The 99,332-nt window shown below is 37.0% G+C and carries 103 protein-coding genes, 1 pseudogene, 1 riboswitch and 2 other annotated features; of the genes and pseudogenes, 78 read left to right on the top strand and 26 right to left on the bottom strand.

Translation table 11 applies throughout. The features are described 5' to 3' along the window. Nucleotides 1-105 precede the first annotated feature (105 nt). The 3 genes from ACIPKN_RS21870 to ACIPKN_RS21860 all read right to left on the bottom strand — a co-directional run bounded on the left by ACIPKN_RS21870 (nucleotide 106) and on the right by ACIPKN_RS21860 (nucleotide 2,366). Complete coding sequence (locus tag ACIPKN_RS21870; RefSeq protein WP_400940117.1) at nucleotides 106-351, bottom strand: group-specific protein; 246 nt, start codon at nucleotides 349-351, stop codon at nucleotides 106-108. A 204-nt stretch (nucleotides 352-555) separates the two neighbouring features. Further along, entirely contained in the window at nucleotides 556-1,650 is a 1,095-nt protein-coding gene (locus tag ACIPKN_RS21865) for a sensor histidine kinase (protein WP_400940115.1), read from the bottom strand. Continuing rightward, entirely contained in the window at nucleotides 1,641-2,366 is a 726-nt protein-coding gene (locus ACIPKN_RS21860; protein ID WP_142508641.1) for a response regulator transcription factor, read from the bottom strand. Before ACIPKN_RS21860 ends, ACIPKN_RS21865 begins: the two co-directional genes overlap by 10 nt. Before the next feature lie 157 nt (nucleotides 2,367-2,523). Here ACIPKN_RS21860 and ACIPKN_RS21855 point away from each other — a divergent pair, with 157 nt between their 5' ends. The 5 genes from ACIPKN_RS21855 (at nucleotide 2,524) to ACIPKN_RS21835 (ending at nucleotide 6,241) form a co-directional block, all read left to right on the top strand. Further along, nucleotides 2,524-3,447 carry an ATP-binding cassette domain-containing protein gene (locus tag ACIPKN_RS21855; RefSeq protein WP_400940112.1) on the top strand — a complete coding sequence of 308 codons (924 nt, stop codon included), beginning with the start codon at nucleotides 2,524-2,526 and terminating at the stop codon, nucleotides 3,445-3,447. Next, nucleotides 3,440-4,138 (top strand): ABC transporter permease, encoded by a 699-nt coding sequence (locus tag ACIPKN_RS21850; RefSeq protein WP_400940109.1) that lies wholly within the window; start codon nucleotides 3,440-3,442, stop codon nucleotides 4,136-4,138. Before ACIPKN_RS21855 ends, ACIPKN_RS21850 begins: the two co-directional genes overlap by 8 nt. A 22-nt stretch (nucleotides 4,139-4,160) precedes the next feature. Continuing rightward, entirely contained in the window at nucleotides 4,161-5,033 is an 873-nt protein-coding gene (locus ACIPKN_RS21845; RefSeq protein ID WP_400940107.1) for a DUF4097 family beta strand repeat-containing protein, read from the top strand. Nucleotides 5,034-5,055: 22 nt separating this feature from the next. Next, complete coding sequence (locus ACIPKN_RS21840; RefSeq protein ID WP_400940105.1) at nucleotides 5,056-5,388, top strand: histidine phosphatase family protein; 333 nt, start codon at nucleotides 5,056-5,058, stop codon at nucleotides 5,386-5,388. A 205-nt stretch (nucleotides 5,389-5,593) separates the two neighbouring features. Further along, the gene (locus ACIPKN_RS21835) at nucleotides 5,594-6,241 is read left to right on the top strand and encodes a uridine kinase family protein (RefSeq protein WP_400940102.1); all 648 of its coding nucleotides are present in this window, start codon (nucleotides 5,594-5,596) and stop codon (nucleotides 6,239-6,241) included. A gap of 181 nt (nucleotides 6,242-6,422) precedes the next feature. On the opposite strand, the gene ACIPKN_RS21830 is transcribed toward ACIPKN_RS21835, so the two are convergent. Together ACIPKN_RS21830 and ACIPKN_RS21825 are read right to left on the bottom strand one after the other, a co-directional pair. Further along, complete coding sequence (locus ACIPKN_RS21830) at nucleotides 6,423-7,046, bottom strand: DUF2238 domain-containing protein (RefSeq protein ID WP_400940099.1); 624 nt, start codon at nucleotides 7,044-7,046, stop codon at nucleotides 6,423-6,425. A gap of 118 nt (nucleotides 7,047-7,164) precedes the next feature. Further along, complete coding sequence (locus ACIPKN_RS21825; RefSeq protein WP_132361317.1) at nucleotides 7,165-7,467, bottom strand: YunC family protein; 303 nt, start codon at nucleotides 7,465-7,467, stop codon at nucleotides 7,165-7,167. 192 nt (nucleotides 7,468-7,659) lie between these two features. Between ACIPKN_RS21825 and ACIPKN_RS21820 the strand changes: the two genes are divergently transcribed. Further along, complete coding sequence (locus ACIPKN_RS21820) at nucleotides 7,660-8,844, top strand: NAD(P)/FAD-dependent oxidoreductase (RefSeq protein WP_400940097.1); 1,185 nt, start codon at nucleotides 7,660-7,662, stop codon at nucleotides 8,842-8,844. 19 nt (nucleotides 8,845-8,863) lie between these two features. Further along, nucleotides 8,864-9,751, top strand: a complete 888-nt coding sequence (gene sigJ, locus ACIPKN_RS21815; protein ID WP_400940095.1) for an RNA polymerase sigma factor SigJ — start codon at nucleotides 8,864-8,866, stop codon at nucleotides 9,749-9,751. Between the two features lie 61 nt (nucleotides 9,752-9,812). On the opposite strand, the gene ACIPKN_RS21810 is transcribed toward sigJ, so the two are convergent. Then, nucleotides 9,813-9,935 (bottom strand): hypothetical protein, encoded by a 123-nt coding sequence (locus ACIPKN_RS21810; RefSeq protein ID WP_256469487.1) that lies wholly within the window; start codon nucleotides 9,933-9,935, stop codon nucleotides 9,813-9,815. Nucleotides 9,936-10,227: 292 nt separating this feature from the next. Between ACIPKN_RS21810 and ACIPKN_RS21805 the strand changes: the two genes are divergently transcribed. Then, nucleotides 10,228-10,965, top strand: a complete 738-nt coding sequence (locus ACIPKN_RS21805; RefSeq protein ID WP_400940092.1) for a polysaccharide deacetylase family protein — start codon at nucleotides 10,228-10,230, stop codon at nucleotides 10,963-10,965. Nucleotides 10,966-11,067: 102 nt separating this feature from the next. Here the strand turns inward: ACIPKN_RS21805 and ACIPKN_RS21800 are convergent, their stop codons facing one another. Further along, entirely contained in the window at nucleotides 11,068-11,325 is a 258-nt protein-coding gene (locus ACIPKN_RS21800) for a hypothetical protein (RefSeq protein ID WP_142508634.1), read from the bottom strand. Nucleotides 11,326-11,432: 107 nt separating this feature from the next. Between ACIPKN_RS21800 and ACIPKN_RS21795 the strand changes: the two genes are divergently transcribed. Then, nucleotides 11,433-12,224 (top strand): DUF2268 domain-containing putative Zn-dependent protease, encoded by a 792-nt coding sequence (locus ACIPKN_RS21795; RefSeq protein ID WP_400940089.1) that lies wholly within the window; start codon nucleotides 11,433-11,435, stop codon nucleotides 12,222-12,224. Here ACIPKN_RS21795 and ACIPKN_RS21790 read toward each other — a convergent pair. The 4 genes from ACIPKN_RS21790 to ACIPKN_RS21775 all read right to left on the bottom strand — a co-directional run bounded on the left by ACIPKN_RS21790 (nucleotide 12,219) and on the right by ACIPKN_RS21775 (nucleotide 16,296). Beyond that, complete coding sequence (locus ACIPKN_RS21790; protein ID WP_400940087.1) at nucleotides 12,219-12,512, bottom strand: hypothetical protein; 294 nt, start codon at nucleotides 12,510-12,512, stop codon at nucleotides 12,219-12,221. The genes ACIPKN_RS21795 and ACIPKN_RS21790 overlap by 6 nt on opposite strands. A 135-nt stretch (nucleotides 12,513-12,647) precedes the next feature. After that, entirely contained in the window at nucleotides 12,648-13,970 is a 1,323-nt protein-coding gene (locus ACIPKN_RS21785) for a CitMHS family transporter (RefSeq protein WP_142508632.1), read from the bottom strand. Nucleotides 13,971-14,075: 105 nt separating this feature from the next. Then, nucleotides 14,076-14,789, bottom strand: a complete 714-nt coding sequence (locus ACIPKN_RS21780; RefSeq protein WP_400940084.1) for a response regulator — start codon at nucleotides 14,787-14,789, stop codon at nucleotides 14,076-14,078. After that, nucleotides 14,758-16,296, bottom strand: coding sequence for an ATP-binding protein (locus ACIPKN_RS21775; protein WP_400940130.1), 1,539 nt, complete (start codon nucleotides 16,294-16,296; stop codon nucleotides 14,758-14,760). Before ACIPKN_RS21775 ends, ACIPKN_RS21780 begins: the two co-directional genes overlap by 32 nt. 620 nt (nucleotides 16,297-16,916) lie before the next feature. Here ACIPKN_RS21775 and ACIPKN_RS21770 point away from each other — a divergent pair. After that, nucleotides 16,917-17,429 carry a DNA-deoxyinosine glycosylase gene (locus ACIPKN_RS21770; RefSeq protein ID WP_400940082.1) on the top strand — a complete coding sequence of 171 codons (513 nt, stop codon included), beginning with the start codon at nucleotides 16,917-16,919 and terminating at the stop codon, nucleotides 17,427-17,429. A gap of 219 nt (nucleotides 17,430-17,648) precedes the next feature. After that, the gene (locus tag ACIPKN_RS21765; RefSeq protein ID WP_400940079.1) at nucleotides 17,649-18,125 is read left to right on the top strand and encodes a hypothetical protein; all 477 of its coding nucleotides are present in this window, start codon (nucleotides 17,649-17,651) and stop codon (nucleotides 18,123-18,125) included. Between the two features lie 255 nt (nucleotides 18,126-18,380). Here ACIPKN_RS21765 and ACIPKN_RS21760 read toward each other — a convergent pair whose 3' ends face one another. Further along, nucleotides 18,381-18,872 carry an SRPBCC family protein gene (locus tag ACIPKN_RS21760; protein WP_400940127.1) on the bottom strand — a complete coding sequence of 164 codons (492 nt, stop codon included), beginning with the start codon at nucleotides 18,870-18,872 and terminating at the stop codon, nucleotides 18,381-18,383. Nucleotides 18,873-19,006: 134 nt separating this feature from the next. Between ACIPKN_RS21760 and ACIPKN_RS21755 the strand changes: the two genes are divergently transcribed. Beyond that, a complete protein-coding gene (locus tag ACIPKN_RS21755) occupies nucleotides 19,007-19,366 on the top strand; it encodes a YybH family protein (protein WP_400940077.1) in 360 nt (119 codons plus the stop codon). On the opposite strand, the gene ACIPKN_RS21750 is transcribed toward ACIPKN_RS21755, so the two are convergent. Further along, nucleotides 19,363-20,157: a sulfite exporter TauE/SafE family protein gene (locus ACIPKN_RS21750; protein ID WP_400940075.1), complete on the bottom strand. Its 795-nt coding sequence runs from the start codon at nucleotides 20,155-20,157 to the stop codon at nucleotides 19,363-19,365. The two genes, ACIPKN_RS21755 and ACIPKN_RS21750, sit on opposite strands and share 4 nt — an antisense overlap. 341 nt (nucleotides 20,158-20,498) lie before the next feature. Between ACIPKN_RS21750 and ACIPKN_RS21745 the strand changes: the two genes are divergently transcribed. From ACIPKN_RS21745 to ACIPKN_RS21695, 11 genes are all read left to right on the top strand, one after another. Beyond that, nucleotides 20,499-21,065, top strand: coding sequence for a nucleotidyltransferase family protein (locus ACIPKN_RS21745; RefSeq protein WP_400940073.1), 567 nt, complete (start codon nucleotides 20,499-20,501; stop codon nucleotides 21,063-21,065). 25 nt (nucleotides 21,066-21,090) lie between these two features. Then, complete coding sequence (locus ACIPKN_RS21740) at nucleotides 21,091-21,555, top strand: DinB family protein (protein WP_400940071.1); 465 nt, start codon at nucleotides 21,091-21,093, stop codon at nucleotides 21,553-21,555. 10 nt (nucleotides 21,556-21,565) lie between these two features. Continuing rightward, a complete protein-coding gene (locus ACIPKN_RS21735; protein ID WP_400940069.1) occupies nucleotides 21,566-22,396 on the top strand; it encodes a helix-turn-helix domain-containing protein in 831 nt (276 codons plus the stop codon). Between the two features lie 219 nt (nucleotides 22,397-22,615). After that, on the top strand, nucleotides 22,616-23,593 hold the full coding sequence (locus ACIPKN_RS21730; protein ID WP_400940067.1) for an ABC transporter substrate-binding protein: 978 nt from the start codon (nucleotides 22,616-22,618) through the stop codon (nucleotides 23,591-23,593). A 265-nt stretch (nucleotides 23,594-23,858) separates the two neighbouring features. Continuing rightward, nucleotides 23,859-24,866, top strand: coding sequence for a FecCD family ABC transporter permease (locus tag ACIPKN_RS21725; RefSeq protein WP_142508620.1), 1,008 nt, complete (start codon nucleotides 23,859-23,861; stop codon nucleotides 24,864-24,866). Then, a complete protein-coding gene (locus ACIPKN_RS21720) occupies nucleotides 24,859-25,890 on the top strand; it encodes a FecCD family ABC transporter permease (protein WP_400940063.1) in 1,032 nt (343 codons plus the stop codon). The genes ACIPKN_RS21725 and ACIPKN_RS21720 overlap by 8 nt, the downstream gene beginning before the upstream one ends. Before the next feature lie 11 nt (nucleotides 25,891-25,901). Continuing rightward, on the top strand, nucleotides 25,902-26,702 hold the full coding sequence (locus ACIPKN_RS21715; protein ID WP_400940060.1) for an ABC transporter ATP-binding protein: 801 nt from the start codon (nucleotides 25,902-25,904) through the stop codon (nucleotides 26,700-26,702). Beyond that, on the top strand, nucleotides 26,699-27,478 hold the full coding sequence (locus ACIPKN_RS21710) for an alpha/beta hydrolase (protein WP_400940057.1): 780 nt from the start codon (nucleotides 26,699-26,701) through the stop codon (nucleotides 27,476-27,478). Before ACIPKN_RS21715 ends, ACIPKN_RS21710 begins: the two co-directional genes overlap by 4 nt. Before the next feature lie 167 nt (nucleotides 27,479-27,645). Further along, nucleotides 27,646-28,290: a hypothetical protein gene (locus tag ACIPKN_RS21705; RefSeq protein WP_400940054.1), complete on the top strand. Its 645-nt coding sequence runs from the start codon at nucleotides 27,646-27,648 to the stop codon at nucleotides 28,288-28,290. Nucleotides 28,291-28,379: 89 nt separating this feature from the next. Further along, a complete protein-coding gene (locus tag ACIPKN_RS21700; protein ID WP_400940052.1) occupies nucleotides 28,380-28,862 on the top strand; it encodes a hypothetical protein in 483 nt (160 codons plus the stop codon). 150 nt (nucleotides 28,863-29,012) lie between these two features. Beyond that, nucleotides 29,013-29,525, top strand: a complete 513-nt coding sequence (locus ACIPKN_RS21695; protein ID WP_400940050.1) for a YfiT family bacillithiol transferase — start codon at nucleotides 29,013-29,015, stop codon at nucleotides 29,523-29,525. A 138-nt stretch (nucleotides 29,526-29,663) separates the two neighbouring features. Here the strand turns inward: ACIPKN_RS21695 and ACIPKN_RS21690 are convergent, their stop codons facing one another. Continuing rightward, on the bottom strand, nucleotides 29,664-30,278 hold the full coding sequence (locus ACIPKN_RS21690; RefSeq protein ID WP_400940048.1) for an exosporium glycoprotein BclB-related protein: 615 nt from the start codon (nucleotides 30,276-30,278) through the stop codon (nucleotides 29,664-29,666). Between the two features lie 262 nt (nucleotides 30,279-30,540). Continuing rightward, nucleotides 30,541-31,785 carry a hypothetical protein gene (locus ACIPKN_RS21685; protein ID WP_400940046.1) on the bottom strand — a complete coding sequence of 415 codons (1,245 nt, stop codon included), beginning with the start codon at nucleotides 31,783-31,785 and terminating at the stop codon, nucleotides 30,541-30,543. A gap of 458 nt (nucleotides 31,786-32,243) precedes the next feature. Between ACIPKN_RS21685 and ACIPKN_RS21680 the strand changes: the two genes are divergently transcribed. The 4 genes from ACIPKN_RS21680 to ACIPKN_RS21665 all read left to right on the top strand — a co-directional run bounded on the left by ACIPKN_RS21680 (nucleotide 32,244) and on the right by ACIPKN_RS21665 (nucleotide 34,702). Then, on the top strand, nucleotides 32,244-32,882 hold the full coding sequence (locus ACIPKN_RS21680) for a BMQ_0737 family morphogenetic spore coat protein (protein ID WP_132361363.1): 639 nt from the start codon (nucleotides 32,244-32,246) through the stop codon (nucleotides 32,880-32,882). A 137-nt stretch (nucleotides 32,883-33,019) separates the two neighbouring features. Continuing rightward, the gene (locus ACIPKN_RS21675) at nucleotides 33,020-33,595 is read left to right on the top strand and encodes a hypothetical protein (RefSeq protein ID WP_400940043.1); all 576 of its coding nucleotides are present in this window, start codon (nucleotides 33,020-33,022) and stop codon (nucleotides 33,593-33,595) included. Next, nucleotides 33,588-33,884, top strand: coding sequence for a hypothetical protein (locus ACIPKN_RS21670; protein ID WP_400940040.1), 297 nt, complete (start codon nucleotides 33,588-33,590; stop codon nucleotides 33,882-33,884). The genes ACIPKN_RS21675 and ACIPKN_RS21670 overlap by 8 nt, the downstream gene beginning before the upstream one ends. A gap of 14 nt (nucleotides 33,885-33,898) precedes the next feature. Then, on the top strand, nucleotides 33,899-34,702 hold the full coding sequence (locus ACIPKN_RS21665) for a hypothetical protein (RefSeq protein ID WP_400940037.1): 804 nt from the start codon (nucleotides 33,899-33,901) through the stop codon (nucleotides 34,700-34,702). A 91-nt stretch (nucleotides 34,703-34,793) separates the two neighbouring features. Here the strand turns inward: ACIPKN_RS21665 and rpmG are convergent, their stop codons facing one another. After that, nucleotides 34,794-34,943, bottom strand: a complete 150-nt coding sequence (gene rpmG / locus ACIPKN_RS21660; RefSeq protein ID WP_400940035.1) for a 50S ribosomal protein L33 — start codon at nucleotides 34,941-34,943, stop codon at nucleotides 34,794-34,796. A 169-nt stretch (nucleotides 34,944-35,112) separates the two neighbouring features. On the opposite strand from rpmG, the gene ACIPKN_RS21655 reads away from it, so the two are divergent. Beyond that, nucleotides 35,113-36,306 (top strand): GTP-binding protein, encoded by a 1,194-nt coding sequence (locus ACIPKN_RS21655; RefSeq protein WP_400940032.1) that lies wholly within the window; start codon nucleotides 35,113-35,115, stop codon nucleotides 36,304-36,306. Between the two features lie 51 nt (nucleotides 36,307-36,357). Here ACIPKN_RS21655 and ACIPKN_RS21650 read toward each other — a convergent pair whose 3' ends face one another. Further along, nucleotides 36,358-36,900, bottom strand: a complete 543-nt coding sequence (locus tag ACIPKN_RS21650; RefSeq protein ID WP_400940029.1) for an isoprenylcysteine carboxyl methyltransferase family protein — start codon at nucleotides 36,898-36,900, stop codon at nucleotides 36,358-36,360. Between the two features lies 1 nt (nucleotide 36,901). Then, nucleotides 36,902-37,984 carry a type III polyketide synthase gene (locus ACIPKN_RS21645; RefSeq protein ID WP_400940027.1) on the bottom strand — a complete coding sequence of 361 codons (1,083 nt, stop codon included), beginning with the start codon at nucleotides 37,982-37,984 and terminating at the stop codon, nucleotides 36,902-36,904. Nucleotides 37,985-38,352: 368 nt separating this feature from the next. Between ACIPKN_RS21645 and rsgA the strand changes: the two genes are divergently transcribed. The 6 genes and pseudogenes from rsgA (at nucleotide 38,353) to metG (ending at nucleotide 44,610) form a co-directional block, all read left to right on the top strand. Beyond that, entirely contained in the window at nucleotides 38,353-39,429 is a 1,077-nt protein-coding gene (rsgA, locus tag ACIPKN_RS21640) for a ribosome small subunit-dependent GTPase A (protein ID WP_400940024.1), read from the top strand. Nucleotides 39,430-39,483: 54 nt separating this feature from the next. Then, nucleotides 39,484-39,905: pseudogene (fosB, locus tag ACIPKN_RS21635) on the top strand (metallothiol transferase FosB). A gap of 102 nt (nucleotides 39,906-40,007) precedes the next feature. Continuing rightward, nucleotides 40,008-40,541, top strand: a complete 534-nt coding sequence (locus tag ACIPKN_RS21630) for a sigma-70 family RNA polymerase sigma factor (RefSeq protein WP_400940022.1) — start codon at nucleotides 40,008-40,010, stop codon at nucleotides 40,539-40,541. After that, nucleotides 40,534-41,547: a DUF4179 domain-containing protein gene (locus tag ACIPKN_RS21625; RefSeq protein ID WP_400940020.1), complete on the top strand. Its 1,014-nt coding sequence runs from the start codon at nucleotides 40,534-40,536 to the stop codon at nucleotides 41,545-41,547. Before ACIPKN_RS21630 ends, ACIPKN_RS21625 begins: the two co-directional genes overlap by 8 nt. 112 nt (nucleotides 41,548-41,659) lie before the next feature. Continuing rightward, nucleotides 41,660-42,310: an NIF family HAD-type phosphatase gene (locus ACIPKN_RS21620; RefSeq protein ID WP_400940018.1), complete on the top strand. Its 651-nt coding sequence runs from the start codon at nucleotides 41,660-41,662 to the stop codon at nucleotides 42,308-42,310. 123 nt (nucleotides 42,311-42,433) lie between these two features. Further along, nucleotides 42,434-42,730 (top strand) — a binding site (T-box leader). Nucleotides 42,731-42,975: 245 nt separating this feature from the next. After that, nucleotides 42,976-44,610 (top strand): methionine--tRNA ligase, encoded by a 1,635-nt coding sequence (metG, locus tag ACIPKN_RS21615; RefSeq protein ID WP_400940015.1) that lies wholly within the window; start codon nucleotides 42,976-42,978, stop codon nucleotides 44,608-44,610. A gap of 160 nt (nucleotides 44,611-44,770) precedes the next feature. Here the strand turns inward: metG and ACIPKN_RS21610 are convergent, their stop codons facing one another. Beyond that, complete coding sequence (locus ACIPKN_RS21610) at nucleotides 44,771-46,342, bottom strand: 2-isopropylmalate synthase (protein WP_400940012.1); 1,572 nt, start codon at nucleotides 46,340-46,342, stop codon at nucleotides 44,771-44,773. Between the two features lie 122 nt (nucleotides 46,343-46,464). Next, nucleotides 46,465-46,702 (bottom strand) — a binding site (T-box leader). 285 nt (nucleotides 46,703-46,987) lie between these two features. Beyond that, entirely contained in the window at nucleotides 46,988-48,682 is a 1,695-nt protein-coding gene (locus ACIPKN_RS21605) for a methyl-accepting chemotaxis protein (protein WP_400940009.1), read from the bottom strand. A 311-nt stretch (nucleotides 48,683-48,993) separates the two neighbouring features. Here ACIPKN_RS21605 and ACIPKN_RS21600 point away from each other — a divergent pair, with 311 nt between their 5' ends. The 5 genes from ACIPKN_RS21600 to ACIPKN_RS21580 all read left to right on the top strand — a co-directional run bounded on the left by ACIPKN_RS21600 (nucleotide 48,994) and on the right by ACIPKN_RS21580 (nucleotide 52,371). Beyond that, a complete protein-coding gene (locus ACIPKN_RS21600) occupies nucleotides 48,994-49,488 on the top strand; it encodes a DUF1648 domain-containing protein (protein ID WP_400940006.1) in 495 nt (164 codons plus the stop codon). Nucleotides 49,489-49,612: 124 nt separating this feature from the next. After that, entirely contained in the window at nucleotides 49,613-50,269 is a 657-nt protein-coding gene (locus ACIPKN_RS21595) for a YdeI/OmpD-associated family protein (protein WP_400940003.1), read from the top strand. A gap of 216 nt (nucleotides 50,270-50,485) precedes the next feature. Further along, nucleotides 50,486-50,923 carry a DUF1801 domain-containing protein gene (locus ACIPKN_RS21590; protein ID WP_142508599.1) on the top strand — a complete coding sequence of 146 codons (438 nt, stop codon included), beginning with the start codon at nucleotides 50,486-50,488 and terminating at the stop codon, nucleotides 50,921-50,923. Further along, the gene (locus tag ACIPKN_RS21585) at nucleotides 50,920-51,297 is read left to right on the top strand and encodes a VOC family protein (RefSeq protein ID WP_142508598.1); all 378 of its coding nucleotides are present in this window, start codon (nucleotides 50,920-50,922) and stop codon (nucleotides 51,295-51,297) included. The genes ACIPKN_RS21590 and ACIPKN_RS21585 overlap by 4 nt, the downstream gene beginning before the upstream one ends. Nucleotides 51,298-51,390: 93 nt before the next feature. Beyond that, entirely contained in the window at nucleotides 51,391-52,371 is a 981-nt protein-coding gene (locus tag ACIPKN_RS21580; RefSeq protein WP_400939998.1) for a GNAT family N-acetyltransferase, read from the top strand. 51 nt (nucleotides 52,372-52,422) lie between these two features. On the opposite strand, the gene ACIPKN_RS21575 is transcribed toward ACIPKN_RS21580, so the two are convergent. Then, nucleotides 52,423-52,860, bottom strand: a complete 438-nt coding sequence (locus tag ACIPKN_RS21575; protein ID WP_323654606.1) for an Rrf2 family transcriptional regulator — start codon at nucleotides 52,858-52,860, stop codon at nucleotides 52,423-52,425. Between the two features lie 190 nt (nucleotides 52,861-53,050). Here ACIPKN_RS21575 and hmpA point away from each other — a divergent pair, with 190 nt between their 5' ends. Beyond that, nucleotides 53,051-54,217 (top strand): NO-inducible flavohemoprotein, encoded by a 1,167-nt coding sequence (hmpA, locus tag ACIPKN_RS21570; RefSeq protein WP_400939994.1) that lies wholly within the window; start codon nucleotides 53,051-53,053, stop codon nucleotides 54,215-54,217. 64 nt (nucleotides 54,218-54,281) lie between these two features. On the opposite strand, the gene ACIPKN_RS21565 is transcribed toward hmpA, so the two are convergent. Continuing rightward, nucleotides 54,282-55,106 carry a MetQ/NlpA family ABC transporter substrate-binding protein gene (locus tag ACIPKN_RS21565; protein WP_400939991.1) on the bottom strand — a complete coding sequence of 275 codons (825 nt, stop codon included), beginning with the start codon at nucleotides 55,104-55,106 and terminating at the stop codon, nucleotides 54,282-54,284. Between the two features lie 531 nt (nucleotides 55,107-55,637). On the opposite strand from ACIPKN_RS21565, the gene ACIPKN_RS21560 reads away from it, so the two are divergent. The 18 genes from ACIPKN_RS21560 (at nucleotide 55,638) to ACIPKN_RS21475 (ending at nucleotide 73,413) form a co-directional block, all read left to right on the top strand. Next, nucleotides 55,638-57,107: a 4-hydroxyphenylacetate 3-hydroxylase family protein gene (locus ACIPKN_RS21560; RefSeq protein ID WP_400939988.1), complete on the top strand. Its 1,470-nt coding sequence runs from the start codon at nucleotides 55,638-55,640 to the stop codon at nucleotides 57,105-57,107. Next, nucleotides 57,070-58,485 carry a 4-hydroxyphenylacetate 3-hydroxylase N-terminal domain-containing protein gene (locus ACIPKN_RS21555; RefSeq protein ID WP_400939986.1) on the top strand — a complete coding sequence of 472 codons (1,416 nt, stop codon included), beginning with the start codon at nucleotides 57,070-57,072 and terminating at the stop codon, nucleotides 58,483-58,485. Before ACIPKN_RS21560 ends, ACIPKN_RS21555 begins: the two co-directional genes overlap by 38 nt. Before the next feature lie 16 nt (nucleotides 58,486-58,501). Beyond that, nucleotides 58,502-59,545 carry an LLM class flavin-dependent oxidoreductase gene (locus tag ACIPKN_RS21550; protein WP_400939983.1) on the top strand — a complete coding sequence of 348 codons (1,044 nt, stop codon included), beginning with the start codon at nucleotides 58,502-58,504 and terminating at the stop codon, nucleotides 59,543-59,545. Nucleotides 59,546-59,561: 16 nt separating this feature from the next. Then, complete coding sequence (locus tag ACIPKN_RS21545) at nucleotides 59,562-60,614, top strand: LLM class flavin-dependent oxidoreductase (protein ID WP_400939980.1); 1,053 nt, start codon at nucleotides 59,562-59,564, stop codon at nucleotides 60,612-60,614. Between the two features lie 696 nt (nucleotides 60,615-61,310). Further along, nucleotides 61,311-62,372: a YeeE/YedE family protein gene (locus tag ACIPKN_RS21540; protein WP_142508589.1), complete on the top strand. Its 1,062-nt coding sequence runs from the start codon at nucleotides 61,311-61,313 to the stop codon at nucleotides 62,370-62,372. 20 nt (nucleotides 62,373-62,392) lie between these two features. Further along, nucleotides 62,393-62,617, top strand: coding sequence for a sulfurtransferase TusA family protein (locus tag ACIPKN_RS21535; protein WP_132361421.1), 225 nt, complete (start codon nucleotides 62,393-62,395; stop codon nucleotides 62,615-62,617). 259 nt (nucleotides 62,618-62,876) lie between these two features. Next, on the top strand, nucleotides 62,877-63,137 hold the full coding sequence (locus tag ACIPKN_RS21530; protein WP_400939978.1) for a metal-sensitive transcriptional regulator: 261 nt from the start codon (nucleotides 62,877-62,879) through the stop codon (nucleotides 63,135-63,137). 42 nt (nucleotides 63,138-63,179) lie between these two features. Then, nucleotides 63,180-63,521, top strand: coding sequence for a rhodanese-like domain-containing protein (locus ACIPKN_RS21525; RefSeq protein ID WP_400939975.1), 342 nt, complete (start codon nucleotides 63,180-63,182; stop codon nucleotides 63,519-63,521). Nucleotides 63,522-63,533: 12 nt separating this feature from the next. Next, nucleotides 63,534-63,830: a rhodanese-like domain-containing protein gene (locus ACIPKN_RS21520; protein ID WP_400939972.1), complete on the top strand. Its 297-nt coding sequence runs from the start codon at nucleotides 63,534-63,536 to the stop codon at nucleotides 63,828-63,830. A gap of 78 nt (nucleotides 63,831-63,908) precedes the next feature. Beyond that, the gene (locus ACIPKN_RS21515; RefSeq protein WP_400939969.1) at nucleotides 63,909-64,463 is read left to right on the top strand and encodes a sulfurtransferase TusA family protein; all 555 of its coding nucleotides are present in this window, start codon (nucleotides 63,909-63,911) and stop codon (nucleotides 64,461-64,463) included. A gap of 12 nt (nucleotides 64,464-64,475) precedes the next feature. Further along, nucleotides 64,476-64,871: a DsrE/DsrF/DrsH-like family protein gene (locus ACIPKN_RS21510; RefSeq protein WP_400939967.1), complete on the top strand. Its 396-nt coding sequence runs from the start codon at nucleotides 64,476-64,478 to the stop codon at nucleotides 64,869-64,871. An 82-nt stretch (nucleotides 64,872-64,953) separates the two neighbouring features. Beyond that, a complete protein-coding gene (locus ACIPKN_RS21505) occupies nucleotides 64,954-66,081 on the top strand; it encodes an MBL fold metallo-hydrolase (protein ID WP_400939964.1) in 1,128 nt (375 codons plus the stop codon). A gap of 158 nt (nucleotides 66,082-66,239) precedes the next feature. Next, nucleotides 66,240-66,467 carry a sulfurtransferase TusA family protein gene (locus ACIPKN_RS21500; protein ID WP_400940125.1) on the top strand — a complete coding sequence of 76 codons (228 nt, stop codon included), beginning with the start codon at nucleotides 66,240-66,242 and terminating at the stop codon, nucleotides 66,465-66,467. Between the two features lie 104 nt (nucleotides 66,468-66,571). Then, on the top strand, nucleotides 66,572-67,348 hold the full coding sequence (locus ACIPKN_RS21495) for a sulfite exporter TauE/SafE family protein (RefSeq protein ID WP_400939962.1): 777 nt from the start codon (nucleotides 66,572-66,574) through the stop codon (nucleotides 67,346-67,348). 13 nt (nucleotides 67,349-67,361) lie between these two features. After that, nucleotides 67,362-68,066: a DsbA family oxidoreductase gene (locus ACIPKN_RS21490; protein ID WP_400939960.1), complete on the top strand. Its 705-nt coding sequence runs from the start codon at nucleotides 67,362-67,364 to the stop codon at nucleotides 68,064-68,066. Between the two features lie 279 nt (nucleotides 68,067-68,345). Continuing rightward, nucleotides 68,346-69,296, top strand: coding sequence for a c-type cytochrome (locus ACIPKN_RS21485; RefSeq protein WP_400939957.1), 951 nt, complete (start codon nucleotides 68,346-68,348; stop codon nucleotides 69,294-69,296). A 467-nt stretch (nucleotides 69,297-69,763) separates the two neighbouring features. Beyond that, on the top strand, nucleotides 69,764-71,752 hold the full coding sequence (locus ACIPKN_RS21480; protein WP_400939955.1) for an ABC1 kinase family protein: 1,989 nt from the start codon (nucleotides 69,764-69,766) through the stop codon (nucleotides 71,750-71,752). 467 nt (nucleotides 71,753-72,219) lie between these two features. Then, nucleotides 72,220-73,413, top strand: coding sequence for a C40 family peptidase (locus ACIPKN_RS21475; protein WP_427494806.1), 1,194 nt, complete (start codon nucleotides 72,220-72,222; stop codon nucleotides 73,411-73,413). A gap of 111 nt (nucleotides 73,414-73,524) precedes the next feature. On the opposite strand, the gene ACIPKN_RS21470 is transcribed toward ACIPKN_RS21475, so the two are convergent. Then, the gene (locus ACIPKN_RS21470) at nucleotides 73,525-73,734 is read right to left on the bottom strand and encodes a hypothetical protein (protein ID WP_400939950.1); all 210 of its coding nucleotides are present in this window, start codon (nucleotides 73,732-73,734) and stop codon (nucleotides 73,525-73,527) included. A 216-nt stretch (nucleotides 73,735-73,950) separates the two neighbouring features. Between ACIPKN_RS21470 and ACIPKN_RS21465 the strand changes: the two genes are divergently transcribed. The 18 genes from ACIPKN_RS21465 to ACIPKN_RS21380 all read left to right on the top strand — a co-directional run bounded on the left by ACIPKN_RS21465 (nucleotide 73,951) and on the right by ACIPKN_RS21380 (nucleotide 92,472). After that, entirely contained in the window at nucleotides 73,951-74,499 is a 549-nt protein-coding gene (locus ACIPKN_RS21465) for a hypothetical protein (RefSeq protein WP_400939947.1), read from the top strand. A 190-nt stretch (nucleotides 74,500-74,689) separates the two neighbouring features. Further along, nucleotides 74,690-74,893, top strand: a riboswitch (cobalamin riboswitch). 199 nt (nucleotides 74,894-75,092) lie between these two features. Continuing rightward, a complete protein-coding gene (locus ACIPKN_RS21460) occupies nucleotides 75,093-75,641 on the top strand; it encodes an ATP:cob(I)alamin adenosyltransferase (protein ID WP_400940122.1) in 549 nt (182 codons plus the stop codon). After that, nucleotides 75,638-76,606 carry an ABC transporter substrate-binding protein gene (locus ACIPKN_RS21455; protein WP_400939945.1) on the top strand — a complete coding sequence of 323 codons (969 nt, stop codon included), beginning with the start codon at nucleotides 75,638-75,640 and terminating at the stop codon, nucleotides 76,604-76,606. The genes ACIPKN_RS21460 and ACIPKN_RS21455 overlap by 4 nt, the downstream gene beginning before the upstream one ends. A 470-nt stretch (nucleotides 76,607-77,076) precedes the next feature. Further along, entirely contained in the window at nucleotides 77,077-77,844 is a 768-nt protein-coding gene (locus tag ACIPKN_RS21450) for a tyrosine-protein phosphatase (RefSeq protein WP_400939943.1), read from the top strand. Nucleotides 77,845-78,098: 254 nt separating this feature from the next. Then, complete coding sequence (locus ACIPKN_RS21445; RefSeq protein ID WP_400939940.1) at nucleotides 78,099-79,484, top strand: MATE family efflux transporter; 1,386 nt, start codon at nucleotides 78,099-78,101, stop codon at nucleotides 79,482-79,484. Then, nucleotides 79,484-80,320 carry a putative RNA methyltransferase gene (locus ACIPKN_RS21440; RefSeq protein WP_400939937.1) on the top strand — a complete coding sequence of 279 codons (837 nt, stop codon included), beginning with the start codon at nucleotides 79,484-79,486 and terminating at the stop codon, nucleotides 80,318-80,320. The genes ACIPKN_RS21445 and ACIPKN_RS21440 overlap by 1 nt, the downstream gene beginning before the upstream one ends. A gap of 79 nt (nucleotides 80,321-80,399) precedes the next feature. After that, nucleotides 80,400-81,008 (top strand): lysophospholipid acyltransferase family protein, encoded by a 609-nt coding sequence (locus ACIPKN_RS21435; protein WP_400939934.1) that lies wholly within the window; start codon nucleotides 80,400-80,402, stop codon nucleotides 81,006-81,008. Nucleotides 81,009-81,258: 250 nt separating this feature from the next. Further along, nucleotides 81,259-81,723, top strand: a complete 465-nt coding sequence (locus tag ACIPKN_RS21430; protein WP_400939932.1) for a low molecular weight protein-tyrosine-phosphatase — start codon at nucleotides 81,259-81,261, stop codon at nucleotides 81,721-81,723. A 200-nt stretch (nucleotides 81,724-81,923) separates the two neighbouring features. Then, nucleotides 81,924-82,643: a YebC/PmpR family DNA-binding transcriptional regulator gene (locus ACIPKN_RS21425; RefSeq protein WP_400939929.1), complete on the top strand. Its 720-nt coding sequence runs from the start codon at nucleotides 81,924-81,926 to the stop codon at nucleotides 82,641-82,643. A gap of 125 nt (nucleotides 82,644-82,768) precedes the next feature. Next, complete coding sequence (locus ACIPKN_RS21420; RefSeq protein ID WP_400940120.1) at nucleotides 82,769-84,100, top strand: arsenic transporter; 1,332 nt, start codon at nucleotides 82,769-82,771, stop codon at nucleotides 84,098-84,100. A 261-nt stretch (nucleotides 84,101-84,361) separates the two neighbouring features. Beyond that, a complete protein-coding gene (locus tag ACIPKN_RS21415) occupies nucleotides 84,362-86,104 on the top strand; it encodes a methyl-accepting chemotaxis protein (RefSeq protein WP_400939926.1) in 1,743 nt (580 codons plus the stop codon). Nucleotides 86,105-86,191: 87 nt separating this feature from the next. Next, nucleotides 86,192-86,767: a YdcF family protein gene (locus ACIPKN_RS21410; protein WP_400939923.1), complete on the top strand. Its 576-nt coding sequence runs from the start codon at nucleotides 86,192-86,194 to the stop codon at nucleotides 86,765-86,767. A gap of 74 nt (nucleotides 86,768-86,841) precedes the next feature. Then, nucleotides 86,842-88,539, top strand: a complete 1,698-nt coding sequence (locus ACIPKN_RS21405; RefSeq protein ID WP_400939920.1) for a M3 family oligoendopeptidase — start codon at nucleotides 86,842-86,844, stop codon at nucleotides 88,537-88,539. Nucleotides 88,540-88,774: 235 nt separating this feature from the next. Then, nucleotides 88,775-89,863, top strand: a complete 1,089-nt coding sequence (locus ACIPKN_RS21400) for an AI-2E family transporter (RefSeq protein WP_400939917.1) — start codon at nucleotides 88,775-88,777, stop codon at nucleotides 89,861-89,863. 12 nt (nucleotides 89,864-89,875) lie between these two features. Further along, the gene (locus ACIPKN_RS21395) at nucleotides 89,876-90,487 is read left to right on the top strand and encodes an NUDIX hydrolase (RefSeq protein ID WP_142508564.1); all 612 of its coding nucleotides are present in this window, start codon (nucleotides 89,876-89,878) and stop codon (nucleotides 90,485-90,487) included. 676 nt (nucleotides 90,488-91,163) lie between these two features. Continuing rightward, nucleotides 91,164-91,628, top strand: a complete 465-nt coding sequence (locus ACIPKN_RS21390; protein ID WP_400939914.1) for a hypothetical protein — start codon at nucleotides 91,164-91,166, stop codon at nucleotides 91,626-91,628. Nucleotides 91,629-91,668: 40 nt separating this feature from the next. Beyond that, nucleotides 91,669-91,842 carry a hypothetical protein gene (locus tag ACIPKN_RS21385; protein ID WP_400939911.1) on the top strand — a complete coding sequence of 58 codons (174 nt, stop codon included), beginning with the start codon at nucleotides 91,669-91,671 and terminating at the stop codon, nucleotides 91,840-91,842. Between the two features lie 18 nt (nucleotides 91,843-91,860). Further along, entirely contained in the window at nucleotides 91,861-92,472 is a 612-nt protein-coding gene (locus ACIPKN_RS21380) for an alpha/beta hydrolase (protein ID WP_400939908.1), read from the top strand. 53 nt (nucleotides 92,473-92,525) lie between these two features. Here ACIPKN_RS21380 and ACIPKN_RS21375 read toward each other — a convergent pair whose 3' ends face one another. The 3 genes from ACIPKN_RS21375 to ACIPKN_RS21365 form a co-directional block, all read right to left on the bottom strand. Then, complete coding sequence (locus ACIPKN_RS21375) at nucleotides 92,526-94,637, bottom strand: MMPL family transporter (protein ID WP_400939905.1); 2,112 nt, start codon at nucleotides 94,635-94,637, stop codon at nucleotides 92,526-92,528. A gap of 339 nt (nucleotides 94,638-94,976) precedes the next feature. Continuing rightward, on the bottom strand, nucleotides 94,977-95,993 hold the full coding sequence (locus ACIPKN_RS21370; RefSeq protein ID WP_400939902.1) for an inorganic phosphate transporter: 1,017 nt from the start codon (nucleotides 95,991-95,993) through the stop codon (nucleotides 94,977-94,979). A gap of 19 nt (nucleotides 95,994-96,012) precedes the next feature. Continuing rightward, entirely contained in the window at nucleotides 96,013-96,633 is a 621-nt protein-coding gene (locus tag ACIPKN_RS21365; RefSeq protein WP_079562474.1) for a DUF47 domain-containing protein, read from the bottom strand. Nucleotides 96,634-97,133: 500 nt separating this feature from the next. On the opposite strand from ACIPKN_RS21365, the gene ACIPKN_RS21360 reads away from it, so the two are divergent. Next, entirely contained in the window at nucleotides 97,134-97,820 is a 687-nt protein-coding gene (locus ACIPKN_RS21360; RefSeq protein WP_400939900.1) for an ABC transporter ATP-binding protein, read from the top strand. Nucleotide 97,821: 1 nt separating this feature from the next. Beyond that, the gene (locus ACIPKN_RS21355; protein WP_400939897.1) at nucleotides 97,822-99,141 is read left to right on the top strand and encodes an ABC transporter permease; all 1,320 of its coding nucleotides are present in this window, start codon (nucleotides 97,822-97,824) and stop codon (nucleotides 99,139-99,141) included. Nucleotides 99,142-99,332: the final 191 nt, after the last annotated feature.

The raw sequence follows: 99,332 nt of genomic DNA, 5'->3' as shown, positions 1-99,332 counted from the left end.
TCTGGAGACAACATAAAAGATAGAGAAATCCGACTTTGAATGAATTCAAAGTCGGATTTCTCATGAATTGAAGCTAGTTATGTCCCAGCCTCTTTTCCCATATCTTTATAAATAGACATCAATTTTTTCCTTGTTAAATAAAAGGGCATGAGCGTTTTTTACTTTTTCCTCTACATAATCTAATGAATACTGTCCATAGGAATCGGTTAAATCGCCAATTGCACGCGATAAATTATCAATAACAGGAATTATCGTTTCTGAGTGAGTAAGTTTTTCACCTTTATTCATTTTATCAGTAATTTCATGAGCAAGATGTTGAATCTTTCTTAGTCGCAATTTTTCAGATTGCATGGAATCCTCCTTATTGAGCCATTTTATGATGCTTAAATATATGTCAAACAGTATGATTTCATGAATGGTTCTGGCAGGCGTTCAAATTGCTCAGGTCCGTTCTTGGAAGTGATTAGGTATGACTCAAAAGTGATCGGGTAATCCTCAAAAACTGCTCAAGCCCAACAACCGACTGCTCAGGCGGAGTCCCAAAAATGTCTCATATTATTTTTTAGGTAATGTAATAATAAACGTTGTCCCATTAGAAGGTTCGCTCTGTACTGAGATAGAGCCATTATGAGCTTGAACGAGTTTATAAACAATCGCCATGCCCAGTCCAGTACCTTCAGAAGAAGATTCTGTAGTAGTACCACGATAATATTGTTGGAATATATTTTCCATCATGTGTTGAGACATACCTACGCCATTATCCACAATGTGGATTTCTACATGCTCTGTCCTATTAAAAATCTGTGTATAAATATCTGTATTAGGTGGATTGTGGATAACGGCATTCATCAGAATGTTTTGTAAAATGCGTTGCATGAATTTCGTATCAAAGTCAATGTTTATAACAGATGTATCAGTTTTAAAATGCAATATATAGTCATTGGACGGTGGATTGTTGCTTATATTAGCAACAATTCTTTTAGAGAAATCCACAATATCCTGCTTGGTTTTATGCAAGGGTAACTGACCATCTGTATGATTAAACTGAATGACGAGACTTAAATCTTGAATAAGTTCCTCCATATGCTTGCCTTTATCCGCAATCTCTTGAATAAAGGAACGAGCTTCCTCCTTGGACCAATCGTATTGATCGTTTAATAGTAAGGTAGAGTAGCCTGTAATATACGTTAATGGCGTTTTTAAATCATGTGATATACCGGCAATCCATTCTTGTTTTGCCTGTTCAACCTTGTTACGTTCTGTTTTAGCAGCTTTTAATTTTCCAGATAAAGATTGTAGATGTTGAAGTATCTCTTGATATAACATATAACGCATACGGAGCTTTTTTTTGCGTGTATAGATTTTTGATAGTCCAACAGGTTTTGTATAGTTTTCTTGTGATAGCTGATGGATCCAAGACATTATAAAACCAAGAGGGCCCCCGAAATACCAACCAAATACAGCAATACAAACAATAGTGCTAAATCCGAAAATCCATGCGACTAGTAGACTCTGATAAGCTTCACTAACAGATTTTTTTAGGAGTGGGAGAATACCTTCAAGCCCGATCACAATACAAATTCCACTCAATAGCATCCACAGAATAATCCCCAGTGCAAGGTGTAACGTAAATCGAGTGTTTATTCGCATAGTGAATCCTCTTTCGGTGGAATGAATTTATAGCCAATGCCCCTTAAATTCACAATTATTTTAGGTTTGCGCGTATCATCCCCAAGTTTTTTCCTTAGTTTTGAAATATGAATCGTGACGGTTTTCTCCTCACCATATACATCATTTCCCCACACGAATTCGTAAAGCTGTGAAGTTGTAAAAATACGATTTGGATTTTTACAAAAGAAGTGAAGCAACTCTAGCTCTTTAGCTGTACATTCGACGGGCTGATTGTTAACGGTTAATGTAGCAGATTCAGGATTAAGAGCAAAATAACCGAAATCAAATTTTGTAGTCTGCTGATGTTGAGAACTTTCATACATTTTTTGACGTCGAAGGATGACCTTTATTCGAGCGACGACCTCTAAAGGATTAAAAGGCTTTGTAATATAATCATCTCCGCCGATACCTAATCCCGTTAATTTATCAAAATCGGTAGAGCGAGCACTGACAAAAATAATGGGTGTATTTGTATGCTTGCGTATTTCTGTGCAAAGTTCAAAACCACTTATATCTGGTAGCATGATATCGAGCAAAATAATATCGTAATGATTGTCTTTGACAAGCTGTAGTGTACTTTTGCCTGTTGAAGCAGTATCAATATGGATAAAGTTTTCTTTCCGTAACGTAATTTCTAATAATTTTAATATACCAATCTCATCATCTACGATTAAGATTTTTTCAGCAGTTTCCATTTTTATCCCTCGTTTCAAACTCATCATATCAGCTTCTGATCCTTTTATCCTTACTCTCTTGAAAAAATTACTGTCATTTTCCATCGAATTTACTTTGATTTTACTTTCGTTTATTAAGCTGAATGTAATAAATTCAAAACGATAAGGAGTACATAACATGGAAACTGTTATTCAACTATATCAATTAAGTAAGAGCTTTAAAGGAGTCGAAACCGTCTCAAATGTCAATATGAACGTTAAGAAAGGGGAGATTTATGGGTTTCTAGGTCCGAATGGGGCTGGAAAAACAACGATTATGAAGATGATTTTAAACTTAGTAAAACCAACTTCAGGTGATATTAAAATATTGAATCAATCCATTTCTACTACTTCCTATCAATACTTGAGCAAAATAGGCAGTATTATCGAGTACCCGGAATTTTACGACAGGCTAACAGCGAAGGAGAATTTAGAGCTTCACTGTGAGTATATTGGAGTTTATGAAAAAGGAGCTACCGAAGAGGCATTAGAAATAGTAGGTCTTAATGGTGTTGAACATAAAAAAATACATGAATTTTCTCTAGGGATGAAGCAAAGATTAGGCATCGCACGTGCCATTGTTGCTAAACCGGAAATTCTTATTTTGGATGAGCCGATTAATGGTCTTGATCCAATCGGTATTAAAGATATTCGAGAGCTCTTGCTATATCTAAAGGAGAAGCTAGGAATCACCATTTTAATATCAAGTCATATCGTATCAGAAATTGAATCAATCGCAGATACAATTGGCATCCTTCATCATGGAAAATTATTAAAGGAAGTAAAAATGGACGATATTCGAAAAGAGAACATGGAATATCTGGAGATTAAAATAGACGATGTGGAAAAAGCGATTCATGTGCTAGAGAACAAGTTAGGAATTCGAAAATATGAAATTGTCAATCAGCATTGTATTCGAATTTTTGAACATGGCATTTCTCAATCTCAAATTAATAAAGAGCTTATATTCAATAACATTGCTGTCATTGGCATTGAAAAACAGCAACAGCATTTAGAAGAGTATTTCTTAAACCTTATTAATGGAGGGAATCAAATTGCTTAAACTTTTAAGACTTGAATGGAAAAAGAATAGTATGTCTAGCTATTTTAAAGGCTTAACCATTTGTATTATTGGAATTTTTGCGGCAGTTGCACTTATGGCAGTTGGTTCTGCAGATGAAAAGATGTTTCAAGATTATACAGATTTTATGTCTTTGACAACTATATTAATTCGCATTGTTTTTATCATTTTTTCGAGTGTGATTTTATCTCGTTTAGTCATTGACGAATACAAAAATAAGACGGTTCAATTATTATTTACGTATCCGTTAAAAAGGAAAAAAATTATTTTTGCTAAGCTGTCTTTAGTTTGCGGATTTTGTTTCTTTAGCATTATCATTGCGACCTTAATGATGAATATCGCTGTTTATTTTTTAAATCCAATGATGAACTTCTTTGAATCTCCCGTTGAGATACAGGAGATGGTAGCTACTATACCTTCTACCTTGATCATTGCTTTTATGATGGCTGGGGTAAGTCTAATTCCTTTGTACTTTGGTATGCGGAAAAAATCAACAGCTGCGACAATTACATCCGCTGTTTTAATTGGATTTTTGATTAATGCAACGGTTTCAAATGGGGATACATCTACAAGTTTATCTCAATTTATCATTGTCCCAACAATAATGTGTCTATTAGGGCTTATTATCGGCTATCTGTCCTATTATAAAGTCGACAAAGTAGATTTAACCTAAAAATGAGAAATGAGTATGTAATGTGAAAAAAGCAATCATAGCATTGATATTCGTTATGGCGATAGGAGGAATATTCTTCACGCTGAAAATAAATGGAGAAAAGAGCATAACTGAAGAACAGTCCTTTGATGTTGAGCAAATTAAAGAACTAGAACTAAACATAGAGTCCTGGGATATAGCATTAGAAAATACAGAATCTGATAAACTAACAATTGAATTTGACAGTAAGCAACAACAAAAGCAGCAAAGTAATCCTGTTGAAATTAAGAAAGACGGAAATAAAGTAAAGGTTCTTCAACAAGACACTGAAAAAGGGGCTATGAAAAATTTTAGCTTTGGAAAAAAAGCTACTATTCATATTTCGATCCCTGAAAATGCAGTGAAGAAGATTGCATTAAAAAATAGCTATGGTGATATTAAAATTAACAACATTGAAACACAAGAACTTACAATCTCTACGAGTTCTGGCGCTAAAATCATTAAAGGACTATCGGCTGATAAAGGTACAATTACATCAAAAGATGGTGAATTAAGTATCGTAGACAGTTCTTTAAATGAATTAACGATAGCTGCTACAAATGGTGATAGCTACATTACTAGAGTTAACAGTCCGAAAACGAAAATTACTTCGACTAGCGGTGAAGTCTTAATGAAAGAAATTAGCGAAGGAAGAGCACTATTTGTAGAAACGGCTTCTGGAGATATTACGATCTCATATAAAGAGGCACCGAAATCATTAGAGCTTATAGCGAACAGTGATTCATCTGACATAAGCGTGAATTTAGAAGGTTACCAGAAAGAAGAACATACGGATCAATTAAAGAAAGGTAAGATTGGTGATGCGTCAAACAAATTGGAACTAATTAGAAATGGAGGTATAATTACTGTAAAATAAAAACTTACAATCTGTGAGGTAAATGCATCATGTTAAGACGAGAACTTGTTTCAAAAGTGATGTGCTCGATTGGTATGAAAAACTTCGAGCAACTTTTACCGATATGGAGTTAAAGTTTGAGGGTGGAGAGTCAAGTAATGAAGCGATGGAGCGTATCGTTAACGCAGTTGAGGAAACTTTCAAAAGTGAGTCCGAACATACAATTATCGTTAGTCATGGAAATACAATTACCTTACTGTTGAAAAATTACCATAATGATGTAGACTTTCAATTTTGGACTCAATTAAGAAATCCAGATGTTTTTAGGCTAAGTGTTAAGAATCATGAAATGACTTTAGAACGTATATGGGAATGACGAAAATTTCCTTCCTATTTAATAAAAGTTGGATGTCATTAGTTAAAACGTATTCCGTGTGTAAAGTTGATTTTCCGTTCCGACTGGGCCCAGTCGGAACGGAAATCAACCCTACATTAGGTGATGTGTTAAATTTTGAGTTGTAAAGTTAATTATAAAATTTTATGTAAATGTATTTTTTGGTAAAAGGAAGGGAGGGAGAAAGATGGATAGGTTATTGCAAGAGATCGTTACTTGGATCAAAAAGGAAGATAGATCAATTGTTATTGGTATTTCAGGACATGGTGCAGCAGGAAAAACAACATTTGCTAATAAACTTATCAACTGTTTAAACCAAAGTGAAGTGAATTATATTAATACAGACCCGTATATTGTTAGTTCGGATATACGCAAGCATACAATTATCAACTATACTTTTCGAAACGAACAGCATCATTTTAAAATGACCGCTTGCCATCCAGCTGCACATCATTTACCTTCTTTGGAAAGGGATGTTCAGATGGTTAGAGAAGGTCTGGATTTATTGACAATTGATACGCACTATATGAAAAGTGCGTTAATTTCTTCAAAAACTAAAATAACCATTGTTGAGGGAATGAGTGTAGCATTTATTAATCCGAGATTATTTGATTTAAAAATTTATTTTTATACAGATGGTGAGACGGAATTGAAGAGAAGGTCGAGTCGTGATGTAATTGAGAGGGGAACTGATATCAATTATTTAAAGCACTCCCATGAAGAACGTCGAATCCAATATGAATTGTTTATGCATTCGTATAGTCAGCATTTTGATATCATTTTTAAAACTTTTGATGAAACAGTATGTCTAGAAAAAAATACTTTTAAATTTTAACTATAGTAAAAGCCTTCAACTCATTTAATATTGAAATTTCATCTTGTTCAATAGATTCTATATAGGACAGGAGTGCTTTCATGTTCCTCAATAATTCCGATCTGAGATAGGGTTGGTAAATGTATCGTTTTCAAAAGGCTCATACAGCTTTACTATGCTTACTTTAGAAGAAACTTGTTTTTTACTTTTTGAGTTTTTTTAATAATCTATCATGTAATTTTGTAAATAGCAGTAAAGTCAAAATTGTTCCAAGGAAGGCCGAAAGCATGTCCCATTGTGCATCCCAGCGATCGCCCTGCATACCTAAAAAATCTTTGGCTCCTTTACTACCTTTTGAAATTCTTGTACTGAGCCATTCAATAATTTCATAGAGAGCAGCAATAGCAAGCATAATGCTTATTGTTATGCCTGTTAACCAAGCACCTTTTACTAGTGGTGTTTTTCGTATTAATATTTCTCTTATGACAATGGCCATCAAACCTTTTAAGAAATGCCCAAATCGATCGTAGTCATTGCGTTTTAAGTGAAACTCCTCTTTAATCCAGTTGAAAAGTGGAACCTCCGAATAAGTATAGTGCCCACCAATAAATGTTAAAATAGACAAAAGGGCAATGATAAAATAAGAAAACGTTGTAAAGCGAAACTTGTTATAAATGGCGATTACAATAATAATGGCAACGACAGCAGGACTTACTTCTGCAACCCAGTCCAAATAGGATGCTGGTTTTATGACAGACCACACGAAAATGATAAGTACTATTAACAACAAGATTACATGTGTTTTCCGATGTTTATCTTTTTCCAAAACGAACACTCCTTTTGTCTAAAGTATAGGGATATAGTAAATAGCTTATACACCTTTACATAAGACAGGAGTAAAAAAGCGCCTAGTCATATTGCACTGACGCTTTGTAAAAAAATTGTTATACCATTTTTAATAACGCCTCTACGCCAGACATTCCTTCAGTAATACCAAGTTGATGCGCTTCATATGTCACGGATTCTAATGGAGCCGTCAATAGCTCATCAATTGTTTTCACACCAACTGCTCGACCAGCAATAATCTTGCGGTCTGCTAAACGATCATTTAATAGTCCAACATCTAAAGCTCCACACATAATGTAGCCCGTATCATTTGAAATTGTCAGCAGTGTTGTTTTAGGTAGTTGAACAATTATCGCAGTAAAAAAATTGCCTTTAATCATAATAGGCTCAATTGTTACCATCCGAAATCACTCCTTTTCTCTATATACATATGGCAATAGATAAAAAGGTGTTCGACATTTTCACTAAAAAATTATTTGTTATCTAAAACGAACGACGCAAATGTATTATCCTCGATCATAACTTTTAAAAACCTTATAAATGATGTCACAACTGATTAAGTGAATTCGTTATAAGGTAAAAAAGGAGGAGTTATGATGAAGAATATTGTCATTGTAGGCGGAGGTTATGCAGGAATAAATTTATTAGAGGGATTAAAAAAGGAATTTCAAGGTCAAATTGGGAAATCAGTAAGAGTTATTTTAATTGATAAAAATAGTTATCATTTTAAAAAAGTATTACTTGTTCGGGCTGCGATAAGGGATATAAATTTGAAAACACCTTTTAGCGAATACTGTCAGAACGGAATCGAATTTATTCAAGGGGAAGCATTAGCTCTTCAGAAGCAAAATCAACAAATTACTATTAAGATGGAAAACGAGAAAACTATAAATTTATATTATGATTACTTGGTGCTGGCATTTGGAAGTGTAATTAGAGAGGTATCTAAAGGTTTTGGTGGAATAGCTTTAAAAGATAAGCAGAGCTCCATAGAAATAAAAGAACAACTATTGTCACTGATGGAATCATTTAAAGCCCTTGAGAAATCACAACAAAACCAAAGTTTATTTAAGGTAGCTGTTGTAGGTGGAGGAATCGCAGGTATTGAAACAGCTGCTGAAATTGCTGTGTGGTCTAAAGAAAAGTTGGTAGAAGCAGGTGTTAACCCAAGTTTAGTGGAAGTTTTACTTTTTGATTCAAAGGATCGACTTTTACCAGAAGCACCTGTGAAAGTAAGTGAAAAACTCGTCAGTCATCTTAAAAATATTGGGGTAGTCATCAAAAATAAAATAAGGGTTTCTCATTGTAAAGATGGTCAGTTATCTACTAATGATGGCCAAAAATATTCTGTAGGAACTTGTATCTTTAATCCTGGGGTAGAAGCAAATCCAATTATTTCTAGATTAGGTTTACCCATCTCAGAAGAACATCGAATTATTGTTAATCATTCCTATCAGGTTAAAGATGAGGAACACATTTATTCCATTGGTGATTGCGCATTAGTAGTAGATTATAAAAATAATCATCCAGATGGTATGACATGTAAGGAAGCTATTCCACAAGCGGCAAGGCTAAGTAAAATATTGAAGGCATCAATAAACCAAACACCAGTGAACATATTACACGAATCATATCCCGTAAAATTCTTTTGTATTAGTTTAGGACCAAATAACGGGTTTATGTGGACACAAAAATGGGGGCTTGATTTTACGATAACTGGAAAAATAGGTGCAAGAATAAGAAACTATACTTGGGAATTAGCAAGTCTTCAAAAATAAACAGCATATGAGGTGAGCAATGGATAATGAGTTAATAAGTCAGCTGTATAAAGAGTATAAATCACTGCTTTTTTCAATTGCCTATCGCATGACAGGTAGTGCATCAGATGCCGAGGATGTCGTACAGGATGTATTTGCACAGATAGGGAAAAACGGAGTAAATCATATGGACAATATAAAAGCTCTTTTATGCAAAATGGTGACGAATCGTTGCTTGGATTTGTTAAAGTCTTCAAGGAAAAAGAGAGAATTATATACGGGAACATGGCTGCCTGAACCTCTAGGATTACATGAGGATGATCCTTTGCTTACTATATTAAATGATACGAGTATTTCACTAGCAATTATGATTTTGTTTGATGAACTAAATCCAATTGAGCGGGCTATTTTTATTCTGAGAGAAGTTCTTGAGTATGAGTATCCAACAATTGCTGCAATCGTTGATAAAAGTGAGATAAATTGCAGGAAAATTTTAAGCAGAATAAAAAAGAAATTACCTGAGCTAGTTAGAAAAAATAGTATTGTTACAGACAAATTGGGAATAAAAAATACAGTGACTGTTTTCATGTCTGCTTTTCAACAAGGAAAGGTCAGTGAACTTGTTCATATTTTAAAAGAAGATGTTGTTTATTATGCAGATGGTGGAGGAAAGGCTACAGCTGCATTACATCCTATTTACGGTCGTGAAAAAGTTTTCCGTTTATTATCTGCTCTTTTCTGTAAGTTTGAAAATAATGAAGATAATTATACATTAGAATTGATGAACATTAATGGGACAACGGGCTTAGCATTAATATTCGAAAATAAAATTCAGGCAGTAATTGGCTTCGAAGTTGGACATGGACAAATCGAAGCAATTTATTATATGGTAAATCCTGAAAAGTTAAGATATGTTGCTGAAAATTGATTTATGCGTAAAAAGTTAAAAAGAATCAACTCGTTTTATATGAGTTGATTCTTCTTTTAAATTATTTTGTATAAGAAAGCATAGCAGTTTGCTTGAAATTTTTTAATGCAACCGTTGCCTCGTTTTTAGTTTTATACTCGAACATACGGTAAGTATTTTGTTCAAAAACTGTAATAATCCACATAATGAAAGATCCCCTTTGTTTGGTTTTTTTGTACTATAACAGATGGTGAATAAATTGATTTTATCTGTCATTGTTATATATCAGTTATGTCTTTTATTTTACATCAATTAGTGAAAAAAGAAAGTACTTTGTGAGTGTTTTCACATTTCGTTCAAAATATGACTGGGAATTTAATTTTTTTTGAAATAGGTAAGAGGAGAAAACAGCCAAACCTTCGCAAGTATAATTCAATGTAATTCGTAAATAGTAAGTTGACGGAGTTATGTGAATTTGAACTTGGGAGGTGATGCTTATGACACGTAAATATGTATTGGTTTTATCCCTTTGTTTTTTAATCATATCGGTATTTTTTACAGGGCTGACAACTTATGCGGATAAAGGTCGACCTTATTATGAGGAGACAGGGGAAGTTGTCTGGGATATTAACACAAAAGACAAAATTATTGCTCTTACCTTTGACGATGGACCTCATCCTAAATATACGGCAGCTATTTTAGATTTATTGGCAAAGTATGATGCAAAGGCTACGTTTTTTATTATTGGTAAAAATGCAGAAAAATATCCAGACCTTGTTTTACGATCTTATTCTGAAGGGCATGAGCTGGCCAATCATACGTATTCACATCCGTTTAAAGCTTCCGTAGCTGAATTACAGGCACAACTACGTAAGACAAAGGAAATAATTTATGGTATTACTGGATTTGCACCAGTTTTGTTTCGTCCTGTAGGCGGATACTATAATGATCAAATGATCAATTCCGCTGTTAAGGATGGATATAAAGTAGTTATGTGGTCTTGGCATCAGGATACTCAAGATTGGAAACAGCCAGGGGTTAACAAAATTGTCCGAAAAGTGATGAAGGGGTCAAAGCCTGGAGATGTTATTTTGTTTCATGATGGAGGCGGCGATCGTACGCAGACCATTAAGGCACTGGAAGAAATCTTACCAGAACTAAAAAAACAAGGTTATACATTTGTCACAATATCCGAGTTGATTAAAAGTAAACAGCAACAAGAGCAAGTGCAATAAGGAAAAACAAGCCATCTCAGCAGCATGAAATGGCTTGTTTTTTTTCCCTATGACAGTAAGACTGTCATTGCGCAGCGGATAGTATAATTAGTCATTTCAAAATTACCAAAATAATAGTGGTGCTAGTGCAATTCCGGCAACCGCTCCAAGTGCGATTCCAACGCCGAAACCTGCTCCGGCTCCTCCCCAACCCCAATAACCTAAACCATAACCGCCAAATCGTCTATCAGGTTGAATCCACACTTGTCTTCTATCCACCCTAGTTATTTCTCCGTAATGTACTCTGCCACCTCGTTCTTCAATTCTTACACGTTTACCATGATATTGACAACAAAGATTATAAGTATTAGCTGGATTCACAAACTATCCCTCCTTTCGACTTCCTTACAAGCTAATATATGCGGTTGCAATCATTATCACTAGCCGATTGTCTACTTCGAACATAAGCTATAGTAAGGAGGGAATGTATGTCAGTAATACCAACAGATAAGTGGCTCAATGAATTAAAAGCTAGTCAAAGGCTTAATGATAGTAAAAATCTTGAGGACTTACAACGCTCTATCCTTTGCGATCGTTTGGTAGAGATTTTTATTGGTGGATCTCCAGATGAAATACAATTTGAACTACAGCAACAGGGGCTTTTTAAATCACATGAAAAAATAGACATTACCAAGTTGAAAAAGCAAAACGTTTGGGAAGTAGTACAGAAGGAATTTATATATTTAAAAGAGAGATGGAGCGGACCAACTATACCAATCTATATCTTTCCAATCACACAAGAGCAAACGATTACTAATAAAAACGGTGTTGCCTATCCAAATGCTTTGTTTTTATATATTGGAGAGCTTGAAAAGCAGGAGCTTAAAGCGTTATTTGCGCATGAGTATAATCACGTTTGTCGTCTGCAATATTTAGATAAATCTCTAGATGAGGTGACGTTGTTAGATTCTTTAATTTTAGAGGGATTAGCAGAATGTGCAGTGGAGGAGATTTACGGTGATAGATGGTTAGCGCCATGGTTGAGGTCCTACTCATTAGATAACATGCTAGAAATTTGGAAGGGGCATTTTTTACCTCAAATCAATATACAAGGGTTAAACAATCATGCTGAATTTTTATATGGCGGAAAGGTTCCTCAATGGATAGGGTATTGCATTGGTTATGAAATAGTAAGGTCATATATTAGAAATCATTCAGCCAATAAACTGCATGTAAAAAGTTCAAAGGAAATACTTGCTGGATCTGATTTTCCATTATAAGACGATATCTATATAAAAATAGCCAGTTGCCGATTCACCACTCGACAACTGGTCTTTATTTTCATTTATAGGATTATCACCATAACGGGTGGTTGATTTCCGTTCCGGCTGGGCGCTTTGTTGCTGCCGCTTCGCTTTCGCACAGAAAAACATTTGTTGCTGCCGCTTCGCTTTCGCACAGAAAAACATTTGTTGCTGCCGCTTCGCTTTCGCACAGAGCAAAGCTTCCTGGGGGCGTCCGATGAGCCGCTTCGCTGCAGGGTATCGGGCCAATAGGATGTTGGTCACGAAGGAGTTATCACAGGACGTGATGCTTTTAGCCTTCGTTCCTCTATATCGCTAATCCCCAAGGAGTCGCCCAGCCTCCACTCCAATCACAAAGCATACGTTTTAAAAATATCATCTCCAACAATCGATGATGAGCTAGATAGCAATAATTCCTATTGCTACAGCAATGAATAGTAAAGTAATGCTCAATCCCCACATCCAGAAGAAAGAGTATTTTAAGTGTTTCCCCATTTCTAAGCCTGATAAGCCTAAAGCTAACCAAACAGCAGGGGCAAGTGGCGATACAAATGTACCTACAATATTACCAATAATCATTGCATAGGCAGTTGAAAGAGAATCAATATCGAAAGATAAGCCAATCTGTTCAACTACAGGGAATAAAGCGAAGTAATATGCATCCGTACTTAATAATAAATCAAATGGTACCCCTAAAACCCCGATAATGATATGTAAATAAGATGATAGGGCTGATGGTAGAATGTGTACGGCGTTGTTGGCAATTGCAGTTAACATCCCAGTACCATTAAGGATGCCTAAAAATAATCCAGCGGCAATAATGATAGACGCCATCGTTAAGGCATTCGGTGCATGTGCTTGTACACGTTCCATCTGTTCTTTAGGAGAACGATAGTTGATTGGTAAGGCGATGGCCACGCCAATTAAAAAGGCTAGTCCTGCTGGTAAAATACCTGCAACTAAAATTCCGATAACAAGAACCGTAACAATAGCATTAATCCACAATAGTTTTGGTCGTTGTAAGCTTGTGTCTACTTCTGATGAAACAACACCTTGTGTAATAGCATGATCATCATTTGTGAAGTCAAGGGTACCGTATTGTTTTAGAATACGGCGCTTTTCTCTAAAACCAAGGAACACCGCTAAAGTTATCATTAACACGACACCAATGATTTGAATAGTGATTAAAGGATACCAAAGTTCAGTGACATCCGTCTTTAAAACGGAAGCAACACGACCTAATGGACCACCCCAAGGAATCATATTTATAACTGCTGCAGCTCCCCCAACTAATAACAGCAATAGATATGGATTCATGCGTAAACGTAAATATAAAGGCAATAATGCTGGGATTGTAATTAAAAATGTTGAAGCACCAGAACCATCTAGTTGCGCCACTACAGCAATTATTACTGTTATTACTGCAACAACAATAATGTTTCCTTTTGAAAGCGCAATCATTTTATTGATCAATGGTTCGAATAATCCTACATCCTGCATAATACCAAAGAAAATAATCGCAAAGATAAACATAACAGCTACGTTCATCACAGAGCTTAATCCAGAACTAAAGAATTCTCCTAATTCATCAAAATTAAAGCCAGCTATAAATGCTGCCACGATAGGTGGTATTACCATTGCTACAAGTGGTGATACACGACCACTAATAAGCAGAGCAACAATAATAATAATTGTTAAAAATCCGATTATACTTAAACTCAAAAATATTTCCTCCCTTTGTGATCAATCATTCAGATTATTTAAAAAATATCATAGTGCCAAAGAGAGGAAAACAATATAGTCATATGTTAAATAAAGAATATAATATTAGTTTTGTTCATAAGTTCCACGATATACATATTTTCGTTCAGGTCTTCCGACGGTGCCGTAAATCAATTTTGTCTGTAAAAACTGTTCCCCAACTAAGTATTCTAAATAACGGCGGGCTGTTGAACGACTTGAACCGATGAGTTCGCTTAATTGTGAGGCTGTAAGCTCCTGGGTTTTGAGATCTTCGAAAATGCTTTTAACAATTTGTAATGTGTGCAAATCTATACCTTTTACAAACGTTTCTTCATCTATTATTTTAGTGCTAGATTCCCTATAAAATAATGAATCAAGATCCTTTTGAGTGACATTTTTGCTATTTTGAAATAAATGATGTTCCTGTAAATATTTTTGAAATGCTCTTTGAAGTCGTTGCTCTTCAAAGGGTTTTATTAAGTAATCTGAAATGCCTAAGTCCAATATATCCTTTATTAAACTTATTTCAGTTGCTGCAGAGATTACGATGATTTTTATAGATGGATAAAGATGGCGTATATGGCTTACTAATGAGCTACCTTCAACATCAGGAATATACAAATCTGTTAATACAATTTCAGGTAAACTAGAGGTCGTCTTTAGCTTTTCAATCGTTTCTTTTCCCGTACGTAAATTTTCAGTAACGATAAATCCTTTTATATTATGAACATAATCTGCGTGAATTTTTGCTACCCTAAAGTCATCCTCAATAATCCATACACTTTTTGATATTGTCATTCTCAACGTCTCCTTTAGGAACTATTATTAAAAAACATGCTCCTGATAAATCACCTGAATCCAATAAAATGTCTCCATTTATCTCCTGAAGGGCTTTCTTGCTTATAGCTAGTCCATGTCCGCGATCTAACCCTTCTTTTGTGGATACACCTTTTGTAAAAATTTTATCGTAAATATTATTATCAATACCCGGGCCATTATCTTGAATCTCAAATAAGTAATGGTTTTTATAATTGTTGATAGATAGTTGAATCACTTTATTTGAGGATTCCCAGCTTTTTAAAGTTTCAATAGCATTTTGAAGTACATTACCAAGAGCTGTTAAAATGGCATTTTCTTGCTGTTTGGATATTTCGATTGAGGGAGAAATTTCATTAAGCTCGAGTTTGATGCCTAGTTCTGCCGCTTCTGCAATTTTCCCCTGTATTAATGCAAGTAGAAGAGGGGTTGTTACATTGCTATTTAAAAAAGCCTGATTTTTAAGTTGTATGTTTCGTTCTTCTTTAATAAATTCAATAGCTTCGTTGTAATGCTTATGAACAAGCAAACCTAAAATGATATGGAGCTTATTAGCAAATTCATGAGTATATGCCCGTTGAACATTTGCATACTGCTTCATCTGTTTTAATTCATCAATGATTTTTTGAATATCTACTTTCTTTCTAAAGGTGTATAGGGAACCAATTTTCCTTTTCTTTTCAACTAAAGGCGTTTTATTTAAAATGATAATATGCTCATCAAGTGGTAGCTCTAAATTATGAATGTTTTTCTCTGCAACAATTTTAGGCGTAAAAATATGTTCAATTTTTGCACCCATCCAATCTGATAGAGACTTATTATGAGCGGAATCTAGCATTTCGTAAGCACTTCTATTAATAGTCGTAATTTGATTAAAGTGATCGACAGCTATTATACCCTCGGCTGTTGTTTCTAAAATGACCTTGTTTTGTTGATATAATTTAGCGATTTGAATAGGTTCCATATTAAACAATAATTTTTTAATATAAATGGAAATGGCTATTGCACCTAATATGCCTATTAAAAGAATAATTAAGGTGTATTTAATCCATTTGTGAATATAGCTTTCGATGATTGTGTCGATATTTTCTGTTAAAAAACCGACAGAAACAACACCAATAATTTTATTGTCTATTATGATGGGAGCTTTACCACGAATAGATTCGCCTAATGATCCCATGGTTTTAGAAATATAAGCTTGTCTATCTAGCAATGCGGCATCATTGTCTCCACCAACCATTTTCTCTCCAATTTTATCTTTTAAAGGATGTGAATAACGAATTCCTTGAGAATTTCCAACGACAATATATGCTGCGTCAGTTTCTTTTCTTAAAGGCTCGACAATTGGTTGGATAATTTCACTTGGATTTTCTTTATCAAATGCTGCAGTGATTTCTTCCATAGATGCGAGAGTTTTAGCAATATTTAATGCTTCCGCTCCCATCTGTTTTTCTGTCGTATCCCGGATATGCTCTTGCAATAGATACATGAACATGCCACATATTAAAAGGATTAGGATACTTATTAAAAAAATCATTCTAACCGTAAGAGATCGGAACCAATTTCTCATATTTCACCTCTATGTAGTTTGATACTCGTAACTGCTACCTTTACGGAAAAATAAAAATATCTCGAAAATAGCGCATTTGTCTGATGATTAGTCTATCATAAATATCCAATAAATAGAGGAGGCCCTCAAGCTAGATTTATTTGAAGATAGTGGGAAAACCATCACAAAAAGATGTGGATTACATTTGTTAATACGTATGCTTTGAATATAAGTTGATTGGAGTGGAGGCTGGGCGACTCCTTGGGGATTAGCGATATAGAGGAACGAAGGCTAAAAGCATCACGTCCTGTGATAACGCCTTCGTGACCAACATCCTGCTGCTGCCGCTACGTTGCACTCACGCTTTCGCGCAAAAGACATCTGTTGGCCCGAGACCCTGGAGCGAGCAACGCGAGTGAAGCGGCTCATCGGACGCCCCCAGTTGGAACGGAAATCAACCCCTCTGTATAGTGATGAACCTTTATTTTTGGTATTTGATACATGCCTTTAATAACATTAACACAAATTTTCCGCTACAATATTAGGAAGGATTGATTGTAATGTCGAATGAACTTAAAAATGTATTACCACCAGTTATTGATTTGTCAACGAAGGTGTTAATCGTCGGCTCAATGCCAGGAAAGCAATCATTAGAGAAACAACAATATTATGGTAACCCACGCAATCACTTTTGGCCGATTATTGGGGAAATATTAGAGATGGATGTACCTCAGGAGTATGGACAAAGATTAAAATGGCTAAAGGACCATCATATTGGTCTCTGGGATACAATAGAATCGTGTGAGCGTAAAGGGAGCTTAGATGCGGCTATTCGTAATGAAAAACCGAATGATTTTAAAACGCTTTTCGAACACTATCCTAATGTTGAGTTAGTGCTTTTTAATGGCGCAAAGTCATTCGAAGTTTTTAAAAAGCATATTGGCCTTGAAGTTTTAGATGGTCGAGCATATCAAAAAATGCCTTCGACTAGTCCAATACCAGGTAAAAATATTAAATCCTTTGAAGAGAAGCTTGAGGATTGGCGAGTGATGCACTCTTATTTGCCTAGATAATTACATGACAAAAAATTCCTGCTGATTAGTGTTATTTGACGGAGAGGATTATAATAGGGCATTACTGCCGAAATTAGTAAGATTCTGCGGGGCAATAATACCATACCTTGTAAACACGAATACGGTTTAGAACGACTGAATACAAAGCTAATGGGCAATTTGCTCAACGGTTATTAGCCCTTTTACATATATTGAATTATGTAAAGGGAGGGGTTTATCATGTACAATCCATATGAAGAAATTGTGCCACTGCCAGAACCCGGTTTCGAACCATCATTTGGACTTCCTGGTTTTAGACCACCACCATCGTTTGGCCCGCCTAGTTTTGGTCCGTCACCGCCGTTTGGCCCACCTAGTTTTGGTCCATCACCGCCGTTTGGACCGCCTGGTTTCGGCCCGCCACCATCATTTGGACCACCTAGTTTCGGCCCGCCAGCAGCAGGTCAAATGCCTCTTGGTCCACCGCCTAGCTTTGTGCCATCACTGCCACCTTTTGGGGTAGGTACAAGTGGTATTCAATCTTGCTTATTTAGAAATACGTATATATGGATGTTTAATGGAACAGGCTTTTGGTTCTTCCTAACTGCTGTAGGAAGAGAGTTTATTGCAGGGTTCCGTTGGAGTAACAGAAGTGGTTGGAGCTTCCAAACTATTGCAAGAAGAAATATTCGCTCGTATGAATGTTCGAGATGGTAATTAGGCGTATTAAGTAGCAATGTATATGAAATAAAGGTGTCATTAATAGGGAATTTTTATTGGTTTATAGTGTTGAAAAAATGGCCAAGGAAATGTTCCTGAATTAGCATGTATCTTCTAGCATGTTATTCAGAAAGCGAGTAGCTTAAAACGTAAATCACCTAAAATGTCTGCATTGACCATTTTATTTTTCAACAATAATAAACCTCCTAAAGCATGTGTTTCTCTGCTTAGGGGGTTTATTCGTAATTCCGCTTAAATTTTCTCTACGTCATCCACAAGCTGCGTATACTCTGCAAACCTATTTTGCCATTCGTCCATTGGAAATTCGTCATGTGCAGTTCCGTTTAATAAATCTGAGAGCATGTCTAGGCATATATGCCAGCCGGCTAAATCTTTAGGTGTATGCTCAGTTAGCTCGCTAATCGATTCAAGTAATATTAATATGGAGCCGCTGCTAGTAGGGGAGAGCTCAAACCTTACTGTATCTTTGCCCCACGCAAACTCGAGTACATTCTTCACGGTATAGTCAGTAATTGCTATTTCCTTATAAGCGTTTGTTCCATCATTCATATTAAAATGGATTGTGCCGTTCTTTCGAAGATCAATGATTTCTAAATTATTCATCCATTTTTGAAGCTTTTCATTCTCCGTTAATACTGCCCAAACAGCATCAACTGAATGTGACAGTGGTCGCTTAAATTTTACGACATAGTTATTTTGTTGTTGTTGAATAGTAGCAAGCATGGATACCCTCCTTGTTTCTTTTATTTCATCATAAACTGTTTGAAATAGTCTTGTCATGTTTTCTTCTATTTCATTCTTGTTATTTCTAAGTAGTAGAATTCCGATTAATATTAGTTAAGAAAGGAGGAATTACCATGCCATATCAACAAGCTTTAGACATTTATATTGCAGCGACAAATTCCCATGATTTTAATAACGTAAAGGCAATTTTGCATCCACAAGCGGTGTATTGGTTTTCGGATAAAACATGCATAACTTTAGAAGAAATAGGAGCTTATTTCAATAATGCATGGGATTTGATAAATGAAGAAGTTTATTCGGCCGCCGATGTTCAGTGGCTTACGGTTGATGAACAATCGGCTACCTGTATTTATACATACCATTATGAAGGCTATCATAACGGGAAATTTGTATCAGGTAGTGGAAGAGCAACGAATATTTTTACGGTCTTAAACAATGAATGGAAGTTAATTCATGAACATTTAAGCAGTTAAATTATTTTTATTGCTACTTGAATAAGTAGTAATGAAATGATGATTATTAATAGGATTTTAGCTATTTTTATCGGAATTTTTGGTAGAATTAAAAGTCCGAGCTGAGAGCCGATAATGGAGCCAACTGCCATCGCCATTGCATATTGCCATTGAATAAAGCCAGTTTGGTAAAATACGATAAATGCCCCTGTGCAGCTCCCGAAAATAAGTACGCGTGTGAGCTGTACAGCCTTTATGTAGGAGTAATGGTAGCGTAAAAAATGCAGTATGCTGAAGGTTGAAGAGCCAGGTCCAAAGCCGCCATCATAAACCGCTATTAAAAATGGCTGCCATAATTTATTGCTGTGTTTAGTGTCAATTTCTTCGGAGCTAACAGCCCATTTTTTATTTTTCAGCGTTATAAATAAGGCGAAGATAAGTAGCATACAGGCAATAATATTCATTGTTTTTTCTGAGATAGATACGGTTAGGAGTGCTCCACAAACCCCTCCAGCAATAGCTACAGCAACATATTTCATAATAGATACTAGACGAAGCTCTTTATGATAAAGAAGATAAAAGATGCTCGACAACGCTGCAACGCCCGATGAAAATTTATTCGTAGCAATGCCTGTTTGAATAGGTATACCAACAAGCATCATCGCAGGGATCGTAATTAGCCCAGCCCCCCCAGCAAGTGTACCGATAAAAGCAGCAATAATTCCAATACCGACGAGCGTCAGTGAAAGCTTTGTATAAAAAAGACTCATTACAATGGCAAACATCACAATCAAAATAAAAGGTTTTTTCATAAACGTCTCCTTTAGCGTTATTAGTTAAAGGGTACTGATAAATAATTTATAAATCTAATATATTATTTTTTGTTTTATATAAATGTGATTTATACAAAATACAATTGATTTTTTTTCACTATAAATACTTCTTTAAATACAGTCCCCTTAAAGCGCCAATCTCTCCTAATTGGCCCTTGCTTAGCCCCTATGAAATCGAGTTATAAATAGTTTGGGTCAATCGCTGACGCAGGTCATGATATTTTTCGTGAAGCACCTAAGGATGCTAACAAAATAAGAACAGGGTTGAGAATCATAATTCGTTAGCAGTGCAAACATTGGTATGACAAATTCAGAGGTGGATGAAACTGATAAAAACAGAACAAGAGCTAAAAAGCTTAATTGCCGCAGATAAATGGATGATGAACATTTTAAAAACTGTAGAAAAGTTACAATTACCTGATTCATGGGTATGTGCAGGATTTATTCGATCCAAGGTGTGGGATTATTTGCATGAAAAAGAATATAGAACACCATTAGCCGATATTGATGTGATATATTTTGATAAAGTAAATCTTTCCGAGAACTATGAAAAGCAGCATGAACAAGAATTGACGAAGTATTTACCGAATGAGCCTTGGTCTGTGAAAAATCAAGCAAGGATGCATGTAGTAAATAATAGTACACCTTATCAGTCATCTATAGATGGCATGGCACATTTTCCAGAAATCCCGACAGCTATTGGTGTGAGACTTACTAATGGAATACTTGAGATAGCTGCACCACATGGTATCAAACACTTAGTTTCCGGAACTGTCGCTCCTACACCATATTTTCAAAAAGACTCTCCGATGCATGAAGTTTATAAAAGCAGAATCCATAACAAACAGTGGAAATCAATTTGGCCGAAACTACAGATTTTCTACTAAAATGAAGCGAAGGAGCTAAGGGAATTTGTATCACGATAAACATCAAATAATCTCGCATTATGAAAAAGCTATCGTGTTTGTCGAAAGTTTAGCAAGCATAACAGAAGAACAATGGCGCACGTCTATAGTTCCTGGAAAATGGACGGTGGCAGAGGTAATTGGACATCTTACTCCATGGGATGAATTCGTGGTAAAACAACGTCTACCGTTTCTTTTTACAGAAGAAAGCTTACCAAAAGGACCGACTGTAGAAGAGATGAATACTAGTGCAGCAAAAGATAGTCGTGCACAAAGTAAAGAAGAAACGATAGCCAATTTTATTAAACAGAGACAGCAGCTAATTGACGCGCTTTATCAAATAGTTGATGAGCAATGGCGACAGCCTTTTACAATAGGTGATTCAGAATTAACACTTTCCGGTTATTTTGCAAGTTTAGTAGATCATGATTTGCATCATTTTTCACAAGTTCGAAAGTTCTTAAGAATGTAGAGGGTATAAAGTGGATATCAAGTATTTAATCGATTATTATGCACATGCATCTGTAAGTTTTACGGATGTTTTTACAAATAAAATGGAGCCGGGCCAAATAGATATTGGTCGAACAACAGCCCCTGGGAAGTGTGGATTGGTTGTGCCGCTTGCAGGTAGCGCTATATTTAGCTTTAACGGTGTCCCTTATGGAATGGAGCCGGGAATGGTCGTACATGCAGGACCACAAATGCCAATCGAAATTAAAGCTTCAGATGATAAAGGATGGGAGTATGCGGTTGTTCATTACCATATCCCTTCTGAAGAAATACCTCAATGTCCATTATCAACTCAGCATTTTTTAATTAATACAGGCTATCATACAAAAATTATTGACTATGTACAGCAGTTAATAGAATGCCAAGCAATGCCAGGTAATATGTCAATATTCAAAGCAAAGACTCTATTTATGAATCTTTTGGAAGCTATTCTTATATCGGCAAAAGTGAAGATACTCGATACAGCAAGTGACCAGATGGAGCAAGCTTTACAGTATATACATGAGAATTATGCTACTCAACTTTCTGTTTCGAAAATTGCTGAAGAATTTGGCGTGGAGCGTCGTAGATTTGCTTATCTGTTTGAACAGCACACAGGGATGACGCCTAGCGTCTACTTAACGGAATATCGTATCCGACGGTCGAAGGAATTACTGAAATATGACGATTCTCCAGTAGCAGAGATAGCAGAATGTGTAGGTTATGTAGATTGCTTTTATTTCAGTCGAGTATTTAAAAAATGTACTGGAATGTCCCCGACAACATATCGAAAAACAATGCTGGGGGAAGCTAAATACGTATAAAAAGTTGTTTCTTAAAAAAGAAGCGGCTTTTTTTGTGGTCGAAAATCGGCAAAAGTCCATGTGCTTCGCGAATTCGTCCATTCACAACTGGTTTTCTCTTTGTTAGGATAGTATCCGTAAATGATAATGAATATCAATTAAAAGGATCAATGCTATTGACTTATAAATGAAAATGATTATCATTATCAATATAATTATGTTCGTTAGGAGAGAAAATCTATGAATAAATATTTTAAAATGTGTGCACCTGCTCTATTAGCTCTATCCTTGGCTGCATGTGGAACGGATAAAGCAGAAGAATCTAAATCTACAAATAATGCAGCAGAAACTAGTGCATCAGAAACACAAGATCAAGCGAAAACACAAACGATTACATACTTAGGTGAAAAATACGAAATTGCCGCAGATGTCAAAAACATAGTAGCTGCAAGCTTAGAGTCTATGGAAGATGCGGCAATGCTCGGTATCAAGCCTGTTGGCGTGCTTGATATCGCTGGAAAAATTCCAGCATATCTTGCTTCTGAATTAGAAGGTGCTGAGCTTGTTGGAGATAAAATGACACCGAATAGTGAAGCCATTCTTAAACTTGATCCAGATGTTATTTTAGGTTCCACAAAATACCCTAAGGAAATGGCTGAAAAGCTCAATAAAATTCAAACGATGATTCCATATTCACATGTCTCTACAAATTGGAAAGAGAACTTAACATTACTTGCACAGCTTTCAGGTAAAGAAGACGAGGCTAAAAAAATTATTGCTGATTATGAAGCGAAGGTTGCTGATTCTCAAATGAAATCTAAAGAGCAATTAGCGGACAAGCAAGTTCTAGTTATTCGAGTACGTGGTGGCATCATGTATATCTATCCTGCGGGAGTTTATTTAAACCCTGTTCTATATGAAGATTTAGGGGCTCCAATACCAGAGGTTTTAAAAACTGCAAAGGCACAGGCTGAACTATCTCTTGAAACATTAGCAGAGGTTAATCCAGATGCTATTTTCCTTCAATTTGAGGAATCAGAAAATGCTGACGCACCAAAAGCATTAGAAGAGCTACAAAAGAATCCAATCTTTGCAAGCTTAAAGGCATCACAAAATAATCAAGTTTTCTTAAATGCCATTGAACCTTTAGCGCAAGGTGGTACTGCATGGTCTAAAGTTAAATTCTTAGATATCGCAGCTGAAAAATTACTTAAATAGTATAAAGAGGCTGGTAGTAGATTTGGTGGCATCACCAGGCTATTACCAGCCTTTTATAAGATAGAGTTCAACTTCTTTTATCGGATGTCCAAACATCCGCTGAAAAGAGGAACTTAGGCTAAGAACTTCACATCCTGTGAAAACGCCTGAGTGACCAACATCGTGTTGGGCCAAAGCCTTCGGACGCATTGTTTATCTGTAGCGAAAGCACAGCGACAGCTACAATGATGCCGAGGAATAATTGATATAGAAAAAGGTGTGGAAGTTGAAAAAAACAAACATTGTGGCATTTTCAATATTAGCAGCTGCTCCAATCCTAATTGCAATTGTGGCATTAGTATCCGTTATGTACGGCACAAAAGACATTAGTGCAATTACGGTGTGGCAGGCGATTACTGCATTTGATCCTTCGAATGTTGACCACCAAATTATACGAACAGGACGTATTCCTAGAATTGCCGCGGTATTACTAGTTGGGTCATTTTTAGCGGTGGCTGGGGCAGTAATGCAAGGTATTACACGAAATTATTTAGCATCCCCTTCGCTAATGGGAGTTAATGATGGTTCTGCATTTATGATTACGTTAGCAATAGTATTTTTCCCAGGGCTTCCTAATTACCAAATGATATTACTTTCAATGTTCGGTTCAGCATTAGGAGCAGGGATTGTATTTGGTTTTGGCTCTTTAATTCGAAATGGTTTATCACCAGTAAGGCTCGCTATTATTGGAACGGTCATTGGTACGTTTTTGAGCAGTATTGCTACAGCCATTGCGATGTATTTCCAAGTATCACAAACGGTAAGTGTTTGGTATAACACAAAGGTACATATGGTGGATATGGATATGCTCATGCTAGCTATTCCATTTGGGCTAGTCGGTTTAGTTCTTGCATTAGTATCAGCTAAGTCCATTACGATAACTTCATTAGGAGAAGATATAGCTATTGGACTCGGGCAAAAAACAAAAGCCGTGAAAATTATTAGTATGCTAGCCGTTGTCTGTTTAACAGGTACAGCTGTTGCACTTGTAGGAAAGATTGCCTTTGTAGGATTAGTCATTCCTCATATTACACGTTTCCTTGTTGGAGTGGATTACCGTTTTATCATTCCGTGTGCAGCTGCAGTAGGAGCATTTTTCTTAGCGCTTTGTGATGTACTCAGTCGCTTTGTTAATTACCCATTCGAAACGCCAATCGGTGTATTAACGGCATTTGTTGGTGTTCCGTTCTTCTTATATTTAGTACGTAAACACGGAGGTGAAAAACGTGCGTAAAAAAACCTCGAGTGTATTCGTTATGACTGTTTCGATACTCATATTATTTATTTTTGGTGCCAGCTATCTACATCTTACAAACGGTGTCTTTGATATGTCAGTGATGGATATCTTAAAAACATTGCTACGCATTGAACCAAATTCAAAATTTGATCTTGTCATTTTTGAATTTCGTTTACCACGTATTGTCATTGCAGCACTAGTAGGTGTTGGTTTAGGGATGGCAGGGGTTGTGCTACAAGGTATTACGCGTAATGGCCTAGCAGACCCTGGGATTTTAGGGATCAATGCTGGTGCTGGTGCAGCGGTAGTTATCTTTATGTTTTTCTTTCAATTACATCTCACATCTGCAGATATGAGTAGCTGGCTGTCCATTTTGATGATGCCGATCTTTGGATTCGTTGGTGGTGCGATGGCTGCTGTGTTAATTTACACGTTTGCCCTGAAAAATGGTCATTTAGATATGCAACGGCTAATTTTAACAGGGATTGCGATTAATAGTGGATTCGGGGCATTGTCACTGTTTTTATCATTGAAAATGAATGCTCAGGATTATGAAGCTGCTGCAGTTTGGATGGCTGGTTCTATTTATAATGCCAACTGGATTTTTGTTGTGACTATGCTACCATGGCTTATTTTAATAGGCTTTTATGTTTATCGGAAATCATATTTGCTCGATTATTTTCAATTAGAAGAGGACAGTATTACTAGCTTAGGGATAGCGGTAGAAAAAGAGAAGATGAAGCTGTTATTGGCAAGCGTCGGCTTAGTCAGTGCCTGCGTATCGGTGTCAGGTAGTATCGGTTTTATTGGTTTAATGGCACCACATATTGCTAAACAGCTTGTTGGGATACAACATCGTTATGTCATGCCAGTAAGTGCATTAATAGGTGCGGGATTGCTTATTTTTGCTGACTTTATAGGGAAAACAGTGTTTGCGCCTTCTGAACTGGCAGTTGGTATTGTTGTTTCGATTATCGGGATTCCATATTTCTTATATTTACTAGTGAAATCGAAGGCATAGGGGGAAATAGTATGCAAACTGCATTTAGAATGGAAAATTTGGCTTCTGGCTATGAGCAGGTTCGTGTGTTTGAAGGCTTAAATTTAACAATAGAAGAAGGAAAGGTTACGACTATTATTGGCCCAAATGGATGTGGAAAATCAACATTATTAAAAACAATTGGTCGTATATTAAAGAAGCAGCAAGGAACGGTCTATTTACAGGACCAAAATATGCAAAATTTATCGACGAAGGAAATTGCGAAAAAGCTAGCAATCTTGTCCCAGACGCCTATTGCCCCAGGTCAGTTAAAGGTTGAGGAGCTTATTGCTTATGGTCGTTATCCACATCGTAACAATGTTAATCGCATAACAAAAAAGGATGAGGAAATGATTGAATGGGCTTTAAATGTGACAAATACGATGGAGTATCGAAATCGGGAGCTTGCTCAGCTTTCTGGAGGGCAACGGCAACGTGTATGGCTTGCAATGGCCTTAGCCCAAGAAACGAATATCTTGTTATTAGATGAACCGACAACTTATTTAGATATGGCGCATCAGTTAGAAGTGCTAGAAATTGTGAAAGACTTAAACGAACAGCATCGTTGTACGATTGTTATGGTATTGCACGATATTAATCACGCGGCACGATATTCCGATCATTTAATCGCAATGCGGCAGGGAGCTGTAATGAAAACTGGCACGCCTGAGGAAATTTTATGTGCAGATGTTATGCGGAACGTATTCAATATTAATGCACGTATTATGCAAGATCCAGTTACGAAAACACCAGTATGTTATGGCTATGATGTTATGAAGGAGACCGACAAATGATGGAGGGAAAAATCGAGAAAGTACTTGATTATGAGACGCAGCAAATTGTATCGAAATTTACGGATTATACTTATACAGTAAATATCTATGTACCGAATGGAGAAGTACCGCAGGGGGGGGTTCCAGTTTTATACGTATTAGATGGATCGTCCTATTTCCATCTTGTAAAGGAAGCGGTCCGCCTACAAAGTCGTAATGCACCTAAAACGGGTGTTTTGCCAACTATTGTTGTAGGGATTGGACATGGTGCGGATATGCATGAACGGAGATTTTATGATTTTACAGGACAAGCCGAAACGTATACGTATCCCGCAAGATTTAAAGGTAATGGCTATGAGAAACATGGTGGAGCAGAGAACTTTAGTAGATTTTTAGAGGAGGAATTAAAGCCAAGTATTCAGGCTAAATTCCCAGTAAATGTGCAGCATGAAGCACTGTTTGGGCATTCATTAGCGGGTTACTATGTACTTTGGCAATTATTCTATCATCAAGCAAGCTTCCAACGTTATATAGCGATTAGCCCTTCTATTTGGTGGAATGAGCATGAACTAGTAGGTTATGCGTCAACTTTTTTAAAAGAACGTCCATTTGCTTATGAAAAACTATTCATCGGTGTGGGAGAACTAGAAACCTTTATGGTGGATGATGCACAACAAATCGCGAGTGAATTACAGAAAATCATGGATATCTCCTTCTATGAAGCGTTGGAGGAAAATCATGCTTCAATCGTCCCAACTGTTATGAGTAGAGCAATACGTTTTGTGAACAAAAAATAAATAGTGATGACCGCATTATTTTATGGTAATGCGGTTTATTTTTGTTTAAAATTTTATTACTCATTGGGATATATTGTTACAAAAGAAAGCAAGGAAGAAAATCGTAACGGTTTTTCGCTTTCTGTAGTGACAATGGAGAAACAGCTTACTAATTAGGGGGGCTAGCCTTGAAGAAAAAGCTTGGCTGTTTACATGCACATTATTCAAATATCGAGTATATAGAACAGGCATTTCAAAACATTGAGAAAGTAGAACTAGTACATTTTGTGGATCCAGGTCTTATACAGCAAGTATCAAAAGGGACTGAAGGGTTTGCTTTTAAGGTGAAAGAGCAACTTGAATGGATGGAAAGCTGTAACATGGATGCCATTTTAATAACGTGCACGAATTATATTGCATTGTTAGAGAAAGAACAGCTGGAGCTTTCTATTCCCATTATGAAAATAGATGAGCCCTTCTTTGAAACAGTATGTGAAGAAAAACAGCCTCAAACGATTCTTTTTACAAACCCTGAAACCGTTAAAGGTACGATGAACAGACTTCAACAATACGCTTTACTACATGAAAAAACCATTAATACTGAAATAATAATTATCGACAATACGTTTGAACTGATTATTCAGGGAAAAAAGGATGCATATAATAATGTTATTATACAAGCCCTTCATGATGTAGCAGGGGAACAGCAGTATATTTCAGTTGCACAGCTTTCAATGGTTGAGGCAGCACGGCAATTCGAAAAAGAGACAGCTTTAACGATCACTCATCCACTAAAGTCGTTAGTTAAATTTGTGATGAGATCTATAGAATAAAAGAATGTGTGTAATTTTCTAAATACTCTGTAACATTTGCGTGATACATTCGTTTAATGAAATAACTATGGCTAGTAGGGAGTGTAGTAATGAGGCGATGGGTACTTATGGTAACAGTGTTGTTATTGTTGGTAGGTTGTACAATGCATGAGAAAGCGGTTACCCTGCCAAAGGATTTACCTGACTTTGTGCAAGAAAGTGACTTCAAATCGATTGATTGGGACAAAAAGGCTGTAGAGTTTGGAGAGAGAGGTATTATTGGTAATGAGGATAAATCAGGTGTTATCGGTGCTAATATGCCGAGTTTAAACACTCAAAAATGGATGTGGCATCTTTGGGGAATTGCAGAAGGTCGTGATACCAAGTTAACAATTGTCGGGTATCATAAAGATTCAAAAACAGTGCACCCTATCTTAGTAGATGGCTGGACTATAGGGCTTGGTGGTCCTGTTAATGGTGCAGATGCCCATAGACCATCAAGTGTAAAAATCCCAAAACCGGGGGAATGGGCGATTTTACTGTATATAAATGAAAGTTATTTTGATACGTTAATTTACGATATACATGAATAGAGAGTGAATATTTCACATAATGACCTTCGTTTTGTAAGCTGAGATTCTTATAAAATGAGGGTTTTGCTTAGCGGAATGAATGCGAATAGCGACAGAATTATAAAATTGGTAAAATAAAAAGTAAGAAAATAGAAATGGAGGATAGTTATTATGACCGATTTACGATATCCAATTGGACAATTTCAATTTCCGGAAGTAGTTACAGCACAGCAGGTACAGGAATGGGTGGAGGATATTCGTCTATTACCGAAACAACTAGCAGAGGCACTTAGTGGGGCAAGTGAGCAAGCATTAACGAAATCCTACCGAGAAAATGCTTGGACTGTTACGCAGCTTGTCCACCATATTGCAGATAGTCATATGAATAGCTACATCCGTTTTAAGCTAGCTTTGACGGAGGATATTCCGACAATTAAACCTTATAACGAAGTGGAATGGGCACAGCTTCCGGATTCGGAAATGCCTGCTTCAACATCTTATAAAATGATTGAGAGCTTACATGAACGCTGGGTTTATTTGCTAACAAACTTAACAGCAAAGCAATTACAACGAGCATTTAATCATCCTGATTCAGGATTAATGACACTTGAAAAAGCTGTAGCCTTATATGCTTGGCATGGGAAACATCATCTTGCTCATATTCATCTTGCTTTGGCTAAATAAAGAATTTTTCCAAAGTGAAAATAGGCGATTTCCAGATCTTGAAGAAAATCGCCTACTTTTGAAATTGTTTTCAAGTAAATATCGTATGTTACAAGGATAATGATATAGTAGCTTTATCTAACTTACGAACATAATTTTTTATACAATATTAATTCCTGCACTTGCGTTACCAGTAACAGTAGCAACAATCCCTGAGGAAGTAATGGAGAACACCATTAATAAGCGATCACCAGCAGCTACTGGCACTGGTGCAACGTTTGCAGTACCAAATGTAATAGTACCTACTGCTATTGTTGAGAGAGCTGGTGCTAAATCAACAAATGCTGTTGTAGGGCTGAAAACATTACTTCCCGCAACCGCGCGGTAAATTTGTGCTCTGACTGTTGCTGTTCCTGTAAGGGTTACGGCAACTGTTGCAGACAATGATGCAGAAATAGATGTAATAGTACCAGCACGTGGAACTGAAAAGGCTTCTGTTCCTGTAGCGGCAGTTAAATCTATATTTGTACCAGTAAGAGTTACCCCTGGAATAGACGTACCGAATCCTACAAGACTAACTGTACCGATAGCGCCACCAAGAACTGATGTTAAAACAACAGGAACTATTCCTGATGCGAATGGGATGATGGAGCCTGTTGCTGGTGGAGTCGTAATACATGCAGCTTCAATAGCTTCAAAAGGACCAAGTGCATTACACTGATTATTTTGATTTGCGCAGCCGCCGCACGTTGAATTCATACAATTCATACACATTTTTACACCCCCTTTCTTCATTATTCTATTCAGCTAAGATTATAGGGTTAGGGCAAATATCCACATTGTAGTTTTTATATGTGGATATTATGGAGGCCTTTTTTAGAGGTTTTTTTGTCAATGGCAAGTATTCTATAATGAAATTGACTTTCTGCTTATTTGGTTAATTAAAAAAAGTCCAATATGTATTTTCATACGTATTGGACAAGTTTATCGTATAAATCTAGATTGATCCTATACTGTGTACACACCAACTTTAAAACTAACTCCATTTTCGAAAGAAATTGAAAAATAAAGAACCCTTCTCTTTTTTCTGGTTTTCCTCATGTGATTCGTTTATCTCTTCAATTTGTGCATGGGTTTCATATACTTCCCCTAATGTAGGTTCAACAATTTCACATTCATCACCTTTTAAAATAGGTGATTTATTTGCGTCCACTTGCTCGTTAACCACTTTATCTGTTCCTAGAATGACAGGCTCATTAACCATTTCAGTCGCTTCCGGAATGACAGGCTCATTAACCATTTCAGTCGCTTCCGGAATGACAGGCTCAATAACGTTTTCGGCTACTGCCGGAATGACAGGCTCAATAACGTTTTCGGCTACTGCCGGAATGACAGGTTCAATAACGTTTTCGGCCGCTTCCAGAATGACAGGCTCAATAACGGTTTCAAGTACTTCAAGATTGCTTGGCTCATTCGTTATGGCAGCGTTCATTTCAGCTACAGTGACAGCAGTATTTTTTTTTCTGTAATTTTCAGGAGTTGAGGCATCGTCAGGCGCTAAGGCAGGTCCATTGATACTAACTGGAATTTCCTGTGTGCTCGTAGCGTGTTTAAAATGGAAGGTGGATTCAGTGTTAGTATTTCTATATAAGCCATTATATATTTGGCTTGGATGAGTATTTATTGATTGAAAGTATTGCTGATTAAAATGGCGTTCCTCGGGTACATCTTTTTGATTTCCGTTGCGAGTAGAAGGTGTACCATTGTTTACATCTAATTGCGTATTTGTTGCTTTACCTGCCAGATTTTGTAGCATTTTATAAGAGGGCTGCTTAGATGTGTTCGCCGACGGGCTTGTTGTCTGTGTAATGATCGAATCCCCCTGAGCACCGTTAGCAATAAAATTAAATATTTTTTCAGTTTTAGGTGGAGTGGTTGGAGCTTCGGTATTTTCAATCGTCAGTAATTTGTTTAAAACCTTTAGTATATCTCGGTTCATTTCCTCAATTGTTTGATTCAAAGACTCAATTTGTGCTGATAGAAGTTTTATCTGCTCCTCATAGCCTCTGATTTGTGAATTTTTTTGCTTATCATCTATTGTTTCGTTTAGCTCTTCTAACAGTGCCATTTGCGATTTAATTTCATCAAAATCCATTTTCATAAATAGGTAATCTTCAATTGAAGTTCCCATTTTTAATGAAGTTAATGTATCCTTGTAGCCTTCTATTTTTTGCTTCAATTTTTCAATGTCTTGAGTGGAGTACAACTTTGAATCTTCCATTGCATTTCACCCCTTTCAGTCCATTTATATTTTATTAAAAATGTTTACTTTCTGTTACAAATATACCGGTCCTTTCAAACATTTTAGTTTCTCCTTAAGAAAGGGCGGTATAAGCAAAAACGATTCATACTGATACTTAAGTATTTTAACTTCTTTCAGTAATTATTTTTTGTAGCGAAAGTGAAGCATCAGTTACAGAAGTCTCTCGCCTTTATAGGTGATGTGATACATGCTGATTTAAGTTACTTTTCAGCAGGTGTCCAAACACCTGCTAATAATAGAGGAACTCAGTAAGAACGCAACGCCCTGTGGCAATTTATCTGTGCGACAGCGGCAATGTTGCTGAGGCATAATTGATTAATAAAAATCAGAACGAATTACTTTTTAGCCCATGCACTTTTAGTTAGAAAACATAAGATACAAACGAAAGGTAAAAAAATTATGGAGGTGTCAAAAGGATGCTAGAGAATATGCCATCCCAGGCGCAAGAACTTATTTGTATAAACGTCGATAAGGTATTTGACTGGATTGTAAAGGAAATGTCGTTTGATTTTTCCCCTACTGGACCAATTACTTTTCCAGGAGTAACGCCAACGACTGATTTAACAGGTGCAGTAGTTACATGTAAGGTAGTTCCATCAACAACTAATCCTATTGTTATCTTGAACCGTGAGAATCGCCAATTCTCAATTGATGGTGCAACTGTATGTCTTCAAAATTTAACTATTCAAAAGAATTTTATTCTTACAATAGTTGTTTGTTTACCGAACGGCACTATGTTCACAAGCAATACTATTCCACTTTCTCGTTGCGAACAAGTTACATTATGTGCGCCAACAGGGACAGATGTAGAAATTTTATTCACGGATTTAGATTGTTTCGTGTGTACAACTGGAACATTAACAGCTGGAGCAGGTACAATTACGTTTTCTGCATTAACGATTACTGTATCTGTTTGCCAAAGTATTCAATCTACATTCCCAGTAACTGTGGAATTCTTAGCGACTTTCTGCGAACCAAGAGCAGAATTACCGTTCGCATGTCCGGGTGTAGTACGCCCGCAGCAGTGCCCTGCTATATTCCCAACAGTTGGTTAATGGTACTAACACATAGAAGAAAATCATATTATAAAGAGAGGTTAATCCTCTCTTTTTTTTTATGAAATATTTCAGACAGTAGCTAGCGCTTAAAGTAGGTTGGTTAATTAAATACTATTGGTAAGGGGGTACTAATTATGACTACTCGTATCGATCATGTGGAAGAAAAGATAAATGAACTAAAAAAACAAACAGATTTTTATGTTCATGAAATTAAAAAAACGGTTGAGAAGCTTATTATTCCGGATAGTGTCAACATCATTAGTTATTTCACGTCCTCGTTCAATATTTCTTATAATCCTGATGAGGAAAGCTTATGCTTGGGCTCTTATCATATTCGCAATATAGGTAATCAGCCTATAACGAATCCGTATCTATGTATAAAACTGCCTGAAGACTCTCCATTCTCTTTCTCTGGAAGGTATGTTTATGAACATTTCGCACCAAATTTAAAAGGCAACAGTAGCTGGGAGCGAATCAATGATCAATCGAGCAAGGAGGAATTCTGGCTTAGACCTATAGGAAAAACAACGTTAGAGCCAAATGAAACATTATCATTTCCTAACTTTCAGATTAAGTGGGGTCATAATTTTTCTTATTCAGGAAGTATCATGGGTTTTACATATTGTGATGAGCTAAAAGATGGTGTCGTCGTCTTAAATCCAATTAATCTCAATGGAATTAGTCATACACAGGGGGATGAAAATGAGTGAGTCTGAAAATATAAATCAAAAAATAGATAGTGTTGTCCATCAACTAATAAAGGAACAGCTTACGAATCTATCTAACTATAATAATACGAAAAATAACAGCTTTGCTTATCTCGAAAAAGGCACATTGAATCTACTTCTTGCCTATTTAATGTCAGGAGAAAAGAGCAAAGCTGAAGAAATTGGTGATGAGGAAATAGAAATTAAGATTATCAAGCGGCTTGATGAGATATTAGAGGATAGCAAGGAGCAATTTGAAGAAGTGATTAGTTTACTTAAACAAATGTCGTGATAGGAGGCGCGAGTGTGGATAATGATATTGTTAAAAACAATGATCCTATTCAGTTGCAGCAAATGATCATTTTTTTAAGAGCCGAATTAGCGAAATATAAAAATGAAGTTAAAAGGCTCAGAGATAGTGATTATTATTCACTAGTACTGAGATTAGAGCGGGAAAATGTTCAATTAACAAAACAGAAAAAGGATCTTTCGATGGAGCTTTTAAAGCAGAAGAGAGACCATGAAAAAAAATTAAAGATTTACTATGAAGATATACAAGCAAGAGAAACCCAGAAAAAAAAACAACTTTCTTCGATAGAGGGTTTATTAAAGGAATTAGAAGAGCTGCGTGCAGAAAATAAGCTAATGAAGGAAACGTTAAAATCCACTAAAGATGAATTTCTTTCTGCGAATTCAGATGTTCATGATAAGACTATAGTGGATTGCATTGAAAAGAAGCTGAATGTTTTTACAAAGGATATAAGCCAACAAATGAATACTATCATTGAAGCCCTTGAAAGATCCCGATTAGAACAAGCCAATTCAGACAATCTTAATAAGTATTTAACTAAAGAAATAGAGGAGAAAAGCAGTGAGATAGCAAAATTAACGGAAGAATTAGCGGATGTAAAAAAATATAGCCTTTCCCCGAGTGGAAAAACGATGATGAATCCAGGGTTTTTTACACATATAGATGCCCAAGTAAATAAGGTGTTTGCTCAATCAATTGATTTTGAGAAGCAATTGAATCATAAATTACGATTACTTGAGGATCTGGACCACAAATTGCACGAGCTGACTATAGAAATCAATACTGATAAAACTGTATAAAATTTGTGTTGCAGGCTGTTTCAAAAGTACGACAAGACACTTTTGAAACAGCCATTTTTATGTTACTAGTGGATTTTAGACGTAATACATATTATTTCGTTTCTCTGTGTAATGTAATTCTTTTCAAACGTGGTGAATATTTCTTAAGCTCCAGCCTTTCTGGATTAGTTCGTTTATTTTTTGTAGTGATATAGTTTTTATCACCTGTTTCTGTACAGGCTAATGTCACTTGTACACGCATAAAATAACCTCCTTTTAAATCGTAATAATTACGCTTTATACATTATTATTTTTAGTGAAATATGTCAATACCGTATTTCCGTAAAGTTTTTAGCGTTGCGTTTTGTAGGACTCTATGTTTTAATTATAAACTATAAATAGTAATGATTACGATTTAAGGAGTTGTAAAGATGACAAAGAAAATTCCCGTTACAGTGTTAAGTGGTTATTTAGGTTCTGGTAAGACAACAATGATGAATCACGTTTTACAAAATGAAAAAGATATGCGTGTTGCTGTAATCGTCAATGATATGAGTGAAATTAATATCGATGCAGAACTAATTGCAAATGGAAGCGGCATTTCACGAACAGAGGAAAAATTTGTGGAGTTATCGAATGGTTGTATTTGTTGCACGCTACGTGAGGATTTATTGCAGGAGGTGGAGCGTCTCGCAAGGCTCGGTACTATTGATTATATTTTAATTGAATCGACGGGGATTAGCGAACCAATACCTGTTGCTCAAACATTTAGCTATTTAGATGAGGAGCTTGGTATTGATTTAACAAAGTTTTGCCAACTTGATACGATGGTGACCGTTGTAGATGCGAATCGTTTTTGGCATGATTTTCAGTCGGGTGAAAGCCTTTTAGAGCGTAAGGAGGCAGTCGGCGAGTTAGATGAAAGGGATGTTGCCGACTTACTCATTGACCAAATCGAGTTTTGTGATGTCCTTGTATTAAACAAATGTGATTTAGTATCAGATGAAGAGCTTGAAAGATTAGAACGTATTTTACGTGCATTACAACCTGAAGCCAAGCTAATTCGTACAGTAAACGGTGTAATAGAGCCAGCTGAGATTTTAAATACTGGACGCTTTGACTTTGAACGGGTATCAGAATCTGCTGGCTGGTTAAAGGAATTAGAGCTTGGTCATGAAAATCATACACCGGAAACGGAGGAGTATGGCATTTCTTCTTTCATTTATAAGCGTAGAAGACCATTCCATCCAATGCGATTTGTAGAATGGTGTGATCATATGCCAGAATCGATTGTCCGAGCAAAGGGTATTATTTGGAGTGCGAAACATCAGAATGTTGCATTATTACTATCACAGGCAGGTTCTTCGGCAAAAATAGAACCAGTTTCTTATTGGGTAGCCGCTTTATCAAAGGAACAACAGCAGGATGTTTTCTTGCAAAGTCCTGAGGTAGTAGAGGATTGGGATGAGGAATTTGGAGATCGCATGACACAGCTCGTTATTATTGGTGTTGATTTAGATAAAGAGGCGATTATAAAAGAACTAGACAAGTGTTTATTAACGGAAGATGAGTTTAATAACTCATGGGAAGGTTTACAAGATCCCTTCAATTGGGAATGGCATTAACTTCTTTCAGCAAGTGTTTAGGTAGCGAAAGCGAAACAAAGAAGATTTCGGCTAAGACTCCGAAATCTTCTTGTGAAATACATGATTATAATTTGTCGCATCTCGCAAGGCTTTTTCCTCAAGTGGAATGCGTACGGACAGCATTGTCACATTTAAAAGTGTAAAACAAAATGCTGTAAAATATGCTTGAAACATTAAAGGTAGAAGCATAATTTCTAAGCAAACTACAGCGTAATTTGGATGACGCATAAATGTGTAAGGGCCTTTCCGTACAACTTCTGCATCCGGCAATATGAGTATTTTTGTGTTCCAAAAAGACCCTAATGAACGGATACACCAAATGCGTAATACTTGAACGGCAATAAATAATAAAAATAATAACGGAAATAAAGGTGATAAACTTTTATGATTAGTAACGACTTCAATAATTAAAAATAGGAAAAAACCGGCATGCAAAGAAACCATATATGGATAATGAGAAGAACCAACTTCATATGCTCCTTGTGAAAGCATCCATCTTTCATTGCGTTTTGCAATGAAAACTTCTGTCAATCTTTGTAGAATGACGAGGATCAAAATAATGTAAATTATCATGCTACTCCCTCCATTTAAGTAATACAGCTTCAGCGCAGAAGCCAGGGCCGAGAGCGACGAGCAAGCCAGTATCCTCTACTTGTCCTTCGTTTAACATAAATTGCTCCAATACATATAGCACCGTAGGAGATGACATATTTCCGTGATATTTCAATATTTCCCGAGAAATATCGGTTTTTTTGGAAGCTAGATACAGAGTATCTTCATAAGCTTTTAACACTTTTTTACCGCCGGGATGTGCGATGAAATGGGTAAGCTGTTCATTGTATAGTTCATGTTCCAATAAAAATTGTTCAATGAATGGGCCAAGCCAATTGGTGATGATGGCAGGAATACTTTTCTGAAAAACGACATGTAGACCGTTGTTTTTAATATTCCAACCCATAACATTTTCTGAATCTGGCATCCATTTAGAGCCAGTCCCGATAATAGCAGGTATTGTTTTTTTTACCGCGATATTCACGTCATCTCCACAGACGAGTATACATGCGGCTCCATCTGCAAAAAGAGACGCACCGATTAAGTTGCTTTTTGAAAAATCATTTGGTTGGAAGGTTAGACTACAAAGCTCGACACAAACGACAAGAACTTTTGCTTCTGGATGGGCACGACAAAAATCATAGGCTCTACTAACACCCGCCGCACCACCAGCACAGCCAAGTCCCCAAAGTGGAATACGTTTAAGTCTGTCTGAAAAAGGAAGTTTATTCATAACTCGTGCATCAATACTTGGTGTGGAAATACCAGTACTACTTACAAAAATAATGGCATCAATGTCTTTAGGAGAAACCGGTGATTGTAAAAACGTTTCATTTTGTAAACAGGCTTGAATGACATCAATGCTATATTGTGTAGCTAGTTCAATATATAAATCGTTTCGTTCCTCAAAGGAATGATCAGTACGATGCCATTCAGGTGGTACACAAAAATGGCGTGTTGCAATACCACCATTCTCAAAAACTTTTAAGTAACGTTCTAATTTAGGGATTTTCGCATGGAAAAGTTCCTTTGTTAGCTCCTCTGCGTTTATTTGTTGTAATGTGTACGGTGGTTGGTATGTACTGATAGAAATGATTTTTGACAATTCAACATCTCCTTCGCCAATAGTGGTCTTGTTTATTGTATGCAGGGGGGGAGGGGATACATGCTTGTTAGAAGATAATTGACAATTTAGGGATATTCCGCTATATTGGAAATAACTAAATCGAAAGTAGGTGATGTGACATGATGAATAGATCCGTTTTTAACGAACTGCAATTCGGTTTGTTCAGTTTCACACGCCTAAAATATATAAATTGACCACGCCGTGTATTTAAATCACAATTGTGGTGATTTGTATATTCTCTTAAATGTGCCTGTGAACCTTGTAACTGCCGAATTGCGCAGAGACAAGGTTTTTTGTGTTTGTATCAATGGAGTACAAAGGATATTCACATTTAGGAGGAAAACAACTTGAATTTAACAACTTTAGGATTTTCAACATATTTTGAAGAGCAAATGACTGGATTTAAACAGGAGGCTAAGCTGGCGAATTGTGTGCCGGCTAGGGTTACTTTAGAGCATAAGCATTCCTACCGTGTACTAGCTGAAAAAGGAGAGTGGCTGGCAACGATTGCTGGACATTACGCCTATACATCATTAGCACGTGAAGATTTTCCCGCAGTAGGAGATTGGGTGCTAGTTGAGAAAATGCCTGGTGAGGAAAAGGCGATCATTCATAAATTGTTTACACGAAAATCAGTCTTTTCCCGCAAGACCGCGGGGCTGGAAATACAAGAGCAGATTGTAGCATCGAACGTTGATATCGTACTTCTTGTTATGAGCTTAAATGCAGACTTTAATATTCGTCGTTTAGAACGCTATTTAGTAGCTGCGTGGGATTCGGGTGCGAAGCCGATCGTTGTATTGACGAAGGCAGATCTTTGTGAAAATGTTTCTAGTAAAATACGTGAGGTTGAGTCTGTAACGTTTGGTATAGATGTTTTTGTGACTAGTGCGCTGTCAGGCGAGGGCTTAGAAGATATTCGTGCGCTATTTACGGAAGGTGTGACGGGCGCATTACTTGGCTCTTCTGGGGCAGGGAAATCCACATTGACAAATGCTCTTAGTGGTGTGGAGCTTATGAAAGTTTCAGATATTCGTGAAGATGATGCGAAGGGGCGCCATACAACAACACATCGTGAGTTAGTTTTATTGCCAGAAGGCGGCTGTTTAATTGATACACCTGGAATGCGGGAGCTACAATTATGGGATCAGAGTGATAGCTTATCCGCTAGTTTTCAGGATATTGAGGAACTTTCTGCGGCCTGTCGTTACAGGGATTGTACACATCAGAAGGAGCCACACTGTGCTGTACAGCAAGCAATTACAGATGGTGTACTTGAACGATCACGTCTCCAAAGCTACTTTAAATTGCAAAGAGAGCTTGCTTTTATCGAACGCAAAACAAATGCTCAAGCAAGACTAAATGAGCAACGCAAATCGAAGCAAATTGCGAAAGGCTTAAAGAAGGGCAAAAAATCAAATTGAACTTAATATAAGAGTGAGCGATTTATCAGCGATTTCATAGTTGGGGGTACGAAAATGACAATCCAAAACATAAATCATTTATTATTTACAGTGTCAAATTTAGAGAAATCCATCGCATTCTATGAAAAGGTTTTTGACGCAAAATTATTAGTGAAGGGTAGAAGTACAGCCTATTTAGATGTAAATGGGCTGTGGCTTGCCCTGAATGTAGAAAAGGATATCCCACGCGATGACATACATCAATCCTATACACATATAGCGTTTTCTATCCAGGAGGACGATTTTGACAAAATGTATGAAAAGCTAGTCCATCATAATGTCAACATTCTGGAAGGCAGACAAAGAGATGTACGAGATAAAAAATCGATTTACTTCACAGATCCAGACGGTCATAAATTCGAATTTCATACAGGACTTTACAGGACCGATTGGATTATTATAAGAAGGAAAAAATGCATATGGAGCTTTTTGATTAAAATTAAAAAATGGGTGTCTCTAAAAGGAGGACATCTATTTTTTTTTGCAACGTTTTCCTTTCTCAAAACGACTTTAAAGTGTAGCTAGAAGGAGGAGATTAGGTGGATATAAAAAAATTGGTTAAAAGCGCAAAAAAGGGGGATGATGAAGCCTTTGAACAGTTGATCGTTTTGATGCGTGAGAAATTATATCGCACGGCCTACTCGTATGTTCGAAATGAGCAGGATGCGCTTGATATTTATCAAGAATCTATTTATAAAGCCTATACAACATTGAAAACATTAAAGAATCCAAGCAGTTTTCCAGGGTGGATTGTTAAGATCGTTACTTTTAAATCTATTGATTTTATTAGAAAAGATTCAAGGAAATTCACTTCTGGAGATGCGGCGTTTTTTGCAGAGATAGCAGGAAATCAAAATATGGAGAATGTTACTTATTCAGTGGATTTAAAAGAGGCTATTGAAACATTAGATGACAAGTATAAAACGATTTTGTGGTTACGTTTTTATCATGATTTCTCTGTCAAAGAGATTGCAAAAATGCTGGGCTGTCCTGAAGGAACAGTGAAGTCCTATATTAATAGAGCTAAGAAAGAATTAAAACCAGTCTTAAGGGAGGGCTACTTGTATGAGTAAGGAAAATAATAATCAATCTATTGATCGTATCGATATTCCACTTCAACAATTGATGGCGCGAGAGCAGGCGGCAATGCGTGCTGCAAAAAAGAAGAAACGGAACATTAGAATTATAAAACCCCTTTTAGTAGCCTGTGGATTATGTATAGCGCTACTAGGTGCAGGGTTTTTATCCCCTACAATAGCGACTGCACTGGCCAATGTACCTTATATTGGGGTTATTTATGCTGAATTTGGGGATATTGCAGCTGAAAAGATTGAACAAAATCATTTGATGACAAAAATAGGAAAGGAGGATACACATGCAGGTCTTACAATGGCTGTTGAAGAAGCGGTATATGATGGTAATAGATTATTAGTCACGGTTGCTTATACAGGGCAGAATGGTGTTTCTTTAAAAGAAGAGGTAGTAGGTACGAATAAGCTTACTGTCAATGGGGAGCCAATAGATGTTGCGATCGGTTCTACAGGTCAAGATGATATAGATAAAAACACGATTATTGAACATCATGAATTAACTTTATCAAATGCAGATATATACGGAAATAACATTGAAGTCGCATTAGATGGAAGCGATTTATTTGGCTACAAAGGTAATTGGCATGTAGATTTTACTCTTGAAAAATTAAAGGAAGAAGTTGTTAAGATCCATCCAAATGTAATAGCTAGTACTAACAATGGGTTATACAAGTTAAACGTTGGGCAGGTTTCATTCACACCGCTATCGACACGTATAGATGTCCTAGTAGATTATCCAAACGAATTAGATAGAAATGATAAATGGCCATTTTTTGAGTTTGAGGTAACAGATAGTGAAGGAGAGTTATACGATGGGGAGAATATACAAATGGGTGCGACCAAGGATAATGGACATCATATTATTATAGTACTGCCTCCTATGGAGAAAATGCCGAAATCTTTTACACTTAAACCAGGTAAGACGAACGAGCAGGGTTATTGGGAGGAAATGAAGGAATTAGAAATAGTGGTACCCTTAGAACCTTAAAAATATGATCCCCCTTTAGTTTTAGGAACTATAGGGGGCATATTATTTAAATGGCATTAAAGAGAAACAATAAAAAGTAGAAAACGTTCATAACATTAGAAGGGGTGATTTTATGAAAAAAGCTATTATTTTTGATATGGATGGTACTTTATTTCAAACAAACCTAATATTAGAGCCAGCATTATCGGCAACGTTTAATGTGTTGCGTGCAAAGGGCTTGTGGCAGGGAGAAACACCAATAGAGAAATACCACGAAATTATGGGTGTTCCATTACCTGTTGTCTGGGCAACGTTATGTCCTATGCATACGCTAGAGACACGTGAAGAAAGCAACGTATTATTCCATGTTAAGCTTATTGAACAAATACGTAATCGCCAAGGCGCATTATATCCAAATGCAGAGCAAACACTTGCTACGTTGGCAGAAAACTATGATTTATTCATCGCCAGTAATGGGCAAACAGAGTATTTACAAGCAATAGTAGAAACCTATCAATTACAGCGTTTTATCAAAGATACATATAGTATTCAGTCCATTTCGAGCGGTCATAAATCTGATTTAGTGAAAAAGGTCATCGAGGAAAATGCCATTGAACGCGGCGCAGTAGTAGGTGACCGTTCTTCTGATATTCAGGCGGCTCATGACAATCAGTTACTCTCTGTTGGTGTACGTTTCGACTTTGCGCAGGACACAGAATTACAGAAAGCAGACATTATTATTGATGATTTAAATGAGCTATTTTATTTAAAGCTGCTAGGATAAAATTCATCGACTACATTCTCTGATTTATCACCTAACTTTTTCATATTATCGAGAACTTTCAGATATTTATCGACATGCAATTGCAATTCAAAAGAAGAAAGAGTAAAATGGTGGAAATCTATAGTGAAAGCATTGATAAGGAAAAGTAAATTGGAGAAGCATTATATAGAGAGCCTCTGTTGGTGGAAATGAGGTAAATGACCCCTTTTGAAAATGACCTTTGAGCTTCGTACCGAAAGCAAGTTTGCGAGTAGATTACGACGAGATGGGCACTCGTTACAACAGCGGCAGTATCTCTTGCTTCTTCCAGCAATTATGCAGAGGCATAATGGATTAAATAAGATGAGACGTACTGATGGAGGCAAATAGTGTGAGCTATTTGTAAATATAGGTGGTAACACGGGTATACTCGTCCTAATCAATTTTGATTAGGGCGTTTTTTTTTATCTTCATTCAAGATTTACTTGAATGAAGATAAAGCCTCCGGCGGATGTCATGGATTTTAAAAGGAAGAATTGTGCTAGCACAATTCAAAATCCAGACGCATTGTTTATCGCGACAGCGGCAAATGTTTTCTGCGCGAAAGCGAAGCGACAGCAGCAATTACGCCGAGGTGTAATTTATTTGCACTTTTTTACAATTTTTTTCGAGGGGAGCAACTTAGGATGACAATTGTTATTGGAGGTGCGTGGCCATATGCAAATGGTTCTTTGCATTTAGGGCATGTTGCTGCATTATTACCGGGTGATATTTTGGCTAGATATTACCGACAAAAGGGCGAAAAGGTTTTGTTTGTTTCGGGAAGTGACTGTAATGGCACGCCGATTTCTATTCGGGCTGCACAGGAAAACACGACAACGGAAGCAATTGCTGATCATTATCACGAGGAGTTTACAAGATGCTTCAATGATTTAGGATTTACTTATGATTTGTATACGAGAACAGATGCGCAGCACCATCATGAATCTGTTCAAACAATTTTTTTACAGCTACTAGCGAACAATTTTTTATACAAAAAGAAAATTGAACAAGCCTATTGTGAAACGGACAAGCAGTTTTTACCGGACCGATTTGTAGAGGGGATTTGTCCAAACTGTGGTGCGAAGGCGCGTGGTGATCAATGTGATAATTGCTCAACAATTTTAGACCCGCTCGATTTAATCGATAAACACTGTAAAATTTGTGGGAATGAGCCAATTATCAAGGGGACAGAGCATTTTTATTTTGCTTTTAGTCAGTTTCAAGGGAGATTGGAGACTTATTTAGCGGAGGCTAAGGCGGAAAAACGCTGGCGAGACAATGCTTTAGGTTTAACAGAACGTTACTTGGCAGAAGGGGTACCAGACCGCGCAGTAACAAGGGATTTACCAAATGGTATCGATGTGCCAGTACCAGGTTTTGAAGGCAAAAAAATATATGTGTGGATTGAAGCAGTAGCAGGTTACTTAACAGCGAGTATTGAATGGGCGAAGCAGCATCAAATAGCTATTGAAGATTTGTGGAATGAAGAAACAATTTCGTATTATGTGCATGGTAAAGACAATATTCCGTTCCATACAGTTATATGGCCAGCCATTCTTATGGGGATAGGGGCAAAGGCTTTACCTACACATATTGTATCAAACGAATATTTGACATTAGAAAAACGGAAATTATCGACGAGCCAAAACTGGGCGGTATGGGTGCCATATATTTTGAGTCGATACGATGCAGATTCTGTTCGTTATTTTTTAACAATGAATGCGCCAGAAAATCGTGATACTGATTTCTCTTGGCGAGAATTTATTTATAGCCATAATGGCGAATTACTTGGCGCTTATGGTAATTTTGTCAATCGAACATTGAAGTTTTTAGAAAAATCGTTTGATCGTCAAGTGCCTCAAGCCGAGATAGATGCCATTATTCGAAAAAACACGATTCAGCTATTTAATGATGTTGGGATTCATATAGAAGCGGGTCATTTTAAACAAGCTTTAGAGGCTATTTTTGAATACATTCGTGCAGCTAATCGCTATTTTGACGAGCAGCAGCCGTGGCTACAGGTGAAAGAGAATGTAGAAGCTAGCAATCAAACACTTGCAACGTGTGTTTATATAATTGCTAATCTTGGACAGCTGTTACATCCATTTTTACCGTTTTCAGCTGAGAAGGTGAGAAAAATGTTAGAGATCAATGAAGTAATGTGGCATGAACAAGTGGAATTACCAGCAAGCATTAGTGAAGTGACACCACTGTTTGAACGTCTTGATGTTGAATTAATTGAAGTGGAATATCAAAAGTTAGTAGAGGGTAGTCGATAGGAAAAATGAAAGCAGTATGACGCAATAATGTCATACTGCTTTTAGCTTTTTTCAGCGATGTTCAAACATCCATTGAAATAGAGGGACTCAGTCTAAGAACGCCAAGTCTTGTGGCAATTTATCTGTGAGACAGCGGCAATTATGCCGAGGCATAATTTATTTAGTTCATAACAGGCGTTAATTTAGCGACAACAATACTATTGATAGCATTAATATAAGCTAGCGCACTCGCTTTTAAAATATCTGTATCTGCCGCTTTTGCGATATATTTTTCACCTTCATGCTCGATTGTAATTTTTACTTTTCCAAGCGCTTCTTTACCACGGGAAACGCTATTGATATTATATTCTACAAGTTTTACATCAATGTTTGTAATTTCTGCGATGGCAGAATATAGGGCATCAATCGGACCTGAGCCAACTGCACTTGCTTTAAATATCTGCCCTCCTTTACGTACTTTCACACTTGCTGAAGGGAAGCTTGCGTTGCTGACGACTTGTAAATCATCGAAGTCAAAGAACTGATCACTATAATGTGTGGCATTAGCATTGTTTGCGTCATGTTTTTCATAATAGCTTTCCACAATAACATATAAATCGTGATCGTAAACTTCTTTTTTTGCGTCCGCAAGCTTTAAGAAGCCTTCGAAAATTCCTTCAAACTCATCTGCTGAAAGATTGGAAAAGCCAAGTTTTTCAAGGGCATTTTTCACCGCGTGACGCCCAGAGCGAGCCGTAAGGACTAGCTCCATATCGTCAAGACCTACATCTTCTGGATGTACAATTTCATAAGCATCGCGAGATTTTAGAAGGCCGTCTTGATGAATACCAGAGGAATGGGCAAAAGCATTATCCCCAGTAATCGCTTTGTTTACTTGTACGTCTAAGCCCATAAAGCTTGAAACAAGACGAGATGTATTCATAATTTCTCTTGTGTTAATACGTGTCTCAGCATTGTATACAGAGCCACGTGTTTTCAATGCCATGACGACTTCTTCTAATGCTGCATTTCCTGCGCGTTCGCCAATGCCGTTAATTGTACATTCTACTTTATCCGCGCCGTTTTTAATCGCAGCAAGCGTGTTAGCAGTGGCCATACCAAGATCATTATGGCAATGAACACTCAACAAAACACTATCGTTTAGATTTTTCATACGCTCATTTAGTTTATAAATCATCGCTCCAAATTCTTCTGGTTCTGCAAAGCCGACTGTGTCAGGTACATTAATCATTGTTGCACCAGCCTTCATTACGGCTTCGATGGTTTTCCAAAGATACTCGAAATCTGAACGAGATGCGTCTTCTGTTGAATATTGGACTTGTGGTAGAAGAGTTTTCGCATATTTTACTGCATCAACACCAATCTGTAGAATTTGATCCTTGGATTTGCTAAATTTTTTCTCAACATGAATATCAGAAGTACCGAGCACCATATGAATCATAGGATTTTCAGCGTATTTTACAGCGTTATAAACAGCATCGATATCTGCCTGTACAGCACGTGCTAAAGCAGTAATCATAATGTCATTCGTATGACCAACTTTTTGTGCGACAGCTTTAACTGCATCAAAATCTCCTTGTGATGAAGCTGGGAAACCAGCCTCGATAATATCGACGCCTAATTTTTTGAGTTGCTGTGCAATCTCTACTTTTTCATATAAATTTAGTTTTGCACCAGGCACTTGCTCGCCGTCACGTAAAGTTGTATCAAACACCCAAATTTTTCTTCCCATTTTCAAACACTCCTTCTGTTGTAGTCATTATATTGATAAAGTCTCAGCCTTGCACAATAGAGACGAAATACACACTTAGGCCAAATTTCAATAAAAATAAAAAACCCGTCTCTATATAAAAATATAGAGACGAGTTTATGCTCGCGGTACCACTCTAATTGACCTTCTCTTTACAGAAAAAGTCCCCTTATCGACAGCCGTCACTGTCTATCCCGTTAACGGAGGAAACCGACGTCCCTTACTCAAAGTTCAGGGAGTGGCTCATGGACGAGTTCAAAATGTGTGCCTATCGGTTTGCACCAATCACCGACTCTCTACAAGTACACTTGCATTTCTACTATTTCCAATCTTGGCCTACAATAATGTGTTGTTGAAAGCAATGATACTTGGGTATTTTTAATTTGTCAATAAAATTCTAAAAATTATTTTTTTTCTGTCTTATGTAAAAGCCTTAATGTTGTCTTATTACCAAAAGCGGAGGCTTTGTTTGTTAAAATATATGCCACGTAAATTGGAGGCTGGGGACTCCTAAAGGGCGTATTCTAGATTTCAAAGACATAGTAATCTCCCGAATCGTATTTAATTAACAAATATGATTCGGGAGATTGAACACCTTTAATAATACAAGCTTCTTGAAAAGACTTTTTACTCCACTTTAAAACGCGAAACCTGTGTTTGTAATTCCTCGGCCATGTTGGATAGTGTGGCAGCAGAAGCGGCAACTTCTTCAATAGTTGCTAGTTGTTCTTCAGAAGCAGAAGCTACATTTTGTAGATTTGAAGAAGACATCTGTGCGATTGTTGCAATTTCATCGAAGGATGCGTAAATTTGCTCAGCACTTGATGACATTTCCTCTGAAACTGTTGTTGCTTCTTGAATTTGTTGGGATACTTGTTCGATCAGTTTAACGATTGTTGAGAAGCCTTCCTCAGCTACTTTTACCACTTGTATACCGACTTTTACCTCTTGTGTTCCAGTTTCCATAACAGTTACGGCACGGTTTGTATCCTGTTGTATTTCTGAAATCAGACTTGCTATTTGTTCAGCTGATTGCTTGGATTGATCTGCTAATTTCTTCACTTCATCTGCAACTACTGCAAAGCCGCGACCATGATCCCCTGCACGAGCTGCCTCAATCGCAGCATTTAGTGCTAGTAAATTTGTTTGCTCTGCGATATCCGTGATGAGACCAATAATATTTCCGATTTCAAAGGAATGATTTCCTAAATTTTTCACAACGCTAGCAGATTCTAAAACCGCTGAATTAATTGTGTCCATCTGTGTAATAACACGGTGTAGTGATTCATTTCCTTTATTAGCTTCAGTATTTGTTTCTATAGCAAGCTCTGAAACGGCAGCTGTCGTCGTAGCCAATTGCTGAATGCCTTTTGTCATAGTTTTCATAGCTGCTGAACTTTCAGTAGCATTTTTCCCTTGGGCCTCGGAGCCACTTGCCACTTCTTGTATAGAGGAAGTAATTTGTTCTGTCGCTTGGATTGTTTGTTCAGCGCTTGCGGTTAATTCAGCAGCAGAACCACTTACTTGTACAGTATTATGCCGTACATTTGTAATAAGATCCTTTAAATTTACTGCCATTTGATTAAAGGCAATTGCTAAATCACCTACCTCATCACGATTCTTAATGTGAATTTGCTCAGCTGTTAAATCGCCATTAGTAATCTTTTTAGCGGTTTTTGCCATACCTTTGATAGGGCGGGAGATAAGGCTTCCCATGACCATAGCAATGATGAGACTAGTGACAACAGCGAAGATGCCAAGAATTATCATTTGGAATTTAATAGCTTGAATTTCTTTAGATGTAGCAGCGATTTTTTCTTTTATATAATCATCTTGGTAGTTAGCAAGGTTAGCTACACGGTTATCGAATTGTTTTATAAGTAGGCGACCTTGTGTACTATCGAGCTTTTCGTATTGCTCTGTTTCTCCAGCATCCTTTAATGAAAACATTCGATCTGCGAACTTTTGGACATCTTGCTCGCTTTTATTGATTGCCTCTAATAAATCGCTAGATTTTTGAGAATCGAATGAAGCCTTTAATTCATCATATTTCTTTTTAAACTCTTCACGTGAAGCCGTATTACTTTGAAAATTTTGCTCGCCCCCAAGTAATAGATAACCTCTAATATTTACAATTTCTTGTTTAGCAATTGCGCGTAGCTCTTGAATACTAATAGATTTAGTTGTTTGTTCTTCGAGTAACACACGATATGTTTTGTTTACTGAATTAAGCTGTTTGAAATTTAATCCGATTGTGCCAACTAATACTAAAATAACAATAAAAAAACCGAGTACTAACTTCTTGTAGATAGTAAATCGCATAGTTGTCGTTTCCTTTCTCAGTAATTTAGTAGAAATGTTACAAAAAAATGAAATGTGTTTATACCATTTATATCAGATTATATGAATTTTACAAAGTATTGCGAGTATTCCTACAATATATATTAGGAATAATAAGGTAAATAGTTGTAGGTAGAATGATAAAAAAGCTGAATAATTTGCTTTTTTACAGTAAGTGAAGGCGGATAGTTACCTGTATACCTCGAAAATTATGACAATTTACATAAATTTGAAACTAATTGAACTGTAGTAACGTAAATTGGATAAAGGAACAAGTAAGGATGTGGGAAGATATGTATAGGCCAATTTTGAAATTGCCGAAAACAAGATATGAAAAGATTGGGGACTTTATCGGTGGCGGGTTATTTATACTGTCCATTTTTTATATTGTTGTAATGTGGGGACAACTACCCGAGAAGATTCCAGGTCATTTTAATAGTGCAGGAGAAGTTAATCGGTGGGGTTCAAAAATAGAGTTACTCATCCTTCCGTTTATCGGAATATTGCTGTGGATATTACTAGGATTACTTGAAAAAATTCCGCATATTCATAATTATCCAGCACGCTTAAACGAAAGTAATGTAGAGGCGTTTTATTTAAATAGCCGAAAAATATTGAATGAAATAAAAAACCTTTGTCTAATTATATTTACAGCTATATCATTCCAAATGGTACGTATTGCACTTGGAGAGGCAGAGAGTCTTGGTTGGTGGTTCCTACCACTAGTGCTAATTGTAATGGCCATTCCGATTATTAGAGGAATAGTTGTGGCTACAAAAATTAAATAGCTTATCTCAATCTTAAACGCTCGAGAATAATCGAGCGTTTTTTTGTACGAAAATTGCACTAAATCAGCTATACTATCAAAACTAAGAGAAAATTGTATTGATCATTAGAAGAGGTGTCAAAACTATGCTAAAGAAATTTAAAATGAAGGATGGACTGTCTATTGCCATTCATAATCAACCAGAGGAGATGCAATTAGAGGGAATAACCCAAACAGGGAATGCACCTCATGATCGAATAATTGCCTTTGTGTTTACTATTGATGAAATGGTAACGTATTTACAAAATGTACGAAAGTTAAACACGCTTACGGAACAAGGTTATTTATTTTTTGTTTATCCGAAAAAGGGTAATAAGAAGTATGAACAGTTTATCCACCGCGATGAAATCTTCCCAGCAATTCAAGTGGACGAGGAAAAATACATTGTTGGCAGTGATTATAAATTTGCAAGTCTTATGTCGTTAGATGAGACATTTTCTATAGTAAGTATAAAGAGAGATGGCAAGGGACGCGGCAAGAAGAAGACAGCGAGTAGTCAATGCGTTAGTGACTATGAAGGTATGATTCCTCAATTGCGTGATTCACTTATGGAAAATCCGGATGATTTAATATTTTATAATGGATTAACACCGGGTTATCAAAAGGACTGGGCCCGATATATTTATAGTGCGAAAAAGGAAGAGACGCAAGTAGCACGTTTAGAGGAGATGCGTGAAATTATTAGATTGGGCTACAAAACAAAGGAATTATACCGAAAAGCAAAGGCGGAGGGTAAAGCATAATTTATAAAGAGGCTTTAATGATTCCTTTAAATGATGCTATATTTATTGTAATTAGCAAAATAAGACAGATGGTTAGCAACTAGGATTTATTATGTAGCGGAGCGATTAAATATTAAGTCAGCACGGAGATCAATGCTACGTTATGGAATGAATGAGTCTTTTGATTAATAAAAATACACACCTAGCAATAATACTATGTTGAAAAGAGGGCAGGGCATGAAAAGCACATATATTGAGCAAGTGGATGAAAAATGGCGGGAGAGTTTTGGCAAACTTGTGGACGTGGTAGAAAACAATTTACCAGAGGGTTTTGAAGAAAGCATGTACTATGACATGGTAAGCTATGTGGTCCCACTAACTACTTATCCGAAGGGCTATCATGTCACACCCAATACTCCCTTGCCCTTTATAAGTCTTGCTGCACAGAAACGGCATATTGCAGTTTATCATATGGGCATTTATGCAGATCGAGCGTTACTCTCGTGGTTCCAAGAGGAATATGCGAAACGAGTACCGACGAAACTCAATATGGGGAAAAGTTGTATTCGTTTTACAAGCACTAAAAATATTCCGTTTGAATTAATAGGAGAGCTTGTTGCGAAAATGACACCAGCGCAATGGATTTTAAAATATGAAGGGGAGTTAAATAAATGAAAAGTGCCACTACATTTTTAATGTTTCAGGGACAAGCCAATGAAGCTATCCAGCAATATCAACAGTGGTTTTCAGAATTACAGGTGGAAAGCTTAACCTATATGGAAAACTCACAACAGATTGCGATGGCTGTTCTACATTTAAAAGGTTTGAAAATGATGGTGAATGATAGTGTAATACAGCATAACTTTACATTTACACCGTCAACTTCTATTTTTATGGAATGTGAGTCTGAAGAAGAAATCGATAGTCTAGTTGCTCAAATTTTAGAAGGTGGACAAGCTTTAATGCCACTTAATAATTATGGATTTTCTAAGAAATTTGCCTGGATTCAGGATCGTTTTGGTGTATCATGGCAACTAACGTATAATTGATTTTCAGAAGAAATATATATATAAATAAATGCATTATGTTAGTAGAGGATGATATTAAGTCCGTTGTTAATCATGTTAAAAGGAGAATAGCGTATGGTAGTAAATTTAGTGAGACACGATATAAAGTATGCTGAAGCGATGCATGCACTATCTTCTATGCCACAAGTTCGAGATGCACTAGGGTTACCTGCTGGTAAAGTGGAAGATACGATTAATTTTATTAAACGTGAATGTGTGGACGAAGAGGCTGGAAAAACAGTCCCTCGTGTTGTACTGGATGAGGAAGGACAACTGATTGGTGTGACGGCATTAATGTTTATTGATCACAATAAAAAGAGCTGTCATATTGGCTCATGGCTGGGCTATGAATTTTGGGGAAAAGGCTATAATCTTCAATCAAAAGTTGCGATTTTAGATATTGCATTCTTTGAGTTAGGGCTAAAGCGTGTTTTTGCAGGAGCTAGAAAGGTTAATATACGCTCACAAAAGGCGCAGGAAAAGTTGTCTTTTATTCGATTAGGAGTTGAGAATGATTTTCCGCAGGAGCATTCATGGCTAGAGATCAAAGAAAAGCAGCCGTGTGTTTTAAATGTTTTTGAGCGCGCAGATTTTGTCCGATATCGTACATCCTTAAAGAAAGTGGAAGGTGCTCGGGAAGACTATTTACCTCAACTATTATTAGCTGATGAAAGTGAAGTCGCTGTTCGAGAATATTTAGATGACGGTGAGTTATACGAAATAAAATGTGGTGAGCAGTTAGCGGGTGTAGCGTTACTTCTTGGACAGTCTGATTCGACAGTTGAGTTAAAAAATATTGCGATTGTACCGAAGTATCAAGGTAAAGGACTTGGGAAAGAAGCACTGCGACAAATAACAACCATTTGTCAATCACAAGGATATCAAACGATAATAGTTGGAACTGCAAATTCTAGTATTGATAATATTGCCTTCTATCAAAAAGCAGGTTTTCGTATGGAAGCCATTGAAAAAGATTTTTTCAGTAATTACCCTGAGGCAATCTATGAAAATGGAATTCGTGCTCTCGATATGATTTTCTTTTCAAAGGCATTGTAAAATAAAATAGACATAAAAAATACCCGTCCAACTTGAGTTGTGCGGGTATTTTTATTCGCCAAACAACAGTGCCATCAACTTTTCTTTTGAATGTAAAAAGTCATCTAGCGTATAGCGATCTAAGACGGTTAAATAGGCTTGCAATGCTTCGTATAATACGCCTTTTAGCTGGCATTCTGGAGCGATCTTACAAAGATTATTTTCTTTGTCAAAGCATTCGACGAGATGAAAATCCTCTTCTGTATGACGTACTATTTCACCAATTGTAATGGTCTTTGGATCAATTGCTAGGCGAATTCCTCCACCACGCCCTCGAATCGTTTCAATATAGCCCAATAATCCAAGCTGGTGTGTCACCTTCATTAAATGGTTTTTCGATATATTATAAGCATCTGAAATTTCTTGGATAGTTGATAATTGGCCATCTTCCTTCGCACCCAAATATATGAGTGTCCGGAGAGAATAATCTGTGTATAAAGTTAAGCGCATAAGAACACCCTACTTTCTATAGTTCAAAATAATTATAGCATTTTTACCTTGAAGTATTATAAATTCAATACTTTTTTAAAGATGTATTTAAAATACATTAATTATGTCCATTTTGTTAAAGATGTATTTTATATATTGCTTTTAAAAAATGAGAGCGTTATATTGTAATCATGAAAGGGTGGTAAGCGATATGTTAAAACAAGAAACAGTACAAATTATTAAGGCAACAGTTCCTGTATTAGAAGTTCATGGAGTGGAGATTACTAAAACATTTTATAAAAATTTGTTCCAAGCTCATCCCGAATTATTAAATATTTTTAACCATACAAATCAAGAAAAAGGTCGTCAGCAAACAGCATTAGCAAACACAGTTTATGCTGCGGCAGTTCATATTGAAAATTTAGAAGCTATTTTACCAGCGGTGATGTTAATTGCTCATAAACACCGTAGTCTAGGTATTTTACCTGAGCATTATCCAATAGTAGGAGAATACTTACTAAAAGCGATTAAAGAAGTGCTTGGTGATGCAGCAACAGATGATATCATTAATGCATGGGCTGAAGCATATGGCGTCATTGCAGATATCTTCATTCAAGTAGAAGAAGAGCTATATCAAAAAGCTGAGGGTAATGGCGGATGGCGCTTATTTAAACCATTGAAAGTAGCGAAAAAAGTAGTAGAAAGTGATCTTGTTACATCTATCTACTTTGAAAATGAAGATGGTTCCCCTCTACCAGCTTATGAGCCAGGTCAATATATCAGTATCCGCGTGAAAGTACCAGGTGAAGAGTATTTAATGAACCGTCAATATACACTTTTACAAGCAAGTACAGAAGATGGCTATCGTATTTCTGTAAAACGTGAAAGTGATCATACGCCAAATGGTAAAGTATCTAACTTTATTCACGACGTATTAGAAGTCGGAGATTTAGTGGATGTAAGTGTTCCCGCAGGACTATTTGTCTTAGAAGAAACTGCTGCCCCAATTACATTTATAAGCGGTGGTATCGGTGTAACACCATTAAACAGTATGCTGCAATCACTAAAAGATAATGCGGCAAATGAAGTGAGCTTTATCCAATGTGCGCGCAATGAAAAAGTTGTAGCATTTAGTGATGACATTCAAAAGAAAGTAAATGTGCTTCCAAATGCAACATACACAGCGTTATATTCGGATGAAGATAAGAAAATCACAAAAGAATTTTTAGCTGAAAAAGTAGCCAACAATGCAGATGTTTACGTATGTGGACCTGCTGGCTTTATGGAAGCGGTCATTAAAAATTTACATGAGATTGGCGTGAAAGACGAAAAAATTCATTATGAATTCTTTGGTCCAGCCATGCAATTAGTAAAATAAAATTCAAAATTGTGGATGACGTGCTCTTATTTAAAAGCACGTCATCTTTTTATTTTATAAAAAATTAGTCTTTAAAATAATCTGGTCGGTGAAATCCTTCGTAGTCTTTATTAGATTCAATAAATTTTTGAAAATCTGCCGAATGATATGCTTCAATTAAATCATTTACAAATTTTTCATCTTTATCCTCAGTGCGAACTGCTAATAGGTTTTGGTATTCGAAGGTTGGGTTCTCCAATGCCAAGGTCGATGATAGTTTTCTTCCAGAGGACAAAATAAAGTTACCGTTTACAAGTGCAAAATCTACGTCAGACAGTGAACGTGGCAATTGTGCTTGCTCCATTTCAACGAAATCAATAGTGTATACGTATTTCGTGATATCTTGTTTACTCACTGTAGTAGGTGAATAACCTTCTTTTAGTTCAATCCATCCAAGATCGTCTAAGATTCGTAGAGCACGTGCAATATTAGCTGGATCATTAGGAATTGCTACTGTATATTCTTTATTTTTTTTAAAACTGTCGATAGAATCAAAACGATCTGAATAGACCCCCATTGGTGCAGTAGGAACTTTAAGTATTTCTGTCAAATCTAAATGCTTCTCTTTTTTAAAGTTTTCTAAATAGGCAGTGTGCTGAAAAATATTAGCATCAATTGAGCCATCACCTAAAGCGATATTAGGCTGGACGATATTACTGAATTCAATTGTTTCAATTGTGTATCCCTTTTTTTTTAGTATCGGTGCAATGCCAAGTTGAAATTGGTCGCTGTATGGACCGGGTGTAAAACCTATTTTAATTGTTTTATTTGATGTTTCTTGTGCAGTTCCGTTTGAATTACAAGCTCCTAACATTGATATCAATAGCAAAAGGAAAAGAAATTTTTTCATTATTTTATCCTCCGTTATCTAAAAAAGTAATATTGACACTTACTACTAAATATAAGCAATAAAAAAACGCGTAAACGACAATTGTTTACACGCCTCCGGTGATTCCGGTCAGTAATCATTTTATACCAATTGGATTAGTAGGATTATAGCAAACGTATTTTTATAAATCAATAAGTTTTTAACTTCCTTCAGCAAGTGTTATGGTAGCGAAAGGTAACAACTTCTAAAGGTAGTGAGATGAATGCGGCGGATGCAATTATGCCGAGGCATAATTGATTAATTGATTTTTTAAAATATACTTGACTTATCGGTTTTGTTTGGTTTAATATGTAAATTAATTTATATAATGTGGCGACTGAAAAAATCGGAGCTTTGGTTTTAGAACTAAAAGCTCCGATTATGCTTTTTAGCCATAAAAAATACTCATAGTGACCATAAAAATGGAGCTCTCATTGATGTCTTAAGCGAAGATTTGCGCAGGAGATTTGGTGGGAGTTTTTTGTGTTCATGAAAAGGAGTTGGAGATAATAAATGTCTTTTAGTGGAAGTTTGAAAGATGGAAGAAGTGTGTGGCTGGACGGAGTAAAAGTGGACGTAACAACTCATCCAGCCTTTACGGGAACATTAGAGACTATCACAAATTTATTAGCACTTCTAGATGATGAGAACAATCAAAGCATTGCAGGTTTTAAAAGTCCAAAAAGTAATCGATTTGTTCATAGTGCATTTTATATTCCGCGTAGCTATGAGGATTTAATAAAGCGTAAAAAAGCATTTGCTCTATGGTCGAATAAAACCTATGGAGTGATGAGTCGTTTATCAGATTATGCTAATTCTCTAATTACCGGATACTATTTGGATCGTCAACAGTTTGCGCAATATGATGTTGGATTCGTTGAAAAAATAACGAAATATTATGAGCTAGCTAGAGATGAACGGCGAATTGTTACTACTGCAATTTTGGATCCTCAAATTGATCGTTCGAAACCAGCAGAAGAGCAAGATGAAGATGCATTATTGCGTATTATACGGGAGACCAAGGAGGGGGTAGTTGTACGAGGGGCTAAAATGATTGCGACTGGTGCTCCTTATGCACATGATGTCATTGTCACCTCTCCGCAAAAATTATCATCAAATCAAATCGCGCAAGCAAATATGTTTATTGTGCCATTAAATTTACCTGGGCTACAAATAGTTTGTCGAGAATCATTTGCTTCAAATAAAGAGCATCATAAATTAAGTTCAAGATTCGATGAAATGGACGCTGTTTTATTATTTGACGATGTTTTAATTCCGTGGAATAGGGTGCTTATTAAGGGTTCACCTGAGGGCGTGTTGAAAGCACATCGGCATCAGCAACTCGATGCACTAGCGCAGCATCAAACTGTGGTTCGTTTACTATCAAAATTAGAATTTGCTGCTGGAGTTACAACGGCAATAGCTCAATCAATTGGTGCAGATTACTTTTTACATGTTCAGGAAAAAATAGGGGAGCTTTATACACAAATTGATAGTATTGAAGCTTTATTAATTTCATCAGAAAAAGAAGGGCATCTAAATGAGCAGAATGTTTATTTACCTAATATTACGCCACTACAAACAGCAAGAAATTTAGGTACACATTTCTATGGCCGTGCTCTAGATATTTTAAAGGAGATTGGTGCAGGAGGCTTTATTCAATTATCGTCATCTCCGATTCTAGAAAATCATGAATTATTCCCATTGTTTTCTAAGTACTATAAAGGGGCAAAGGTAGATGCACGAACAAAAGAAAAGCTATTTAGAATTGGGTGGGAACTTATTGGCAGTCAACTCGGCTCACGTCATGATTTATACGAACGGTTTTATACAGGTGATCCAATTCGTGTTCATGCCTTGCAGTATGAAACTTACGATAAATCCTATTTGAAAAATAAGTTAAACCATTTTTTGGATAATTTAATTGAAAGGGAGGTAAATGAAGATGAATACGCAGATTCCATATTTGCGGAGGTTGAATAATGGGCGAACAGTTTGGTTAGATGGAGGGATTGTTAATAATTTAGAAAACCATCAATCCTTTAAAGGGACTGTTCGTACAATCCAGCATTTATTATATTTACAAACCGTGGAGCCGACAAAATCGATTTTAACGTATGAAACGGCAGAAGGTACAAATGCCCATTTATCTTTTTTAGTGCCAACATCAATCGATGATTTGAAAAGGAAAAGTTTAGCTTATAAATGCTGGGCAGATGAAACATTTGGCGTAATGAGCCGCTTATCCGAATATTCTCGTTCGCAGTTAGTAGGTTGGTATGCAAGTAGACAACAATTAGATGTTTGGTCACCAGGCATTGCAACAAAGCTTGAAAAACTATACACAGCGGCACGTGATTTAGATTTATTATCAACGGTAGCAGCACATGACCCGCAAAAAAACCGTTCTAGATCTGCTGAAGAGATAGAGCATGGGAAATTACGTGTAGTTACTAAAAATGAAGAAGGTATTTTTGTGAGCGGTGCCAAAACAATTGCTACAGCAGCACCATATGTAGATGAACTGCTCATAACCTCTTATCATAAGCGAGGGTTAGAGGAAGCACCAATGGCAAATGTATTTTATGTTCCAACCGCAGCTCAAGGGTTACATATGGTATGTCGAGAATCGTTTGCTTCCACTGATTCACACAACCACCCTTTAAGCTCTCGTTTTGATGAAATGGATGCTGTCTTAATTTTTGATAATGTTCTAATCCCTTGGGAAAGGGTGTTGGTAGCAGAAGATCCTGAATTAGCTTGGAAGCTACGAACTGAAACGGCATCATCTTTGTTAAGTCAGCATCAAACGGTTGTACGCCTAATTAGTAAATTAGAATCGGTAGTAGCAATTGGCAACGAACTAGCGGAAACAGCTGGAGCGACGGAGTTTTTACATGTAAAAGAGAAGTTAAGTGAGTTAATCATACAGTTAGAAACTATAAAGGGTTTATTAATTGCGGCTGAATATGAAGCTATCGAACATAATGGAATTTATCTACCTAAACGACGATTTTTAACGACTGCCCGAAATTTAGGTACACGTTATTATCCACGTGCTTTGGAAATATTACAGCAAATTGGAGCAAGCGGATTATTGCAAGTGCCGTCTACTATTGAAGAAATCAATGGGCCAATAGGTGACAAGTTACAGGCGTATTATGGAGGTACACATACAAGTGCATTTGCAAGAACCAAATTTATTAAACTAGCTTGGGATTTAATAGGTAGTCAGCTTGGGGCGCGTCACGAATTATATGAACGTTTTTATTCAGGTGATCCTGTTCGTACCTTTGCAGCGCAATATCAAAACTATAGTGAAAAGGATCGATTGTTAAAGCTAGTTGAAGAATTTAATTAGGTAAGGAGAGAGAACGATGAAACCACATTTTTATTGGTTTGCTCCTACAAGTGGAGACGGAAGGTATTTAGGGTTAAAGCAGCCTGAAAGAGAGCCAACTTTTGAGTATTTAGTAGATGTAGCTCAAACGGCAGAAAAAGCAGGATTTGAAGGGATTTTGATTCCTACTGGTATTCCTTATTTAGATTCATGGCTCGTAGGGTCTGCTATCATTCATCAGACAAAGCATATAAAGCCGTTAATTGCATTTAGACCAGGCTTTGTTTCACCGACAGTTGCATCTAAAATGGCAGCGACTTTAGATCAATTTTCGAAGGGAAGAGTGTTGGTCAATGTTGTAACGGGCGGTTCAGAAAAAGAGCTAGCGCAAGACGGTGACTATTTATCACATCAACAACGCTATGAACGTACAGATGAATTTTTAACTGTAGTGAAAGAAACCTGGCAAGAAGAATCATTTCATTATGATGGCGAGTTTTTTAAGGTAACTGAAGGAAAGTTGATTCCTACTCTTTATCAAGAAAGTGGTATTCCTATTTATTTTGGAGGTTCTTCCGATGTGGCTAAGGAAATAGCTGCAAAAGCTGCAGATGTTTATTTGCAATGGGGAGAGCCTATAGCAAGTATTCAGGAGCAAATTCAAAATGTTGAAAGTCGAGCTAAAAAGTATAATCGTCGATTAGAGTACGGTATTCGAATTCATATAGTTGTACGTGATACAGAACAAGAGGCTTGGGATGCTGCTTATAACATTATTAGTAAAATTGAAAACCCTGTACAATCGAATCTGAATCAATATTATGAAACGGTAGATTCAGTGGCTCAAAAAAGAATGAACGTTCTTACTGCTGAAAATGAGCGATTTGATCAATACAGTTGGGCTGGTATAGGTAAAATTCGAAAAGGTGCAGGAACGGCTATTGTTGGTACGTCAGAGCAAGTAAAAGCAGGATTGCAAGCGTATATTGATATCGGTGTAACGCACTTTATTTTATCAGGCTTCCCACATAAAGAGGAAGCGGAAATTTTCGGAGAAAAGGTATTGCCATTATTTGAATAAATGGAGTGATCATTGAATGGAATTTGTTATTTGGGGCTCAAATTTAGCAGGAGGATTTTTACGTTCTAGAATAGAGCAAAATACAGAAGGAAGCTTTGAGTACAATAAAACATTGATAAAATTAGCTGAAAAGTTAAATATAAATGCTGTTTTATTTCCGATTCGATATATGGGGAATATTGGTGGTAATGGTAGTGCTGAAGAAGGACAGCTGGATGCCCTAACGCTTGCAGCAGCATTATTTGCTGAAACGAAAAATATTCACTTTATAGCAGCTGTTTTGCCTGGGTTCATCCATCCAGCAACTTTAGCCAAAATAGGTTCAACAATAGACGTCATTTCAAATGGTAGATTTCATATTAATTTAGTGAGTGGCTGGTTTAAAAAAGAACAAGAAACCTTTGGTATTGAGTGGATCAACCATGAAGATCGCTATCGACGTTCAACAGAGTATTTAGAGGTATTGAAAGGTCTTTGGTCACAAGACAACTTTAGCTATGAGGGCGATTTCTATACAATAAAAAATGCTACGCTTACACCAAAACCAATTCAAAAGCCATATCCTTCGATTTATCAAGGTGGTAATTCAGAGGACGCTCAAGTTATGGCAGGCGTGCACAGTGATGTTTATTTTATGAACGGAGCTCCGATTGAAGAGTTGCAAAAACAAATTGAAAATGTAAATGAAATTGCGAAAAGAATGGGGCGGACGATAAAATTTGCTGTTAATGCATTTGTGATTGCCCGTAAAACTTCTGAAGAAGCGTTCCGAGAATTGCAATCAATTATTGATCATGCCGATGAAGAAGCAATCTTGCAGTTCCGGAATCGCAAAGAAACGTTAGGGATGTGGAAAAATGCCACTCAGTTAAGTGATTTTGTAGCTAATAATGAAGGTTTTCGTACAGGGTTAATCGGTAGTTATGATGAGGTAGTTACTAAATTACAAAAATTAAGTAGCATTGGTATAGAAAAAGTGCTAGTTACTTTTAAAGAACCGTTAAAAGAATTACCTGAATTTCATAAACATATTAGTACAAAACTAGATCACAGTATTTTTAATCCTTAAAACATTGTAATTCTATAGGTTAAATACAAAAAAAGGGGGTGTAATAAAGCAAACTTTTATTTGTGCAGAGCGTACAATTCCTTGGTGCAAAAAAACTGAAAACAGTCATTATAAAAAACCTTTACAAAAAAATATGGTTCATCACCAAAAGTTGTGGATGACTTTTGTTAAAACTTCTACTATGTAAATAGTTGATTGGAGTGGAAACTGGGCGACTCCTCGGGGATCAGCAATAGAGGATCGAAGGCTAAAAGCATCACATCCTGTGATAACGCCTTCGTGACCAACATCGTGTTGGCCCGAGACCCTGCAGCGCAGCGGATGTTTTCTGTGCGAAAGCGTAGTGTTAACGTAGCGGCAGCTACAAAGCGCCCAGTCGGAACGGAAATCAACCACACGTTTTGGTGATCCAAAAATATTAGCTGAAAGAAGTTAAAGATTTACATGAGATTGGTGTGAAAGACGAAAAAATTCATTATGAATTCTTTGGTTCAGCCATGCAATTAACAAAATAAACAAATGATGAACCTTTGTTATAAGAAGCAGCTATCTGCACTTGTAGCAAGGGTTTTTGTGTGAATATGCATAAAAAGTTATTAGATTTTTCACAGTTATGAAAAAAAGTGATTGAATTCATAGTAAAATAAGTGGTAATATACCTTATAAGAATACTTGGTATTGAAAGGGGAATGGTAGATGGGTCAAATGATTATTACAGGACTTATTTGTGGAGCTTTACTTGGATTTGTTATGCAACGTGGTCGTTTTTGCTTAACTGGCGGCTTCCGCGATATGTATTTGACAAAAGATAATCGTATGTTTTACGCATTACTTATTGCGATAGCAATTCAAAGTGTAGGTGTATATACCTTAATTAGTTTGAAGGTATTTGAATTTAGTGCTGGTTCTTTACCGATCGTAGCTGTTATAGTTGGTTCATTTATTTTTGGAATTGGCATTATTTTTGCTGGTGGTTGTGCAACAGGGACTTGGTATCGGGCAGGAGAAGGTCTAATTGGCAGTTGGATTGCATTAGCTGGTTATATGCTTGTAGCAGCAATGGTGAAATCAGGCGTATTGTTGCCATTGGATAAGACTATTAAAGAAACGAGCATTGAAAGTAATTCTATTGCCGAGACAATTGGTGTAAACAACTGGTTGATTATAACTATTTTTGTAATAGTTGTAGCATATATCGTATACCGCGAGCTCAAGAAGCCTCGATTGAAAATCCCTGGGTTAAAGCCGAAAAAAACGGGATTAGCACATATTTTATTTGAAAAACGTTGGCATCCATTTATAACTGCAACAATTATTGGCGTGATTGCAACTTTAGCATGGCCATTAAGTGTTGCTACTGGTCGCATAGGAGGGTTAGGCGTTACAACACCTTCTGCTAATATTTTGCAATTTTTGGTGACTGGACAAATAAATTTCATCAACTGGGGCGTTTTCCTAGTACTAGGGATTTTCTTAGGATCATTATTCGCAGCAAAAATGAGTGGTGAATTTAGATTCCGTATTCCAGATACAAAAACGGCGATTAACAGCTTTTGTGGTGGACTTTTGATGGGATTCGGCGCTGGTTTAGCAGGAGGTTGCTCAATTGGTAATGGATTGGTGATGACAGCGATGATGACTTGGCAAGGCTGGATTTCATTAGGGTTTATGATTTTAGGTACATGGACAGCATCTTACTTTGTATTCGTTCGACCAAGTAAAAAAGCTAAGCGAGCTGCGCAAGTAATAACAGCGTAAAAAAAGGAGTGTATATTCATATGAAAAAAACATTAGAAGTAATGGGGATGGTTTGTCCATTTCCTTTAGTGGAGGCAAAAGAAGCTATAAAAGACTTACATTCAGGCGATGAATTAGAAGTGCAATTTGATTGTACACAAGGTACCGAATCCATTCCTCGTTGGGCTGCTGAAGAAGGGCACGAGGTGACGGAGTATGAACAAGTTGGCGAAGCTGCTTGGACAATAACTATTAAAAAGAAGTAAGTCTTCATAGCAATGCGCTATTAAGCGAGAAATTCGATGATAGAATCGTCGGATTTCTCGTTTTTTTTTGTAACTGAAAGATAAGAAAATAAGGGAACAACCTGAAAGGGATGGATAAAACGTTGATACAAGAAGGAACTGACATTGTAACGATGATTAAGGAAAATTCGAGCTTGCTTGTTGACATTATACCTAATGGGGTATAATATGGATCACGTAAGCAAGTTCAATCGATCGTTTTGGAAGGAGGCGTGATAGTATGGCTTACGGTACAAAAACAGCTAATCGAGTGAAGCGAATAGAAGGTCAATTGCGTGGTATTTTACGCATGATGGAAGAAGAAAAAAGCTGTAAAGATGTAATTACGCAGCTATCTGCCGTACGTTCTGCGGTTGATCGGACTATTGGAGTAATTGTTAGTGAAAATTTATTGGACTGTGTAACGACTGCTGAAGGGGATGCGGGAAAAGTGAATACAGCCATCCGAGAAGCGATGGATTTAGTCGTGAAAAGCAGATGAATTTATATACCCTAAATAGTATATGGAAGGAGGCAATGTTACTTGGGAACATGGATTTTACTTGCTGTTGTTATAGCGTTTTTCGTTTGGCGAATGAAGCCAACGAAAGGGGTGCAGTCAATTTCGGCAGCGCAATTGAAAAGTATTTTGAATGATAAAGATAAAGTTTTTATCGATGTACGTACACCGGCTGAATATAAGGGGCGAAATATCCCGCAATTTAAAAATATTCCACTTGGTTCGAGTTTTGATAAATTACCGAAAGATAAAGAGCTAGTGGTCATTTGTCAAAGTGGGATGCGTAGTAGTCAGGCGTGTAAGCAATTAAAAAAACAAGGATTTGAACGTGTCACAAATGTCCGTGGAGGCATGAGCGCATATTAGGAGGAGAATGGCATGAAGGAAATTTCAACAAAGGAAGTACAACAAGCTTTAGAACAAGGTCAGGCACTAAAGTTAATTGATGTACGTGAAGTGGATGAAGTGGAGTCAGGACACATTCCGGGAATTAATCATATCCCACTTGGCTTACTCGAATTTCGTATGCATGAGTTAAATAAAAATGAATCATATGTTATAGTTTGTCGATCGGGTGGCCGTAGTGGTCGTGCTACTCAATTTTTAGAAAGTCAAGGCTTCGATGTATCCAATATGGTTGGTGGTATGCTTGCTTGGGATGGTGAAGTACAGTAAGGAGATGCGGGGAACCTGTAGCGCTTGCTATATTTTTTTAACAAAAATAATACCCGCATAGGTATGAAGGAGGAAGTTATGAGAATTAAGGTAGATTTTCAGCTAGATGCCAAGGGGCTTTCTTGTCCTATGCCGATTGTTAAAACGAAAAAGGCGATGGCTGATTTAGTAGATGGTCAAATTTTAGAAGTATCAGCAACAGATAAGGGTTCGAAAGCAGATATTGCTGCATGGGCTGAATCTGTGGGGCATCAATATATTGGGACAGTGGAAGAAGAGAGTGTGCTTAAACATTATATTCGCAAATGCTCAGATGACACAATGGATGAGAGAACATTTGAACAGACAATTGAGTTAGAAGAGGTTATGGAAAGAGAAGGTCTTATTCTCGATGTTCGTGAGGGGGTAGAGTTTGCTTTTGGTCACATCGAGGGAGCAAAGTCTATTCCGATGGGGGAACTAGAAGCTCGCCTTTCTGAGCTTGATAAATTGCAAGAGATATATGTCGTTTGTCGAACTGGGAAGCGTAGTGATTTAGCTGCTCAAAAGCTTGCGGCACATGGTTTTACAAAGGTATTTAACGTTCTTCCAGGGATGACTTCCTGGACGGGGCATTTAACAAAACATATTTAGGGGGAATTTATTATGTCAAATAAAGTAGCGATAATTGCAAGTAACGGTGGTCTTTTCGATGCGTATAAAGTATTCAATATTGCGACGGCAGCGGCTGCTACAGAGAAAGAAGTAGCGATCTTCTTTACATTCGAAGGATTAAATTTAATCCATAAACAAGGGATGCATGCATTACCTATGCCTGCTGGAGCGGAGCATTTTGCAGAAGGGTTTGCTAAAGTTAATGTACCAGCAATTCCACAATTGGTGGAAATGGCACAAGAATTAGGTGTGAAATTGATTGCGTGTCAAATGACGATGGATGTAATGGGTTTAACGATAGCTGATTTTATTGAAGGTATCGAGGTTGGGGGAGCTGTGACATTTTTAGAGTTTGCTAAAGATGCAGCACCGTCATTAACATTCTAATTTATTTATAACTATACAAGCGGAGAGGACAGTCCTTTCCGCTAAAAAAACCAATAAAATAATACCTTAGGGGGTAACGATAGTGTCAGTTCTAAAATGGAGCGCAGCACAAGTAGCGAAAAAAGTAATAAACAATGAAGAACTATTTATTTTAGATGTTCGAAATGCGGATGCGTTCGAAGATTGGAAAATTGATGGCCATAAATTTGAATACCTCAATATTCCGTATTTTGAGCTATTAGACGGCGTGGAGGATATTTTATTGAAGATTCCAACGGGTAAAGATGTATTAGTCGTTTGTGCGAAAGAAGGATCATCGCTGATGGTAGCTGAGATGTTATCAGATGCAGGACGTACGGTCGCTTATTTAGAAGGTGGAATGAAAACGTGGAGTGAATATTTAGAACCGATTAAAGTTGGAAATTTAACAGGTGGTGGTGAGCTTTATCAGTTTGTACGCTTAGGGAAGGGTTGCCTTTCTTATATGGTCATCTCTGAGGGTGAAGCAGCAATTATCGATGCTGTGCGTTTTACTGACGCATTCACAAGCTTTGCGGAAGAGAAAAACGTAAAAATTAAATATGTGTTCGATACACATTTGCATGCGGATCATATTTCTGGTGGGCGACATATAGCAGCTACTACTGGTGCGACGTATTATTTACCACCAAAAGATGCAGAGGAGGTTGTGTTTGACTATACACCTTTACTTGATGGCACAACTGTACAAGTGGGCGCCTCAAAAATTGACGTAGGAGCGATTTATTCGCCTGGTCATACAATTGGTTCAACGTCCTTTGTTGTGGACAACAAGTATTTATTAACTGGAGATATTTTGTTTATTGATTCAATTGGACGCCCTGATTTAGCGGGTCTAGCAGAAGATTGGGTTGGTGATTTACGTGAAACACTTTACAAACGATACAGAGAATTATCGGATGATTTAATTGTTTTACCGGCTCACTTTATGATTATTGATGAACTAAATGAAGATGGAACTGTGGCAAAACATCTTGGACAATTATTTGCCGAAAATCATGGCTTAAATATTAAAGATGAAGCTGAATTCCGAAGTGTTGTTACAGAGCATTTGCCTCCACAGCCAAATGCATATCAAGAAATTCGTCAAGTAAATATGGGTAAGGTTACTCCGACGCAGGATGAGCAGACAGAGATGGAAATTGGTCCAAATCGCTGCGCAGTTCGATAGTCCGTTTATAAAAAATGGTTAAATGCAATGAGTACGCATGCATGGTTATAGCATGTAAATACCGCGAAGCGAAGGCGCTCATCCTTCGTAAATTCGTGAAAAAACAAATAGAACCGGCAAAATCGCTTACAACGTTTGCTGTTCCAAAGGAGAAAAATATGAAATCAAACTTACAACTAGATGCAAAGGGTTTATCTTGTCCAATGCCTATAGTGAAAACAAAAAAAGCGATAGATACATTGGCTCCGGGTGAAATTTTAGAGGTTCAAGTAACGGATAAGGGAGCTTTAGCGGATATCCCTGCTTGGGCAAAAGCTGGCGGTCATATGATTTTAGACAAAGCTGAAGACGCTGGTGTCATTACATTCTATATTCAAAAAGCTTAAAACTGGTGAGGGTTGTCTCTTCTATTAGAAGTTTAGAACAACCCTCCTTTCAATTGATATGACAATGCCATTAAGGCGCAAGTAACCAGAAAGAAGGAAAAAAGATGGATTTAGCATGGATTATTACAATATTTTTGATTGGCTTTGTAGGTTCATATGTATCGGGAATGCTAGGCATTGGCGGATCGATTATAAAATATCCAATGTTATTATATATCCCGCCTTTACTTGGTTTTGCAGCATTTTCAGCACATGAGGTATCGGGGATTAGTGCGGTACAAGTGTTTTTTGCCTCTATTGCTGGGGTATGGGCATATCGTAAAGGTGGTTATTTAAATAAATCACTGATTATTTATATGGGTGGTGCCATATTAACAGGAAGCTTCGTTGGTAGTTATGGCTCCCAATTTTTATCTGAAGAAGGGGTTAACGTCGTTTATGGTGTATTGGCGTTGATTGCTGCAGTGATGATGTTTATTCCTAAGAAACAAATTGACGATAAGCCGTTGGATGAGGTAACGTTCAATAAACCGATAGCGGCCATATTAGCATTCGTTGTTGGTATTGGATCGGGAATTGTTGGGGCAGCTGGTGGCTTTTTGTTAGTACCTATCATGCTAGTAGTATTAGGCATACCAACACGTATGACAATCGCTACAAGCCTTGCTATTACTTTTATATCCTCAATAGGCGGTACAATTGGAAAATTGATGACGGGACAAGTTGATTATTATCCTGCATTCATTATGATTGTAGCAAGCCTAATAGCAGCTCCATTAGGTGCAAAAGCAGGGAAAAAATTAAATACAAAAGTTTTGCAAGCTATTTTAGCGGTGCTCATTTTAGCAACTGCCATTAAAATTTGGATGGATATATTGTAGGGGGCTGTAGTAAATGAAAATTGAGATTTTCTCGGATTTTACATGTCCGTTCTGCTATATTGGCAAAAAAGAATTGGAACGTGCTATTGGCTTAGCGGGTTATTCAGGGCAGGTAGAAATTGAATATAAAGCATATCAAATTGGGCCAGATACGCCTAAGGAGGATGCACCAACTGTATATGAGGATAAGGCTGAAAAATTTGACTCCTCGATAGAAGAAGTGAAGGAAATTACTAAGGGTATAGCAAAGCGGGCCGAAGAGGTTGGATTGCATTACAATTTTGAAAATATGAAAACGGCGCATACGGAAAAAGCTCATCGATTAGCAAAATGGACACGACAGTTTGGTAAAGAGTCGGTCTATACGGAAGAGCTTATGAGTGGATATTTTACGGAAGGAAAAGACTTAAACGACGATATGTTCCTGTTAAAAGTCATAGAAACTTTAAACTTAGATGTCGAAATAGCAAAGGGTATTCTGGCATCAACTGACTTCGGTGAAGCTTTAGACAAAGATCGATATGATGCCCAACAACTAGGTGTACAAAGTGTTCCGTTCTTTGTTTTCGAAAATCGTTACGGTATTAAAGGTGCAGAGCCAACTGATGTTTTTGTACGGACGTTACATCAAGCTGCAGAGATAGCGGGTATTCAGCCGGTATTAAAGATGATAGGTGATGGTGAAGCTATTTGTGCTGATGGTGAATGTAAATTATAAGAGAACACTAAAATGCCGGGCGTAATCTGTACTCGGCATTTTTATCTTCATTCAGCAATTTTTACTGTGCGAAAGCGGTAATTACGCCAAGGTGAAATTGATTAGGAAAAAGTGCATACTGCGAGAGGTATTAAGTCTCGTTTGATGTGTTATAGAACAAAAGAATTCATAACTTTATCCTCTAAATGGTTCTATTTACGTAAGGTGTGAGGAAAATCACATCGAAAAACATGCTACTTTGCTAAAATATAGGTGATTATACAAAGGGGGGTATTGTAGATGAAACCTATAGTAGCAGGAGTAGCGGGGACAGTACTGTTAGCAGGTACACTTTTTGTGGGGGCAGTCATTAGCGACAAAATTTTAGGGGATGCTAAAGGAGAAAGTAAAGAAACTGCTGTACAAACAAAAATACCAACGACAGCGGCTGCTCAGTCAGTTGTCTATGCGCCACCAAGTATTGAAGAAGTACCAGATGGACCTATGAGGGAAGCAATATTATACGGCTATGAGCTTGTAAATAATACACATGTTGCTGCAGAAAAATATGTTGGGAATCAGTTGTCTTGCACAAGCTGTCATGCGGGTGCGGGTTATGATGAGCAAGTTTCGTCATTGGTAGGTGTTATGGCGAATTATCCTCAATATATTGCACGCTCAGGTGATATTGTAACGATTGAGGAGCGTATTAACGGTTGTATGGTTCGCAGTATGAACGGAAAGAAATTTGATATGAATAGTAAAGAGTTAGAAGCGATGGTCTCATACTTCGCCTATATTTCAGAAGGTGTACCTATTGGGGCAGAGCGTGAATGGGTAGGTACAAGTACTTTGAAGAACATTCCTATACCGAATGTTACGAATGGTGAAGAAGTATATGCCCAGTCTTGTATTACTTGTCACGCAGCTGATGGCTCAGGTACTGGTGCTAATACAGGTCCGGCATTATGGGGTAAAAACTCATTCAATGATGGAGCGGGTATGGCGAGAATGTCGAAAATGGCTGGCTACATCAAACATAATATGCCGATTGGTGCAGCAGGTACTTTGACAGATCAAAATGCCGCTGATTTAGCAGCCTTTATCTTATCGCAGGATCGACCTGAATGGGCAAATCACGATAAAGATTGGCCAAAAGGCGAACGTCCTAATGATGTTATGAATAAAGAAAAACGGGAACAAGTTAAAAATGGCACAATAAATTGGGAGCAAATACTTTCTGCTAACTAAAATGAAGAGAGAACATCCCTTGCGAGTAGAAATAATATTCGTTTCATCTACCTTTAGATAATTTATGTCTAAAGGTATTTTTTTATCTAAAGATGGAAATCTACATCTTGAGGCTGTATATGTGCACTTTCTATATTTAATAATTATTACAGATTTTCTGCTTATCCAAAAAATTATGGATGACATTATATAAGTTGATTGGAGTGGAGACTGGGGACTCCTTGGGGATCAGCAATAAAGGAACGAAGGCTAAAAGCATCACGTCCTGTGATAACGCCTTCGTGACCAACATCGTGTTGGCCCGAGACCCTGGAGCGCAGCAGATGTTTTCTGTGCGAAAGCCGCTCAAAACCATATCCTTTATTAAAGAACTATTTCTCGGGTCAACCGTTCTATACATGAAAAGAAGTACAGGTCTTAATTTGTTATACTAGCAGTATTAGGAAGTAGCATCGGAGGTGACGCTGTTGATTTTTTTGAAATTTTTAATCGAACTCATTGTTGTATCAGTACTTATTTACTTTGTAAGTGGTCGATTAATTGGTTCAAATATTAATTTTATACGTAGGGTTCTTTCTGTAGTTATTAGTGTGACGCTTACGTCCTTTGTTTATTGGTATACCTATTTACGTCATACAGATTTTTTATACGAGCCAATGATGCAAACAGTGACAGAGGTCAGTACACTTGTTTGGATTGGCTGCATGCTACTAATTTCGATGCTGCTCTATCTCGTTTTTGAGCTTTTTGATCCAAGTGGTATGACAGCTAGAGATCGTCGGAATGGCAAAAAAAATTTATTATTGCGCCTTCGTAGTTACTGGCGACAGCAAAAGCGTTTGCGTCAGGTGTTAAAAATAGCAGTGACAAATGGCGTTGTTCAAACGATTAAATACGCAAGGCAACGAGAAAATGAAAAGGAGCTTGCTATTGCTTTAAGGATTACTTTGGAGCAATGTGGTGGGATATTTATTAAATTTGGTCAGGTACTTTCTACTCGTAAGGAACTGTTTTCGCCTATTTTTATTGACGAGTTAGAGAAGCTACAACATAATGTGAAGTCTTTATCGTCAGAGCAAGTAACCCAAATTTTAGAAGATTCACTTCCTAAGCCTATGAATGAAATATTTGCAAGCTTTCAAATGGAGCCTATTGCGGCAGCATCTATTGGACAAGTACATAAGGCACGATTGAAAAATTTTGATGAAGTCGTGGTGAAGCTACTACGTCCAGAAGTGAAGGGAATCATGCGAGACGATCTCGATATTTTAGAGGAATTTGCCAATTGGCTTTCAAACAAATCTACATGGGCTGAGTCGCTTGGGTTTCGAGAGCTAGCTAAAGGATTTGGCGATGGGTTACGTGAGGAAATTCATTTAGATATTGAAGCTCGTAATACATTGCAGGTGACGAATGCTCTTACAAAAAGCGATTATAAGGTGAAAATTCCTAAAATCTATACAGAATATTGTAATGAAAATATTATCGTCATGGAATATGTACGGGGAAAAAGCGTTGCAAATGCTGCGGCTGAATTTAATCGATTAGAAAATGATCGTAGACAGTTTGCGCGGACTGTTTTATGTTCTTTCATTGAACAGATGCTTGTTTCGGGTATATTTCATGCGGATCCACATCCGGGAAATATTCAGATTGATGAGACGGATGGCACACCGATCCTTCTTGATTTTGGGGCTGTTGGTCGTTTGGGAGCTACACAACAAGAAGGCTTAAAGCTAATTTTAATGGGGATTCATCTAAGTGATTCAAATACTTTATTTGACGGCATAACGTTATTGGTTGAAAATGCAGATCATGCAGATCGTGCAAAAATAGAGCAAGCAATTGATCAAATTCTCTTGAAAATTTCTTACGTGGATCGAATTCCGACAGAAGAATTAATACATGCGTTATTTACGGTTGTTCGTGATTTCGGTCTTACTTTCTATCCAGCAGTAGGTTTAGCGCTGCGTTCATTAGTAACATTGGAAGGGACATTACGGGTAATTGACCCGAATTTTGATATTTTCACGGAAGCGAAAGATTTTTCATCTGCATATATGCGAGCATCCTTCCTTAAGCCATTTAAAGAACCGATGGCAACGAAGGAACGTTTACAAGAAGAATTAGCAATGCTTATTCCGGCATTGCACAAAATGCCAAGACGAGTTAATCAGCTCATTCAACGGGTGGAGAGCGGAAAAATTACGTTACATCACGATGTTTTTTCGGATGAGGATAATGCTCGTTTTATTACAAATTTGTTTTCCCGTTTAGTCTTACTTCTCGTAGGTATTACCTTTGGGATTATTTCTGTAGCACTTTTAGCAATCTCGCAATTTATTCGTGAAGCGTACGCTGTTTACTTAAATACAGCTGCATACTTGGGATTGTTTTTATGTGCCATTCTTTTGGTACGCCTTTCTATCCAAGCGCTACGTTCTATGAGGCAATAGGAAGCACCAGCTTGGAGTGGAAATCAATCTTTGTTTATTGAAACACATTATTTATATCTATTCTTTTGCGACAAGATGAGGTAGGGGAAATGCTCCCTTACCTTTTTTATTTTAACTTCTTTCAGCAGATTCCGGATGCAATTATGTCGAGCCATAATGGATAAATGTTCTCGTGAAATATTACAAAAACATTACAAAACAGAAATTGGGTCTAATGGTAAAGTAGTTAAAAACGTTGTTATGTAGAATAAAACGTAGTTTTGTAGAATTTAATAGAATTTACATGAATATTACAAGAATGTTGCGAGTTTTACTAAACGATTAAAAAGCCGTGAAATAGTATAAAAGTTATGCTAATAATGCTAAACTTTAAAAGGCTAATAAAATATAAGAGAAATAAAACAATCGTTCCAGTGATTACATTAAAATACTAAGAGCGAAATTGACTAGTGAAGGGAAAGAATAACGTGGGTAAGCGCAATAAATGGCGTAAGTCGATGGTGCTAGCATTAGCACTAGCTGGCGGCTTATTATTTAATACAGTTCAACCAACCGTAGTGCACGCGGAAGAAACATCTCAACAAATGATTGATAAGAAAGCTAAAATAGATACAGAGGTTAAAAAGCTACAAGAAGAATTAACTAAACTACAAAAAGAGATCGATGAAAAAGTAAAAGTATTTAACAAAGTACAAGCAGATATTAAAGAAGTGGATGCAGATATTGTAGATACTAAAAAACGTATTGAGCAACGTTCAGCGATTTTAAATGATCGTATGGCTGCATACCAAGCTCAAGATAATACTGTGGGCGTTTATTTAAATGCTGTTCTTGAAGCAAAAAGCTTTGCAGATTTAATGGACCGTGTCGTAGCGGTAAAAACATTAATGGATGCTGACCAAGATTTAGTAGATCAACAAGAAGCGGATAAGGCTAACTTAGAGAAACAAAAAGCAACATTAGATGAAAAACAAAAAGAGCTTCAAAAGCAATTCCAAGAGCTTCAACAAAAGGAAAGCGAAATGGAAGTGAAAAAAGCTGAAAATGAAGCGAAATCTCTTGCGTTAAAGGCACAAATTGCAACGAAACAAGAAGAAGAACGTTTAGAAGCAGAACGTAAAGCAGCAGAGGAAGAAGCAGCTCGTTTACGTGCACTTCAAGCAGCTACTCCAGTAGTACAAGCAACAAATAACAACGTTAACGATAATACTAGTAACAGTAATACTAGCAATGCTAACAATAGTGGTAAAGCGAACAATGAAAAATCACCACAAAAAGTCGTTGTTGGTTCTGGTTCAGGTACTGCATCTTCAGGTGATGCAATTTCAACTGCAAAGCAATTCTTAGGCCGTAGCTATGTTTGGGGCGGCAGCAACCCATCAACAGGATTTGACTGTTCAGGTCTTGTACAATGGTCTTACAAACAAGCAGGCGTATCTTTACCACGTACAGCATCACAACAATATTTAGCAACACAACGTATTTCAGCAAGTGAAGCACGTGTAGGTGACCTAGTATTCTTCAGCTATGGTTCAGGCATAGCGCATGTAGGTATTTACTTAGGAAATAACACGATGATTGATGCTCAAAATAAAGGTGTTGTCATTGAATCACTTGATTGGTGGAATCAATATTTAGTAGGCTTCGGTCGTATTCAATAAGCCCTACTATTATATAGACGATTTAAATAGCGAAAAGGTCATCCTTGTAAAAAAAATTACAAAGATGACCTTTTTTTTATTTGACGGTATTTAAGGCCCTCCGAGTAAAAATCATACAGCCAGATATAGATCCATTAATTTAGGCTCGACTACTCGATGAATAATGAGTAAAATAGCATCTAAGATGAATAAATTTACATAAGTAGATATATTTACTACAATATTACCTGTTACTAAAATGAAAATAGAGCCGATGTAAGGTATAGCATCAATTATCCATATAATGATTGTCATCGTTATAGCGTATTTCGCTGGATTCATAGAAGGCTAATTCCAATTATAAAGCTAACATGTAAAATGTGTCTTTATAGCCGAAAGAATTGTTTTCTTGCATATTGATACTCATTTCTGATAATTTTGAAATATAGTTAAACTGTTTGTGACTTTAGTTTCGTAGTAATAAAGTAACGAATGATAGAAATTATTACAATACTTACAAGTTTGTCATTTTTGCGTTCATAAAGGTAGGGATGAATCATGGAAAAAGAGATTTTGCAACTTTTTAGTAATTTAACAGAGCGTGACCTTGATATTCAATACAAATCATACGAAGAATTAATGAAAATTATGCAGGAACCAGTTGATTGGACATATTCAGTTTGGGAACAACTTGTTCAAGCTCTTACATATAGAAATGGACATGTACGTGCAAGTGCTGCACAATTTTTATGCGCATTGGCAGCAAAAAGTGATCCTGAAGAAAGAGTATTAGAGGACTTCTTAAAGATTTGGGCAGTAACGTATGATGAAAAAATAGAAACTGCTAGGCATACTTTGCAGGCGATTTGGAAAATAGGTTTAGCAGGGCAGGTACAAAGAGATTTAGTCGTGTCATATTTGGCTAAAAGATTTCAAATATGCTTAGACGAAAAGCACCCGACATCGATACGCTATGATATTATTGTATCTTTTAAAAAGCTATTCGATGAAACGAAAGACCCGAAACTACTAGAGATTGCACAGCGATTGATTGAAGAAGAAGAAGATGGTAAATGCAAAAAGAAATATAAGAATGCCATCCGTTAAAAGATGTAAAATAGCTGTTTTTACGCAAATGCTTTCGTTGAGAGATAGCTTTTATAATATCGATCTATGAAATATAATACCTGCACGTGCATATGGTGATACCTGCATGATCTTTACCCATCGTATTTGTTTATTCTAATTCCACATCTATTTTTTCCTATTAATCTATGATAAACTGCTTAACAAGTGAATAATTCTTGCAGAATAAGGGTGCTGAACTATAGCATAATCGGGAATTCGGTGAAAAACCGAAGCTGTTTCCGCAACTGTAAGTACAGGAATCATAAAGATATACCACTGTCGAATGATCTGATGGGAAGGTTTATGACGCACGACATGATTGAATGTAGTGAACTGTACAAGCCAGGAGACCGACCTTTGTTTGAACGTATGATAACTCTTCGGAAGCTAGGAGAATATGCGGCAATTACATAGGCTATGTTGTGTCTATATGACACTATTTATGTTATTTTCGTTGTTTCCTTAGGAATGGGAACAACGTTTTTTTATGTACACTTATCTTTCACCGGAAGAAATCCTAAGAAGGTGTGAATAAAGTAGAATTTTTCACGAAGGAAAGCGGGGACTTAGATTTGAAAAAAGATGCACGTTATTCTTGTTATCCATTTATGCGTGAAAAGGCATCAACGGTAGATTTTGAAATTCGAACAGATAGCCTTACAACACATATTGGCGTCGCTTTGGCGGCGGTAAAAAAGGAAACAGTGGAGGTAGTATCAGATGATTTACTAGCCATTTTACCAATGGCTTACCATGTAAATGGGTCAGTACGAGGTAAATTGGCGGTAACCGAAGATGATTTGACTTGGCTAAGTGATCGCTATGATTTCTATGTTAGTCATGTTCAGGATGAAATACAAAACTTTGTATTACCTCAAGGGACAGAGGCCGCTACTGCATTACATGTATGCCGTAGTGAGGCGAAAAAATCATATCGTGTTTTGCACAAAGTATCTGAAGAACGGGAAGTACCTGCTATTCTCTTTGATTATTTAGGATTGCTAGCCAATGTCTTTTTTGTAATGGCTGTCTATATGAATCAGCATGCTGGTATTGCTGAAATACCGTTTATTAGTAAGTCATACCCGATGAAAAAGAAAAAAGGAGAATCAATGAAATGAAGAAAATGTTTAAGCTACAATGGCTTTCTCTGTTGATGCTGGCCCTCGTATTAGTTGGCTGCGGCACGAAAGAGGATACAAAAAAAGAAACTGTTTCTAAGGAAGATCAACAAGTTGAGAAAACTACTAGCTATAAAGTTAAGGATGACCGTGGTGTAGAAGTAGAGTTTGATGCAGTACCTAAAACTATTGTTTCATTACAACCGAGTAATACAGAGATTTTATTTGCGCTAGGCGTTGGCGATAAAATCGTAGGTGCAACTGAGTATGATACGTATCCAGAAGAAGCGCAAAAAATTGAGCGTGTTTCTACTTCTACAACATTCAATAGCGAGCGTATTTTAGCTCTAAAGCCAGATGTCGTTATTGCCTATACAACTGGAGGCAAAGATGAAGAAAATTTAAATGCATTAAAAGGCCTTGAGGATGCGGGTATTAAAGTGTTTGCCATTCAATCAGCTAAATCATTTGATGATGTTTACGGGGATATCGAACAAGTCGCAACGGTTATGGGCATCAAAGATAAAGGCGACAAGTTAAATGAAGATATTAAAGGTAAAATTGCAGATGTCCAAGCGAAAGTTAAAGATGTGAAAGAACCAAAAAATATCTATTTAGAAATTAGTCCAAAGCCAGACATCTATACAGCTGGTTCTGGTACATTCCAACAAGAAATTTTAAATGCTGCAAATGTTAACAACGTTTTTGCTGACCTTAAAAGCTGGGTAAAGGTATCTGAGGAAGATATTATTGCGAAAAATCCAGATGTCATTTTAACAACAGTAAACTATGTGAAAGACCCAGCGGCAGAAATTCTTTCTCGTGATGGATGGAATTCAATCACTGCTATTCAAAATAAAGCGGTTTATTCTATAGATACTGATATTTCAAATCGTCCAGGTCCGCGTATTGGCGAAGCAGTTGAATTAATCGCAAAAGCAGTATACCCTGAGTTATTTAAATAGTTTATATTGAAAAAGTGTATTTTGAAGCTGTCCTTTATGGGCAGCTTTTTTGATGATTGGATAAGGTGGATAACTGCTTCGCTATGATGAAAAAGTGATTAGGTGAAGTGGATAACTGCTCCACTATAATGAAAAAGTAAACAGATGAGGTGGATAACTGCTCCGCTATGATGAAAAAGTGAACAGGTGAGGTGGATAACTGCTCCACTATGATGAAAAAGTGAACAGGTGAGGTGGATAACTGCTCCATTATGATGAAAAAGTGAACAGGTGAGGTGGATAACTGCTCCGCTATGATGAAAAGTGATTAGGTAATACGGCCATATTCTCCTATTCAATAAAGCATCGCTTAAATCCCCTCATCGCTTTTGAAGTAGTGTATGACATTTCCTAGTCTGAAAATTGTATTATATCGGATTGTTTTATAATATAGAAGTAAGAATGCTTGCTAACAGAGAGAGGTGCAGTGAGTGAAACAGTTTGATATGAAGATTGTTCCGTTTGAAGCAGTTTATAATTTTCGTGATATGGGTGGTTATAAGTCGAGAGATGGACGTGCCGTTAAGAATGGTTTGATTTATCGTTCAGCAGCACTTGGTAAAATGACGAATGCAGATAAGGAGCTATTTAAAACGCTTGGTGTGAAAACAATTTTTGATTATCGAGACGACCATGAGGCTCAAAATAATCCTAATCCGGTATTCCCATATGCCGAGTATCTTCAAATACCAGCAAAGGGAAATCATGCTTTTGAGATGCCTACAAACACTGGTGGAAAAGATTTTTATAAGGTTGTAAGCCTAGAGATGTTCCGAGAGTTTTATGTGCAAATGCCTTTTAATAATGACTCGTTTAAAAAGTTAATAGCAACGATTCAGCATCCTGAAAATTTAGGGCTTGTTCATCATTGTGCGGTCGGAAAGGATCGAACAGGTATTGGTAGCGCACTTATTTTACTTGCTTTAGATGTACCTGAGGAAACAATTATGGAGGACTATTTAGATACAAATGTACATCTACGTCCCTTAGTAGAACGAATGGCTCAGAAAATTCAGCCAGGTTATAGCGATCAAGAATTGCAGCAATTTTATGCTTTAATGTCGGCCCGTGAGGACTATTTACAAGCGGCATTTGATGCAATGGATAACCGATATGGCTCTAAGACCACTTTTTTAGAGCAAGAGTTTGGTTTAACAACAGAAAAACGTAAGCAATTGCAGGATCATTACTTAATATGATATGAAACCCTTTCGCATAAAATTGTGAGAGGGGTTTTTACGTATTATACTAGCTTTACAATATTTCATTATAAAAACTCTTTACACCTTAAAAATCTATGATAAGATACTATATATTTTTATCCCGCTGTAACGAGTAGTCATTTAACTGTACCGAAAGCGAAGCGTTAGGTACAAAACTCTCATCACAAAATTGGTAGCGGGAAAATTAACCGCACGTAAAATCTTTATGAAGCGTATAGGAGAAGTTGAAATTGTCAGATACAGTAAGAGAAAGTGATTTAAAAGAGACAAGTAAGTTAAGCTTGTTCCATTTAACGTGGCCGATATTTTTAGAAGTATTTTTATTTATGTTAATGGGACTAGCCGATACTTTTATGCTCAGTGCTTTATCAGATAATGCAGTATCAGGGGTTGGTGCAGCCAATCAGTATATTCATATTGCAATTTTAATACTTGAAGTAGTTGGTAATGGTGCTTCCATTGTTGTATCTCAATACTTAGGTTCAAGGCGCTTTTTTGAAGCTGCGAAAATTTCCGCTTTAGCAGTAACGATGAATTTGATCGTTGGACTAATGATGAGTGTCTTATTTTTCTTCTTTTCGAGTCATTTAATGACCATGATGAACTTGCAAGGGGAAGTGCTTAAATATGCCCAAAGCTATTTAGTGATCATAGGAAGCTTTATATTTTTACAGGCAATTATAAATGCATTAGCAGCGATTATCCGTGTACATGGATGGACAAAGCAAACGATGTATGTATCACTAGGTATGAATGTGTTACACGTTGTATTAAACTACGGTTTAATCTTTGGTAACCTAGGATTACCGGAGTTAGGTGTAAAAGGAGCGGCAATTTCCTCGGTTGTAAGTCGGGGATTAGCGGTTCTTGTGTTTTTCTGGCTGTTGTATCAAGTCATGGAAGTAAGAGTAAAGCTAGAGTATTATTTCGAGTATTCAAAGGAATATGTTCGAAAAATATTAAATATAGGCTTACCGTCAGCATTTGAGCAGGTGCTTTATCAGTTTTGTCAGATTGTCTTCCTTTATTATGCAACGTATTCAGGCTCAGAGACACTTGCTGCAAGACAATATGCTATGAATATTTCGATGTTTACATATTTATTTGCGATTGCAATCGGGACGGGCACAGCTATAATTATTGGGCGAAATGTCGGTGCTGGTAAAAAAGATCAAGCTTATCATCAGCTTTGGTTAAGTGTACGAGCAGCTTTTGCCTTTACGATAACTATGGTTGTAGTTGTGACGATATTCCGTAAGCAACTTATGCACGTTTTCACTGATAATTCAGAGATAATAGCTATCGGAGCATCTGTCTTAGCATTAAGCATTCTACTTGAAACAGGGCGTACAATGAATATTGTTGTTATTAACTCGTTGCGTGCCTCAGGGGATGCAAGATTCCCGGTGAAAATCGGTTTCTTATCAATGGTATGTATGAGTCTTCCACTCGGGTACTTGTTCGTATTCGTTTTACATTGGGGGTTAGTAGGTATTTGGCTAGCGATTTCAGCAGATGAATGGATGCGAGCCATTATTGTATACTTTAGATGGAGAAGTCGTAAGTGGGAGCGTTTTGCACTTGTTTCACCTACAGAACAACAGGAGGCGAATTAATGGGAGCACTTTCTAAAAGAGCTGCAGGGGCAGCCTTAATGGATAAAAATATAACACTTTTTGCTTGTCCAATTTGTCAGGAGTCAATGAGTGTATTTGAGCAAGGGAGATTAGTATGTTCCTCAAATCATTCGTTTGATATTGCCAAGCAGGGCTACGTCAATATGCTGACACATGGTGCGATTTCTAAGTACAGTAAAGACCTCTTTGAATCTCGAAAAGCGGTTATTGATAGTGGCATCTATGATTTAATAGAAGAAAAAATCAGAGAGCTAATTGCAAGTGCAGAAACCGTGCTTGATACAGGGTGTGGTGAGGGTTCGCATTTAGCCCGTATTATGAAAGATAAAAAAGGTAACAGTATTGGCATAGGTATTGATATAGCGAAAGAAGGCATACTTGCTGCATCCCGACATTATCCAGAGCAAATTTGGTGTGTTGGTGATTTAGCGAAAAGTCCATTTGCAAAATCAAGCTTCGATGCCATATTAAATATTTTATCGCCTGCCAATTACGAAGAGTTTAAACGTTTATTAACCGAGAATGGTTGTGTTGTTAAGGTTGTACCTCAAAGCGGGTACTTACATGAGCTTCGATCACAATTATATGCGGATTCTACTAAAGAGTCCTATTCGAATGAACAAATCGTTGCTCGCTTTAAAGAAAGCTTTGCCGATGTTTATGTAGAACGTATTACGTATACGGTACCACTAGCTACAGAGCTTGTACCAGCACTGCTTGAAATGACACCGATGGGCTGGCATAAAAAAGAAGGAGTCAATATCCGGTTAACTGAAATTACGATTGATGTTGATGTATTAGTGGGAAGAGTCTAGTTATTTCACATGCAATTGCGATATACTGGTCTTTTCGATTACAATGGGTATAACTATTGAATAAGGTAGGAATGAAACAGTGTATAAATTTATAGCAAATGTTGTTAAAGTGATATTAAAATTAACGGGTTCAAAGGCGCGCGTATATGAGGAGCAAAACTTACCGAAAGAAGGTGGGTTTATTATTGCATGTACACACACAGGCTATGTTGATATTTTAAACCTTGGAGTTTCAATGGCTCCTCGAGAAATTCACTTTATGGCTAAAAAGCAATTGTTTGATACAAAAGGCATTGGCTGGCTTATAGAGCGTTTAAATGCCTTTCCCGTTGACCGTGACAATCCAGGACCAAGTGTTATTAAAATCCCTTCACAGTTATTGAAAGAGGGTAAAATCGTAGGTATTTTCCCATCTGGTACACGAAATGCTGAGGGTTCGGATTTAAAGCAAGGTGCGATTACAATTGCACAGCTATCTAAAGCTCAAATTGTACCAGCCGCTTACATTGGTGCTCGTAATGCTGGGGATGTTTTTAAGCGTGGAAAAGGTTATCTAATTTATGGAGAGCCGTTTTATGTAACTGGAAAAGGTAAAGAGGGACGCGAGGAATTTACTCATCGTCTTGAACATGAATTAGTAGCGTTAACTAAAGAGTTAGAGAAGCGTGTTGCGGCAGAAAAGAGATAAAGTGAAACATATTTAAAGGAGGACTCCCTGTGAAGATACAAGCCTTCACAACCTTTTGAAGTGGGGTAGCTTCCTACTGGTTATATGCTGGACAACTTAGAAGGCACTCAGAATCATTGATTTTGAGTGCTTTATCTTCATTTAGCAAATGTTTTCTGCGCGAAAGCGAAGCGACAGCAGCAAATGTTTTCTGCGCGAAAGCGACAGCCACAGTTACGCGAGTGCGAAATTGATTGAGGAGGATATAAAAATGGTTCGAGTACTTTTTGTATGTTTGGGGAATATATGCCGATCACCAATGGCTGAAGCGGTCATGCGTGATTTAGTAGAAAAAGAGCATTTGAGTCATAAAGTCGAAGTAGATTCGGCTGCAACAAGCTCTTGGCATATTGGTGAACCTCCTCACAGAGGAACACAAGAAAAGCTAAAAGAGTATGGCATCTCAACGAAAGGGATGCAGGGCCGACAATTACAAAAGGCTGATTTTGAAAATTTTGATTACATTATTGGCATGGATGAAAGCAATATACGTAACATCCGAACGATGCTTGGTAATCCTAATTCTCCAAAGATTTTCCGCTTTTTAGATTTAACCGACCATCAAAAAGACATACCGGATCCATACTATACAGGAGATTTTCAAGAAACCTATGATTTAGCCTTAGAAGGCTGTTATGCACTTTTAGAAAAAATCAAAGTAGAAAACCAATTATAAAGTGGCTCTAAGTGAAATAATTTTTTACAATTAATGTTTAATAAAGTCACCTTAAACATTGGGATATCTAGCTTTGCAAGCATATTTTGTGTTATTATTTGCAGAGTAAAGATACATTAAGTATTGAATCACCATTTACAGATGTGCTAGTGTGCATCTATTATTTTGATAAACTTATAATTTGAAAGAGAGTGGAAACTATGGGTCGTAAGTGGAACAATATTAAAGAAAAGAAAGCGTCTAAAGACCAAAGCACAAGCCGTATCAATGCAAAATTTGGACGTGAAATTTATGTAGCAGCTAAATCAGGTGAGCCAGATCCTGAATCAAACCGTGCCCTTAAAGTTGTTCTTGAACGAGCAAAAACATACAGTGTTCCTAAACATATTATTGAAAAAGCAATTGATAAAGCGAAGGGTGGCGGCGATGAAAACTTCGACGAATTACGTTATGAAGGTTTCGGACCAGCTGGTACTATGTTAATCGTTGATGCTTTAACGAATAATGTTAACCGTACTGCTTCTGATGTACGTGCTGCATTTGGTAAAAATAATGGGAATATGGGTGTCAGTGGATCTGTTGCCTACATGTTTGATTCAACAGCAGTAGTCGGTTTAGAAGGTAAATCAGCAGACGAAGTTCTTGAAATTTTAATGGAAGCAGATATTGATGCTCGTGATATTCTAGAAGAAGAGGAGGCTGTCATTATTTATGCAGAGCCAGACCAATTCTTTGCTACACAAGAAGCTTTAAAAGCAGCTGGTGTTCAAGAGTTTACAGTAGCAGAGCTTTCAATGATTCCACAAACAGAAGTAGCATTAACTGGTGACGACGTTGCGAAATTTGAAAAATTAATTGATGCATTAGAAGATTTAGAGGATGTCCAAAACGTTTACCATAATGCTGATTTAGGCGAATAATATAAACAATAAAACCAGTAGCTAAAGCTACTGGTTTTCAACTTCTTTCAGAGGGTGTCCAAAGGTGCTTCGCTTTCGCGCAAAAAACATCTACAGGCCTAAGTACAAAGCCGATTTCAGACGTAATTAGGTCGAGGCATATTGATTTAGGGAGGAAAACGGTGCAAGCTTTATTAGCGATTGCTATATTTTTAGTAACTTTATTTTTTGTAATAGTGCAGCCACGAAAAATATCGATCGGCTGGTCTGCTTGTATTGGTGCTGCAATTGCATTGACGCTCGGGGTTGTTACTTGGCAAGATGTTGTTGAGGTAACAAGAATTGTTTGGAATGCAACGTTATCGTTTATAGGGATTATTTTTATTTCACTTATTTTAGACGAAATAGGATTCTTTGAATGGGCTGCCCTCCATATGGCACGCATTGCAAAGGGGAATGGTATCCGCTTATTCATTTATCTTTCCTGTCTAGGTGCTGTTGTTTCAGCGTTATTTGCAAATGATGGTGCAGCTCTAATACTAACTCCAATCGTTCTAGCGATGATCCGTAAGTTAAATTTAACCGATAAAATGGTCTTTCCATTTATTATTGCAAGTGGCTTTATAGCAGATACAACATCATTACCGTTAGTCATTAGTAATTTAACAAATATTGTGTCGGCAGACTATTTCGGTATTGGATTTATGGAATATTTCTTACATATGCTGATACCGAACTTAGTTTCTTTACTGGCAAGCATTGCTGTACTTTATATAGTCTTTCGTCGTTCGATTCCAAAAGAATATTCACTTGAGGCAGTTGATAATCCAAAGCTGGCAATTCGTGATACGAGATTATTTTTATTATCATGGTATGTAATAGCGATATTATTAGTTGGTTTCTTGACGAGTGAGTTTTTCAAAATTCCTGTGTCATTTATTTTATGTGGTGTAGCAGCTATCTTTTTCTTGCTTGCGCGACGTAGTCATATAGTAGATACAAAGAGAGTTGTGAAAGGGGCACCGTGGAATATTGTGTTCTTTTCTATCGGTATGTATGTGGTTGTTTACGGCTTGAAAAATGTAGGGATGACAGGATTGTTAGCAAATTTATTAGAGCACGCGATACAACAAGGGTTGATGGTATCGACAATAACGATGGGGTTTGTAGCAGCGATATTGTCAGCTATTATGAATAACCTACCAACTGTTATGATTGATGCATTAGCTATTGCTGAAACTAGTGCAACTGGCGTTATTAAAGATGGGCTTATTTATGCAAACGTCATTGGAACTAATTTAGGTCCTAAAATGACACCGATTGGCTCACTCGCAACATTGTTATGGCTCCATATATTGGCGCAAAAAGGAATAAAAATTGGCTGGGTTCAGTATTTAAAGATAGGTATTATTTTAACAATCCCAACTCTTTCAGCTACTTTAATAGCTTTAGTGGTTTGGATAATCATCCTATCATAGGTAAATACGATAAAATCAAAAAACTATTTTTCTATCAGGCATATCTCTATAGAAAGATAGTTTTTTCTATGTTTCCAGCTCATCGGTTGGCCTCAGGAAAGTGCCCAGCCTACCCATCAGCGTTCTGATGAAAAAGCATATCTGGGTAAAAGGGCGAATAATTCATACATAAATTACGTTTTACCCATTGTGAAAAAATTCAAATCATAACATAATATAGATTAATAGTCATGGTGACGAAGAGGAAAGGGGGGCTAAAGCATGAAGTTTTTACATTCGATACAGGGGAAACTAATTATTATTTCATTAGCACTATTAATTATCCCTAGCTTAGTTATAGGTTTAGCTAGCTATAATAAAGCCAAAAAAGGTATGGATGATATTGGTGAACAAGTTATTAAAAATAGTGTTGAATCTTCTTTGCAATTAATTGAGCTTGCGAATGAGAGTGTTAAGAGGGGCGACATTCCTTTAGAAGTTGCACAGGAGCAAGTGCGTGAGGCACTTCTAGGACCAAAGGATAATGAAGGGAAGAGGCCAAGTAAATATCCTGGAGACTTAGGGGAGTATGGTTATATATATGCTTTAGATGAAAAAGGGACATTTCTAGCCCATCCGACTCGAGAAGGGGAAAACCTATGGGACGGTAAAGATAGTAACGGCAATTACTTTATTCAGGAAGTAACCAAAAAAGCACTTGCTGGTGGGGGATTTACACAATATGAGTTTGAGCTACCGGGTCAAGATGTATTAGCTGATAAAATAATTTATTCTGCAAAGGATCCTAATTGGGGCTGGATCATTGCATCGGGTACATATATGCAAGACTTTAATAAAGAGGCTAATTCATTATTACTCGTTATTGGTATTACATTATTAGGTGCCATCATTATAGGTACTGCTGTTGTCATATTGGTTTCAAGACATTTAGCTTTACCGGTGCGAAAGTTATCTAAACGTGTACGTGAGGTAGCCAAGGGGAATTTAACTGTAGAAATTGAAAACCTACAACGTTCAGATGAGATTGGTCAATTAAATGAAGGATTTAATGAAATGGTTGATCAACTGAAAACATTAATTACAGATGTAGAGGAAGCTATTGTAGAAATTCAATCGACATCGTCAAATTTAACATCTGTGGCAGAGGAAACAAACGCTTATGGAGATGAAATAGTAAAAGCGATAAATGAGGTCTCGGACGGTGCGGTAAAGCAGGCTTCAGATGCTGAGGATACGAATAGAACTGCCATTGATTTTGCCCAGCAGATTGAGGTTTTGCATGACAAAAATGAAGTAATGCTTGATGCATCTCAACATATGAAGCGATCAAATCAAGAGGGGCTCTTAAATTTAAATAGTTTAAAAGAGAGGTCACACGAGTCTTCGGAATTGATTAATAATGTTTATGCTGTATTTAATAGCTTAATTGTGAAAGTAAGAGAAATTGAAGGCATTGTCGGTACCATTACTGAGATTTCTGATCAGACGAATCTACTTGCATTGAATGCATCAATAGAGGCGGCTAGAGCTGGTGAGCATGGCAAGGGCTTTGCGGTAGTTGCTGAGGAGGTACGTAAGCTAGCGGACCAAACATCTGTAGCAACTGAGCTAGTGCGCACAACTTTAAAGGGAATCGAAAGTGAAACTAATTTAGTGAACGATGAGATGAAGAAAACAAATGTCATTGTTCATCAGCAAAATGATTCGGTTGCTATCACAGAGTCGTCCTTTAAGGAAATTGAATTGGCCGTAGAGAAAATTATTTCTGTCATTGGAGAAATGACTGCGGGAGTAGAATATTTGAATGGCTCAAAGGATAACATTATGCAATCCATCGAAAGTATTGCAATGATTAGTGAGAAAAATGCTGCTGCATCTGAGGAAGTAACAGCATCTGTTGATGAACAACAGCGTGCCATTCAGCTTGTTAGTGAATCTTCCAGTGACTTAACAGATGAAATAACGGCGTTACAGGAATCTATTAAGCGCTTTATATTAAGATAATTAATCAGGATGTTTGTACAGTAATTCTAGTACAAGCATCCTTTTTCTTTGTTTAAACGTTAGTAAAAGGTAAGGGAGGGGATAAATGTGAGAAAATGGGTAATTAGATTAGGGGTTGTACTGCTTGCTATTTGTATAGCTGTTTATATTTGGCTCGGCGAGGAGATGAAACAAGGTTTCCAGCCGGCTGCAAATGGAACAGCTACATACATGATTGTCCTGGGAGCGAAGGTGAAAACGGGTGGAATCCCATCGCTTTCATTGAAAAATAGATTAGAAGAGGCTGTAAAGTATTTAAACAAATATCCTCATGTAAAAGTAATTGTTTCAGGTGGGCAAGGGGCGGATGAAGATAGGACAGAGGCTTCAGTAATGTTTAAATATTTACAGGACAAGGGTATAGATACTAACAGAATATTAGTAGAAGACCAATCTACTTCAACTTATGAGAATTTACTATTTTCTAAAGAACTGTTGCCTAAAGGAACTAAGAAAATCACGATTCTCTCTAATGATTTTCATTTAAAGCGTGCAAAGTATTTAGCTGAGTCTTTAGGTTTTGAAGTAGATGTTGTTGCGGCAAAAACGCCAAAATCAGTGGAAATAAAGTTAAATTTACGTGAAAGGGCAGCATTATTAAAAACCTATATAATTGGCTATTAATTTGTTTCTTAATAGTATAGATTTGGCATATAATAGAAATATCACGGGGTAAATGACAGAAAGAGGGGACTTCTATGAAAATGTTTAAAGACTATGAATACAGCCGTCCAAAAATCGAGGCTATGAAAGAGCAACAATTATCCTTAATTGGTGAATTTAAAAATGCTCAAACGATGGACGAGCAAAGTGAAATAATTGAGAAATTAAATGGATTGAGCAATGACTACGCTACAATGGCAAACCTAGTATACATTCGTGCTTCGATTGATACAAATGATGAATTTTATCATGCAGAACGCGATTATTTTGATGAGGTTGGACCAGAGTTGGAAGAGGTAACAACAGAATATTATAAAGCGCTAATCGTTTCACCATTCCGTGAGCAGTTAGAAGAAAAATGGGGTCAGCAATTATTTGATTTAGCAACCTATCAAATTAAAGGCTTTGCACCAGTAGTCATTGATCTAATGCAAAAGGAGAACAAACTCGTTTCAGAATACAATAAACTTGTTGCTTCTGCGCAAATTGACTTTAATGGTGAAACATTAACGCTTGCTCAGCTTGGACCATATGCAGAGTCTACTGATCGTGTAGTGCGTAAGGCGGCAACGGATGCACGCTTTGGCTTTTTTGCGGATCATGAAGAGGAATTTGATCGACTTTATGATGAGCTTGTTAAGGTGCGCCATGAAATCGCTGTTAAATTAGGCTATAAAAACTATGTCGAGCTAGGTTATATTCGAATGAATCGCATTGATTACAATGCAGATATGGTAAAGAAATTCCGTGATCAAGTTCGTGATTTAATCGTACCTATTGCCACAAAATTATATGAACGTCAGGCAAAGCGTATTGGTATTTCTGATTTTAAGTTCTATGATGAAGCATTCAACTTTGTATCAGGAAATGCTATACCAAAAGGCGATCCTGAATGGATTGTAGCGAACGGTAAAAAAATGTATGAAGAGTTATCACCAGAGACTGGTGAATTTTTCAACTTTATGATTGACCATGAATTAATGGACTTAGTGGCGAAGAAAGGAAAAGAGAGTGGCGGTTATTGTACATTTATCGAAAACTATCACTCACCATTTATCTTCTCGAACTTTAATGGTACTTCAGGCGATATCGATGTGTTAACACATGAAGCTGGACATGCTTTCCAAGTCTATTCAAGTCGTAACATCGGAATCCCAGAATATTTATGGCCAACATATGAATCTTGTGAAATTCATTCGATGAGTATGGAATTTTTCACATGGCCATGGATGGAGCTATTCTTTAAGGAAGACACAGAAAAATATAAGTTCACACACTTAAGTAGTAGCTTATTATTCCTTCCTTACGGTGTTGCAGTTGATGAGTTCCAGCATGTGATTTATGAAAATCCGAATATGACACCAGCTGAACGTAAAGCTGCGTGGAAAAAAATTGAGGAGACCTATTTACCACATCGTGACTATGATCATAACAGCTATCTAGAAGCAGGCGGTATATGGCAACGTCAAGGACATATTTATTCAAGTCCGTTCTATTACATTGATTACACGTTAGCGCAAATTTGTGCATTCCAATTCTGGAAACGTTCACGTGATGAATTTGAAGCTGCTTGGAAGGACTATGTTCATTTATGTGGTTTAGGTGGCTCTATGTCCTTTACGAAGCTTGTGAAAGAAGCAGGCTTAATTTCACCATTTGAGGACGGCTGTGTTGAATCGGTTATTGGTGATATTGAAGATTACTTAAATTCAGTAGAAGATATAAAATTATAAACTGTTACATTATAGAGCATTAGTGAAAATTTGCGACACTCCTGTTGAAGGCAAGCCATGCGAGCCACCTCAGATGCTTTAACATTTGAGGGGCTCGCTAAAATAGCCTGTTGGAGGGTTGCGAATTTTTTAGTTTCAAAAACTCTTTTGTTTTGACAATAAATAATAGAATACTTGCGAAATGGTTAATATATAAGTAGTATTTTCAGTAACTGTGATAAAGGAAGTGAAGAAAGTGACGAGGAAAGTTTGGTTTCAAGTAGGGGTAGGGATTTTACTTGCTCTACTAGTCATTAAATATTTTATAGAGATTCAATGGATTTTTTCGCCGCTAGTAATTATTTTAAAGGCTATTTTTATACCTTTGTTACTTGGCGGTGTTTTGTATTATGTTACGGAGCCGATTCAAAGATTTTTAGAGAAGCGTAAATTTCCAAGATGGGCAAGTATATTAACGATAGTCATTGGACTAATAGCGCTTGTTGGTGGCTTTGGTTGGATCGTTGGTAATCCGATTGCAGTGCAGGTAAATAATTTAATGAAAAATGTACCACAGATTAGTGCTAGTATTCAAGATGCAGCTGATTATGTGTTAAAAATGTTTGAAAACAAGGATAACTTCCCGCCACAGTTAAAAGATTTTATCGACAATATGGCGAATTCTGTGCAGGATATTGCTGTTGTGGCAAGTAAGGGATTAGTATCGTTTTTACAATCAGTTGTTTCTGTTTCTTTATTAGCTATTTTAATTCCTTTCTTCTTTATATTTATGTTGAAGGATCATGAAAAATTTGCACCATCCATTTATAAATATTTTAGTGGTGAACGTCGTGAATGGGTGAAGAAAACATTAAGTGAAATTGATGGTGTTTTACGTAGCTATATACAAGGACAACTGCAAATTAGTTTTTTACTAGCACTCATTATGTATGTCGGGTATTTAATTATAGGTCTAGAGTATTCGTTGCTTCTTGTTATATTTGCTTTCTTTATGAATATGATTCCGTTTATTGGACCATGGATCGCCTTTACACCTGCACTGATTGTGGCTGTTATGCAGGATCCAGTGTTAGTTATATGGGTGTCTGTTGTCACGCTCGTGGCGCAGCAAATTGATAGTAACTTTATCACGCCTAATGTAATGGGGAAATCGCTCGATATCCACCCGTTAACAGTTATTACAGTTATTTTAGCAGCAGGTAATATTGCAGGCTTCATTGGGATTATTATTGCTGTACCATTTTATGCAGTATTAAAAGTGATTGCATCCAATATTTATGATGAACGTAACGTGATTAAGAAAAAGGCTACGAAGTCGGTATAGGAGTCGGAAAAAATGGAACAAGAAATTGTGAAAGTTTTTAATGAGCAACATGAACAGATTGGGATAGCAACGAGAGCTGAGGTACATGAAAAAGGACTATGGCATGAAACATTCCACTGTTGGCTTGTCAATGAGGACTATATTTATTTCCAAATCCGTAGTTCACAAAAAAAGGACTACCCGGGCTTGCTTGATATTACAGCGGCAGGGCATCTATTAGCTGAAGAGACAGTAGAATCAGGAGTTCGTGAAGTGAAGGAAGAGCTAGGACTCGATGTCGACGTACATGAAGTTGTTAAAATGGGCATGACATCTTGTAGCATCGTTTCGGAAAACATGATAGACAATGAATTTTGTCATGTTTATATATATCCATTCAAACATGATTGGGAATCATTTGAACTGCAGTATGAGGAAGTGTCAGGAGTCGTAAGAGCAAAGCTCGATGAGGCAGAAGCATTCTTTTTAGGAGAAACAGCTACTCTGAATATAGAAGGCTATGAATATTTCCCTGATGGTCAACGAGTGAAAATTGTACGCCCAGTAAGTACAGCACAATTTGTCCCTTACCGTGAACTATACGTTGCCCATGTTATTCAGTTTGTAAAAGATAAAATGTTATGAATTGTGAAGGATAGATAAATTCTTCCATAAAATTCAAACATAATTGTAAAAGGTAAAATCCGCTTCGCTTTCCGTGGATAAGGTATGAGTCGCATCGGTGCGCTCTTGCTCTATCCGCAGGAGTCTAAGTGGATTTTTACCTTTATAGTAGAATGGTTAGGCTTTGACTTCTTGTCTAATCATCAATTTTGTTAAAGAGCATGCCGTATATAAGTTGATCTTTGTTCCTACTGGGTGACTCCTTTGGGATTAGCAATAGAGGAAAGAAGGCTAAAAGCGTCATGCCCTGTGATAACGCCTTCTACGATATAGTGATGTGATTTTCTAATTTGGGTCTCTCATCGTAATTTAGGGATGGCATTTTGTTAAAAACCTATGCTATGCGAATAAGTTGATTGGAGTGGAGATTGGGCGACTCCTCGGGGATTAGCAATAGAGGAACGAAGGCTAAAAGCATCACATCCTGTGATAACGCCTTCGTGACCAACATCGTGTTGGCCCGAGACCCTGCAGCGAAGCGAAGCGGCTCATCGGACGCCCCCAGGAAAGCGCCCAATCGGAACGGAAATCAACCCACACCTTATGGACATTTTTAGTACTGCCTATTTTACTTCAATATAACAGGAAGAATAAGTTATACTAAAAGAGATATTAAATAGAAAAGGAGCATTTTTATATGCTAACATTTGAACAAAAGCAAGCAATCATCGACTCATTTCCGGAACTTACGAAGAAGGAAATTTCATTAAAACGCTTAAATTATCACTTTATGGATAGCCTTTACGAAAAGACTATTGTTGTGGAAAAGCTGCATCCAAATGGCAACGGCTTCGTCTTTGTTGGTGATCTATTGCGCTACGAGAAAGAAGCAAGCGATAAAGGTCTAGTCAATATTCGTGACTACGATGAACAACAACTTCGTGAAATTATTGAAGATGCCATTCAATATTTATCGGAAGAAGAGGAAGATCAAGAGCCGATTGAAGAGATTTGGCAAAATCGTGAAGGTATTCAATTAAAGATAGCCTTTGAACAACGTTCTTGGAATGTTTATCATGGTGAAAATTTAGAGGAAGCCTTTGGTACACAAGAAGCTGTGAAAGAATATTTACTAGAAGAAGGTTTTCGTAAAAAGAAATAAGTAATTCGGGGGATAAGAACGAATGAATGGGAAAAAAATAGTGGGAATAGTTATTGTTGTTGTTATAGCTGTTTGTTTATTTTCTGTATTTACGATTACGAAATTTTATAAAGACCATGAGGAACAGCCAAACCGTGAAAATCGAGAAATTAATAAGTCAAAGAGCTTGAATTTAATTTTGCCACAGGCTACAATTATCTCGAATTCAAGATAATCGAGAGGTGGACTGTAAATGCAGCACGTTTTTCATAAAGGAACAGATGAAACAAAACCGATTTTACTACTGTTACATGGTACAGGTGGAAATGAACAAAGCTTAATAGGCCTTGCAAAGGAAATTGATGATACAGCAAGCATTTTAAGTGTCCGTGGAAATGTCCTTGAAAATGGTATGCCACGCTTTTTCCGTCGTTTAGCGGAAGGTGTTTTTGATAGAGAGGATTTAATTTTCCGTACGAAGGAATTAAATGACTTTTTATTAGAAGCAGCACAGCAGTATGGATTTGACCGTAATCGAGTGGTTGCTATCGGCTACTCTAATGGCGCCAATATTGCTGCTAGCCTATTATTCCATTATGAGGATGCTCTGGCAGGTGCAATACTGCATCATCCAATGGTGCCTAGACGTGATATTGAGTTGCCTACACTTTCTTCAATCCCTGTCTTTATCGGTGCTGGAACGAATGATCCAATGTGTACGGCTCAGGAATCTGAGGATTTAGAGGCACTTTTATCGTCGGCTGGGGCAGATGTGACAACTGTATGGTTTAATTATGGTCATCAGCTAACGATGCCTGAGGTAGAAGCCGCAAAAGAATGGTACGACCGTATTTATTCAAAATAAAAAATCCGCAACCTTTGAGTGAGGGAGAGCTCACGGAAGGTTGCGGATTTTTTTTATTTTTGCTTCTTCGCGAAGGGTAGCCACCAATTCCAGTCCCCAAAGAGCTTCATAAGACTTGGAACGAACATGAGACGAATAATAGTTGCATCGATAGCGACGGCAATAGCTATACCAACCCCAATTTGCTTCACAGGCATTACATCTGTAAATGCGAACGCCCCTGTTATCACAATCATAATAAGCGCTGCTGACGTAATGATACGACTTGTAGAGGTTAGACCGTCAATCGTAGCACGTGTATTATCTGCCCCTTTTAGATATGCCTCTTGAATACGTGATATTAAAAAGACTTCATAATCCATACTTAAGCCGAATACAAGACAAAATACAATTACCGGAATAATAAGGACAATCGTACCGGCTTCAATCCCCAAATGTCCATATTGGAAAATGTAGACGAGAATACCGAAGGCTGAAGAAAGTCCAATAATATTCATAATAATCGCTTTCAGTGGGATTAAAATAGAGCGGAAAGCGAGCATTAAAATAAAGAACGTTGAAACGATAATAATGGATACAGCCAAGAAAATTTTACTAGAGATTTCATCGAAAATTTCTTGATTGAATTTCGCATGACCTCCAAGAGCAAAATCGACACCTAAATCTTTATCTTGCCATGTTCGAGCGAATTGTTGGGCGGTAGTTGATGAACCTGCTGCATCCAATGTAATGGGGATAAAGAGTTGCTTATCTTTAGAAAATGTATTTAGTATTGGTTTTAATTGTTCTGCCGCTTGAGGAATTGTCAAAGAGGCCGTCAGTTCCTCAGGGGACTTAATGTTTGCTGTCGTATAAATGGTTGATACATGACTCACTAAAGGGTCATCAAGTAATTGTTCTTGAATCTTGAAAATAAGCTCTCTTGCCTCAAAATCTTCCCAGCCTTCCTTACGTTCTGCTAGCAAATATAAAGTTGAGGTATCGCCAAGTCCGAACGTTTTATCTAACTGATCATAAGCTGCACGTGCATCATATTTTGTTGGTAATGAATCCACCTGGGGAATTGTAAGTTTAATATCCTTCAACGGAATCATACCAATACCTAGTAATAATAATGCCACAATAACGATAGTCACTGGATGTTTCATGACAAAGCCAGCAAAGCCACGCCAACGATTCGCTCCACCAGTCTTTACACGTAATAAGCGCCATTTATTTAGGTTATCTCCTATTAGCATCATTGTAGCAGGGAGCAAGGTTAAGCCAGAAAGTACTGCAAGAAATACAACGATTGTGCCTCCTAAAGCGATATTGTGAAAAATTTCGACGTCAATGACAATCATGGCACCTAAGCCGATCATGACACAAACAGCAGAAAAAATGATAGAACGGCCAGCTGTCTCTATCGCTGTTTGAATAGCCTGTACAATGGATGTATGGGCACGTTCTTCGCGATATCGATTAATAAACAACAAGGCAAAATCTATGCTTAATGCAAGTCCAAGCATTGGTACTATATTTAACACAAAAATTGATAAATTGATATGACCACTAAACAAAGTCAAAATTCCAAACGCAGTTACAACAGTGACAATGCCGATAATGATAGGTAAGATTGAGGCTACGACAGTACCGAAAGCAAGTAATAGCACTATGATAGCGATTGGTAAGCCTATAGCTTCCGCTGATGCTAAATCCTTTTGACTTGCTGTATTGATGTCTGCTGAAATAACAGGCCCGCCTGTAATGCTCACACCGTCATCCTCTATTAATGAACGGATGTCTTTCACAACATCAGGTAGATGATCCACATTATTTTTCATATGAACCATGGCATAAGCTATACCATTCTTTTGTAAAGAAGCATCATCAAGTGGTGACTGGATGGAATGAATCTCCTTAACGTTCTCTAATTTTTTTAATGTATCTTGAATTTTCTTATCGTCAGCTGGATTGAAGACGACCAAAATTGTATCGGAAGGCAAATCAAATGTTTTTGCAAGCTCATTTGTTACGTAAGTATGATCGCCTTTAACAAAAAAACCATCTCCATGAAGCTTATTTGGAAGCTGTATGGCAAACATAGCCATGGTAATAAAAATGACGAACCATAAGGCTACAATAGCTTTAGCGTGGGCTGTTATAAAAGCTGAAAAAGTTTTCATTGTAGGTACTATCCTCCTTTTAGAATAGTGTAAAGGATGTGTCACATTTTGTCGTGTGACAATGTAAAGACTCCTGTCCAACAAGGAACAGGAGTCTTAGTATGCGATCAAATTCAATTATACCTTGGCGTAATTCCGTGACATCCGCCGTAGGATTTGGGCCAACGTGATGTTGGTCACTCAGTCGTCGCCACAGGACGTGGCGATGACTGAGTTCTTCTGTTTCAGCGGATGTCTTTTGTACCGAAAGTGTAGCGACAGGTACAGATGTTTGGACACCACTGATAAGTAACTTAAATCCGCATTCATCCCACCATCTATCGAGGTGGGATGAAGAAGTTAAAGGAATAACGATAACAATAAGTAAATAATAGCTGCCATAACTGCAGAAATTGGCATTGTAATAACCCAAGTAGTGACGATTTTACGCGCCATCCCCCAGTTCACACCACGTACACGTTGTGCAGAGCCAACACCCATGATAGAGGAAGAAATAACATGTGTTGTAGATACTGGTAGGTGAATTAATGTAGCACCGAAGATTACTGATGCAGATGCTAAATCTGCTGCAACTCCGTTTACAGGACGGATTTTCATAATTTTACCGCCGACCGTTTTAATAATTTTATAGCCGCCGATAGAAGTACCAAGCCCCATTGCAGTTGCTGCTGCAGCTCGTATCCAGAACGGAATTTCATCTCCTGAATGCAAACCCCCAGCGATTAACGCCATCGTCATAATCCCCATTGCCTTTTGTGCATCGTTAGTACCATGTGTAAAAGATTGAATTGCGGCAGTGAAAATTTGCATTGTACGGAAACCTTTATTCGTACGATATAAATTTAAGTTTTTAAACCATAATTTAAACAGTGTCATCATAATAAAGCCGGCGCAAATCGCAAGAATTGGTGATAGCACTAAGGCCATAATGATTTTAGTAAAACCGCCATAGTTTAGAACGCTGAAGCCAGCAGAAGCAACTGCTGCACCAGCAATGGACCCAATTAGAGTATGTGAAGAACTCGATGGAATACCGAAATACCATGTTAGTAAGTTCCAGATAATAGCGGAGATTAGTGCTGCTAAAATAACGACTGAGCCGGTCGTGTCTCCCTCAAATGCATTTAAAGAGAAAGGATCTACAATGTCTTTTGTTAAAGCCTTTGCAACACCGACAAAGGTAATAGCTCCGATAAAGTTCATCGTCGCAGCCATCATGATAGCTACACGAGGTTTCAATGCTCTAGTGGAAACTGAGGTTGCGATAGCATTTGCTGTATCATGGAAGCCATTGATAAAGTCAAATGTTAGGGCAAAGATAACGACCAGTACAGTTAGTATAATGATTGTGTTCATTGTAAGTGCCCTCTCCTAATTACGCGTTACGCATGATAATTGTTTCCATAGTATTTGCAACGTTTTGGCAATGATCAGCGATGTCTTCAAGTTGTTCATATATATCTTTATATTTAATAAGTCGAATTGGATCTTTTTCATTTAAAAATAGTTGTTTAATAGACGAACGTTGCACCTCATCACATTCACGTTCATAGTCCTTAATAAGAATTGCGTGTGGGCGCATGCCAATAAGATTCTTTTTCTTTAACTCTTCTGTTGCTTTTACAATTTCATCAGCACTTTTTGAAATATAGCCTAAGAAAGTACGCATTGATTCATCAACCTCAGTTAGAGAGAACATCTCAAAATGAGCGATACAATGCTCCGTACCATCTAATACGTCGTCCATACGAATGGCGAATTCTAGAATGTCTTCGCGTTCGATAGGTGTCATAAATGATTTATTTAGCATCACGATTAGTTCATGAATGAGCTTATCACCAGCTGTTTCGTAATTTTTCATAGTAATGCTAATCTCTTTTAGGTCAGCCACACTGTTAATACGAAAATCATTTGCGTAATGTACGGCCTCTCTCATATTCTCAGCAATTTTATGCAAAGCTATAAAGAAAGGGTCTTGTTTTTTTGAGTTAAGCATGTAAATCGAATCCTCCTGGATATAAATAAATTGGCCTCTAAACTTTACTATCATAACAAAATCTTTAAATTATCTACATAAAATTCTTCAATTCTACAGAAAACTTTACAATTTTGTAATATACAATTTGTTCACAAAATAATAAAGGTATTGCTGTATTTGTTTTTATTAATACAGAAAAATGCCTTAAAGATAGGTTTTATAAAGAAATTTCCCTCTGTTTAATACAAAAAGATACTATTTGGACATAAAGTTTTGAAAAATTTCCGAATGAATTGTAAAGCGAATGTAAAGAAAATGTTTTGCTTGTCGTTTTCCATTTTCTTAAGAATATCTTCATTTTTATCCTTCAACTTTATTAAGAATTATATTCTACAATGGAGAAGTAAAGGCTCATAACCTAAAATTTAGGATGACTTTTGTAGGGAAGCAACCAGCAGGAACGTAAATCAACCCTACCTTATGAGTCAGAAGAAGGTGAAAGGGGAGTATATTTAAAAATGATTCAAGTCGAGAACTTACAACATACATTTTTAATTGGAAAGAAAGGTAAGGAAAAACAGGTTCCGGTATTAAAGGGTGTCAATTTTGAGGTAAAAAAAGGAGAGATTGTCGCAATCGTTGGGAAAAGTGGCTCTGGGAAATCAACCTTATTACAAATATTAGCTGGATATATGAAATCTGAACAAGGATCTATTAAGGTAAACGGAATGGAAACAGCTCATCTCACTGAAGCAGAAAGTGCTGCTTTTCGCTTGCAACAGTTCGGATTTATCTTTCAAAACTTTCAACTGATGCCAGGCTTAACAGCATTTGAAAACATTGAGCTACCTTTGAAGTTACAGGGTATCAAGGGAGCTATGCGTATAGAAAAGGTAAAAAAATTAATGGACAAGGTTGGGTTAACAGAGGTGGCAGACCATTACCCAAATGAATTATCCGGTGGTCAGCAACAGCGTGTAAGTATTGCAAGAGCCTTAATTACAAATCCTCCTATTTTGTTGGCGGATGAGCCGACAGGAAGCCTTGATTCGGAAACAGAGCAAGATATATTGCTGCTCATTCAAAGTCTAAACCGTGAGCTTGGCTTAACATTTGTCATCATTACTCACGACGAGGAAGTAGCGACGATATCACATCGACGTTTCCGCATGTACGATGGGGAACTTGTAAAGGAGGAAGCATAATATGTTATTTAAAGATCAATTAGATTTTGTTAAACAGCATATAAAGAAAAATAAATTACGTGTGTTTATGACCGTGCTAGCGGCAACAATGGGCTGTGCATTTTTGATTGTCCTCGCATCAGTTGGGTTTGGGCTGCAGGATTCCTTACGTAATGAAATATTATCGGATGAAAAAGTGACGAAAATTCAAGTGCATGGGAATGATCAAATTACAAAGGAACAAATTAATGAAATAAAAAGTATAGATCATGTGAAAACAGTACTCGAAACGATTACTGTCAATGCATCCGCACATTCATTTTTTGAGGGTCGTGATACACAATCTGATTTATACGTTGCAAATATGCATGATTTTGAGCAAGTAAATGGCAAGCTTGCAGAAGGGAAGTATCCAACAAAGCCAAACGAAATCGTTGTAGGCTACCATTTTGCTCAAACATTAGTCAATGATGCTGAGCGCAAAATTATTGAAGAAAAGAGTAAAAAAGCTGAATTAGAAGGCACGTTTTATAATGGTAGTGAGGAAGGTTATAAGGACTCATTAATTGGTAAAGAGATCGAATTATTATTAACGCCACATACTGATGGGGCAAAAGAGACAGAGAAAATGAAATATACGATTGTCGGTGTTATGAAGAAGCCTTCATATGACTGGATGGTCAACAACTCAGTTTATATGGATACAGAGCAAAAGCCGATGCTAGCTACAAAGTTAGCAGCAACAGGTAATGTTAAAGAGGATGACATGTTTTATTCGGAGTTTAATATTTTTGCTGACAGCATGGAAAATGTAAAGCCGATATTAGACAAACTAAAAGACAAAGGTTATAGCGTTTATTCAATTACTGAGCAATTGGATCAAATGAATGTATTTTTCCTAGTTTTAAAAATCGGTTTAATATTTGTAGGAACAATTGCTGTATTGATTGCCTCGATTGGTATTTTTAATACAATGACTATGGCGGTTACAGAGCGTACTCGTGAAATCGGTGTTTTAAAGGCGATCGGAGCAAGTCCAAAGCTTATTCAACGATTGTTCTTAATGGAAAGTACGTTCATCGGTATTATTGGGACTTTGGTAGCTGTAGCTATTTCATATGTTATTAGCTTTGTAGCAAATGCTGCATTACCTTTAATTCTAGAAGCAGCAACAGGGGAAGATGCATTTAGTAAAAATGACATTACATTTTCACTTATTCCTTGGCAGCTCGTTCTTATTGCATCAGCGATTAGTATTGGTGTAGCGATGGTATCAGGCTATCGTCCAGCACGTAAGGCCACGAAAATTGACGTTATTCAAGCATTACGACAAGAACTATAATAGACAGAGGCTGGGACATAACTAGCTTCAATTAGTGAGAAATCCGAATTTGAATGAATTCAAATTCGGATTTCTCTAATTTTTTATGTTGTCTCTAGATAGCTTTTAGCTAATGGCTGTGAATTTTCTTAAATTCACGGCCATTAATGCGAGGCCCATCTCGTTTTCAACCTTCGATTTTCCTCGTACAG

Source organism: Lysinibacillus sp. NPDC086135, from assembly GCF_044746345.1.
Taxonomy (GTDB): Bacteria; Bacillota; Bacilli; order Bacillales_A; family Planococcaceae; genus Lysinibacillus.
This window is presented reverse-complemented; position numbering and strand designations above follow the sequence as displayed.

What these genes read in the sequence shown, in the direction of transcription:
- ACIPKN_RS21685 (WP_400940046.1), bottom strand. Translation starts at nt 31,785, where the DNA reads ATGGAAGATTCAAAGTTGTACTCCACTCAAGACATTGAAAAATTGAAG.
- ACIPKN_RS21360 (WP_400939900.1), top strand. Translation starts at nt 97,134, where the DNA reads ATGATTCAAGTCGAGAACTTACAACATACATTTTTAATTGGAAAGAAA.
- ACIPKN_RS21495 (WP_400939962.1), top strand. Translation starts at nt 66,572, where the DNA reads ATGGATTTAGCATGGATTATTACAATATTTTTGATTGGCTTTGTAGGT.
- hmpA (WP_400939994.1), top strand. Translation starts at nt 53,051, where the DNA reads ATGTTAAAACAAGAAACAGTACAAATTATTAAGGCAACAGTTCCTGTA.
- ACIPKN_RS21500 (WP_400940125.1), top strand. Translation starts at nt 66,240, where the DNA reads ATGAAATCAAACTTACAACTAGATGCAAAGGGTTTATCTTGTCCAATG.
- ACIPKN_RS21810 (WP_256469487.1), bottom strand. Translation starts at nt 9,935, where the DNA reads ATGTGGATTATTACAGTTTTTGAACAAAATACTTACCGTATGTTCGAG.
- ACIPKN_RS21370 (WP_400939902.1), bottom strand. Translation starts at nt 95,993, where the DNA reads ATGAACACAATCATTATACTAACTGTACTGGTCGTTATCTTTGCCCTA.
- ACIPKN_RS21485 (WP_400939957.1), top strand. Translation starts at nt 68,346, where the DNA reads ATGAAACCTATAGTAGCAGGAGTAGCGGGGACAGTACTGTTAGCAGGT.
- ACIPKN_RS21650 (WP_400940029.1), bottom strand. Translation starts at nt 36,900, where the DNA reads ATGATAATTTACATTATTTTGATCCTCGTCATTCTACAAAGATTGACA.
- ACIPKN_RS21710 (WP_400940057.1), top strand. Translation starts at nt 26,699, where the DNA reads ATGATGGAGGGAAAAATCGAGAAAGTACTTGATTATGAGACGCAGCAA.
- ACIPKN_RS21490 (WP_400939960.1), top strand. Translation starts at nt 67,362, where the DNA reads ATGAAAATTGAGATTTTCTCGGATTTTACATGTCCGTTCTGCTATATT.
- ACIPKN_RS21580 (WP_400939998.1), top strand. Translation starts at nt 51,391, where the DNA reads ATGGTAGTAAATTTAGTGAGACACGATATAAAGTATGCTGAAGCGATG.
- ACIPKN_RS21760 (WP_400940127.1), bottom strand. Translation starts at nt 18,872, where the DNA reads ATGCTTGCTACTATTCAACAACAACAAAATAACTATGTCGTAAAATTT.
- ACIPKN_RS21690 (WP_400940048.1), bottom strand. Translation starts at nt 30,278, where the DNA reads ATGTGTATGAATTGTATGAATTCAACGTGCGGCGGCTGCGCAAATCAA.
- rpmG (WP_400940035.1), bottom strand. Translation starts at nt 34,943, where the DNA reads ATGCGTGTACAAGTGACATTAGCCTGTACAGAAACAGGTGATAAAAAC.
- ACIPKN_RS21575 (WP_323654606.1), bottom strand. Translation starts at nt 52,860, where the DNA reads ATGCGCTTAACTTTATACACAGATTATTCTCTCCGGACACTCATATAT.
- ACIPKN_RS21860 (WP_142508641.1), bottom strand. Translation starts at nt 2,366, where the DNA reads ATGGAAACTGCTGAAAAAATCTTAATCGTAGATGATGAGATTGGTATA.
- ACIPKN_RS21730 (WP_400940067.1), top strand. Translation starts at nt 22,616, where the DNA reads ATGAATAAATATTTTAAAATGTGTGCACCTGCTCTATTAGCTCTATCC.
- ACIPKN_RS21380 (WP_400939908.1), top strand. Translation starts at nt 91,861, where the DNA reads ATGCAGCACGTTTTTCATAAAGGAACAGATGAAACAAAACCGATTTTA.
- ACIPKN_RS21540 (WP_142508589.1), top strand. Translation starts at nt 61,311, where the DNA reads ATGGGTCAAATGATTATTACAGGACTTATTTGTGGAGCTTTACTTGGA.
- ACIPKN_RS21840 (WP_400940105.1), top strand. Translation starts at nt 5,056, where the DNA reads ATGCATCATGTTAAGACGAGAACTTGTTTCAAAAGTGATGTGCTCGAT.
- ACIPKN_RS21430 (WP_400939932.1), top strand. Translation starts at nt 81,259, where the DNA reads ATGGTTCGAGTACTTTTTGTATGTTTGGGGAATATATGCCGATCACCA.
- ACIPKN_RS21680 (WP_132361363.1), top strand. Translation starts at nt 32,244, where the DNA reads ATGCTAGAGAATATGCCATCCCAGGCGCAAGAACTTATTTGTATAAAC.
- ACIPKN_RS21610 (WP_400940012.1), bottom strand. Translation starts at nt 46,342, where the DNA reads ATGGGAAGAAAAATTTGGGTGTTTGATACAACTTTACGTGACGGCGAG.
- ACIPKN_RS21625 (WP_400940020.1), top strand. Translation starts at nt 40,534, where the DNA reads ATGAGTAAGGAAAATAATAATCAATCTATTGATCGTATCGATATTCCA.
- ACIPKN_RS21855 (WP_400940112.1), top strand. Translation starts at nt 2,524, where the DNA reads ATGGAAACTGTTATTCAACTATATCAATTAAGTAAGAGCTTTAAAGGA.
- ACIPKN_RS21560 (WP_400939988.1), top strand. Translation starts at nt 55,638, where the DNA reads ATGTCTTTTAGTGGAAGTTTGAAAGATGGAAGAAGTGTGTGGCTGGAC.
- ACIPKN_RS21405 (WP_400939920.1), top strand. Translation starts at nt 86,842, where the DNA reads ATGAAAATGTTTAAAGACTATGAATACAGCCGTCCAAAAATCGAGGCT.
- ACIPKN_RS21670 (WP_400940040.1), top strand. Translation starts at nt 33,588, where the DNA reads ATGAGTGAGTCTGAAAATATAAATCAAAAAATAGATAGTGTTGTCCAT.
- ACIPKN_RS21865 (WP_400940115.1), bottom strand. Translation starts at nt 1,650, where the DNA reads ATGCGAATAAACACTCGATTTACGTTACACCTTGCACTGGGGATTATT.
- ACIPKN_RS21870 (WP_400940117.1), bottom strand. Translation starts at nt 351, where the DNA reads ATGCAATCTGAAAAATTGCGACTAAGAAAGATTCAACATCTTGCTCAT.
- ACIPKN_RS21440 (WP_400939937.1), top strand. Translation starts at nt 79,484, where the DNA reads ATGGGAGCACTTTCTAAAAGAGCTGCAGGGGCAGCCTTAATGGATAAA.
- ACIPKN_RS21515 (WP_400939969.1), top strand. Translation starts at nt 63,909, where the DNA reads ATGAGAATTAAGGTAGATTTTCAGCTAGATGCCAAGGGGCTTTCTTGT.
- ACIPKN_RS21535 (WP_132361421.1), top strand. Translation starts at nt 62,393, where the DNA reads ATGAAAAAAACATTAGAAGTAATGGGGATGGTTTGTCCATTTCCTTTA.
- ACIPKN_RS21530 (WP_400939978.1), top strand. Translation starts at nt 62,877, where the DNA reads ATGGCTTACGGTACAAAAACAGCTAATCGAGTGAAGCGAATAGAAGGT.
- ACIPKN_RS21550 (WP_400939983.1), top strand. Translation starts at nt 58,502, where the DNA reads ATGAAACCACATTTTTATTGGTTTGCTCCTACAAGTGGAGACGGAAGG.
- ACIPKN_RS21470 (WP_400939950.1), bottom strand. Translation starts at nt 73,734, where the DNA reads ATGAATCCAGCGAAATACGCTATAACGATGACAATCATTATATGGATA.
- ACIPKN_RS21715 (WP_400940060.1), top strand. Translation starts at nt 25,902, where the DNA reads ATGCAAACTGCATTTAGAATGGAAAATTTGGCTTCTGGCTATGAGCAG.
- ACIPKN_RS21825 (WP_132361317.1), bottom strand. Translation starts at nt 7,467, where the DNA reads ATGGTAACAATTGAGCCTATTATGATTAAAGGCAATTTTTTTACTGCG.
- ACIPKN_RS21775 (WP_400940130.1), bottom strand. Translation starts at nt 16,296, where the DNA reads ATGTATCTATTGCAAGAGCATATCCGGGATACGACAGAAAAACAGATG.
- ACIPKN_RS21365 (WP_079562474.1), bottom strand. Translation starts at nt 96,633, where the DNA reads ATGCTTAACTCAAAAAAACAAGACCCTTTCTTTATAGCTTTGCATAAA.
- ACIPKN_RS21620 (WP_400940018.1), top strand. Translation starts at nt 41,660, where the DNA reads ATGAAAAAAGCTATTATTTTTGATATGGATGGTACTTTATTTCAAACA.
- ACIPKN_RS21600 (WP_400940006.1), top strand. Translation starts at nt 48,994, where the DNA reads ATGTATAGGCCAATTTTGAAATTGCCGAAAACAAGATATGAAAAGATT.
- ACIPKN_RS21595 (WP_400940003.1), top strand. Translation starts at nt 49,613, where the DNA reads ATGCTAAAGAAATTTAAAATGAAGGATGGACTGTCTATTGCCATTCAT.
- sigJ (WP_400940095.1), top strand. Translation starts at nt 8,864, where the DNA reads ATGGATAATGAGTTAATAAGTCAGCTGTATAAAGAGTATAAATCACTG.
- ACIPKN_RS21545 (WP_400939980.1), top strand. Translation starts at nt 59,562, where the DNA reads ATGGAATTTGTTATTTGGGGCTCAAATTTAGCAGGAGGATTTTTACGT.
- ACIPKN_RS21655 (WP_400940032.1), top strand. Translation starts at nt 35,113, where the DNA reads ATGACAAAGAAAATTCCCGTTACAGTGTTAAGTGGTTATTTAGGTTCT.
- ACIPKN_RS21805 (WP_400940092.1), top strand. Translation starts at nt 10,228, where the DNA reads ATGACACGTAAATATGTATTGGTTTTATCCCTTTGTTTTTTAATCATA.
- ACIPKN_RS21390 (WP_400939914.1), top strand. Translation starts at nt 91,164, where the DNA reads ATGCTAACATTTGAACAAAAGCAAGCAATCATCGACTCATTTCCGGAA.
- ACIPKN_RS21520 (WP_400939972.1), top strand. Translation starts at nt 63,534, where the DNA reads ATGAAGGAAATTTCAACAAAGGAAGTACAACAAGCTTTAGAACAAGGT.
- ACIPKN_RS21455 (WP_400939945.1), top strand. Translation starts at nt 75,638, where the DNA reads ATGAAGAAAATGTTTAAGCTACAATGGCTTTCTCTGTTGATGCTGGCC.
- ACIPKN_RS21745 (WP_400940073.1), top strand. Translation starts at nt 20,499, where the DNA reads ATGAAACTGATAAAAACAGAACAAGAGCTAAAAAGCTTAATTGCCGCA.
- ACIPKN_RS21465 (WP_400939947.1), top strand. Translation starts at nt 73,951, where the DNA reads ATGGAAAAAGAGATTTTGCAACTTTTTAGTAATTTAACAGAGCGTGAC.
- ACIPKN_RS21510 (WP_400939967.1), top strand. Translation starts at nt 64,476, where the DNA reads ATGTCAAATAAAGTAGCGATAATTGCAAGTAACGGTGGTCTTTTCGAT.
- ACIPKN_RS21355 (WP_400939897.1), top strand. Translation starts at nt 97,822, where the DNA reads ATGTTATTTAAAGATCAATTAGATTTTGTTAAACAGCATATAAAGAAA.
- ACIPKN_RS21700 (WP_400940052.1), top strand. Translation starts at nt 28,380, where the DNA reads ATGAGGCGATGGGTACTTATGGTAACAGTGTTGTTATTGTTGGTAGGT.
- ACIPKN_RS21795 (WP_400940089.1), top strand. Translation starts at nt 11,433, where the DNA reads ATGTCAGTAATACCAACAGATAAGTGGCTCAATGAATTAAAAGCTAGT.
- ACIPKN_RS21555 (WP_400939986.1), top strand. Translation starts at nt 57,070, where the DNA reads ATGAATACGCAGATTCCATATTTGCGGAGGTTGAATAATGGGCGAACA.
- ACIPKN_RS21765 (WP_400940079.1), top strand. Translation starts at nt 17,649, where the DNA reads ATGTACAATCCATATGAAGAAATTGTGCCACTGCCAGAACCCGGTTTC.
- ACIPKN_RS21750 (WP_400940075.1), bottom strand. Translation starts at nt 20,157, where the DNA reads ATGAAAAAACCTTTTATTTTGATTGTGATGTTTGCCATTGTAATGAGT.
- ACIPKN_RS21780 (WP_400940084.1), bottom strand. Translation starts at nt 14,789, where the DNA reads ATGACAATATCAAAAAGTGTATGGATTATTGAGGATGACTTTAGGGTA.
- ACIPKN_RS21675 (WP_400940043.1), top strand. Translation starts at nt 33,020, where the DNA reads ATGACTACTCGTATCGATCATGTGGAAGAAAAGATAAATGAACTAAAA.
- metG (WP_400940015.1), top strand. Translation starts at nt 42,976, where the DNA reads ATGACAATTGTTATTGGAGGTGCGTGGCCATATGCAAATGGTTCTTTG.
- ACIPKN_RS21395 (WP_142508564.1), top strand. Translation starts at nt 89,876, where the DNA reads ATGGAACAAGAAATTGTGAAAGTTTTTAATGAGCAACATGAACAGATT.
- ACIPKN_RS21755 (WP_400940077.1), top strand. Translation starts at nt 19,007, where the DNA reads ATGCCATATCAACAAGCTTTAGACATTTATATTGCAGCGACAAATTCC.
- ACIPKN_RS21770 (WP_400940082.1), top strand. Translation starts at nt 16,917, where the DNA reads ATGTCGAATGAACTTAAAAATGTATTACCACCAGTTATTGATTTGTCA.
- ACIPKN_RS21415 (WP_400939926.1), top strand. Translation starts at nt 84,362, where the DNA reads ATGAAGTTTTTACATTCGATACAGGGGAAACTAATTATTATTTCATTA.
- ACIPKN_RS21695 (WP_400940050.1), top strand. Translation starts at nt 29,013, where the DNA reads ATGACCGATTTACGATATCCAATTGGACAATTTCAATTTCCGGAAGTA.
- ACIPKN_RS21585 (WP_142508598.1), top strand. Translation starts at nt 50,920, where the DNA reads ATGAAAAGTGCCACTACATTTTTAATGTTTCAGGGACAAGCCAATGAA.
- ACIPKN_RS21835 (WP_400940102.1), top strand. Translation starts at nt 5,594, where the DNA reads ATGGATAGGTTATTGCAAGAGATCGTTACTTGGATCAAAAAGGAAGAT.
- ACIPKN_RS21590 (WP_142508599.1), top strand. Translation starts at nt 50,486, where the DNA reads ATGAAAAGCACATATATTGAGCAAGTGGATGAAAAATGGCGGGAGAGT.
- ACIPKN_RS21375 (WP_400939905.1), bottom strand. Translation starts at nt 94,637, where the DNA reads ATGAAAACTTTTTCAGCTTTTATAACAGCCCACGCTAAAGCTATTGTA.
- ACIPKN_RS21820 (WP_400940097.1), top strand. Translation starts at nt 7,660, where the DNA reads ATGATGAAGAATATTGTCATTGTAGGCGGAGGTTATGCAGGAATAAAT.
- ACIPKN_RS21605 (WP_400940009.1), bottom strand. Translation starts at nt 48,682, where the DNA reads ATGCGATTTACTATCTACAAGAAGTTAGTACTCGGTTTTTTTATTGTT.
- ACIPKN_RS21425 (WP_400939929.1), top strand. Translation starts at nt 81,924, where the DNA reads ATGGGTCGTAAGTGGAACAATATTAAAGAAAAGAAAGCGTCTAAAGAC.
- ACIPKN_RS21565 (WP_400939991.1), bottom strand. Translation starts at nt 55,106, where the DNA reads ATGAAAAAATTTCTTTTCCTTTTGCTATTGATATCAATGTTAGGAGCT.